Genomic DNA, 110,583 nt, shown 5'->3' with positions numbered 1-110,583 from the left:
TCCCTCGCCCCCTCCCCCCCCCCCCCCCCCCCCCCCCCCCCCCCCCCCCCCCCCCCCCCCCCCCCCCCCCACGCCCCGCTCCAGGTCCCACGGGTTGCGGGTGACGCCGTAGCGCACCGACTCGGTGGCGAAGTTGAGGCCGAACTCGGGGGTGGTGCTCTGGCCGAGGGCGACCAGTCCGGCGGTGCGGAAGCGGGCCATCAGATCGTGGTCGACCAGGGCGTAGGCGCCCCGGATACTGCGGCTGCCCAGGGTGAACGGCACGCCCTGGGTGAAGGGGCCGCTGTCCTTGATGACGAACGGCACCCCGGCCAGCGGCCCGTCCGGCTCATGCGCCGGGGCCGGGTCGAACAACGGCCCGGTCAGGGCGTTGAGATCGGCGTTCACGCGCTCGACCGCACGCCGGGCGGCGTCCTCCACCTCGGCGGCGCTCACTTCGCGCGTACGGATCAGCTCGCGCAGACCGACCGCGTCGAAGGCTGCGTATGCGTGCGGCTCCATGCGGTCGTCCACTCCTCGGTTGCGTGCCCGGGTCAGCGTGACATACGTGTACGAGCCGGTCGGCGCCGGGGTTCGACGGCCCCGCACCGAAGCGGGTCAGCGGGCGTTCGCGGTCGCGATGTGCTCGCGGATCTCGCGGGTGATGGCCGGGAGGTGGTCGTCGACGAAGAAGTGGCCGCCCGCGAACACCCGCATCCGGAAGGACGCCGAGGTGTGCCGCTCCCACAGGGCGACTTCGTCGAGTTCGGCCACCGGGTCGTCGTCGCCGGACAGGGCGACGACCGGGCAGCTCAGCGGCGGGGCCGGGGTGGCGCGGTAGGTCTCGATGGCGTGGTAGTCGCTGCGCATCGTCGGCAGGACCATCCGCAGCAGCGCCTCGTCGGCGAGCACCTGCGCGTCGGTGCCGCTGAGCCGCTTCAGCTCGGCGAGCAGGTCCTCGTCGCTGCCGAGGTGGACATATCCGTCACGTACGACAGAAGGAGCGCGGCGCCCCGAGGCGAACAGGCCCAACGGAACGGTGCCGCGCCGCTCCAGGCGCAGCGCGACCTCGTACGCGACCGCGGAGCCCATGCTGTGGCCGAAGAGGGTGAGCGGCCGGTCCGTCCAGGGGGCCAGCTCCTCGGCGATGCGGTCGGCAAGCGCGGAGATGTCCTTGACGCACGGTTCGGCCAGCCGGTCCTGGCGGCCGGGGTACTGGATCGCGAGCACATCGACCTCGGGCGAGAGTGCCTGGGAGGCCCGGAAGTAGTACGTGGCCGAGCCGCCCGCATGCGGGAGGCAGACGAGCCGGGTGGCGGCCTGCGGAGCGGGGTGGAACCGCCGGATCCAGGGGCTGCTCATGGACGATCCTGCCACGGTCGATCCTTCTCCTCGTGCGCGCTTCGGGTGAAGTCCAGCATTCAAGTTCTTGGTGGGGCCATCCTTCAGCCTAGGGCCCGCGGTTGGCGCCCCGGGCATCCGCCCGGGCGGCCTCGACGTGCGGCGCTTGACGTTGTCCGGGGGCGTCATGTGAGATACGGAACCGGGTGGTCAACCTGTTCTGGTCAACCGCCCGATCGAGTGTATATTTTGCGGCTGCCGCACTTGCCGCAAGCAGAAATTACGGTCGTTCGGCCACTGTGAAGTGCCCGGCACTCGGGGGACGGGTCACCACAGCTATGCTTCGCGAGCACAAGGGAACCATTCGTCGTGCCCGGCTGTCCGATCTCACCCGGCTCATGGAGCTGGAAGAGATGTGCTGGGCCGAGGAATTGAGGGTCTCCGCACGGGTGATCCGGCGGCGTCTGACGGTCAACCCGCAGAGCCAATTCGTCATCGAGGACGAGGGCACGGTCTGGGGCGTCATCTATTCCCAGCGCATCGCCGACCCCAACGCCCTGCGCTCCGTACGGTTCGACACGGCCGACCGGCTGCACCGGGCCGACGGGGCCGTCGCCCACGTGCTGTCCCTCAACATCGATCCGCGGAAGCAGAGCTTCGGGTATGGTGATGCCCTGCTCGAACACCTGCTGGAGTGGAGCGGCGAGGTCGCAGGCGTGGCCACGGCCGTCGGCGTCACCCGTTGCAAGGACTTCAAGCGGCACCCCGGGATCGAGCTCGCGGACTACATCCAGGCAAAGAATTCGCAAGATCGTTGCCTGGATACCGTTTTGCGCATGCATCAGCTGCACGGTGCTGAGATACGTTCCCTCGTGCCCGGCTATCGGCCGGGCGATCTGGTCAACGGTGGAAACGGTGTTCTGGTCGAATACGATCTGGCCACCCGGCTCGATCGTGCGAAGCTGCTGGAACGAGATGCGATCGTTGTATCGCAGACGAACTCCCCGACCACGGTGCCCGCGACAGCTGAATTGACCGCAGAAATCCTGGCGTTCCTCGAAGGGCTTCTCAGCGGTACCTCCGACGCCGAAGACGCGCAACTGTCCCTGGACAGCCCGCTGTTCGAGCTCGGCCTCGACTCGGCCAGCCTCCTGGACCTCCAGGACAAAATCGAGGGCCGCTACGGCATCTCGCTCGAACCCCTCTTCTTCTTCGAGTACAACACCGGCGCCAAAATCATTTCCTTCCTCGACGGCGTGCGCGGCGACGAGCCGGAGCCGGTGGAATCCGCCGACGTCCAGGAGCCGGTGCCGACGGTCCGCGAGGCCGCTGAGGGTGACGTCGCGATCATCGGCATGGCCTGCCGGCTGCCCGGCGCCGTCGACGACTACAACGCACTGTGGGAGCTCCTCGCGGACGGGCGCTCGGCGGTCGGCTCCCTCCCGGACGGCCGCTGGCAGTGGCCCGACGGCATCGGCCCCGACACCCACCCCGGCATCGACCGCGGCGGCTTCGTCCAGGACGCGGAGTGCTTCGAGCCCGGGCTCTTCCGCATCTCACCCAACGAAGCCCGGCGCATGGACCCCCAGCAGCGCTGGATGCTGGAGCTCGGCTGGGCCTGTCTGGAGGACGCCGGATACGCGGCGAGCGCCGTCTCCGGCACCCCGATGGGCGTGTTCATCGGCGCCAGCGGCTCCGACTACCAGCGCGTCATGGACACCCGCCGGCTGCCGGTGCGCGCCCACAGCGGCCTGACCACGTCCATGGCCATCATCGCCAACCGCGTGTCGTACTTCTTCGACCTGCGCGGCCCCAGCGTCCAGGTGGACACCGCCTGTTCCAGTTCGCTGGTCGCCGTGCACTCGGCGGTACGGGCGCTGCGCGCGGGCGACTGCGAGACCGCGCTGGCCGGCGGCGTCAACGTGCTGTGCCACCCGGCCAACAGCGTCGCCTACCACCAGGCGGGCATGCTGTCGCCCGACGGCCTGTGCAAGACGTTCGACGCGTCCGCGAACGGCTATGTGCGCTCCGAGGGCGGCGCTGTCGTCCTGCTCAAGCCGCTGGCGAAGGCGCTCGCGGACGGCGACCACGTGCACGCCGTCATCAAGGGCACCGCCACCAACCACGGCGGCCAGTCGGGCGGTCTGACCGTGCCCAGCGCCGCGATGCAGGCCGGGCTGATCACCGCCGCGCTGGCCGACGCGGGCGTGGAGCCCTCGGGCGTCAGTTATGTGGAGGTGCACGGCACCGGGACCGCGCTCGGCGACCCCATCGAAGTCCAGGGCCTGACCCGGGCGTTCGCCGGGAGCGCCACCCCGTGCGGCCTCGGCTCGGTGAAGACCAACCTCGGCCACCTCGAAGCGGCCGCGGGCATCACCGGCCTGCTCAAGACCGTCTTGTCGATGCGGCACGGCGCCCTGCCCGCCTCGCTCCACTACACCGAGCTCAACCCGCAGATCAGCCTGGCGGGTTCACCGTTCTCGGTGGTCGACCGGCTCACCGAGTGGGAGCCGCAGGGCGGCCGGGCGCGGCTCGCCGGAGTCAGCAGCTTCGGCTCGGGCGGCAGCAACGCGCATGTGATCGTGGCCGAGTACGTCGAGGACGCCGCCAGAAGGTCCGACCTGCCCGCCGGTCCCTCCCTCGTCGTCCTGTCGGCCGAGAGCGAGCCGCAGCTCGTACGGCAGGCGGAGCTCCTTCTCGACCACGTCCGCCGGGAGCGGCCGGACGCGGCCGGGCTCGCCGATCTGGCGTACACCTCGCAGACCGGCCGTGCTGCCCTGACCGAGCGCCTCGCACTGGTGGCGGCGGACACTGACGCTCTCACGGCTCTGCTGGAACGTTTCCTTGCAGATGGCGGCGGAGTGGACATCCACCGGGGGAGTGCCAGGCGGCGCGCCGGAGCCCCGGCCGAATCCCCCGCGGCCGGGCGCGGGCATGGGCTGCCGGCCGACGCCTGGGTGCGCGGCGCGGACGTCGACTGGGAGCGGCTGTACGAGGACGGGCCGAGGCCCCGGCGCGTACCGCTGCCCACGCACGTCTTCGCCAAGAAGCGGTACTGGCTCGACGACGAGCCGGGGACCGGCACGGCCCCCGCGGCCGAACCGCCGCTGCGGGCCCACCCGTTGCTCGGGGCCCCGGTGTCGGACGACCCCTCCCGATACCGTGCCACCCTCTCCGGCCGGGACTTCTACCTGCGGGATCACCGGGTGCGCGGCGAGAAGGTACTCCCCGCCGTCGCGTACCTGGAGATGGCCCGCGAGGCGCTGGTCCGTGCCACCGCGGCCGACACGGACGCCCCGGTGCGGCTCGCCCATGTGGTGTGGCAGCGGCCGTTCGTCGTCGCCGACGAGCCCCGCACCGCGTACACCGCCCTGACGGACGAAGGCGAGGGCCGCTTCACGTACGAGATCGGCACCGGGGGGCGCGACGGCGTCGTGCACTCGCGCGGCACCGGTTCGCGCGGGGGCGCCCAGGAGCCCGGCGCGCTCGACCTGGCCTCGCTGAAGACCCGGATGGGCACGGCCAAGCTGGGCCGCGAGGAGTGCTACGCCGCCCTGCGCGGCGCCGGGCTCGACTACGGCGACACACACCGCTCCCTGCGCGAAGTCCGCCTGGGCGACGGCGAGATGCTGGCCGCGCTCACCCTGCCGGACGCGCTGGGCGACGACCGGCGCGGCTTCGTGCTCCACCCCGGCATCCTCGACGGCGCCCTCCAGGCCGTCTACGCCCCGCAGATCCACGACGCCCGCACGGGCGCGGCCTGGAGCGCGGCGCTGCCGTTCGCGCTCGACGTGCTGGAGGTGCACGGCCCGACCCCGGTGACCGCGTACGCCTGGATCCGCGCGGCCTCCGCCGGCACCGCCGGGGTGCGGCGGTGGGACCTGGACCTGTGCGACGAGCACGGCAGGATCTTCGCGACCCTGCGCGGCTACTCCACGCGCGAGAGAGCCGTCGGCCAGGCCGAGGCCCCGGTTACCCTGTTCCGGCCCGTCTGGCACGACCGGCCCGCCCCCGCGAGCGTCGAGCCCGCCGCCCTCACCGCCCAGACCGTGCTGGCCTGCGGATTCGGCGAGCGGCTCGCGGAGCTGCGCCGACTGGCACCGCAGATCACGTTCCTGGACCCGCCGGAGACGGCCGAGAGCGATGGCGCCCCGGCGGCCGTCACCGCTCACGCCGTCGAGCTGCTGCACGCCGTCAAGGGCATCCTCCTCGGCAGGCCGACCGCTCCCGTACTGGTGCAGGCGCTGGTGCCCGCCGACGGCGAACCGTACGCGTACGAAGCCCTGTCCGGTCTGCTGAAGAGCGCGCATCTGGAGAACCCGGTGCTCCTCGGGCAGGTCGTCGCCGTTCCCGCCGACGCCCCGGCCGCGGAGCTCGCCGAGGCGCTTGCCGAGGGGGCGCGCGCCCCGCGGGACCAGCAGGTCCGCAGCGAAGGCGGGCGCCGCCAGGTGCTCGGCTGGGAGCCGGTGGGCGAACTCCCGGACGCCGGGCCGCTGGTATGGCGCGAAGGCGGTGTCTACCTCATCACCGGGGGCGCGGGCGGCCTCGGTCTGATCCTCGCCGAGGAGATCGCCCGCCGGGCGAGCGGCGCGGTGCTGTGCCTCACCGGCCGTGCCGAGCCGGACGAGGGGCGGCGGGCCCGGCTCGACGCGCTGCGGCAGACCGGCGCGAGCGTCGAGTACCACGTCCTCGACGCGGCGGACGCGGACGGCACCGCCGCACTCGTCGCCGACCTCGTACGCCGCCACGGGGCCGTGCACGGAGTGGTGCACGGCGCGGGCGTGCTGCACGACAACTTCCTGCTGAAGAAGTCCGCGGCGGAGTTCGCCCGGGTGCTGCGCCCCAAGCTCGCCGGGGCGGTCGCCCTTGACGAGGCGACCAAGGACGAGGACCTCGACTTCTTCGTCCTCTTCTCCTCCATCATGGGCGCAACCGGCAATGTCGGACAGGCCGACTACGCCGTGGCCAACGCCTTCCTCGACCGCTTCGCCCGCCACCGCGACGCCGTGGTGCGCGCGGGCGAGCGCGCCGGTCGGAGCGTCGCCATCGGCTGGCCGCTCTGGGAGAGCGGCGGCATGGGCGTCGACGCGGCCACCCGCGACGCGCTGCGGACGCGCGCCGGGATGGTCCCCATGGCGACGTCGGCGGGCATCGAGGCCTTCCACCGCGCGCTCGCGGCCGGCGAGCCGCAGATCGTGGTGGGCGCGGGCGAACGGGCCCGGCTGCAGGCGTACTTGGAGAAGGGTTCCGCCGCCCAGCAGTCCATGGACGTCGTCGCCGAGGTCACCGTCGCTGAGTCACGCGCCGTCGACGACCGTACGCTCACCGCGCGGACCGTCCGCTTCCTGAAGGAGGCGCTCGGCCGGCTCACCGGGCTGGCCGCGGGGGAGATCGAGGAGGACGAACTCCTCGGCGCGTACGGGATGGACTCCATCCTGGCGACCGAGCTGACGGCGGGGCTTGAGGCCACGTTCGGCCCGCTCTCCAAGACGCTCCTGTTCGAGTACCACACGCTCGCCGAGCTGAGCGGATACTTCGTCGCGCGGCACCGGGCGGTGCTGGAGGCGCTGTTCGCCGAGGCAGCGGAGGCAGTCGGGACCGTCGAGGCGGCCGATGCGGCCGGCGCCGTCGCGCCGACCGGCGCCGTGGCCGCCGACCTGCTGCCCGCGCCCCGCGCGGAGGTGAGCGAGCCCGCCGCGCCCCGCTCCTCCGCGCTCGACATCGCCGTCATCGGCATCTCCGGCCGCTACCCCGAGGCGCGTGACCTCGCCGAGTACTGGGCCAACCTGCGCGACGGGCGCGACTGCGTCGTGGAGGTGCCGCGGGACCGCTGGGACTGGCGCGACCACTACAGCGAGGACCGGACCGCACCCGGCCGCCACTACAGCAAGTGGGGCGGCTTCATCGCCGAGGTCGACCGCTTCGACCCGCTCTTCTTCAACATCTCCCCGCACGAGGCCGACTACCTCGACCCGCAGGAACGGCTGTTCCTGGAGCACGCCTGGACGGCGCTCGAAGACGCCGGCCACACCCGCGAGCAGCTGCGCCGTCTCGGCGGCCGGGTCGGTGTGTACGCGGGCGTGATGTGGGGGCAGTACCAGCTGCTCTTCCCGGGCGGGGGCGCCCCGCGCGGCAACCCCAACGCGCTGGGCAGCAGCTACGCGAGCGTCGCCAACCGCGTCTCGTTCGTGATGAACCTGCACGGCCCGAGCATGACCGTGGACACCATGTGCTCCAGCTCGCTCACCGCGATCGAGCTGGCCTGCCGGGACCTGCGCCAGGGCCGGACCAAGCTGGCGTTCGCGGGCGGCGTCAACGTCACCGTCCACCCCAACAAGTATCTGAGCCTGAGCGCGGGCCAGTTCATCTCCAGCAAGGGCCACTGCGAGAGCTTCGGCATCGGCGGCGACGGCTACATCCCCGGCGAGGGCGTCGGAGTCGTGCTCCTGAAGCCGCTGCGCGACGCCGAGCGCGACGGCGACCACATCTACGGCGTCATCAAGGGCAGCGGCGTCTCGCACGGCGGCCGCACCAACGGCTACACCGTGCCCAACCCCCGGGCGCAGCAAGCCGCGATCAGCGACGCGCTCGACGAGGCCGGGGTCGACCCCCGCGCCATCAGCTACATCGAGGCCCACGGCACCGGCACCAAGCTCGGCGACCCCATCGAGATCACCGGTCTCAGCCAGGCGTTCGGCGCGGCGACCGGGTCCGCCGACACCCAGTACTGCCACCTCGGCTCGGCCAAGTCGAACATCGGCCACTGCGAGAGCGCCGCCGGGATCGCCGGGCTCACCAAGGTGCTGCTGCAGCTGCGGCACGGCCAGATCGCGCCCTCCCTGCACTCGCGCACCCTCAACCCCGACATCGACTTCAGTGGTACGCCGTTCGTCGTCAACCAGGAACTGCGTGCGTGGGAGCGCCCGGTCGTCGACGGCGAGGTCCGTCCCCGGCTCGCCGGGATCTCCTCGTTCGGCGCGGGCGGCTCCAACGCTCATCTGCTGGTGGAGGAGTACGTGGGTAGTGCCGCCAGTGCCGCCCGCCGCCCCGGCAGTGCCGCCTCCGGGCAGCCGCTGCTGTTCCCGCTGTCGGCCAAGGACGAGGAGCGGCTGCGCGCCTACGCGGCCCGGCTGCTGCGCTTCGTACGGGAGTCGGCGGACGGCCCCGACGCGGTGGCGCCCGCTGATCTGGCGTACACGCTGCAGACCGGCCGCGAGGCGATGGACGCCCGGCTCGCCGTCGTCGCCGACTCGTTCGCCTCGCTCGCCGACCGCCTTGAGCGGTACCTGGCGGCCGAGGGCGAGGTCGCGGGCCTGGTCAACGGCAGCGTGAAGGCGGGACGCGAAGCCCTGTCGCTGATCCCGGCCGAGGAGCTCGCGCGGACCACCGACCGGCTCGCCGAGCGCGGAGATCTCCCCCGGCTCGCGGAACTCTGGGTACGGGGCGCTTCGTTGGACTGGCAGAAGCTGCACAGCGGCGCGGACGCGCCGCGCCGGGTGAGCGCGCCGACGTACCCGTTCGCCCGCGACCGCCACTGGGTGCCGGAGTCGGCCGCGAGCACGGCCGACGGTGTCGGCCGGGGCCTGACCGCCACCCCGCGCGCCGACGTGCGCTTCCTCGCCAAGCGGTGGACCCCGGCCCCGCTCGACGGGGCCGCCCCGCGCCGGGTGAGCGCCCTCGTCCTGCACGACGCCGCCACCGCGCCGCTCGCCTCGGCACTGGCCGGGCTGTGCGACGAGGTGACGCTGGTGGAGTCGGGCCCCGGTGCCGAGCAGCGGCTCGCCGGGCGGATCGAGCGCGCCACCGCCTTCGTCGACCTCACCGGCATCACCGAGCGGGAGCCGTCGGGCCAGTCCCTGGCGCTGCTCCAGAGCGTCCTCGCGGCGAAGTCGTCGCGGGATATCGATCTGCTGTACGTGACCCAGGGCCTCGAATCGTTCGGGCGCACCCGGACCCGGCAGGACCTGGCGGGAGCGGCGCGGGTCGGGCTGTACCGGGTGCTCCAGAGCGAGTACGGCGGCCTCACCTCCCGCCACCTCGACCTCGACCCGGCGACCCGGGGGGCCGCCGAGCTCGCCGCCGTCGTCCGGCGCGAACTCGACGGACCCGGCGCCGAGTCGGAGATCTGCCACCGCGACGGTGTCCGGCACGCGCCCGCCCTCGACGACCTCGCCCCGCGCGAGACCACCGGACGGGCGGACCTCGCCGAGGACGAGGTGCTGCTGGTGACCGGCGGCACCCGGGGCCTCGGCCTGCTCTGCGCCCGGCACCTCGTCGAGCGGCGCGGAGTGCGCCGACTGGTGCTGACCGGCAAGGACCCGCTGCCCCCGCGCCATCTGTGGAACGACCCCGAGGCGTGCGCCCCGGCGGTCCGCGCGAAGATCCGTGCCGTGCTCGACCTGGAGGCGCGGGGCGTGCAGGTGCGCGTCCTGGCGCTGCCGCTCGACCGCGCCGACGAGGTCGCGGCCGGCATCGAGGCGATCGAGACGACGATGGGCCGGATCGCCGGTGTCATCCACGCGGCCGGGCTGGTCGACACCGAGAACCCGGCGTTCGTCCGCAAGCCCGTCGAGGGCATCGCACGTGTGGTCTCGCCGAAGATCGAGGGCACCCGCAACCTGCTGGCAGCCCTGGACGCCACGGCGCTCCGGTTCGTGGTGCTCTTCTCCTCGGTCTCCGCCGCCGTCCCCGCGCTCGGCGCGGGCCAGAGCGACTACGCCATGGGCAACGCGTTCCTGGACTACTTCGCCCAGGCGCACGCCCACGCCCTGCCGATCACCAGCGTCCAGTGGCCCAGCTGGCGTGAGACCGGCTTCGGCGAGGTCAAGAACCAGGCGTACACCGACACCGGACTGCTCAGCATCACCGACCATGAGGGGCTCGACCTCCTCGACGAGGTCCTCACCTCGCGCTACGCCCCGGTCGTCATGCCGGTGCACGTCGACCCCGCACGCTTCGACGCGGCGGCGCTGCTGCGGCCGAAGCGGCGCACGGCGGCGGAGACGGCTCCGGCGGCCGACGCCATGGCGCCCGCCTCCGTGCCCCCCGCCGCGCCCGCGTCCGGCCTCGGTGCCGACGCCATGGCGCCCGCCTCCGTGCCCCCCGCCGCGCCCGTGTCTGGCCTCGGTGCCGACGCCGGTCCGCGTCTGATGGCGTTCCTGAGCGAGACCTTCGAGGCCGAACTCAAGCTGAAGCCCAGTGTGCTGGACGAGCGCACCTCGTACGCGGACTACGGCGCCGACTCCATCCTGCTCGCCCAGATCCTCCAGCGGATCAAGCAGCGCCTCGGCGTGCCGCTCGAACCCTCCACGCTCCTGGAGCACCCCACCCTGCACGAGCTGACGGCATGGCTGCTCAGCGCGCACGGGGCCGAGGTCGCGGCCGAGTTCGCCCCCGCGCGGCCCGCGCCGCTCCCGCAGGAGGCGCCCGCGTCGGTCCCGGCCGTAGCCGCACCCGCCCCGGCCGTCGCCGTGGTGGCCGAGGCCGTGACGGCACCGGCCGCGCCCGCCACTCCCACCGCCGGCCCCGTCGCGGTCATCGGCATGGCCTGCCGACTGCCCGGCGCGCCCGACCTCGACGCGTACTGGGACCTGCTCTCGCAGGGCCGCTCCGCCATCCGTACGGTCCCCGAGGACCGCTGGGGGCGGGCGACCGACTTCACCGCCGGACTCGTCGACGACGTCCACGGGTTCGACGCCGGGTACTTCATGCTCCACGCCGAGGACGTCCGGGCGATGGACCCGCAGGCGCTGGTGCTCCTTGAGGAGAGCCTCAAGGCGGTCCACCACGCGGGCTACCGCTTCGGCGAGCTCGACGGCAGCAACACCGGCGTGTACGTCGGCGCACGCGGCCGGGGCCGGGCCGACAACGACCTGGTGGCCGGGGCGCGTAACCCGATCATGACGGTCGGGCAGAACTACCTGGCCGCGAACATCTCCCAGTTCTTCAACTGGCGCGGCCCGGCCATGGTCCTGGACACGGCCTGCTCCTCCTCGCTGGTGGCGATGAAGCTCGCCACCGACGCGCTGGCGGCCGGGTCGGTGGACCTCGCGGTGGTGGCGGGCGTCAGCCTGCTCACGGACTCCGAGGACCACGAACTCTTCCGCCGCCGGGGCCTGTTGCAGGAACGGGGCGATTTCCACGTCTTCGACCGCCGCGCCGCCGGAGTGGTCCTCGGCGAGGGCTGCGGTGTCGTGGTACTGAAGCCGCTGGAGCAGGCGGAGCGGGACGGCGACACGGTGTACGCCGTGGTCGACGGCATCGCCATCAACAACGACGGCCGTACGGCCGGGCCCGCCACCCCCAACCTCCAGGCCCAGAAGCAGGTCATGCGCGACGCGCTGCGGCAGGCGGACCGCGCGCCGCAGGACGTGCGCTACCTGGAGGTCAACGGCTCGGGCTCGCAGCTGACCGACCTCCTCGAACTGAAGGCCGTCCAGGCGGTGTACCGCGACGGCGAGCCGACCGCCGCGCCGCTGCACCTGGGCTCCATGAAGCCCAACATCGGGCATCCGCTCTGTGCGGAGGGCATCGCCGCCTTCATCAAGGTCGCGCTGATGGTCCACCACCAGCGGATGGTGCCGTTCCGCTCGGGCCAGGAGCCCATGGAGCACTTCTCCCTCGACGCGGCCAACCTCGCCTTCCCCCGGCAGGCGGTGGACGCGGCCCTGCCGTACGCGGCGCTGAGCAGCTTCGCCGACGGCGGCACCAACGGACACGTCGTCCTCAAGCACCGCCCCGCGCCCGCCGGTCCGGCCACGCGCGGTCCCGTCGCGATGCCGGAACTGACCCGGACCGATGTGCGCACGGGCGCGCAGGTCACGCATGTCGAAGCCGCCGGGACCCAGGTGTGGACCCGGCGCGTCACGGCCGGTGACCCGGTCATGGACCACCACCGCGTCTACGGCCGCCGGCTGCTGCCGGGCCTGGCCTGGATCGACCTGCTGTACCGGTGCTTCGCCGAGTCCGGCTTCGCGTACGACACGCTGGAGCTGCGCGACCTGTCGATCTACCGCCCGCTGAGCGTGGACGCGGACAGCGCCGTCGACATCCGTGTCGAGGCCGTCGAGCACTCCGCGAACGGCTGGCGCATCGAGGTCACCGGAGCCGACGCGGAGCGGTACATCACCGCCGAGATGCACCGCCTCACCAGCACGGTCTCCTTCGCCGAGCGCGTTCCCGCCGACGCTGAGCCCGGGGCGCGGGTGACCGGCCTCGACGAGGTGTACGGCGCCTACCGGGCCCGGGAAGTGGCCCACTCCGGCCCCATGAAGGCCGACGGCACGGTGTCCGTCGGCGCCCAGGACATCTGGGTGCGGCTCGGCGTGGCCGGGGGCACGGCCGGCGAACTCTTCCACCCCACGCTCATCGACGGCAGCGCCGTCGGCGCGAGCGGCGCCCTGGCGTACGCGGAGGGCGGCGACCCCAAGCTGTTCCTGCCGCTCCACTACGGCTCGTTCCGCGCGTCCGCCGCCTTCGGCAGCGCCTGCCGCACTCGCGTCCGCAGGTCCTCGGTCCGGCAGAGCGAGGAACTGCTCGGCTTCACCATGGAGTTCTTCGACGCGGAGGGCCGCAAGACCGGCGAACTGGCCGACTTCAGCAGCAAGCTGGTGCGGCACGCGGGCCTGATCGACCCGGCCCGCGGCGCGGAGGCGCCGGTCGCCCCCGTTACACCGCTCACGGCTCCCGTGACGCCGTCGGCCTCTGCCGACGCCGTCGGTGCGGTGGTCGCGTCCGTCATCGCCGAGCAGCTGGGCGTGTCCGCCGGTGAGGTCTCCACGACCATCAGCTACTACGAAATGGGCCTGGACTCGGCCAAGTTGCTCCAGGTCGCCGGCCGCCTTGAGCAGGCCCTGGACACGCGTCTGTCGCCGACGCTGCTCTTCGAGCACGCGACGGTCGGGGCGCTGGCGGACCACCTGAGCGCGGCCGGAACGACCGTCGGTGAGCGGCCCGTGCAGATTCCCGTTCCGGGGGAGCGCCAGATCGCCCAGCAGCCGCAGGCTCCGCAGGCCGAGCGGCCCCAAACGCCCGGCAGTCGGGACATCGCGATCGTCGGCATCGCCGGGCGCTACCCGAAGGCCGCCGACGTCGCCGAGTTCTGGGAGAACCTCAAGGCGGGCCGGGACTGCATCGGTGAGGTGCCCGGGAGCCGGTGGCCGCAGGACGCGCATGCGGGCCTGTCCCGCTGGGGCGGGTTCGTCGACGACGTCGACTCCTTCGACGCCGCCTTCTTCGGCATCCCGGCGGACGAGGCCGCCCAACTCGACCCGCAGGAACGGCTGTTCCTCGAAGTGTGCTGGGAGGCCGTCGAGGACGCCGGGTACACCCCGGACGCCCTGGCCGCTGCCCGGGACGGGGCGCGACGGCGTGCGGTGGGCGTGTACGTGGGCGTCATGCACCGGGACTACGCCCTGCTCCAGGAGGAGGCCGTACGCCAGGGGCAGCGCGTTCCGCAGGCCCTGAACGCGGCCACCATCGCCCACCGCGTCTCGCACTTCTGCGACTTCCACGGCCCGTCCCTGGCCGTCGACACGGTCTGCGCGTCCTCGCTCAGCGCCGTGCACCTGGCGGTGGAGGCGCTGCGCCGGGGCGAGTGCGACGCCGCGCTCGCCGGCGGGGTCAACCTCTCCCTGCACCCCGGCAAGTACCGTACGTACGGTCTGCTCGGTCTGCTCGCCCAGGAGGCGCCCGCGCGGTCGTTCGGGGCCGGGGGGGACGGCTATGTGTCGGCCGAGGGCGTGGGCGCGGTGCTGCTCAAGCCGCTGAGCCGGGCCGTCGAGGACGGCGACGCGGTGTACGCGGTGATCAAGGGCAGCGCGGTCAGCCACTCCGGCCGCACTCCCGGCTTCCGGGTGCCGTCGGCCACCGCGCAGCAGGCCGTCGTCGCCGACTGCCTGGACCGGGCCGGGGTCGACCCCGCGTCGCTCGGATACGTGGAGGCGCACGGCACCGGTACCGAGATCGGCGACCTGATGGAGGTGGAGGCCCTGGAGCGGGCCTTCCGGGCGCGCACCGACCGTACGGGCTTCTGTGCGCTCGGCTCGGTCAAGTCGGCGATCGGGCACGCCGAGTCGGCGGCCGGGATCAGCGCGCTGACCAAGGCCGTGCTCCAGCTCCACCACCGCACGCTCACCCCGCTGGTACCGGCGGAGCGCGCCAACCCGTACCTGGACCTGGCCGGCTCGCCGTTCCGGCTCCAGACGGAGCTGGCGGCGTGGGCGAGCGAGGACGGCGCGCCGCGCCGGGCCGGGGTCAGCGCGTTCGGCGCGACCGGTGCCAACGCGCACGTCGTCCTGGAGGAGGCGCCTGCGCCGCAGGCGGCGCGGCTGTCGGACGTCCCCGGCGGGTTGCTGGTCCCGCTGTCCGCCAAGGACGAGGACCGGCTGCGCGCGTACGCGCAGAAGCTGCTGCGCTTCCTGGACACGCACGACGGTCTCGACCTGTCCGCCCTCGCCCACACCCTCCAGACCGGCCGGGTCGCCCTGGAGGAGCGGCTGGTGCTGCGCGCCCGCAGCGTCGACGAGGTGAAGGACGGCCTCGGCCGCTTCCTCACCGGTGACGGCGCCGCCTCCGGAGACCTCTGGCGGGGCCGCGTCGACGCCAGCCCGTCCGGCGCACGGCTGCTGGACGAGGACGAGGTGCGCGAGCAACTGGTCGGCCGATGGGCCGCGCAGGGCAACTGGCGCAAGATCGCCGAGCTGTGGCTGGAAGGGTACGCGGTCGACTGGAGCACACTCCACGAGGTCCGGCCGCAGCGCCTCCACCTGCCCACGTACCCGTTCGCCAAGGACCGGCACTGGGTGTCGGTGGCAGCGGACATCCGGCCCGCACCGGCTCCGGAGTCCGCAGCCCCGGTACCGCCGAAACCGGAGCCGCAGCTTCGGCCCGCCGCCCCGCACTGGCGTTTCCTCGCCGACGGCGAGCCGGTGCCGCACCGCGCCGACACCACCGACGTCGCCGAAGAGCGGGCGTTCGGGTTCCTGCGCGGGCTGCTCGCCGACCAGTTGGGCCACGACGCCCAGCAGGTCACACCGCAGGCCGGGTTCCTGGAGCTGGGCCTGAGCTCGCTGGGGATCGTCCGGATGACCCGCGAGCTGGGCGCGACCGTCGCCCCGGGCTTCGTGCCCAGCGCGCTCTTCGAGTACGCCACGGTCGGCGAGCTGGCCGCGCACCTGGTGGACGCGTACCCCGAAGGGGTCGCCCGTCTGGTCCCCGTGGGCCGTACGCGCCCCGCCCCGGAAACCGCCCCGCAGTCCGAGGTCCTGGAGGTGCTGGAGCGCCTCGGTGAGGGCGACCTGGACCTCGACGACGCCATCGCGCTCCTCGACGGAGAGAGAACTCAGAAGTGAAGCACGAGCTCAGCGCCCTCATCGCCGACTACAGGGCGGGCAAGGTCACCGACAGCGAGGTCGGGGACCTGCTGCGGCGGCTTCGGGCGGGCGCGCGGACGTACGAGCTCTCCGAGGGCCAGCGCGGTCTCTGGGCGCTCCAGAAGGCGTATCCGCGGATGGCCGCCTACAACGTCCCGCTCTGCTTCCGGGTCTCCGGGCTCGATGAGGCGGTGTTCGAGCGGGCCTGCCGTGCGGTGGTCCGGCGGCATCCGGTGCTGAGCACGGTCCTCGGCCGCGAGGGCGACCGGCCCGTGCAGTCGGTCGACCCGGGCCGTGAGCTCGACTACGCGCGCGTGGATCTGCGCGCGCTGCCGGAGACCGGGGCGCTGGCGGCCGTGGAGGCCGAGCACAAGCGGCCGTTCGCCATGGAGGGGGAGCCGCTGCTGCGGATCCGCGTCTTCGGCCGCCCGGCGGACACCTCGATCGTGCTCGTCAGCGTCCACCACATCGTCTTCGACGGCAGCTCGGCCCGGCTGCTTGCGCAGGCGCTGTTCGACACGTACGAGACACTGCTGGCCGGGGGCGAGCCGGACGCGGCCCGCGCGGGCGCGGACTTCGAGGCGTTCGTGCGCGAGGAGTGCGCGACGCTGCCGGGTCGGCGCGCGGAGCTGCTCGGCTACTGGCGGGAGAAGCTGGCGGGCCCGTCCGCCGCGCTGAGCCTGCCCACCGACCGGCCGCACGCCGAGGTCGTCGACCGGTTCGCCGGGGACACCCGCTTCAGCGAGCTGTCCGGTGAACTCGCCCGCGCCGTCGGGGAGATGGCCGCCTCCCGGCGCGCCTTCGCCTCCACGGTCATGCTCGCCGCGTACGCCGTCACGCTCGCCGGTTACTCCGACGAGCGCGAGGTCGTCGTCGGGATGCCGGTGAACGAGCGGGGCGGCGACGAGTTCGCCGACGCCATGGGGCTCATGATCAATATGATGCCCGTCCGGGTGGGCCTCGCCGGGGGCACGACCTTCGGGCAGCTGGTGGCCCAGGTGCAGCGCGAGGTCGTCGACGGGATGCTGCACAGCTACCCGTTCGCCGCGCTCGCCCGCGATCTGGCCCAGGCCGCGCCGTCGGGCCGCTCGCCGGTCTTCCAGACCGCGTTCGTCTTTCAGGACGTGCTCGACGGCATCGCGGACCCGGACCGCCCCTACGAGCTGGTCGAGGAGCTGCACCAGGAGGGCGAGTACGAGCTGTCCGTCGAGGTGTGGGGCAAGGGCGACGGGTACGCGCTGCACTGGAAGTACCACCCCGAGCTGTTCGGCGCCGACTTCGTGGCGGGCCTGGGCGAGCGCTACCGGCGCGTCCTCGAAGCCGTCACCACTGACCCGGAGGTCCTCCTGGAGGACCTGCGCGCGCTCTTCGCGGCCGACGCCGCTCCCGCGGCGGCCGACGGCCCCTGTGTGCACGACCTGTTCGACGCGGCCGCGGCCCGGACTCCGTACGCGGTCGCGGTGACCGGTGCGGACGAGATCCTCACGTACGACGAACTGCGCCGCCGCAGCGACGCGCTGGCGGCCCATCTGGTGGCGCGGGGCGTGCGTGCGAACGACCTGGTGACGGTCTTCCTCGACCGTTCGGCCGCGATGGTCGTGGCTCTGCTCGGCATCCTCAAGGCGGGCGCCGCCTACGTTCCGCTGGACCCGGAGCTGCCCGCCGCGCGGCTGTCCGACATCGTGGGGGACAGCGGCACCTCCCTGGTCGTCACCCAAGCCCGGCTGAAGGCGCGGGCCCAGGCTCTGCTCGACGCGCGGCCGGCCGAGGCGCGGGCGGCGGCGCCGGGCGACCTCGTGGTCCTCGACGAGCAGCGGGACGAACTCGCGGCCGCCGCGGCCCGGGGCGAGCGGCCCCGGGTGACGGTGACCGAGTCGGAACTCGCGTACGTCATCTACACCTCCGGCAGCACCGGCAAGCCCAAGGGCGTGATGATCCCGCACCGCGGCTTCACCAACCTGCTGCGCTCGATGGCCGTCGAGCCCGGACTCGGCCGCACCGACACGCTGTTCGCGGTCACCACCGTCAGCTTCGACATGGCGCAGGTCGAGCTGTTCCTGCCGCTGGTCACGGGCGGGCGCTGCTATGTGTGCGACAGCGCGACGATCAAGGACGTCGACCGGCTGAAGGAGCGCATCGGCCGGGTGCGCCCCACGGTCATGCAGGCCACCCCGGCGACCTGGAGCATGCTGTTCCACTCGGGCTGGCGCAACACCGAGGGCGTCCGGATCCTCACCGGCGGCGAGGCCCTGTCCCGTACGCTCAAGGACCACTTCCTGAGCACCGGCACCGAGGCCTGGAACCTGTACGGGCCGACCGAGACGACCGTCTACTCGACCGGCACCCTGGTGCGCCCCGACGCGCCCATCACCATCGGCAGGCCGATCGCCAACACCGAAGTCCTCATCCTGGACGAGCGGTTGCGGCCGGTTGCCGAGGGCGAGCCGGGCGAGCTGTGCATCGCCGGGACCGGGCTCGCCAGGGGGTACGTCAACCGCCCCGAGCTCACGGCCGAGAAGTTCGTGCCCCACCCCCTGGTCGCGGGCGCGCGGCTCTACCGCACCGGGGACCTGGCGCGCTGGAACGAGGACGGCGAGATCGACTACCTCGGGCGGCTCGACTTCCAGGTCAAGATCCGGGGCAACCGGGTCGAACTGGGGGACATCGAATACCACTTGGGCCGTCACGCGGCCGTCGCCGAGTGCGTCGTGGTGGCGCGCGGCGAGGACGCGGCCAAGCAGCTTGTCGCCTACTACCGGCCGGGCCCGGGGCGCACGGCGGACGCGGCCGACTTCAAGGAGCACCTGCGCGAGAGGCTGCCGTCGTACATGGTCCCGGACTTCTACGTGCCGATCGACAACGTTCCGCTGACCGGCAGCGGCAAGGTGGACCGCAACGCGCTGATGCGGCGCGAGATCTCCCTCGCGCCCGCTCCGGCCGCCCCTGCTCCGGCCGCCCCTGCTCCGGCCGCCCCTGCTCCGACCGCCCCCGAGGGTGTGCCGCTCGCCGACATCGAGGAGCGGGTCCTGGCCTGCTGGCAGGACGTCCTCCAGGTCCGTGACATCGGCCCCACCGCCTCCTTCTTCGAGGTGGGCGGCAACTCGCTGGCGGCCGTGGTGCTCGCCGAGCGCATCGCCGACCGCCTCGGCGTGCCGTTCGCGGCGGCCGACCTGTTCAAGTACGCCAGCGCGCGCAGCATCGCCGAGTACGTGCGCGAGCACACCGAGCCGCAGGTCCCGGCCGTGCGGGCCGAGGAGGAGACCGCGGCGACCGCCCCGGATGCCGCCGCGGACCTGCCCGACGACGCCGTGGCGATCGTCGGCATCGCCTGCCGTTTCGGGGACGCCGACGACCACTGGCGGTTCTGGGAGGACCTGCGGCGCGGCGACGGCACCACCCGGTTCTGGACCGAGGAGGAGCTGCGCGGGGCCGGGGTGCCCGAGCGGGTGCTGCGCGAGCCCGGCTATGTGCCGCTGCGCTCCGCCCTCGCGGACAAGGACGTCTTCGACGGCGAGTTCTTCCGGCTCTCCCCGAACCACGTCGCCCTGATGGACCCGCAGTTCCGCCAGCTGCTCCTGCACGCCTGGAAGGCCGTCGAGGACGCGGGCTACGACCACCGCGACATCCCGGACACCGGCGTCTACGTCACCAGCGGCAACCACTTCTACGGAGCGCCCGCCCCGGAGGCGGCGCCCGTGATCGAGGATCCGCAGCAGTACCTGTCGTGGGTGATGTGCCAGAGCGGCACGGTCGCCTCGATGATCTCGTACCAGCTCGGCTTCGGCGGCCCCAGCCTCGCCGTCCACTCCAACTGCTCGTCCTCGCTGAGCGCCCTCTCGCTCGCGGCCCGCGCGGTGCAGAGCGGCGAGACCGGCTTCGCCCTGGTCGCGGCGGCCTCGGCGGCCAGTACGGACGGACGCGGCTACGTCCACAAGCCCGGTCTCAACTTCTCAAGCGACGGCCGCGTCAAGGCGTTCGACGCCGACGCCGACGGCATGGTCGGCGGCGAGGGCGTCGCCGCGCTGCTGATCCGCCGTGCCAAGGACGCCGTCGCGGACGGCGACCACATCTACGGCCTGCTGCGCGGTGTGGCGACCAACAGCGACGGCGCCCAGGCCACCGGTTTCTACAGCCCCAGCGTCGACGGCCAGAGCCGGGTGATCCGCCGGGCCCTGGAGCGCACCGGCGTCGATGCGCGCTCCATCGGATACGTGGAGGCGCACGGCACCGGCACCAAGCTCGGCGACCCCGTGGAGCTGGCCGCGCTGACCGAGGCGTACCGCGAGGCCACCGACGAGACCGGTTACTGCGGCATCGGCTCGGTGAAGTCCAACCTCGGCCACCTCGACTCGGCGGCCGGGCTTGCCGGGACCGTCAAGGTCCTGCTCGGCCTCTACCACGGTGAGCTCCCCCCGACCCTCAACTACACCAGCCCCAACCCCCAGCTGAAGCTGGAGCGGTCGCCGTTCCACGTGGTCGACCGGCTGCGGGAGTGGCCGCGGGGCGAGGGCCCGCGCCGGGCGGCGCAGAGCTCCATCGGCCTGGGCGGCAGCAACGCGCACGCGATCTTCGAGGAGTACGCGGCCGCCGCGCCCGCCGCCGACGACCGCTCCCCGCAACTGGTCCCGCTGTCGGCGCGCACCCGGGACAACCTGGCCGCCTATGCGCGCGAGCTGCGGGCGGCCCTGGAGAGCCCGAGGCCCACGCTGCGACTGCGCGATGTGGCGTACACGCTCCAGGTGGGCCGGGTGCCGATGGCCCACCGGGTGGCGTTCGTCGTCCGTGACCTGGGTGAACTCGCCGACGAGCTCGCGCTGTTCCTCGACGGCCGGGACCCGGGCCGCCGCTTCACGGGCGAGGTGCCCCGTGGCGCCGCCGACGGCCCCACCGCCAAGGTCGCCCGCTGGCTGGAGAAGGGCGAGGAGAAGGGCAAGCTGAAGAAGCTCGCCCAGGCATGGGTGCAGGGCGCCGACGTCGAGTGGCGGCGGCTCGCCAGGACCGCGGCGGGCCGCCGGACCAGCCTGCCCGCCTACCCGTTCAGCCGGGTCGTCCACCCGTGGCCGGCCCGCGCCGTCGAGGCGTCCGGGCCCGCTCCGGCGCACCCCCTGCTCCACGAGAACGTGTCCGGGCTCGGCGCGGTCCGCTACCGCACCCGGTTCACCGGTGAGGAGTTCGTGCTCCGCGACCATGTGGTCGACGGGAAGCGGCTGCTCCCGGCCGTGGCGAGCCTGGAGATGGCGTACACGGCCGTGCGCCGTGCGCTGCCCGCCGCCGGACCGCGGGTCACGCTGAAGAACGTCAGCTGGGTACGGCCGGTGGCTGTCGGCGGCGAGGGCCGCACCGTCGAGTTCACCCTGACCGAGGACGCGGCGCCGGGCTCCTCCCGCTTCGAGCTGACCGGCTCGGCCCAGGACGGCGGACAGCTCCACGTCCAGGGACGCGCGACGGCCGCGCCCGCCACCGAACGGCCCACGGTCGCGCTCGATCGGCTGCGCGCCGCCCTGCGGCTGCGCCCGCTGTCGGGCGAGGAGTGCTACGCCTACATCGCCCGCGCCGGAGTCGCCTACGGCCCCGGTTTCCGGCTGGTGCGCACCCTGCACCGGGGCGCCCCCGACGGGCGGCGCGAGGTGCTGGCCGAACTGCGGCTGCCGGGCGGGTCGCGCAGCTCCCTGGAGTCGTACGCGCTGCACCCGGGCTTCCTGGACGCGGCGATCCACGCCTCGCTCGGCCTCGACCCCCGGTTCGACACGGAGGCGGGCGCGGCGTCGCGGCCCCGGGAGGCGTCGGCCACACCGGTGCCGTTCGCGCTCGACCGGCTCGACGTCTACGCGGAGTGCGAGGAGGAGATGTACGCCTGGGTGCGCCCGGCGCCGGGGGAGCGGGCCGAGGGCGCGGGCCAGGTGCTCGACATCGACCTCACCGACGCCGGCGGCCGGGTCTGCGCCGCGCTGCGGGGCCTCGCCTACCGTGTGCTCGACGGGAAGACGGACGGCGGCCGGGCCTCGGCCCTGCGCACCCTCCTGCCGGTGTGGGAGCCCAAACGAGCCGGACTCCCTTCGTCCATGGGTGGGTTGGCGGACGCGCAGCCCGGTGAGGTGTTCGTCTTCGACGCCGACCGGCGGCTGCGCGACGAGCTCGGGGTGCTGGCGCCCGGACACCGGCTGGTGGAGCTGCCCGCGGGTGCCTCGGTGGCGGAGATCGCCGAGCGGATCCGCAGCACCGGGCGGACGCCCGCGCACCTCGTCTGGGTGGCACCGCACGACGGGCCCGACCCCGTCGCGGGCCAGGAACGGGGCGCCGTCGAGGTGTACCGCCTGGTGCGGGCGCTGCTGTCGCTCGGCCTCGGCACCAAGTCGCTGACCTGGACCGCGCTCACCTTCGCCACCCAGCGCGCGGAGGCCCGCGACCTGGTCGCGGCGACCCACGCCGGTGTGCACGGGCTGCTGGGCAGCGCCGCCAAGGAGCACACCCGCTGGACGGTCCGCCTCCTCGACCTGCCCGCCGCGGCGCCCGGCGACGCGCTGCGCGCGGCCGGACTCGCCCTGCCCACCGTCCCGGCCGGAACCACGCTCGCCCTGCGCGAGGGCCGCTGGCTCGCCCAGGAGCTGCGGCCCGTCGCCCCGCTCGCCCCCGCCACCGCGCCCTACCGGGACGGCGGCCGCTATGTCGTCGTGGGCGGCGCGGGCGGCATCGGTGAGCTGTGGAGCCGCCACATGGTCGAGCACCACCGGGCGGCGATCGTCTGGATCGGCCGCCGCCCCCTCGAAGGCGCCGTCGCGGCCTCCCTCGCCGACCTGGCGGCCCGGGCGCGGGCCGTCGGCGCCGGGGAGCCCCTCTACGTACAGGCGGACGCGAGCGACGAGGCGGCGCTGGCCGCCGCGTACCGGCGCATCAAGGAGCGCCACGACCGGATCGACGGCGTGGTCCACTCCGCGATCGTGCTGGCGGACAAGACGCTGGCCAACATGGACGAGGACCGGTTCCGCGCGGCGCTGACCGCCAAGGTCGACGTGGGCGTCCACCTCGCCCGCGTGTTCGGCGCAGAGCCGCTGGACTTCGTCCTCTTCTTCTCCTCGGTGGAGAGTTTCGTACGGGACGCGGGCCAGGCCAACTACGCGGCCGGGTGCACCTTCAAGGACGCGCTGGCCCTGGACCTCGCGGACCGGTGGGCCACCGCCCCGGGCGCCGCCCGTCCCGTGGTGAAGTCCGTCAACTGGGGCTACTGGGGTGTGGCGGGCGTCGTCAGCGACGACTTCTACCGTGCGCGCATGGCGGCGGCGGGCATCGACTCCCTCGACCCCGAGGAAGCCCTGCGCACCCTCGCGGACTTCCTCGGCGGTGAGCACGGCCAGATCGCGCTGATGCGCACCTTCGACGAGGCGGCGCTGCGGGGGCTCGTGCCCGACGAACGCCTGGGTGCGTCCGCCGATGTGCCCGGGGACGGGCCGGACCGGCTGCCCTCCGTGCTCGACGCGGTCGTGGCGGCGCACCGCGCACCGTACGGCGAGGTCGAGCGGCTCGGCCGGTTCCTGCCGCACCCGCGCCTGTGCGAGCTGGCCGAGCGGCTGCTCTTCACCACGCTGCGCGACCTCGGCCTGGACGGCCTGGAAGGACGGATTCCGGCCAAGTACGGGCGCTGGCTGGCGGAGAGCGACCGCGTGCTGACCGCCGCCGGGCTCATCGAGGTGCGCGGCGGACGGCGCGCCCTGCCCGCCGCGCGGGACCTGGACCCCGCCGAGCTGTGGCGCCAGTGGTACGCGGAACGCGCCGACTGGCAGCCCAATGCCAACCAGCGCGCCCAGGTCGACCTCGTCGAGTCCTGTCTGCTCGCCCTGCGCGAGGTCCTGGCCGGGGAGCGCCCCGCCACCGAGATCCTCTTCCCGGGCTCCTCGATGTCCCGCGTGGAGGGCATCTACCGGGGCGACCCGATCGCCGACTACTTCAACGACCGGCTGAGCGAGCTGGTCGTCGACGCGGTGCGCCGCTGGCGCCAGGCCCACCCGGGCCGCCGTCCGCGCGTCCTGGAGGTCGGGGCCGGAACCGGCGCGACCAGCGCCAAGGTGCTGGCGGCGCTGGAGCCGCTGGGCGACGCGATCGCGGAGTACTGCTACACCGACCTCTCCAAGGCGTTCCTGTTCCGCGCCGAGGAGCAACTGCTGCCGCGCTACCCGTATCTGACGACCCGTATCTTCAATGCGGAGAAGTCGCCCGGGGAGCAGGGCGTCGAGCCCGGCGGGTTCGACGTCGTGGTGGCCACCAACGTGCTGCACGCCACCGCGGACATCGCGCTGACCCTGCGCAACGTGAAGGCGGCCATGCGGCCGGGCGGGCTGCTCTTCATGAACGAGATGAGCCGCAACACGCTCCTGGCGCATCTGACGTTCGGCCTGGTCGACGGCTGGTGGCTGTACCGGGACGCGGACCTGCGCATCCCGGGCAGCCCGGTGCTCACGCCCGAGAGCTGGGTGGACGTACTGCGGGCCGAGGGCTTCGACAGGGTGGGGCAGCCGGACGCCGGGGCGCATGTGCTGGGCCAGCAGCTGACCGTCGCCGAGAACGGCGGCGGTGCGGTGGTCCGTACGGACGGGCTGCGCACCGACGCCCTCCCGGCGCCGCGCCCGGTCGTCACCGCCTCCGTCCCGGACGCCGGCCTGCGGGCGCGCACCCTCGCCTACTTCGGGCAACTCCTGCGTGACGCCCTGCGCCTGACGGACGATCAGCTCGACCCGGGCCGGAACCTGCACGACTACGGTCTCGACTCCATCCTGGTCTCCGGCATGAACAACGCCGTCGCACGGGACTTCGAGGACGTTTCCAGCACGCTCTTCTTCGAGCTGCGGACCCTCGACGAGCTGACCGGCCACTTCCTGGACACCCGCCGCCCGGAGCTGCTCAGGCTCTTCGGAGCCCACGCGGCGGAGGCCGAGCCCCCGTCCACCGACCTCGCGGAGCGCGCCATCGTGTACGTCACCGCGCTGGTCGCCGACACGCTCCGGATGGCGCCCGGGGACCTCGCCCCCGACGCCGACCTCTTCGACCTCGGGCTCGACTCGATCCTCGTCATCCAGCTGAACAACGCGCTCGGCCGCGACTTCGACGAGCTGAGCAGCACGCTGTTCTTCGACTGCCCGACGGTCCGCGAGGTCGCCGGGTACTTCACCGGCGCGCACCCCGCGCGGCTGGCCGAGGTGCTGGGCGCCGAGGAGCCGCCGCACACCACCGCCCCGGTCCATGTCCAGGTCCCGGCTCCGGTCCAGGACGCGGCTCCGGCCGTGTCCCCGGCCCCGGTCCGGGCGCCCGCGCCCACCCCCCGCCTGCGCGACATCGCCATCGTCGGCGTCGGCGGCCGCTATCCCCGGGCCGCCGATCCCGCCGCGCTGTGGGAGAACGTGCGGCAGGGCCTCGACTGCACCACCGAGTACCCCCTGGACCGCTGGTGGCTGCGTTGGGAGGAGGACGGCAAGGAGCGCCCGCGGGGCGGGTTCCTGGCGGACGTCGCTTCCTTCGACGCCGAGTACTTCGGCATCCCGGACGACGAGGCCGCCGCCATGGACCCCCAGGAGCGGCTGTTCATCGAGACGGTCCACAGCGCCCTCCAGGACGCCGGGTACACGGCCGCGGCGCTCAACCGGCAGGGCAGGGTCGGGGTGTTCGCGGGCGCCATGAACGCCACCTACAACGGGCGCACCGCCCACTCCTCGATCGCCAACCGCACCTCGTACCTCTTCGACTTCCAGGGTCCGAGCATCGCCCTCGACACGGCGTGCTCGTCGTCGCTCACGGCGATCCACCTCGCCCTGGAGAGCCTGTACAGCGGCGACAACGACTGCGCGGTCGCCGGTGGCGTCAACCTGCTCCTGAACGCCGACCACTTCGACGTGCTCGCCGAGCACGGGCTGCTGTCCGCCGGTGACCGGTGCCGACCGTTCTCCGAGCACGCGGACGGCTTCCTCGCCGCCGAGGGCGTCGGCGCTGTCGTGCTCAGGCCGCTGGAGGACGCGCTGGCAGGCGGCGACCACATCTACGCGGTCATCAAGGGCAGCGCGGTCAACGCGGGCGGCCGGACCAGCCGGTACAGCATGCCCAGCCTCACGGCCCAGCGCGACGTCGTCGCACGCGCCCTGGAGAAGGCAGGTGTCGAGCCCGCCACCGTCAGTTACGTGGAGGCGCACGGCACGGCGACCGCGCTCGGCGACTCCATCGAGATCTCCGCGCTCAGCCGTGCGTTCGGCACCGCACGCGCGGGCCAGTACTGCGCGGTCGGCTCGCTCAAGTCCAACCTCGGCCACGCGGAGAGCGCGTCCGGCGTCGCCGGTCTCACCAAGGTCCTCATGCAGCTCGCGCACGGGCAGCTCGCGCCGTCGATCAACGCCGAGGAGCTGAACGGCGGGATCGTCTTCAAACGGACGCCGTTCGCGGTGCAGCGCGAGCCCGCGCCGTGGGCCCCGGTCGACGCCGACGGGCGGCCGCTGCCGAGGCGCGCCGGGATCTCCTGCTTCGGCGCGGGAGGCTCCAACGCACATCTGATCATCGAGGAACACCCTGGAGGCGGCGACGTGGCCCCCGCGCTTGCGCATCTGACCGACGAGCCCTGCCTGGTGCCGCTCTCCGCCCGGACCCCGGACCAACTGCGTGACGTGGCCGGGCGGCTGGCGGACTTCGTCGGCGACACCGACCGTGCGGTGCCGCTGCGCGACCTCGCGTACACCTTGCAGGTGGGGCGCGACGAGCTGCCGGTGCGGCTGGCCCTCGTCGTACGGTCGGTGCCGGAGCTCGTGGCACGGCTCGCGGCGTTCCTCGGCGAGGGCCTGGCGCCGGGCGCCGAGTACGCCGACCTGACCGGCCGCGAGGCCGGACGGCAGACGCCCGCGCCCGTCACCGACCTCCGCGAGGCGGCCCGGCAGTGGCTGTCCGGGACGGCCCTCGTGTGGGAGGCGCTGTACGGCGGGGCGCCGCTGCCCCGGCGCGTCAGCCTGCCCACGTACCCGTTCGCCCGGAAGACGCACTGGTACGGGGAGCTGTCGGCCCCGGCTGCGACGGCAGCGGCCCAGGCCGTCGCGCCCGCGCCCGCGCCCCGTCCCGCCGAGGACGGTGGCGTCCGCGGTCTGCTCCTGGACGCCGTCGCCGCGCAGCTGGACGTGGACCCCGCCGAGGTCCGCACCGATGTGGACTTCCCCGCCCTCGGCCTCACCTCCATGGGGCTGGTGCGGCTGGCCAAGGAGATCCAGCGCGATCTCGACCCGGGGTTCGAGTCGGCGCTGCTCTTCGAGCACGCGACGGTCGACGAGCTGGCGGCCCACCTCGCCGGGCGGGGCGTCGCCGCGGCGCCGCAGCCGGTGGCGCCCGCCGCCCGCCACCCGCTCTCCGAGGGGCAGCAGGGGCTCTGGACCCTGCAGAAGGCGTCCCCGGAGTCCGGTGCGTACAACGTGTCGCTCTGCTTCAAGACCACCGGCCCGGACGTCGGCGCCCTGCGGGCCGCGTTCGCGCGGGTCCGGGCCCGGCACCAAGTGCTCGGCGCGGCCGTCGAGGTGGCGGGCGGCAGCCTCCTGCTGGCCCAACAGCCGGACGGACAGCCGCTGGTGACGGAGCATCACCTGTCCGTTGCCGACGAGGGCGAGGCGGTCGCGCTGATCCGCGCGCACGCCAAGGAGCCGTTCGACCTGGAACGCGGCCCGCTCTGCCGCCTTGATGTCTTCCACGGTCCGGGCGCGGCGGCCTGGGTGCTCCTGAACACCCACCACCTCGTCCTCGACGGAGCCTCCGCCGTGTTGCTGGTCAAGGACCTGCTCGCCCAGTACACGGCGCTCACCGAGGGCCGGACCCCCGACGCTCCGCGCCCGAGCGCCCCTTACGAGGAGTTCGTGGCCGCCGAGGCCGAGGCGCTGGGCGACGCCCGGGCCGACGAGCGGCTGGCGTACTGGCGCGAGCGGCTCTCCCAGCCGCTGCCCGCAGTGGCGCTGCCCGCCGACCGGCCGCGCCCCACCGGCTCCGGCGCCGGGGCCACCGCGACCCGGCGCCTTCCGGCCGGACTCGGCGCGCGCATCGCGGAGTTCGCCCGCGGCCGGCGTGTCTACGCGTCCGCCGCCTACCTCGCCGCGTTCAAGGTCCTGCTGCGCCAGTACACCCAGCAGGACGACGTGATCGTGGGCATGCCGGTGAGCACCCGGCCCGCGACCGGCTTCGAGCGCACGGTGGGCCACTTCGTCGACATGCTGCCGGTCCGCAGCCGCGTCAGCGGCGCGGCGCGCTTCGCCGACCTCTGCAAGGACGTCCAGAGGAACCTGGTCAACGGCCTGGCCCAGCAGTACCCGTTCACGGCTCTGGTGCGCGAGCTCGGTCTGTCCACGGGCGACGGCGGCGCGCCGGTCTTCCGGTACGCGTTCATGTACCAGGACTGGCACGAGGACGTCACCGCCGGTGCCCCCGCCTTCTCGTACGTCGAGGGCATCCACCAGGAGGGCGAGTACGAGCTCGTCCTTGAGGTCGTCGAGCCCGCCGGGCCCGGCGGCTCCTGGACCGTCAACTGGAAGTACGACACCGCCCTGTTCGACGCCGCCACGGCCGAGCAGCTGCTGCGCCAGTACGTCCACCTCCTGGAGACCGTCCCGGCCGACCCGGAGCAGCTCGTCGACGCGTGCTCGCTGCTCTCGCCCGAGGAGCGCCACACCCTCACCGTCGAGTGGAACGCCACCGAGGCCGCCCACCCCGAGCGGCCCGTGCACGAGCTGTTCGCCGAGCAGGCGGCCCGCACTCCGGACGCGCTCGCGGTCGTCGCCGGGCAGGACTCCCTCACGTACGCGGAGCTCGACGAGCGCTCAGGCCGTCTCGCGAGCCATCTGGCGGACCTCGGTGTCGGCCCCGGCAGCCTGGTCGCGGTCTACTTGGAGCGCTCGCCCGAGCTGCTGATCGCGCTCCTCGCGACGGTGAAGGCGGGCGGCGCCTACATCCCGCTCGACCCCGACTACCCGCAGGACCGGCTCGCCTACATCCTCGGCGACGCCCGCCCCCAGGCCGTCCTCACCCACAGCGCGCTGCGCGCCCGGCTGCGCGAGCTCGCCGACGTGCCCAGCACGGTCCTGATGGACCGGCCGTGGCCCACCGGCGGCCCGGTCGGCGCCCGCGTCACCGCCGACGACCTCGCGTACGTCATCTACACCTCGGGCAGCACCGGCAACCCCAAGGGGGTGATGGTGCCGCACGGCGCCCTCACCAACTTCCTGTGCTCGATGGCGGACCGGCCGGGCCTGCGGGCCGACGACCGGCTGCTCGCGGTGACCACCCACAGCTTCGACATCGCCGCCCTGGAGCTGTACCTCCCGCTGGTCGTCGGGGCACGCGTCCACCTCTGCGACGCCGACACCGCGCGCGACCCGGGCCGGCTCAAGGCGCTGCTGGGCGCGGTGCGGCCCACGGTGATGCAGGCGACGCCTTCGACTTGGACGATGCTGCTGCACGCGGGCTGGACCAACGACGAGCGCGTCCGCGTGCTGTGCGGCGGCGAGGCGCTGCCCGAGACCCTGCGCGAGCGCCTGACCGCGCTCGACTGCGAGGTGTGGAACCTGTTCGGGCCGACCGAGACGACCATCTGGTCCACGGCCGGGCGGATCGAGGCGGACGGCCGCATCACCATCGGCACACCCATCGACAACACCCAGATCTACATCCTGGACGGCCTGGGCCGCCCCGCGCCCGCCGGTGTTCCCGGTGAGCTGTGCATCGCGGGCGCCGGGCTCGCCAGGGGCTATCTGAACAAGCCGGAGCTGACGGCCGAGCGCTTCCCCGAGAACCCGTTCGCGCCCGGCACCCGCATCTACCGCACCGGCGATCTGGCGCGTTGGCTGAGCGACGGCCGGATCGAGTGCCTGGGCCGCATCGACTCCCAGGTGAAGATCCGTGGCTTCCGGGTCGAACTCGGCGAGATCGAGCACGTCCTCGCCGGTCACCCGGCCGTGCGCGAGTGCGTCGTGGTGGCCCGTACGCGTGCGGAGAGCAGGCAGCTGGTGGCGTACTACGTGCCGGCGGCGGGCCCGGTGGCGGCCGAGGAGCTGACCGGGCACCTGGCACGGAAGGTCCCGCCGTACATGGTCCCGTCGTTCGTCCTGCCCATCGACGCGCTGCCGTGCACCCCCAACGGCAAGGTCGACCGCAAGACCCTGGAGGAGCGTCCGGTGGTGCTGGCCCGGACCCGCGCGGACGCGCCCCGGCCCGTCGAGGCGGCAGCTGGCTCCCCGCTGCCGCACGAGGGCGATGTGCTCGCCCTGTGGCGCGAGGTGCTCGGCGTCGACGACCTCGGTCCGACGGACGCGTTCCTGGACGCGGGCGGCAGCTCGGTCCTGGCGGCCGTGCTCGCCGACCGGGCCACCAAGCGGTACGGGGTGGCGTTCACCGCGGCCGAGACCTTCAAGTGCGTCAACGCGCGGGGGATGAGCGAGCACCTGCGGGCGAGCGGCGGCACCCAAGCCGATGGGGAGGCGGAAACCGTACAGCCCACACCGGCTCCCGCCGCAGCCCACCTCACTGGCAGCGTCGCCGTCATCGGCATCTCCTGCCGACTGCCCGGCGCCGAGGACCACCACGCGTTCTGGCGAAACCTGCTCGCGGGCGAGGAGAGCGTCGAGCTCTGCTCCACCGGCGAACTGCGCGAGCTGGGCGTCGACGAGAGCCTGATCGCGCACCCCGACTACGTTCCGGTGCGCGCGAGCATGCGCGGCAAGGGCCTGTTCGACGCCGACTTCTTCCAGGTCTCGCCGCGCGACGCGGAGCTGATGGACCCTCAGCTGCGGCTGCTGCTCCAGCACTCCTGGAAGGCCGTCGAGGACGCCGGACGGCTGCCCGGTGACATCAACGACAGCGCGGTCTACGTGTCGACCAGCAACGCCCTCTACCAGGCACCGCTGGCGGCCGGGAACGCGCGGCGCGACTCCGAGTCGCTGGTGAGCTTCCTCCAGGCCCAGCCCGGCACCATCCCGACCACCGTCTCGCACAAGCTGGGCCTGACCGGCCCGAGCCTGTACGTGCACAGCAACTGTTCGTCCTCGCTGGCCGGGCTGGCCCTCGCGGTCCAGGGCATCCAGTCCGGCCAGACCCGCCACGCGCTGGTCGGCGGCGCCGGAATGTACGCCGAGAACGCCGTCGGCTACCTCTTCGAAGAGGGCATGACCCTCTCCTCCGACGGCCACTGCAAGCCGTTCGACGCCGAGGCGAGCGGGATGATCGGCGGCGAGGGCGTCGTCGTGGTCCTGCTCAAGGACGCCCCGTCCGCCGTCCGCGACGGCGACCACATCTACGCGCTGCTGCGCGGCGCCGGGATGAACAACGACGGCGACCGCAAGGCCGGTTACCACGCGCCGAGCGTGGCCGGGCAGGCCGAGCTGGTCTCGGCGGTCCTGGACCGCGCCGGAGTGCACCCCGAGAGCATCGGCTACCTGGAGGCGCACGGCACCGGCACCCGGCTCGGCGACCCCATCGAGGTCATGGCCGTCTCCGAGGCCTACCGCCGCCACACCGACCGCACCGGCTTCTGCGGCATCGGCTCCGTCAAGTCCAACCTCGGCCACCTGGATGCGGCGGCAGGGCTCGCCGGTCTCGTCAAGACCGCCCTGGTCGTCGGCAACCGGCGGATCCCGCCGACCGTCAACCACCGCGTGCCCAACCCGCAGATCGACTTCGCGGGCTCGCCGTTCTACGTGGTGGACCGGCTCGTCGAGCACGCCCCCTCGGCCGAGCCGATGCGCGCGGCCGTCAGCTCGTTCGGCATCGGCGGCACCAACGTCCACGCCGTTCTGGAGGAGGCGCCCGCGCGCGGCGCCGAGGACGCCGTCCTCGCCGGTCCGCGCCTGGTGCCGCTGTCGGCGCGCGGGCCGGAGAACCTGCGCCGGTACGCGGACGACCTGGCCCACCGGCTCGCCGAGCTGGAGGAGACGGGCCCGAGCGCCCGCCGCCTCGCCGACGTCGCCTTCACCCTCCAGGTGGGCCGCACCCAGCAGCCCGAGCGCGCGGCGTTCGTGGTGCGCGACGTGCGCGAACTCATCGACGCCCTGGGCGACTTCGCCTCGGGCGGGGAGCGGCGGGTGTACGGCGCCGACGGCGCCCTGGCACACACCGCCCGGCAGTGGGTGGACGGCGGCGAGGCGCAGTGGCCGCACACCGACGAGGCACACCCTCCACGCCGGATCAGCCTGCCCACGTACCCGTTCACCGAGGAGTACTTCTGGCTGCGCGGCGAGGAGGCCGCGGCGCCGGAACCCCCCTCGACCGACGTGTCCCGCAAGGAAAGTGACGGCTCGTCGGATCTGGACTTCTTCGAGGAGCGCTGGGTGGCGACGGCCGCCGCCCCCGTCCCCGACGCCCCCGCGTCCGAGGCGCAGGTCGTCCTGTGCTTCCTCGACGGGGCGGCGGACCGGGCCGCGTACGAGCGGTCCCTGCGCGAGCGCGCGCCCGGTGCCGAGCCGGTCTTCGTCGGCGCCGGGTCCCCGTATCCCGTGGACCGCGACGACGAGCGCAGCTGGAAGCGGGCGCTCGGGGCGGTCGCGGCCGAGTACGGGCGCGTCGACGCGATCCACTACCTCTGGCCGGCCGGGCACCGCGACGGGGGTCCTGGCGAGCAGCCGTCGCTGCTGCGCGAGCTGCGCGACGTCGCCTCTCTGATCCGGGCCGTGGTCGCCGCCCGCCTTGAGGTGCCGCACCTGCTCGTGGCCGGGCACTTCCGCGACGCCGTGGAGCAGGCCGCCCTCGACGCCCTGATCGGGTACGAGCGCTCGCTCACCGAGGTGCTGCCGGGCACCGCCCTGCGCGTGGTCCTGCGCGAGGGTGCGATCGACGCGTCCCACTGGGCCGCTCTGCTCTTCGCCGAGCAGCGCCAGGAGGACCCGGCGAGCGTGCTGTACCGGGCGGACGGCGTGCGCCGGACCTGCCGGGTCGAGCGAGTCGAGACCCCGGCCCGGCCCGGCCGGAGCGTACTGCGCGACGGCGGAACGTATTTGCTGACCGGTGCCTTCGGCGGCCTCGGCCGCCGCATGGCCGAGTACCTGGCGCGCGAGTACCGTGCCCACCTCGTCCTGCTCGGCCGCTCGGAGACCGGCGCGGCCGACGAGGCCTGGGTCGAGGGCCTGCGGCGCTCCGGCAGCCGGGTCGTCTGCCGCCGGGCCGATGTGAGCGACCCGGATGCGCTGGCCGGACTGCGGGCGAGCCTGCCCGAGGAGCTGCGCGCCTTCGACGGCGTCCTGCACCTCGCGGGCGCGGCCGAGCCGGTCACCCTGCCGACGAAGACCACCGCCTCCATCGACGCGGTGCTCGGCGCGAAGGCGCACGGCACGCTCGCCCTGGAGCGCGCCCTCGGCCTCGACACCGAACGCCCCGACTTCGTCTGCCACTTCTCCTCCACCGCCGCCGTCCTCGGCGACTTCGGCAGCGGCGACTACGCGGTGGCCAACCGCTTCCAGGCGGCCTACGCGCGCGCTCTCGGCGAGCGGCCGACGCGACACCGGACACACCGGACGCTCGCGATCCAGTGGCCCCTGTGGGAGGAGGGCGGCATGGGCGCGTCCGCGCAGCGGAGCGCGGACCCGGAGTTCATCGACGCCTACCTCCGCTCCAGCGGCCGGCGGCCGCTGGAGACGGTGGCGGGGCTCGACGCGTTCGAGCGCCTGCTGGCGGCCGACCTCGTCGCGCCGATGGTGCTGCGGCCCGCCGCGCAGGCGTCCGCGATCGTCGCCGGCACGGTAGGACCGGTCGCGCGGCCCGAGCAGCCGGCGCCCGCCGTGCGCACCCGGGCGCCGAAGGCCGGTGAACTGACCTACGCGGTGCGGGAAGTGGTCCAGTACGTCCTCAAGGCGGAGGCGCACCGGATCGACGACCGCAGCAACTTCGTCGACCTCGGCTTCGACTCCATCCGCCTCACCCAGCTCGCCCACCGGCTCTCCGACCGCGTCGGGGTGCGGCTGCTGCCCACCGTCCTCTACGACCACCCGTCGATCGAACGGCTGGTGGAGCACCTGGCAGGAGAGGACGTCCGGATGGCGGTGGAGGCTCCGGCGGTGGCCGCCGAGCCCGTGGCGGCGGTCCGGACCGTCGCGGCGACCGGGCCCGCTGCCGGTGTCGAACCCGCCGTCGGGGACGAGCCCGTCGCGATCATCGGCATGAGCGGGATCTTCCCGGGCTGCCGCTCGGTGGCCGAGTTCTGGGACGCGCTCGCCGACGGCAAGGACATGGTCCGCGAGCTCCCGCCCGGGCGGTTCGGCGCGTCGGTCCCGGCGGAGCCGGACGGCGAGCGCTACCGGTGGATGGGCAGCATCGACTGGGCGGACGAGTTCGACGCCGCCTTCTTCGAGATCGCCCCCAAGGAGGCCCGGACGATCGACCCGCGCCAGCGCCACCTCCTCCAGGAGTCCTGGAAGGCGCTGGAGGACGCGGCGCTCGGCGCCGAGGAGCTCAAGGGCAAGCGCGTCGGCGTGTTCGTCGGCGTGGAGCAGGGCGACTACCAGTTCCTGGTGAAGGACGGCGGCAACGTCACCTCCAACCACGACGGCGTCCTGGCCGCCCGGCTCTCGTACTTCCTCGACCTCAAGGGCCCGGTCCTCGCCGTCAACACCTCCTGCTCCTCGGGCCTGGTGGCCCTGCACCAGGCCTGTCTGAGCCTGCGGCAGAAGGAGTGCGACATCGCGGTGGTGGCGGCCGCCAACTTCGTGCTCACCCCGCAGTCGCTGGACGCGATGAGCCGGGCGGGCATGCTGTCCGAGGCGGGCCGGTGCTTCACCTTCGACCAGCGCGCCGACGGCATGGTGCCCGGCGAGGCGGTCACGGCCCTGGTGCTGCGGCCGCTCGCCGCCGCCGAGGCGAACGGCGACCCGGTGCACAGCGTGATCGCCGCGAGCGGCCTCAACTACGACGGCCGCACCAACGGCATCACCGCGCCCGCCGGAGAGTCCCAGCGCGAGCTGCTGTCCTGCGTCTACGAGCGCGGCGGCATCGACCCGGGGGACCTCGGCCACATCGTCACCCACGGCACCGGGACCAAGCTCGGCGACCCGGTCGAGGTCAACGCCCTGCGCGCGGCCTTCCGTACGGACGCGGGCGTCGCGGAGCGCGGGTTCTGCGCGCTGACCTCGACCAAGACCAACTTCGGCCACACCTTCGCGGCGTCCGGCCTGGTCGGTCTGATGAGCCTGTCCGAGTCGGTGCGCCGGGGCGTCATCCCGGCGAGCCTGCACTGCGAGCAGGACAACGAGTACATCGACTGGAGCGACAGCCCCTTCTACGTCAACAAGGCGACGAAGGAGTGGGCGACCACGACGGGTGCGCCCAGGACGGGCGCGGTGAGCGCCTTCGGTATGAGCGGGACGAACGCGCACGTCGTGGTACGGGAGTACGTACCCGGCGCCGTGGCACCCCCCGCCGCGTCCGGTGCGGTGGGGCATCTGCTGCCGCTGTCCGCCAAGACAGAGGCGGCGCTCGCCCAGCTCGTGGACCGGCTGCTCGACCTGATCGCCGACGGCGAGCTGCGCGACGCCGACCTGCCCGCCCTGGCCCGCACGCTCGGCGACGGCCGCCACCACTTCCGGCACCGCTGCGCCGTGGTGGCCGACACCCTCGACGAGGCGGTCGCACTGTGGCGCGGCTGGCGCGACGGCTCGGCCGGGGCGGGGTGCTTCGCTGGGACGGTCGCGCGCGACTTCTCGGCGCGGTCGGCGGACGGCGCGGACGCCGGGCAGGTGACCGCACCCGGCGCCGACCTGGACGCCACCGAGCGCCGCCGGGCCCTGTCCGCGCTCGCCGAGCGCTATGCGCGCGGCCACGACCTCCCGTCCCCGGACGCGGAGACGGCCGCCCGCCGCCCGGCGCGCCTGCGGCTGCCCACGTACCCGTTCGCACGGAACCGGTACTGGGTGCGGGAGGAGGCTCCGGTGGTCGCGGAGGCGGCGGCTCCGGCCCCGGAGCGCGCCGCTGCCCAGGCTCCGGCGCAGCCCGCTGACCAACTTCCGGCTGCACCCGCCGTCCAGGCTTCGGCTCCGGCCGAGCCCGCCGCCCCGGCGAAGCCTGTCGTGCTGGCCGGCCTGGCCGACTTCCCGCACCGGCTCGCCGAGCCGGTCGAGGCGCGGCCGCACACCGTGACGCTCTCCCCGTTGCCCGCGCCCGCGCGTCCGGTCACGCGGGAGCACGACGTCCTGGAGGACCTGAAGTCGGCGGCCAACCTCGACTTCGGCGGAATGGTGGCGACCCTCAACCGGACCGGTGTGATGGTCGAGCACCTCATCCCGTACTCCTCGGAGTTCGCCGAGTACGCGGGGGAGCGCGGCGGCGAGGTCCTCGACCTCGGCTGTGCCTACGGCATCGCCAGCATCGCGGCGCTGGAGCGCGGCGCGCGCGTGGTCGCGCTCGACATGGAGAAGAAGCACCTCGACATCCTGGAGCAGCGCGTCAACGACGAAGCCCGCACCCGCCTGACACTGCGTCAGGGAGTGCTGCCGGACGCCGACTTCGAGGACGGGCGGTTCACCGCCGTGCACGCCAGCCGCGTCATGCACTTCCTCACGCCCGAGGGCGTCGGGGTGACCCTGCGCAAGATGTTCCGCTGGCTGGAGCCGGGCGGAAAGGTCTTCCTGAGCACCGACTCGCCCTACTTCGGCTACTGGGCCTCCAAGGCCGCCGACTACGAGGCGCGCAGGCGGGCGGGTGACCCGTGGCCCGGCTACATCGACGATGTGGCGGCCCATTTCGAGGCGGCCCACGTCGTCGGCGGGCCGAGCCTGATCAACGCCCTCGACCCCGAGGTCTTCCGGCGGGAGTGCGAGGCGGCCGGGTTCGTGGTCGAGCGGGCCGGGTACTTCGGCGCGGTCGGGGTGGACCGGGGCTCGTACGGGGCGCCGGGCCCCGACATGGAGCACGTCGGCGTCATCGCGCGCAAGCCGGACACCTCCGGGGCGGCCCAGGCCCAGGCCCAGGTCTCGGCCCCGACCCGTACGGCAGAGCCGCGCGACGAGAGCGCCCGCGCCGGCGACATCGACTACCGGGTGCGCGGCACCGGCGCCACGGCCCTGGTCCTCATCCACGGCCTGGGCTGCGACATGACGTACTGGGAGCAGCAGGCCCGGTACTTCGCCGACCGGTACACCGTCGTCACGCTGGACCTCGCGGGCCACGGCGGCTCCGGCCGCGACCGGCGGCACTGGACCGTCGAGGCGTACGCACGGGACGTGGCCGACGTCGTCGCCCGGGTCGGCGCCGAGCACGTGGTCCTGGTCGGCCACTCGCTCGGCGGGCCCGTCATGCTGGCGGCCGAGCCGCTCCTCGGGGGCCGGGTGCGGGGCATGGTCGGCGTGGACACGCTCCACACCTTCGACCCGCAGCCGCTCAGCGCCAAGCAGCTGGACCGGTTCGTGCAGAGCTTCGTCGACGCGCCCGTACGGGCCGAGGAACTTTTCCTCGATACGCACCGGGCGGACCTCGTCGCCCTGGTCGAGCGCACGCGCGCGCACGTCGGCGAGGCGATCGTCTCGGCGTCCTTCCGCGAGATGCTGACGTACCTCCAGCGGCTGCCCAAGCGGTTCGGGGCGCCCGTGACCCTGGTCAACTCGACGTCGTGGATGCCCACGGACACGGCCTCGGCCGCGAAGTACGGCGTGGACGTCGAATTCGTGGACGGCGTCGGGCACTTCGTGATGCTGGAGGCGCCCGAGGTGCTGAACGCCTCTCTCGAACGGCTGGTCAAGGGGTTCGTCGACGGTCACGGAGCGATCGGGGCCACTGAGCGATGAACCGGGGAACAGGTACTAAGATCCCGATGAAGCGTGACCTGCAACGGTTCTTGCGAGAGACGCTGAGCGGCGTCCTGGGAACCGATCTGGCCACCAGCTCCGACAGCGTTGCCCTCGTGGAGCTGGGGCTCGACTCGATCAGCTGCGTCGTGTGGCTGCGCGAGGTCAACCGGACCTTCGGGCTTTCCCTCACGGTGGCCGAGGTATGCGGTCACCCCACTTTCGGCGAGCTGGCCACCCTCATCCAGGGGGCCATGGGAGATCTGATGAGTGTCACGAGCCCTCGGTCTTCGGCTGCCCAGGTGGCCTCGTACCTGCGGCAGAGCCTGGCCGACGAGCTGGAGCTGGCGGAGCCGGACATCGATGACGACGCGCCGTTCGTCGAGCTGGGCCTGGACTCCATCACCGGCGTCACCTGGACCCGCAAGCTGAACACGCACTTCCAGCTGTCGCTCTCCGCGACGCAGGTCTACAGCCACCCGACGATCGCCGAACTGGCCGAGCACCTGGTGGGATGCCTGGGCGGTACGGGTGCGCCGACGGCGGCCGAGGAGGCCGCCGCCCCGGCCCCCGCTCCCGCCCCGGAGTCCGCTCCCGCCCCGGAGTCCGAGGCCGCGCACGAGGGCGGCACCGGTGACGAGGAGCGAGCCGCGCTCGCCTCCTGGCTGCGCGCGAGCCTCGCCAAGGAGCTGGAGCTGGACGAGGCCGACCTCGACGACGAGACGCCGTTCGTCGAGCTGGGCCTGGACTCCATCACCGGCGTCACCTGGACGCGGTCCATCAACACCCGCCTCCAGCTGTCGCTCTCGGCGACCACGGTGTACGGCCACCCGACCGTCGCCGCACTCGCCGCGTACCTCGCGGACGAGCAGCGGGCGGCGCTCCCGGCCGAGCCGGCGGTGGTCGACGTGTCGGTGGTTGAGGCGACCGTCGAGCCGGAGCCGGAGCCGGAGCCGGAGCCGGAGCCGGAGCCCGAACCCGTACGCGTATCCACGCCCCGCCCGGCCGTCGACCTCGTCGACATCGCCGTCGTCGGGATGTCCGGCGCCTTCCCCAAGGCGGAGAACCTGGACGAGTTCTGGCGGAACATCGTCGAGGGGCGCGACTGCGTCTCCGAGGTACCGGGCTCGCGGTGGTCCGTCGAGACGTTCTACGACGAGCGGCCCGGCACGCCCGGCAAGTCCTACAGCAAGTGGATGGGCGTGCTGGAGCACGCCGACCGCTTCGACCCGCTGTTCTTCGGCATCTCGCCCGGCGAGGCGGAGTACATGGACCCGCAGCAGCGGGTCCTGCTCCAGGAGAGCTGGCGGTGCGTCGAGGAGGCCGGGTACAACCCCGAGGCGCTCTCCGGTACCCAGTGCGGAGTCTTCGTCGGCTGCTCGGTCAACGGCTACGGCGGACGACTCGACGAGACCGAGCTGAGCGCCCACCAGAACCTCGGCAGCAACAGCGCGATCCTGGCCAGCCGGATCTCGTACACCCTGAACCTCAAGGGCCCCTGCCTGTCGATCGACACCTCGTGCTCGTCGTCGCTGGTGGCGATCGCCGCCGCGTGCGACAGCCTGGTCCTCGGCGCCAGTGACACGGCGCTGGCGGGCGGCGTCTGGGTCATCCCCGGCCCCGGCGTCCACGTGGCGATGAGCCAGCTGCGCGCCCTCTCCCCGAACGGCCGCTGCCACGCCTTCGACGAGGGCGCCAACGGGTTCGTCCCGGCCGAGGGCGTCGGGGTCCTGCTGCTCAAGCGGCTCGCCGACGCGCAGGCCGACGGCGACCGCATCCACGCCGTGATCAAGGGCTGGGGAGTCAACCAGGACGGCAAGTCCAACGGCATCACCGCCCCCAACGCCGACGCGCAGACCCAGCTCCAGCGGCGGGTGTACGACAGGTTCGGCATCGACCCGGCGGACATCCGGCTGGTCGAGGCGCACGGCACGGGCACCGCGCTCGGCGACCCGGTGGAGATCGACGGCCTGGTCGGAAGCTTCGGCGCGCACACCGAGGAGCGCGGCTACTGCGCGATCGGCTCGGTCAAGAGCAACATCGGCCACAGCGCCTGCGCCGCCGGTGTCGCCAGCACCCTCAAGGCCGTGCTCGCCCTCAAGCACAGGACTCTGCCGCCGACGATCCAGTACGACCGCCTCAACGAGCACATCGACCTGAGCGACACCCCGTTCTACGTCAACACCGAGGTGCGCGACTGGCCGGAGCGGGACGCCAACTCCCGTATGGCGGCGGTGAGTTCGTTCGGCTACAGCGGCACCAACGCCCATCTCGTGGTCGCCGAGGCCCCGCCGGTCGCCGTAGGGGCCGACGAGCCGGGTGCCCGGCTGATCGCCCTGTCCGCGCGCACCGCCGACCAGCTCGACCGGCAGGCGCGGCAGCTCCTCGCGCACCTGGATGCCGACCCGGCGCAGAGCCTGCGCGCGCTCAGTCACACGCTGCTGCTCGGCCGCAAGCACTTCCGCCACCGCCTCGCCCTGGTCGCCACCGCGCCCGGCGACGTGGCCCGCGTCCTGCGCACCTGGCTGGAGACCGGCGCCGACCCGGCGGTCCGCACCGGCGACCGCAAGCCGGAGCGCGCGACGGGAAACCGGTCGACCGTGCCCACGGGGACGGCCGACCAGTTGGGCCGGCGCCACCTGGAGTCGCTGGCGGAGGAGTACGTACAGGGCCGCACCCCGTCGTTCGACGCGCTCTTCGAGGCGGGCCGCCCGGCCCGGACCTCGCTGCCGACGTACCCGTTCGCGACCGACTCGTACTGGCTCGCGGGCCCCTCCGCCGAACCGGCCCGCGACGCCGCCCCCGTGGCCGGTGAGCCGCTGTGGCTGGAGCCGCGCTGGGAGCCCGCGCGGCCGTCCGGCGCCACGGCCGTCCCCGGCGAGCACACCGTCTGGCTCGTCGGACAGGGCATCGACGACACCCTCGCGGACGCGGTGCGCGACCGGCTGCCCGGCTCCACCACCGTGCGCACGCTCGCGACCGGCGCCGACACCCTCGACGCGGACTACCTGCGGCTGACCCGCTCGCTCCTCGCCGGCGTACGGGGCCGTGGCGGAGCCCGCGAGGGCCTGCTCCAGGTGGTCGTGGCGGGATCGGGGGAGTCCCGCGTGCTCGCGGGCGTCTGCGGGCTGCTGCGTACGGTGAGCCTGGAGCACCCCCGGCTGCGCACGCAGTGCGTGGAGTACGCCGACCCGCTGTCGGCCGACGCCCTGGCCCGGCTCGTCCGCGAGTGCGCGGGCGAGGGGGAGCCGGAGGTACGCCAGGCCGACGGTGTGCGTTCCGTGCGCCGCCTGGCCGAAGTGCCCTCCACGGAAGGCGCGTTGAGCACGCCTTGGCGTGCCGGTGGCGTGTATCTGATCACCGGTGGTCTCGGCGGGCTCGGCCTCGTCCTCGCCCGCGAGATCGCCGGAAGCATCGGCCAGGGCGCGCTCGTCCTCGTCGGCCGCTCCGCGCCGGACGCGGCCGCCCGCCGCGCCCTCGCCGCCCTGGCCGAGCCGGGTGTGACGGTCACGTACGAGCGGGCCGACATCGCCGACCGCAGCGCCGTGGACGCGCTCGTCGGCGAGGTGGTCGCGCGCCACGGTGCGATCCACGGCATCGTGCACTGCGCGGGCGTGCTGCGGGACGGGCTGGTCGCCGGGAAGACGGACGACGACGTACGGGCCGTGCTCGCGCCCAAGGTCGCCGGGCTCGTCCACCTCGACGAGGCCACCCGGGACCAGCCGCTCGACCTGCTGCTCTCCTTCTCGTCCACGGTGGCCGCGCTCGGCAACCCCGGGCAGGCGGACTACGCCGCGGCCAACGGCTTCCTCGACGCCTACACCGCCCACCGCAACGAACTGGCCGCACAGGGCCGCCGGTCCGGCCGCGCCGTCAGCATCGGCTGGCCGCTGTGGGCGGACGGCGGGATGCGTCTCGACGCGGCCGGGCTCGACCGGCTGGCGCAGCTCGGGGTCGCCCCGCTGGCCACCCGTGACGGGCTGCGCGCCCTGGACGCGGCCATCGCCTCGGGCCGGGAGCGGACGCTGGTCCTCTCCGGCGACCGTGAGCGACTCCTGGCGCGGCTGTCGGCGCTGATCGCCACGGCGCCGGAGCCGGAGCCGCAGTCAGAGCCGGAGCGGCTGAGCGGCCCGACGCCGCAGGCGTGGCAGGAACTGCTCGTCGCCGAGATATCCGCCCAGCTCAACGTTCCTGTCGAAGAGATCGATGCGGATGGTGAGTTGGGGGAGTACGGGTTTGATTCGATCAGCTTGACCGAGCTGGCGAACCGGCTGAACGAGCGGCACGGTCTGGCGTTGGCCCCGACCGTCTTCTTCGAGTACCGGACCGTCGGCAGCCTCGCGGCACACCTCGTCGACGCGTACGCGCCGGAGATGGCGCGCGTCCACGGCGAGCGGCGGCCGACGCCGGAGCCCGTGCGGACGCCCGCGCCCGCCGCCCCGTCCGAGGGCACCGCTCCCCACCACACGGCTCCGGCCGGCCCCGCCGAACCCATCGCCGTCATCGGCATGAGCGGCAGCTTCCCCCAGGCGCCCGATCTGGCGGCCTTCTGGGAGAACCTGCGCGACGGCAGGGACTGCATCACCGAGATCCCCGGGGACCGTTGGGACTGGCGGGCGATGCACGACGACCCGGCCACGCCCGCGAACAGGCGGCACGTGCGCTGGGGCGGCTTCCTCGACGCCGTCGACCGCTTCGACCCGCTCTTCTTCGGCATCTCGCCGCGCGAGGCCACCGCCATGGACCCGCAGCAGCGGCTGCTGCTCACCCATGTGTGGAACGCCTTGGAGGACGCCGGGCTCGCGCCGTCGAGCCTGGCCGGCACCGACACCGCCGTGCTCGTCGGCACCGCGCCCAGCGGCTACGGCACCCTGGTGCTGAAGGAGCAACAGGGCGAGGACGGGTACGCGGCCACCGGGGTCTCCGGTTCCGTCGGTCCCAACCGGGTCAGCTATCTGCTGGATCTGCACGGCCCGAGCGAGCCGGTCGAGACCGCCTGCTCCAGCTCGCTGGTCGCCCTGCACCGCGCGGTGGAGCTGCTGCGCTCGGGGGCGAGCGGACTCGCCCTGGTGGGCGGCGTGAACACCATCGTCAGCCCCGATCTGCACATCAGCTACAGCCGGGCCGGAATGCTCAGCGAGGACGGCCGCTGCAAGACGTTCGCGGCGGGTGCCGACGGCTATGTGCGCGGCGAGGGCGTGGGCATCCTCGTCCTGAAGCCGCTCGCCGCGGCCGAGCGCGACGGCGACCGCATCCACGGCGTCATCCGCGCCACCGCCGAGAACCACGGCGGCCGTGCCCACTCGCTCACCGCCCCCAATCCGCAGGCGCAGGCCGAACTCCTCAAGTCCGCCTACCGCCAGGCCGGGATCGACCCGCGCACCGTGACGTACGTCGAGGCGCACGGCACCGGCACCGAGCTGGGCGACCCCGTCGAGCTCGGCGGCCTCAAGAGCGCCTTCGCCGCGCTCGCCGAGGAGACGCCGGACGGTCTGGGCGAGCCCGCCCGGTGCGGCATCGGCTCGGTCAAGAGCAACATCGGGCACCTCGAACTGGCCGCGGGCGTGGCCGGGGTGATCAAGACGCTGCTCCAGATGAAGCACGGCGAGCTGGTCGAGAGCCTGCACTGCGCGGAGCTCAACCCCTATCTTGACCTCGCGGACGGCCCCTTCCACGTCGTGCGCGAGCGGACGCCGTGGCGACGGCTGCGGGACGCGGACGGCGCCGGCGTGCCGCGCCGCGCGGGTGTCAGCTCGTTCGGGTTCGGCGGGGTCAACGCCCATGTCGTGCTTGAGGAGTACCGGGGCGGCGAGCCCCGGCGGGAGGCGGCCGAGAGCCGTCCGGCCCTGGTCGTGCTGTCGGCCCGTACGGACGAGCAGCTCACCGGCCGCGCCCGGGACCTGCTGGACCACTTGACGGTACATCAGGTGACGGACACTCAACTCCCTGCCCTCGCCCACACGTTGCAGACCGGCCGTGATGCGATGGAGGAGCGGCTCGCCGTGGCCGTCACCTCGGTGGCGGAGCTGCGCGACCGACTCGCCCGCCTCTTGGGCGGCCATGCGGACGGCTGGCACCGGGGTTCCGCGCCCCGCCGCGCCCCGAAGGCCGCCGGGCGCGACACGGCACGGCTCGCCGCCTCGCACGCCTGGCTGGACGCCCGGGACGACAGCCGCGTACTGGCCGGGTGGGTCACCGGGCACCCGGTCGACTGGCAGCGGCTGTACGGCCCGGGCGCCCGCCCGGAGCGCCTCGGCCTGCCCACCTACCCCTTCGCCGACGAGCACTACTGGCCGGGCCGCACCCGCCGCCCGGCCGCACCGGCCCACCCGCACCCGCTGCTGCACCGGGCCGCGTCCGGCGACGCCGACGGGGCTGAGGCGTACGAGTCGCGCTTCGACGGCAGCGAGCCGTTCCTGCGCGACCACCGCGTCCAGGGCGACCGGGTGCTGCCCGGCGCCGCGCACCTGGAGATGGCGCGCGCCGCGCTCGCCCGGGTGATCGGCCCGGAGCGTGCCGACCGCGTCCGGCTGGCCGATGTCGTGTGGCTGCGCCCCGCCCTCTGCGGGCCGGACGGTCTCGACCTGCGCGTCACCGTGCGCACGACGGCCGAAGGCGCGTACGAGTACACCGTCCACGCCGTCGACCGCGACGGCGTGCGCACCCTGTGCAGCCAGGGCCGGGCGAGCGTGACCGGCGGCGCCGGGAGCCGTCCGCCGCTCCTGGCCGAGCTGCGCGCGCACTGCGCCGAGGCCGCCTTCACGGCCGACGACCTGTATGACCTGTACACGAACGTCGGCATGGAGTACGGCCCGGCCCACCGCTCGCTCGCGGGGCTCGGCGTGGGCACCGACGGCGAAGGGCGGCCGCAGGTCCTGGCCGAGCTGCGCCTTCCGGTGGCGGCCGAGCCCGTGGACCGCTACCGGCTGCACCCCAGCATCGTCGACGGCGCCCTCCAGGCCACCATCGGCCTCGGCCTCACCGCCGCCGCACGCGACGGGCAGGCCGGGCGGCCCGCGCTGCCGTTCGCCCTACAGGGTCTGACGGTGGCGGGCGCGACCCCGGCGACGGCGTACGCCTGGATCCGCCACCAGGACGGCAGCCGCGCCGACGCCCCCTCCGCCAAGCTCGACGTGACCGTCCTCGACGAGCGCGGCGAGGTGTGCGTGGAGCTGACCGGGCTGAGCGCCCGGATGCTGCCGGGCGGCCCCGGCGAGCGGCCCGCGCCGGCACCGGTTCCGCAGGCGGCGCCGGTGACCGCGTCCGCCGACGCGCCCACCGCCGACCGCGCGCTCGAATACATCCGCGAGCAGCTGGCGGCCGCGCTCGAAGTCGCCCCCGAGCGGCTGGACGTGGACACCCCGCTGGAGCACTACGGCATGGACTCCATGATGGCGATGGAGCTCACCCGCCACCTCGAAGGGCCGTTCGGACCGCTGTCCAAGACGCTGTTCTTCGAGGTGCGCACCATCAGGGCGCTGAGCGAGCACTTCCTGGCCGAGTACCCGGAGCAGGTTCGGGCGGCCCTCGGCGCGTCCGGCGCCGACCCGGTGACCACGTCCGCGTCCGCCGCCCCGGTGGAGTCCACCGGCGAGTCCAGCGGCGAGCGCCGTGCCCCGCGTGCGCGCACCGACATCGCCATCGTCGGCGTGAGCGGGCGCTACCCGGAGGCCGAGGACCTCGACGCCTTCTGGCAGAACCTGCGCTCCGGCCGCGACTGCATCCGGGAGGTCCCGCGGAGCCGCTGGGACCACCGGGAGCACCCGGGTGGCAAGTGGGGCGGTTTCCTCGACGGCGTCGACCGGTTCGACCCGCTGTTCTTCCACATCTCGCCGCGCGAGGCCGAGTACCTGGACCCGCAGGAGCGCCTGTTCCTCCAGTGCGTGCACCACACCCTGGAGGACGCCGGATACACCGGCGCGAACCTGGCCCCGGCTGGCAAGGTGGGGGTGTTCGTCGGTGTGATGTACGAGGAGTACCAGCTCCACGGCGCACAGGCGCAGGCGCGCGGGCAGCACGTCGCCCTGTCGGGCAGCCCCTCCTCCATCGCCAACCGCGTCTCGTACTTCTACGACTTCCACGGGCCGAGCATGGCCGTGGACACCATGTGCTCGTCGTCGCTGACCGCGATCCACCTCGCCTGCGAGGCGATCCGCAGCGGTCAGTGCGAATCGGCGGTGGCGGGCGGCGTGAACGTCAGCGTCCACCCCAACAAGTATCTGATGCTCAGTCAGGGCAAGTTCACGGCGAGCGACGGGCACTGCCGCAGCTTCGGCGAGGGCGGCGACGGCTATGTGCCCGGCGAGGGCGTCGGCGCGGTCCTGCTGAAGCCGCTGGACCGGGCGATCGCCGACGGCGACCACATCCACGCCGTCATCAAGGGCACCGCGCTCAACCATGGCGGGCGCACCCACGGCTTCTCCGTGCCGAGCCCGGTGGCGCAGGGCGAGGTCATCGCGGCGGCGCTGGCCGAGGCCGAGGTCTCCCCGGCCGCGCTGAGCTACCTCGAAGCCCATGGCACCGGCACCGCGCTCGGCGACCCGATCGAGATCGCGGGCCTGGTCAAGGCGTTCCGCACGGCCGGTGGCAGCGCGCTGCCGCAGGGCCTGGCGATCGGCTCGGTCAAGTCCAACATCGGCCACTGCGAGAGCGCGGCGGGCATCGCCGCGGTCACCAAGGTGCTGCTCCAGCTCAAGCACCGCGAGCTGGTGCCGAGCCTGCACTCGGCCGTGCCCAACCCGCACATCGACTTCGAGCGGACGCCCTTCCGGGTCCAGCAGCACCTGGAGCCGTGGCACCGCCCGACGCTGGTCGTCGGCGGCGAGGAGCGCGAACTGCCGCGCGTGGCCGGGGTGTCGAGTTTCGGCGCGGGCGGCTCCAACGCCCATGTGATCCTCGCCGAGTACGAGCCGGAGGCCACGCGCTACGAGGTGCCCGCCGACGGGACCCGGCCGGTGGCCGTGGTGCTGTCTGCGATGAGCGAGCAGCAGCTCGTCCAGCAGGCTCGCCGACTACGGGCCCGCGCCGATGAGTTGGGCGACACCGACCTCGCGGCCGTCGCCTGGACGCTCCAGACCGGCCGTGTCGCGCTCGATGAGCGCCTCGCCTTCACCGCGACCTCGATGGAGTCCCTCAGACAGCACCTGGACGCCTTCGTCACCGACCCCGCCGCGCCCGGCACCGGGCTGCGCGGGACCGTACGGCCCGACGGTGACGTGCCGCGCGAGTCGGCCGGGACCGTCCGCGCCTGGTGGGAGCGGGGGCGGTACGACGAGGTCCTGGCCCGCTGGGTGCGTGGCCTCGCGGTCGACTGGGCGCCGCTGTACGGGACGGACGCGCCGGTGCGGCGCGTGAGCCTGCCGGGCTACCCGTTCGCCCGCGAGCGCTACTGGCTCGACACCGAGGACGCTGTGGCCGTACCGGCCCAGCCGCGCCACGACGAGCTGCTGCTTCTGCGGCCGGTGTGGGAAGAGGCCGCCGGAGCGGACGCGGTCGCGTCCGAGGAGTACGCCGAGCGCCATGTCGTCCTGATCGGCTCACCCGACGCCGCCGGGCGGGACGCGTACGCGGCCGCGCTCGCCGGGACGACCGCCTTCGAGGTGGTGGAGCCGGGCGAGGAGCCGCTGGACGCCCAGTACTTGGACGTGACCCGGCAGGTGTTCGCCCTGACCCGTGAGCTCCTGGCGAGCGGTCCGCGCCGACCCGTGCTGCTCCAGGTGGTCGTGGTGGGCAGCGGCGGCGCCGCGGAGTGCTTCGGCGGGCTCACCGGGCTCCTGAAGACGGCCCAGCTGGAGAACCCCCGGCTGCGCACCCAGTACCTCGACTGCCTCGACGGGGCTCCGGCCCCGGCCGTCGCCGCCCGGCTGCTCGCCGAGGCGGGCCGCGCGACCGATCCCGAAGTGCGCTACCGGGACGGGCGGCGGTATGTGCGGCGCTTGGACGAAGTGGCGCCCGCGCGCCCGGCGGCGGCGCCGTGGCGCACCGGGGGCGTCTATCTGATCACCGGTGGCGCCGGGGCCCTGGGCCTCGTCGCGGCGCGTGAGATCGCCGACGGCGTCGAGCACGCCACGGTCGTCCTCACCGGCCGTTCCCCGCTGGACGCGGAGCAGTCGCGCGCGCTCGACGCCCTGCGGGCGGCCGGGCTGCGCGTCGACCACCGGCGGGTGGACGTCACCGACCGCCCGGCGGTGGACGGGCTGATGGCATACGTCGAAGCCACCCACGGGCCGCTGACCGGCATCGTGCACAGCGCCGGTGTGCTGAGCGACGACTTCATCGTCAGGAAGACGCCCGAGGAGCTGGCTCGCGTGCTGGCCCCCAAGGTGTCCGGCCTGGTCAACCTGGACGAGGCGAGCAAGGGCCACCCGCTGGAGCTCTTCTGCTGCTTCTCGTCCACCAGCGGCGCCTTCGGCAACCCCGGGCAGGCCGACTACGCGGCCGCCAACGCCTTCATGGACGCCTACGCGGCCCACCGCAACCGCCTCGTCGGCGCCGGGCTGCGGCACGGAACGACGCTCTCCGTCAACTGGCCGCTCTGGGAGGACGGTGGCATGCAGGTCAACGACGCGACCAGGGAACAGCTCCGGCAGATGGACCTGGCGCCCCTGGACACCGGCAGCGCCCTGCACGCCCTCCGGGTCGGGGCGGCCGCGCACGACAACGGCCTGGACGACGGCCGCCTCGTGGTCGTCGCGGGCAACCGCGAGGCACTGCTGCCGAGGCTGACGGCACGTCATGAGACAACTGGGGAAGGGGAATCGGTGCAGCAGGAGCAGCCCATACGGGGCGCCGACCGCGCGCTCGTGGACCGTACCGTCCGCTACCTGAGGCAGCTGCTCGCCGGGGCCCTCAAGCTGGGCGTCGAGCGGCTCGACGCCGACACGGCGCTGGAGCGGTACGGCATGGACTCGGTGGTGGCGACCGATCTGATCGCCCGCCTGGAGGAGAGCTTCGGTCCGCTCTCGAAGACCCTGTTCTTCGAGATCCAGACGGTCCGCGCGCTGGCGGAGCACTTCGTGGCCGAGTACGAGGGCGTGCTGCGGACGATGTTCGGCGAGCCCGGCGCGCCGCGCCCGGCCCCGAGCACCGCCGGGCCCGCCGAGCCCGTGCGTGCGGTGGCGACCGTCGCGGCCGTGGCCGACCGGTCCCCGCGCCCCGGGCCCGCGCCCATGGACCAGGACGTCGCGATCATCGGGATCAGCGGGCGCTACCCGCAGGCCGCCGACCTGGACGCGTTCTGGGGGAACCTGCGGTCCGGCAAGGACAGCGTCACCGAGGTGCCGGCCGAGCGCTGGGACCACGACGCGCTGTTCGACACGGACCGGGACGCGCCCGGCCGCACCTACTGCCGCTGGGGCGGCTTCCTCGACGGGATCGACCGGTTCGACCCGCTGTTCTTCGGCATCTCGCCCCGCGAGGCCGAGACGATGGACCCGCAGCAGCGGCTCTTCCTGGAGACGGTGTGGGAGCTGCTTGAGGGAGCCGGGGTCACCCAGGACGCCATCGAGCGGCGCTACGGTCGCCGGGTCGGTGTGTACGTCGGCTCGATGTACCAGATGTACCGGGCCGACGAGGGGGACGTGCCGCGCGCGGCGCTGACCTCGGCGACCTCATACAACATGATCGCCAACCGCGTCTCGTACTTCTTCGGGCTCGAAGGCCCGAGCCTGGCCGTGGACAGCATGTGCTCGTCCTCGGCCCAGGCGATCCACCTCGCCTGCGCGGACCTGCTGCGCGGGGAGAGCGAGCTGGCGATCGCGGGTGGGGTGAACCTCACCGTCCACCCGGACAAGTACCTCGCGCTCACCCAGGCGCAGCTCCTGGGCAGTCACCCGGGCAGCCGCAGCTTCCGCGACGGCGACGGATATCTGCCGGCCGAGGCCGTCGGAGCGGTGCTGCTGAAGCCGCTGGCCGCCGCGCTGCGCGACGGCGACACCGTGCACGCGGTCGTCAAGGGAAGCGCCTCGCTGCACGGCGGCCGGGCCAACGGCTTCATGACGCCCAGTCACCGCACCCAGGTCGCCGTGATGCGGCGGGCGTTGGAGCGGGCCGGTGCGGCACCCGAGTCCATCGGTTACGTGGAGGCGGCGGCCAACGGGTCGGCGCTGGGTGACGCCGTCGAGTTCAGCGCGCTGCGCGAGGTCTTCGGCGCGGTGCCCGAGCCGGTCGCGCTCGGTTCGGTGAAGTCCAACCTCGGCCACCCCGAGGCGGCCTCCGGCATCGCCCAGCTGACCAAGGTGGTGCTCCAGCTGCGTCATCAGGAGATCGCCCCGCTGGTCGAGGGCGGCACCGCCAACCCGAACCTCGACTTCGAGGCCGCGCCCTTCGTGCTGTCCGAGCGGCTCGCGCCGTGGCAGCCGCGCCCGGCCGAGGGGCAGGGCGTCCGCCGCAGTCTCATCAACTCCGTCGGTGCGGGCGGCAGTTACGTCAGCCTGGTCGTCGAAGAGGGCCCGGCGGCGGTCGTCGAACCGGCGGCAGGCGAGGGCGGGCCGCAGCTCGTGGTGGTCTCGGCCAAGGACCCCGAGCGGCTGCGCGACACGGCCCGCCGGCTCCTCGACTTCGTCGACCGTGAGGTTTCCACCGACCTCGCGGACCTCGCGTACACCCTCCAGACCGGGCGCGAGGCGCTTCCCGAGCGGTTCGCGGCCGTCGTGGGCTCGCGGGCCGAGCTGCGCGCCGCACTCGCCCGCCATCTCGGTGAGGCGGACGCCGCCGAGGTGCTCGGAGTCCAGGTCCACGCGGGCAACGCCGCGGACGGAGCCAATCCGCTGACCGCCCTGCTCTCCGGTGCGCGCGGCGAGGCGTTCGTCGCCGCGCTGGTCGCTGACGGTGACCTGGACCGGCTCGCCGGGCTGTGGGTCGGCGGCGCCAAGGTCGACTGGAACGCTCTGCACGCGGGTCGGCCCCGCAGGCGGGTCACCCTGCCGACCACGCCGTTCCGGCGCAAGCGGTACTGGATCGGCCGCACCTGGCAGCAGCCGCGCCCGGACGGGCAGCAGGTGCTCGGCACCGGGCAGCAGCCTCGGCGGGACGAGCGGCCGGTGGCCGACGAGGCCCCGCAGCCGCGCGAGGCCGCGCGGGCCCCGCAGCCGTCCGAGGTACGGCAGGCGCCCGACGACCTGACCGGCTACCTCGCGGGCTTCTTCACCGAAGCCCTGGGCCTGGGCGCGGGCGAACTGCCCGCCGACAAGGACCTGCACGGCTTCGGCGTGGACTCCATCCTCTGGTCGCGGCTCCAGCGCCGGGTCGAGGCCGACCTCGGCCTGCGCCTGTCCACCCGCGACCTCCTGGAGGGCGGCACCCTCGAACGCATCGCGGCCCGCCTCACCGAGCTCCGCGCCGCGACCGGCGCCGCCGAGCCCGCCACCGACCCGGCCCCCGGCCCGGGTCCGGACACCGAAGACCCCCGTGCCGCCAAGGCCCGGGCGCTGGAGCAGTTCCGGCAGGGGCACGTCAGCCTCGAAGATCTGAAGGCACTCATGAAGGAAGCACCGAGCGCGTGAACGAGGATCAGATACTGGCGGGCTTCAAGGCGGGCACCCTCTCCGCCGACGACGTTCTCGCCTTCTACGAAGAGCTCCAGCGGCACGCGGCCGAGCGCCCACTCTCAGAGGGCCAGAAGGGTCTGTGGCTGCTGCACCGGCTGCGGCCCGACGCGGACGTCTACAACGTCCCGGTCTGCTTCCGCACCGACGCGCCCCTCGACGTCGGCCGGCTGCGCCGGGCCTTCGCCCTGGTGGTGGCGGCCCACGGCCAGCTGTCGAGCGCGGTGACGGAGGAGGACGGCGTGCCGTACCTCGTCGCCCGCCCCGACCGGCCGGTCCACTTCCGCCACGAGCGGGTGCCGGGCCTGTCCGAGGACGCGCTGCTCGCCGAGGTGCGCCGGGCGGCGAAGACCCCGTTCGACCTGGCGTCGGACCCGCTGGCGCGGGCGTACGTCTACGAGACGGACGCCCCCGGGGCGGTCGTCCTGCTGGTCTTCCACCACCTCGTCTTCGACGGCGCCTCCACCCCGCTGTTCCTGCGGGACCTGGCGTCGGCGTACGAGACGCTGGGGCGCGGCGCCGACTGGAGCTCGCCCGCGCCGGACGTGTACGACGAGTTCGTCCGATGGGAGCAGTCCTTCCTCGACGGGCCCGAGGGCGCGCGCCACCGCGCGTTCTGGCAGCGGACGCTGGCGGGCGACCTGCCCGTGCTCCGCCTCGGCGTCGAGCGCGCCCCCGCCCCCGGCACGCCGGTGCTCGGCCGGACCGCCTCGCTCGCGCTCTCCGGCGCGGCCGGCGACCGGGTGCGCACCTGGTGCGCGGCGAGCGGAGTGCGGCCCGCCGTGCTCTTCCTCGCGGTGTACGAACTGCTGCTGCACCGCTACAGCGGCGAACGGGACCTGATCGTCGGTGTGCCGTCGATGGGCCGCCCGGACCTCGCGTACGCCGACTCCGTGGGCTACTTCGTCAACATGGTGCCGGTGCGGTTCGGGCCGCGGGAGGACGTGCCGTTCCGCGACTACGTGCGCGAGCTCTCGCTGGTCCTGGCCGATGGACTCGATCACGCCGGATACCCGTTCCCGCGCATGGTGCAGGACCTGAACCTCCAGTCCGACCCGGACTCCTCGCCGGTCTTCCAGGTCTCCTACGTCTTCCAGAACCAGCGCATGATGCACGTCGCGGACGAGGTGCTCGGCCTGGAGCTCGCGCGGTCGATGCGGTTCGTCGAAGGGATCTCGCAGGAGGGGGAGTTCAAGCTCCACCTGGAGGTCTACGAGAACGCCGACGACTACGCGCTGCACCTGAAGTACGACGCCCGGCGCTTCGAGACCGCCGACGTCGAGCGGTTCCTCGGCCACTACCAGCGGCTCCTGGACTCGCTGCTCGACGGCCCCGAGCGACCGCTGTCGGCCGCCTCGCACCTGTCGGACGAGGAGCGGCACCGGCTGCTCGTGGAGTGGAACGACACCCGGCGCCCCTACTCCGACGACAGCTCCCTGCCCGAGCTGCTCGACGCCGCCGTGGCGCGCCACGGCGACCGCACCGCCGTCGTGTTCGGCGAGCGCTCCCTGACGTATGCCGAGCTCGGCGCGCGGATCGACGAGGTCGCCGCCGAGCTGCGCGGGCGCGGCGTCACCGCGGACACCGTGGTCGGCGTCTGCATGGAGCGGTCCGTCGAGATGGTGGTCGCCCTGTGGGCGGTCATGAAGGCGGGCGGCGCCTATCTGCCGCTGGAGCCGGGATACCCGGCCGACCGCGTCGCGTACATGATCGAGGACTCGGGCGCCCAACTGGTGCTCGGGCAGCGGCACGTGACGGGCGACGGCCTGTCCGCCGCCCGCGAGGTGCTGTACCTGGACCGCGAGGGCCGCGTCGAGGGCGCCACGTCCGAGCGGGCCGTCGCGGGACGCTGCGCCGCCACCGCGCGAAGCCTGGCGTACGTCATCTACACCTCCGGCTCCACCGGCCGCCCCAAGGGCGTGATGGTCGAGCACCGGGCGGCCGTGAACCGCATCGAGTGGATGCAGAACGCGTACCGCCTGGACGTGGACGACGTCGTGCTGCAGAAGACGCCGTTCAGCTTCGACGTGTCGGTGTGGGAGTTCGTCTGGCCGCTCCTCAACGGAGCCCGGCTGGTCGTCGCCGAGCCCGAGGGCCACAAGGATCCCGACTACCTGGTGTCGCTGATCCGCCGCACCGGTGTGACGACCCTGCACTTCGTGCCCTCCATGCTGCGCCTGATGGTGCAGAACGACGGCTGGGCGCGGTGCGCATCGGTGCGCCGGGTGTTCTGCAGTGGCGAGGCCCTGCCGCCCGAGCTGCCGCCGCGCCACTACGCGGTGCACCGCGCGCCGCTGCACAACCTGTACGGCCCGACCGAGGCCGCCATCGACGTCAGCCACTGGACCTGCCCGCCGGGCGAGGGGGCGCGCCCGGTCCCGATCGGCCGTCCGATCCAGAACATCCAGCTCCATGTGCTCGACGGCTTCGGCCAGTTGGCGGCGGTCGGCTGCGCCGGAGAGCTGCACATCGCCGGTGACGGTCTGGCCCGGGGTTACCTCAACAACCCGGACCTGACCCGGGAGCGGTTCGTGCCGAACCCGTTCGCCACGGTTCCCGGTGCCCGGATGTACCGCACCGGCGATCTCGTACGGCGCCTCGCGGACGGCACCCTGGAGTTCCTCGGCCGGATCGACAACCAGGTCAAGGTGCGCGGCTTCCGCATCGAGCTCGACGAGATCGAGGCCCGGCTCGGCGCCCACCCCGAAGTGCGCGCGTGTGCGGTGCTGGCCCGCGAGGACAGCCCCGGCGACCCCCGCCTGGTCGGCTACGTGGTGCTCGATGCGGGCTTCGACGAGGTGCCCGGCCGCGACCACCACGCCGAGCTGCTCGCCCACCTCAAGGACGCGCTGCCCGACTACATGGTCCCCGGCGCCCTGGTCCGCCTGGACGCGCTGCCCGTCACCGCCAACGGCAAGCTCGACCGCAAGGCGCTGCCCGCCCCCGACGCCGGTGCGTACGCGGTGCGCGCCTACGTCGCCCCGCGCACCCCGGCCGAGGAGGTCCTGGTCGGGATCTGCGCCGAGCTGCTCGGGTTCGCGGCGGACCGGATCAGCGTCGAGGACAACTTCTTCGCGCTGGGCGGGCATTCGCTGCTCATCCCCAAGCTCACCGCGCGGCTGACCGCCGCCGGGCTCCACTGCGACCTGCCCGCGGTCTTCGCGGCGGCCACGCTGGCGGAGCTCGCCGCGTCCGTCGACGGCAGCGGCGCGGCGGACACCTTCGTGGTCCCGGCCGCGCGCGTCCCCGAGGGCAGCACCCGGATCACGCCCGACATGCTGCCGCTGGTGGAGCTGACCGAGGACGAGCTGGCGGCGGTCGTCGCGGCCGTGCCCGGCGGCGCCGCCAACCTCCAGGACGTCTACCCGCTGGCCGCCCTCCAGGAGGGCATGCTCTTCCACCACCTCAAGGAGAGCGGCCGCGACCCGTACGTGCTGTCCGGGGTGTTCTCCTTCGACAGCCGCGACCACCTGGACCGCTTCGCCGACGCCCTGCGCGCGGTGATCGCCCGGCACGACGCGCTGCGCACCGCGATCCTCACCGACGGTCTTGCGCAGCCCGTGCAGGTCGTCGTCCGGCACGCCGAACTCACCGTGGACGAGTTGGCGGTGACCCCCGGCAGCTCCGCGGCGGACGAGATCGAGCAGCTGCTGGCCGGTTCGCAGGCGATGCGCCTGGACCGGGCGCCGCTGATCCGGCTGCGCGCGGCCCGCGACCCGCGGAGCGGGCAGTGGTCCGCGGTGCTCAATCTGCACCACGTCATCGACGACGCCACCTCCCTCGGCTTCCTGTTCAAGGAGCTCGTGGCGCACATGACGGGCCGCGCCGCCGAGCTGGCCGCCCCCGAGCCGTACCGCAACTTCATCGCGCACGCCGCCCACCGGGCCGAGGTCCTGGACCCGGCGGCGTACTTCGGCGAGCGGCTCGGCGACGTCACCGAGCCGACCGTGCTCTTCGGCATGCACGACGTGCACGGCGACGGGCGACGGGTCGCTGATCTGCGCAAGCCGCTCGATCCGGAGCTCGGCGAGCGGGTCCGCACCCGGGCCAAGGAGCTGCGGGTCAGCCCGGCGACGCTCTTCCACGCGGGCTGGGCGCTGGTCGTCGCGGCCTGCGCCGGGCGCGACGACGTGGTGTTCGGGACCGTCATGTCCGGGCGCCTCCAGGGCCCCCGGGGCATCGAGCGGATGCTTGGCAACTTCATCAACACCCTGCCGGTGCGGCTCGACCTCACCGGGCGTGACGTGCGCGAGCTGGTGGCCGAGACCGACCGTGCGCTGCGCGAGCTGGTGCGCCACGAGCAGACCCCGCTCGCCGTCGCCCACCGCCACAGCGACGTGCCCCGCGACACCCCGCTCTTCAACGCGATCTTCAACTTCCGTCATCTGGAGTCCGACGACCGCATCGACGAGGACGAGCTGGAGCGCGCGGGCGTCAAGTCGCTGGCCGGGGTGATCGAGCGCAGCAACTACCCGGTCGCACTCTCGGTCGACGACCTGGGGCACTCGTTCTCCGTGGACGCGCAGATCGACCAGGCGCAGGACGCCGCCCTGGTCATCGCGTACCTGGAGGCCGCCATGACCGGGCTGCTCGGCGCGCTCGACGCCGAGCAGCCGGTGGCCGCCCTCGACATCTCCGTCCTGCCCGAGGCGATGCGCCGGCGACTGCTCGTCGACGGCAACCGGCGCCCGCGTTCGTACGCCGACGACCGCGCTCTGCACGAGCGGTTCGAGGCGGCCGTCGCCGCGACCCCCGACGCCGTCGCCCTCTGCTACGGCGCCGAGAGCCTCACCTACCGCGAGCTGAACGCCCGCGCCAACCGGCTCGCCCACTATCTGCGCGAGCTGGGCGTCGGCCCGGACGTGCTGGTCGCGCTCTGCCTGCCGCGCAGCGAGCACATCGTGATCGGCCTGCTCGCGGTCCTCAAGGCGGGCGGCGCCTATGTGCCGCTCGACCCGGCATCGCCGGTGGACCGGCTCGGCCATCTGCTCACCGACAGCGCGCCGCGCGCCCTGCTGGTCGACGGACCGCTGCCGGAGGGCCTGCGTGCCCCCGAGGTGCCGGTGGTGGACGTACGGGCCGACGCGGCGCTCTGGGCCGACCGCCCGGACACCGATCTGCCCGCCGCAACCACGGGTCTGACGCCCTCTCATATGGCGTACGTGATCTACACCTCGGGATCGACCGGCACGCCCAAGGGCGTGATGGTCGAACACCGCAACGCGACCCGGCTGTTCACCGCCACCGAGCCGTGGTTCGGCTTCGGCCGTGACGACGTGTGGACGCTGTTCCATTCGTTCGCCTTCGACTTCTCCGTGTGGGAGATCTGGGGCGCGCTGCTGCACGGCGGCCGTCTGGTGATCGTGCCGCAGGCCGCCACCCGCAACCCGAAGGACTTCTACGCCCTGCTGTGCGCGGAGGGGGTGACCGTCCTCAACCAGACGCCCAGTGCCTTCCGGCAGCTGATCGCGGCGCAGGGCGACAGCCCGGCCGTGCACCGGCTGCGCACGGTCGTCTTCGGCGGCGAGGCGCTGGACGTGGCCGCCCTCAAGCCGTGGCTGCGCCGCGCGGCCAACAAGGGCACCCGGCTGGTCAACATGTACGGGATCACCGAGACCACCGTGCACGTCACCTACCGGCCGCTCACCGAGGCCGACGCGGAGCTCGCCGTCAGCCCGATCGGCGAGCGGATCCCCGACCTGCGCACCTATGTCCTGGACCGGCACGGGCGGCCCGCCCCCGTCGGCGCGGTGGGCGAGCTGTACGTCGGCGGCGACGGGGTGGCCCGCGGCTATCTCAACCGGCCCGAGCTGACCGCCGAGCGCTTCCTCGACGACCCGTTCTGCCCCGCGCCGGGCGCCCGGATGTACCGCACCGGCGACCTGGCCCGGGTGCTGTCCGACGGCACCCTGGAGTACCTGGGCCGCAACGACGACCAGGTGAAGGTGCGCGGCTTCCGCATCGAGCTCGGCGAGATCGAGGCGAAGCTGCTGGCCCACCCGGGCGTCGAGGACGCGCGCGTGGTCGTGCGCGAGTACGGCGAGGGCGACCAGCGCCTGGTGTCCTATGTGGTGCCCTCGGCCGAGCGCGCCCACGCGGTGCGCGAGCTGCTGCGGATCGAGCGCACCGAACCCGAGGCGCTGGAGCGGACGTACGAACTGCCCAACGGCATGACGGTGTTCCAGCAGAACCGCAGTGAGACGGACTTCGTCTACGAGGAGATCTTCACCAACCTCGAATACCTGCGCAACGGCATCACCATCCGCGACGGCGACACCATCGTCGACGTCGGCGCCAACATCGGCATGTTCACCCTGTTCGCGGGGACGCGCTGCCCCGGCGCGCGCATCCTCGCCTTCGAGCCGATCCCGCCGGTCTTCGACTCGCTGCGCCGCAACGTGGAGCTGCACGGGCTGAACGCCCAGGTGTTCGCGTGCGGCCTGGCGGCCGAGGCCAAGGAGGAGACGTTCACCTTCTACCGCCACAACACCGTCATCTCCAGCAGTGTCACCACTGCCGAGCAGGCGCACGAGATGGTCCGCTCCTACCTGCGCAACCAGGAGGAGCTGACCGAGGACGGTACGGTCGCCGGTGACGAGCTGGTGGCCGAGCTGGTCGACGCGCGCCTGGACAGTGAGCGGTTCACGTGTCAGCTGCGCACCTTCTCGGAGATCGTCGCCGAGCAGGGCCTGGACCGCATCGACCTGCTGAAGATCGACGTGGAGAACGCCGAGTACGAGGTGCTCAAGGGCATCCACTGGCGCGACTGGCCCAGGATCCGCCAGCTGGTGGTGGAACTCCACGACGTGGACGGCCAGTTGGAGAAGGTGGAGACCCTGCTGCGGGCGCTCGGCTACCGGGTGGTCAGCGAGCAGGACAACCGGCTGCTCCGGGGCACCCCGCTCTACAACGTGTACGCGATCCGCGAGGAGGGTGCCCGCGCGCCCGAGTCCGGCGAGCAGGAGGCCGCGCCGCGCTGGGCGGCGCGCACCCCACTCCTCGACGACGTCCGCACCGCCCTGGCCGAGGCCCTGCCCGAGTACATGGTCCCGGCCGCCCAGGTCCTGCTCGAAGCGCTGCCGCTCACCCAGAACGGCAAGCTGGACCACCGGGCGCTGCCCGACCCCGAGAGCAACCGCGGCCGGGGCGAGCGTCTTGTCGCACCCCGCACCGAGACCGAGCACGCCGTCGCGGCCGTCTGGGCCGAACTGCTGCACACCGACGTGGACCAGTTGGGCGTGGACAGCAACTTCTTCGCCCTCGGCGGCAACTCGCTGCTCGTGACCCGACTGGTGAACCGCCTCAAGCAGCAGAGCGGCGCGGACCTGCCCATCCAGGTCGTCTTCGACGCCCCGACGCTCGCCGGTATGGCCGCTGAGCTGGAGCGACATGCGCCCGCGGGCGGGGAGGAGGGCCTGTTCGACGTGGATAGGATCCGCGAGAGCCTCGGTCTGATCGAGAGCATGAGCGACGAAGAGCTGGACGCTCTGGAAAGCCAGAACCAGGAACCCGGGGCCGGACGATGACCACTGTGAACGAAGACAGCGCCGACCTGATCAAGAAGATCAGGTCGCTGCCCGCCAAGCGGCAGCGCGCCCTGATCGCGCTGCTGCGCAAGCAGGGCGTGGACCTCTCCGCGCTCGACACCATCCCCAGGCACCCCCGGTCCGCGACCGAGCCGGTGCGGCTCTCCTTCGCCCAGCAGCGGCTGTGGTTCCTGGCCCAGCTGGACGGGACCAGCGCGTACTACAACATCCCGATGGCGCTGCGGCTCAGCGGTCCCCTCGACCGCCCCGCGCTCCAGCGGGCGCTGGCCGAGATCGTCCGCCGCCACGAGGTGCTGCGCACCCGGTTCGTGGAGCGCGACGGCGTCCCGTACCAGGAAATCGGCGACGGCAGTGACTTCGCCGTGGCCTACGAGGAGCTCGCAGGTCCGGACGCGCTCGCCGGCGTGTGCGAGCGCGAGGCGGTCGCGCCCTTCGACCTGGCGCACGAGTCCCTGATCCGGGTCCGCCTGCTGCGCGAGTCCGAGCGGGCGCACGTCCTGCTGGTCACCATGCACCACAGCGTCTCCGACGGCTGGTCGCTCGGCGTCTTCTTCCGCGACCTGGTCGCGCTGTACGAGGCGTACTGTGCGGGCGCCGAGTCGCCGCTCGACGAGCTGCCGATCCAGTACGCGGACTACGCGCACTGGCAGCGCCAGTGGCTGGTCGACGAGGTGCAGGAGCGCCAGGTCGGCTACTGGAAGGAGCGGCTCGCCGGGGTCGATGCCCGGCTCACCCTCCCCGCCGACCTGCCGCGCCCCGAGACCAAGACGTACCAGGGCAGGCACGAGCGGTTCACCTGCCCGCCCGAGCTGCTGCGGCGGCTGCGCGAGGTGAGCGAGCGGCACGACGTCACGCTCTACATGACGCTGCTCGCGGTGTACGCGCTGGCCCTGCACCAGTACACCGGCCAGAGCGACATCGCCGTGGGCACCCCGGTGGCGGGCCGCAACCGGCTGGAGGCGGAGGGCCTCATCGGGTTCTTCGCCAACACCCTGGTCATGCGCACCGACCTGTCCGGCGACCCGTCCTTCCCCGAGCTGCTCGCCCGGGTCAAGGAGAGCGCGCTGCAGGCCTACGACCACCAGGACGTGCCGTTCGAGGCGGTCGTGGACGCGCTGAACCTGGAGCGCAGCCTCAGCCACTCGCCGGTCTTCCAGACCATGTTCGTGCTTCAGGAGGCGCAGTCCGAGCGCGAGGTCCGGCTCGGCGCGCTCGACGTCTCGCTGATCGAGTTCGACTTCGACATCACCAAGTTCGACCTGACCCTGGATCTGCGTGAGACGCCGGACGGGCTGGTCGGCGCGGTCGAGTACACCACCGCCCTCTACGAGAGCGCGACCGTGCGGCGTTTCATCGCCCACTACACCCGGCTGCTCGCGGCCGTCGCCGAGGAGCCCGGCGCGCGGATATCCAAGCTCTCCGCGCTCGACGAGGCCGAACGCCACCAGGTCCTCACCGGGTGGAACGACACCCGCCACCCCTTCTCCGACGAGAGCTGTCTGCACGAGCTGTTCGAGGCGGCGGTGGCGCGCCACCCCGAGCGCACCGCCGTCGTCTTCGGCGCGGACGAGCTCAGCTACGCCGAGCTCAACGCCCGCGCCAACCGCGTCGCGCACGCCCTGCGGCGCCACGGCGTCGGCCCGGACACCGTGGTCGGCCTGCGCATGGAGCGCTCGGCGGAGATGGTGGCCGCGATCCTCGGGATCCAGAAGGCGGGCGGCGCCTATCTGCCCATCGAGCCCAGCCACCCCGCCGAGCGCACCGCGTACGTGGTCGAGAGCTCCGGCGTCGAGGTCGTCCTCACCCAGCCGCACCTGGACACCGAGGCGGTGTCCGGGGTGAGGCATCTGCTCACCGTCGACGCCGGGGGACGGGTCGCGCACGCGGGCGAGGAGCTCACCGGCCTCGGCGAGGACAACCTCGACGCGGCCGAACTCGGGCTCAACGCGGGCCACTTGGCGTATGTCATCTACACCTCCGGCTCCACCGGCCGCCCCAAGGGCGTGATGATCGAGCACCGCGCGGCGGTGAACCGCATCGAGTGGATGCAGCACACCTACGACCTGGGCGAGGACGACGTCGTCCTGCAGAAGACGCCGTTCAGCTTCGACGTGTCGGTGTGGGAGTTCTTCTGGCCGCTGATGGCGGGCGCGCGACTGGTCGTGGCCGAGCCCGAGGGCCACAAGGACCCCGCCTACCTCGTCTCCCTCATCCGCCGCACCGGCGTCACCACCCTGCACTTCGTGCCGTCGATGCTGCGCTCGGTTGTGGAGGAGGCGGGCTGGGCCGACTGCGCCTCGGTGCGCCAGGTGTTCTGCAGCGGCGAGGCCCTGCCCGGCGATCTCTGCGGCCGGCACTACGCCCTGCACCCCGCCCCGCTGCACAATCTGTACGGCCCCACCGAGGCGGCCGTCGACGTCAGCCACTGGACCTGCCCGGCCGACCGGCCGCTGCGCACGGTCCCCATCGGCAGCCCCATCCACAACATCCAACTGCACGTCCTGAACGAGGCGTTGGAGCCGCAGGGCATCGGGTGCGTGGGCCAGCTGTACATCGCCGGGGCCGGGCTCGCGCGCGGCTACCTCAACAACCCGGACCTGACCCGCGAGCGGTTCGTGCCCAACCCGTTCGACGACGCTCCGGGCGCCCGGATGTACCAGACGGGCGACCTGGTGCGGCGGCTCGCCGACGGCACCCTGGAGTTCCTCGGGCGCATCGACGACCAGGTCAAGCTGCGCGGCCACCGCATCGAGCTCGGCGAGATCGAGCACCGCCTCGCCCAGCACCCCGCGGTGCGCGCCTGCGTCGTGGTCGTCCGCGAGGACAAGCCCGGCAGCCCGCAGCTGGTGGCGTACACGGTCCTGGAGGGCGAACTTGCCGACCACCGGACCGAGTTCGCCGCGCACCTGGAGCGCGCCCTGCCCGACTACATGGTGCCCAGCGCCTTCGTGGTCCTGGACGCGCTGCCCGTCACCGCCAACGGCAAGCTCGACCGCAAGACCCTGCCCGCCCCCGGCATCGACGCCTACGCCCAGCGCGCCTACGTCGCCCCGCGCCCCGGCACCGAGCAGCTGCTCGCGGACGTCTGGGCCGAGCTGCTCGGCTTCGACGGGGAGAAGATCAGCGCCGAGGACAACTTCTTCGCGCTGGGCGGCCACTCGCTGCTCATCACCGTCCTGATCGCCCGCCTCAAGGAGCACGGCCTCGCCGTCACCGTACGGGCGGTGTTCAACGCCCCGACGCTGGCCCTGCTCGCCGCCGAGATCGACGGCGCCGAGCCGCGCGCCGACTTCACCGTCCCGCCCAACCTCATACCGGAGGCCTGCGAGCGGATCACCCCCGCGATGCTGCCGCTGGTGGACCTCACCCAGGCGCAGCTCGACGCGGTGGTGGCGACCGTACCCGGCGGGGCGCCCAACGTGCAGGACGTCTACCCGCTGGTGCCCTCGCAGGAGGGCATCCTCTTCCACCACCTGATGGATCCCGACAACGACCCGTACGTCATCCCGATCCTGCTGGCCGCCGAGGACGCGGCCGCCGGGGACGCGTTCGCCGCCGCGCTCCAGTCGCTGGTCGACCGGCATGACGTGATGCGCACCGCCGTGCTGACGGCGGGGCTGCCCGAACCCGTCCAGGTCGTCCACCGCACCGCCCAGCTGCCCGTCGAGCACGTCACGCTCGACCCGGACCAGGACGCCGAGGAGCAGGCGCGCGCCCTGCTGGAGCAGCCCGGGCGGATGACGCTCGGCCGGGCCCCGCTGCTGAAGCTGGCGATCGCCCAGGACCCGCACTCCGCACGGCGGTTCCTGCTGCTGAGCGCACACCACCTCATCGAGGACGCGACGTCGCTGCGCCTCATCCTCGACGAGCTCGTCACCCACATGTCCGGGCGGGTCGACCGCCTCGCGCCGCCCGCGCCCTACCGCGACTTCGTCGCCCACACCCTGCACCGGCTGGCCTCCGACGACACCGAGGCGTTCTTCCGGGACCGGCTCGGCGACGTCACCGAGTCGACCGCGCCCTTCGGCCTGACCGATGTGCGCGGCGACGGGCGCGGGGTGCGCGATCTGCGCCGCTCGCTGGCGCCGGGCCTGACGCGTGATCTGCGCGCGGAGGCCCAGCGGCTGCGCACCAGCCCGGCAGCCCTCTGCCACGCGGCCTGGTCCGTGGTGGTGGCGGCGTGCAGCGGCCGCGACGACGTGGTGTTCGGCACCGTCCTGTCGGGCCGCCTCCAGGGCGTGCCCGGCGTGGAGCGGATGCTGGGCAACTTCATCAACACCCTGCCGCTGCGGGTGCGCCTGGCGGGGCGCACCGTGGGCGAGCTGGTCGCCGAGGTCGACTCCGCGCTCAAGGAGCTGATCACGTACGAGCAGAGCTCGCTGATCGCGGCCCAGCGGTGCAGCGGGGTCGAGGGCGACGTGCCGCTCTTCAGCTCGATGATCAACTTCCGGCACTTCGAGCCCGGCCGCGACGACGACGGCCCCACTGGCACCGACGCCCAGGGCGTGCGCTGGCTCGGCTCGGCCGACCGCACCAACTACCCGGTCGGCCTGTCCATCGACGACATCGGCACCGAGCTCTCCCTCAACGCCCAGGTCGACGCCTCGCTGTCGCCGGACGCGCTGATCGGCTACCTGGAAGCGGCGCTGACCGGCATCGTCACCGCGCTGGCCACCGACGGCGGCGCGAGCACCGAGGCGCTCGCCGTCGACATCCTGCCCGCGCCCGAGCGCCGCCGGCTGCTCACCGACTGGAACGCCACCGCGCACCCGTATCCGCAGGACAGCTGTCTCTTCGAGCTGTTCGAGGAGCAGGTGGAGCGGCGGCCCGACGCCGTCGCCGTCGAGCACGGCGCCACCGCGCTCAGCTACGCCGAGCTCAACGCCCGCGCCAACCGCGTCGCTCACGAGCTGCGCGAGCGGGGGGTCGGTCCGGACACGCTGGTGGGGCTGTGCGCCGAGCGCTCGCCCGAACTCGTCGCCGGTCTGCTCGGCATCCTGAAGGCGGGCGGCGCCTATGTGCCGATCGACCCGGGCTACCCCGAGGCCCGCATCCGCACCCTCATCGAGAGCTCCGGCGTCACCCTGGTGCTCAGCCAGTCCCATCTGCCGGGCGCGGTGCTCGACGGCACGGACGTGCTGCACCTGGACACGGGGGAGCGGGCGGCGGACGGCGTCCAGGTCCTCGCGGACCGCCCCGAGCACAACCTCTCGCGGGCCGAACTCGGCCTCACCCCGGACCACTTGGCGTACGTGATCTTCACCTCGGGCTCCACGGGCGTGCCCAAGGGCGTGCTCGTCGAGCAGCGCGGTGTGGTGCGGCTGGTACGCAACCGGGAGTACTTCCCGACCGACGAGCGGACCGTGGTGCTGCACCACTCGTCGATCTCGTTCGACGTCGGCTCGCAGGAGGTGCTCGGCCCGCTGCTCAACGGCGGCCGGCTGGTGCTGCACGACGGCGACTCCAAGGACGTCGGCCGGCTCCTGGACCGGGTGGAGCGCTCCGGGGTCACCATGATGGCGCTGTCGGCCGCGTTCCTGCCCGCGTTCGCCGAGGCCTCCCGCCACCGCACGCTGCCGCTGTCCTATCTGGGCGTGGGCGGCGAGGCGTTCTCCGCCCGCGACGTGCGCACGCTGTACGCGGCGCACCCGGGCCTGACCGTCGTCAACGCCTACGGCCCCACCGAGAACAGCATCGCCTCCACCTGCCACGAGATCCCGCGCGACCTCGCCGAGGACGCGCCGATCCCGATCGGCCGCCCCATCGGCCAGGCCACCGCCCATGTCACCGCCCATGTCACCGGCCCCGGACTGCGGCTGGTGCCGTGCGGGGTGGTCGGCGAGCTGTGCGTGGGCGGCGCGGGCGTGGCGCGCGGCTACCTCGGCAACCCCGGCCTGACCGGGGAGAAGTTCGTCGCCGACCCCTTCTCCGACGCCCCGGGGGCGCGGCTGTACCGCACCGGCGACCTGGTGCGCCGACTGCCCGACGGCGCCCTGGAGTTCGTCGGCCGGATCGACGACCAGGTGAAGGTGCGCGGCTTCCGCGTCGAGCTCGGCGAGATCGAGAGCGCGCTGCACACCCACCCCTCGGTGCACAGCGCCGTCGTCACCACCCGGGACAGCGGCGACACCAAGAAACTCGTCGCCTACGTCCGCCCCACGGACGCCTGGCTGGACACGGCCGCCGAGGAACAGAACGCCGAACACCTCGGCCAGTGGCAGAAGCTCTTCGAGGACCAGTACGCGGCGGCCGACGACGCGACCGCCGACGCCACCGACGCCGAGCTCAACCTGGTCGGCTGGAACAGCAGTTACACCGGTGAGCTCATCCCCGAGCCCGAGATGCGCGAGTGGATCGACGGCACGGTGGCGCAGATCGAGGAGCTGCGGCCCCGGCGGCTCCTGGAGATCGGCTGCGGCACCGGTCTGCTCCTGTACCGCTACGCGGGCGCCTGCGAGTCGGTGCACGCCGTCGACATCTCCGCCTCGGCGCTCGCCGGGGTCAAGCGCGGCGCCGAGCGGCGCGGCTGGACGCACGTCACCCTGAGCCAGGGCGACGCCCTGTCGGTGACGGCACCGGAAGGCACCACCTTCGACACGGTCGTCCTCAACTCCGTCGTCCAGTACTTCCCCAACCGGGTCTACCTGGAAGAGGCCGTCGCCCGGATCCTGCCGCTCGTCGAGGACGGCGGCCGCATCCTGATCGGCGACGTCCGCAACCTCGACCTGTTCTCCGCGCACCTCGGCGCGATGGAGCGCAGCCGTACGCAGGTGCGCACCTCGGCCGGGGCGCTCGCCGCCCAGGTCCAGCGCCGCCGCCGGCAGGAGGGCGAGCTGCTGGTCAGCCCGGCCTTCTTCGCGGACCTGGGCGACCGCTTCCCCGAGCTGGGCGCCGTCGACCTGATGGTCAAGCGGGGCCTGGGCGACAACGAGATGCTCAGCTACCGCTACGACGTGGTGCTCACCAAGGGCGCGGGCGCGCCCGCCGAGCCGCTGCCGTGGCTGGAGGCCGACTCGCCGCAGGCGCTGCGCGCCCTGCTGGCGGGCGAGGTGCCCGAGCGCTTCGGCGTCACCGGTCTGACCAACCCGCGCGTCGAGGACGACGTCCTGGTGGCCGAGGGGCTGACGCGCTGGCCCGCCAACCGCCAGGTCGACCCGCTGCCGGGCGGCATCCGCCTGTCCGCGGCGGCCACCGAGCGGGTGCGCGAGCTGGAGTCGGCCCTGCGGTACGCGGAGGAGCTCGGCCACCGGGTCGCCGTGACCTGGTCGCAGGACCGCCCCGACGGCCTCGACCTCGTCCTCGGCAAGGGGGAGCTGCCCCGGGTGCGGGCGCGCGGCGCCTACGGCCGCCCGCAGCTCGCCAACGCCCCGCAGGTGGCCCGGATGGGCCAGACCATGACCCGGGTGCTGCGCGAGCACCTGTCGGCCAGGGTGCCCGAGTACATGGTGCCCAGCGTGTTCGTGGCGCTCGAAGAGCTGCCGATCACCACCAACGGCAAGGTCGACAAGAAGGCGCTGCCCGCCCCGGACGAGAGCGATGTCCACAAGGAGGTGTACGTCGCCCCGCGCACCGAGACCGAGCGGACGCTGTGCCGTCTGGTCGAGGACGTGCTGGGTCTGGGCCGGGTCGGTCTGGAGGACGGCTTCTTCGAGCTGGGCGGCCACTCGCTGCTCGCCACCCGCCTCACCATCCGGGTCAAGCAGGAGACCGGCAAGGACCTTCCGCTCCAGGTGATCCTGGGCGGCGCCACCGTCCAGGAGATGGCGGCGGCCCTGGAGTCCCCGGCGGACGAGCCGGCGGCACTGCCGCTGCCCGCGCCCGGCGAAAGCGCCCTGAGCGCGCCGCTCTCCCTCCAGCAGAGCGAGCTGTGGTTCCTCAACCACCGCGAGCACCTGGGCACGGCGTACGACAACGTGCAGATGGCCTACCGGATCGTCGGCACCCTGGACCGCGCTGCCTACGCCCGCGCCTTCGAGGCGCTCGTGGCCCGGCACGCGGTGCTGCGCACCAGCTATGTCCTGCGCGACGGGGCATACGTACAGCAGGTCAACGACGCCGGTGGCTTCGCCGTCGCGTTCGAGGAGATGGCCGGGGACGCGGCGGCCGCCGAGTGGCTGCGGGCCGAGCGCGCCCGGCCGTTCGCGCCGCAGGACCGCCATATGCTGCGGGTGCACCTGCTGACGCTGTCGCCGCACGAGCACATCGCCGTCGTCACCCGCCCGTGGGGCATCTTCGACGGCTGGTCCACCGGCGTCTTCCTGACCGAGCTGAACACGGTGTACGCGGCGCTGCGCCGGGACGCCGAGCCGGAGCTGCCCGAACTGCCGCTCCAGTACGCCGACTTCACGCACTGGCAGCACCGCGCGGTCGACGCTGCGGAGCTCGCCCGGCAGGAGGCGTACTGGCGCGGTCAGCTGGCCGGGCTGCCCGCCTGCCTCTCGCTGCGCACCGACTACCGCCGTCCCGCCGTCAGGTCCCACCGGGGCTCGACGGTCGCGGTGAACGTCCCGGCCGAGCTGCTCGTACAGCTGCGGCGGTACGGCCAGGAGCGGGGCGTCACGCTCTACATGACGCTCCTGTCGGCGTTCGCGGTGCTTCTCGGCGCGTACACCGAGGACCGCGAGGCGGCCATCGGCTCGCCGGTGACCAACCGCCCGGACCCGGCCCTTGAGCAGCTGATCGGCTACTTCATCAACGTGCTCGTGCTGCGGCTCGACACGGCCGGGGACCGGAGCTTCGACGAGCTCCTGGCCCGGGCCAAGCGGGTGACGGCCGAGGCGCACGAGCACAAGGACGTGCCGTTCGCGCGCCTCGCCCAGGAGCTGGTCGCCGAGCCCGATCCGGCGCACTCGCCGCTGTTCCAGGCGATGTTCAACCTGATCCCGGCGCCCGCACCGACCCCGCCGGGCGAGGAGGCACCCGTACCGGAGTTCGCCACGCTGCCGGTTTCCTCGGACGCCGGGGTCGCGAAGTTCGACCTCAACCTGGTGGTGCGGGAGACTCCGGCGGGCCTGAACGGCTATCTGGAGTACAGCACCGATCTGTTCGGGCGGCGGACGGCCGAGCGGATGGCCGCGCTGTACGAGCGGCTGCTGCTGAAGATCGTCGCCAACCCGGGTGCGGACCTGGCCGGGCTACGGGCGGCCGCGGCCGACGCGGAGCTGTGACCGGCCGTCCCCCCTGCCCCGTCCCCACCGATTCCTGTTCCCGTGTTCCCCCTGTTTCCCCTAGAGATGGTGTGACTATGAAGAGCGAAGAAATCCTCCCCCTGATCCACGAGGCGATCGTCGAGGTCCTGCCGGAGCTCGACGGGCACGACTTCCAGGAGACCGACTCGCTGGACGCGCTCGGCGCCAACTCGATGGACCGCGCCGAGATCGTCATGATCGTCCTTGAGGCGATGAACCTGGAGATTCCGCTGGTCGACACGTTCGGCCCGCAGAACCTGGGCGAGCTCGCCCGGCACCTCGCCGACAAGACCGCGGTGGCCCGGTAACGTGCCCGAGATCGCCGTGACCGGGCTGGGGGTCACCACTGCCGTCGGCCAGGGCAAGGCCGCCTTCGCCGAGGCACTGTTCGCCGGGGCGCACCGGTTCGCCGTCATGGAGCGGCCCGGCCGCCAGGCCGGCACGCGGTTCGTCGGCGCGGAGATCCCCACCTTCGCGCCGACGAACCGGCTGGCCGCACGCGAGCTGCGGACCGTCTCCCTCACCGGCCAGGTCCTGCTGGCCACCCTGGAGGAGGCCTGGACCGAGGCGCGCCTCGACGAGGTCCCCGCCGAGCGCATCGGCCTGGTCGTCGGCGGCAACAACCTCCAGCAGCGCGAGCTCACGCTCGCCCAGGACCGCCACCGCGCCAAACCCCGCTTCCTGCGGCCCAGTTACGGAATGTCCTTCCTGGACACCGATCTGTGCGGGCTCGCCACGGCGGCCTTCGGCATCCGCGGCTTCGCCCACACCGTGGGCGGGGCCTCGGCCAGCGGCCAGCTGGCGGTCATCGAGGCGGCCGAGGCGGTGGCATCCGGCCGGGTCGACGTGTGCGTGGCGGTGGGCGCCCTGATGGACCTCTCGTACTGGGAGTACCTGGGCCTGCACGCCATGGGCGCGATGGCGCCGGAGTCCTGCGCCGAGGCGCCGGAGCTGGCCTGCCGTCCGTTCGACTCGGGCCGGGGCGGCTTCGTCTTCGGCGAGGCGTGCGGCGCGCTGGTCGTCGAGCGCGTCGGCGCCCGCCCGGCACCCGCCGAGCCGTATGCGGCGCTGACCGGCTGGTCGGTCCAGCTGGACGGCAACCGCAACCCGAACCCGTCCCTGGAGGGCGAGGTGCGGGCGATCGGGCAGGCCCTGGAGCGGGCCGGGCTGACGGCCGCCGACATCGACTACGTCAACCCGCACGGCACGGCCTCACCGGTCGGCGACCGCACCGAGGCCGATGCCCTGCTGGCCGCCGGGCTCACCCGAGCCCGGGTCAACGCCACCAAGTCGATCACCGGGCACGGACTCACCGCGGCCGGGGCGGTGGAGGCGGTCGCCGCGCTGCTCCAGATGCGGCACGGCAGGCTGCACCCCACCCGCAATCTGGTGGAGCCCATCGACGACCGGCTGCGCTGGGTGCGCGGCGAGGCCGTCGAGGCCGAGGTCGGCCACTGCCTGAGCCTGAGCATGGGATTCGGCGGCATCAACACGGCACTTTGCATGAGCAAGTGCGAATCACGGAGAGCGTAAGGTACATGTCCCGCGTCGGTATCGAAGCGATGAACGTGTTTGGCGGCTCGGCAGTGCTGGACGTCAAGGCACTGGCGCAGCACCGGGGGCTCGACCTCCCGCGCCTGGAGAACCTCCTGATGAGGGAGAAGACCGTGGCGCTGCCCTTCGAGGACCCGGTGACCTTCGGCGCCAACGCCGCCCGGCCGCTCCTCGACCGGCTGAGCGCCGAGGAGAAGGACAGCATCGAGCTGCTGATCACCTGTACCGAGTCGGGCGTCGACTTCTCCAAGTCGACCAGCACCTACCTCCACGACCAGTTGGGCCTGAGCCGCAACTGCCGGATGTTCGAGCTCAAGCAGGCCTGCTACGCGGGCACCGCCGGGTTCCAGATGGCCTGCAACTTCATCCTTTCGCAGACGTCGCCGGGCGCGAAGGCGCTGGTCATCGCCACCGACATCTCCCGCTACCTCCTTGAGGACGGCGACGAGGCGGCCGCCCAGGAGTGGGCGTACGCCGAGCCCAGCGGCGGTGCCGGCGCGGTCGCCATGCTGATCAGCGACACCCCGCACGTCTTCCAGCTCGACGTGGGCGCCAGCGGCTACTACGGCTACGAGGTCATGGACACCTGCCGTCCGGCCCCCGACAGCGAGTCCGGCGACGTCGACCTGTCCCTCATGTCGTACCTGGACTGCTGCGAGCAGTCCTACCGGGCGTACGAGAAGAAGGTGGCGGGCGCCGACTACCGCGACTCCTTCCAGTACCTCGCCTTCCACACGCCCTTCGGCGGCATGGTCAAGGGCGCCCACCGCACGATGATGCGCAAGGTCGCCAGGGCGAAGGGCACCGAGATCGCCGAGGACTTCGAGCGCCGGGTGATGCCGGGCCTGGAGTACTGCGGCCGCGTCGGCAACATCATGGGCGCGACCGTCTTCCTGTCGCTGGCGAGCACCGTCTGCAACGGCGGTTTCGACGCGCCCCGGCGCCTGGGCTGCTTCTCCTACGGGTCGGGCTGCTGCTCCGAGTTCTACAGCGGCGTGGTCACCCCGGACGGGGCCGCCCGGCTGAAGGAGATGGCCATCGAGGCCCATCTGGACGGCCGCTACCGGCTCTCCCTGGACGAGTACGACCGGTTGCTGAGCGACCGCGACTTCATCCGCTTCGGCACCCGCGACGCGGCCGTCAACCAGGACCTCGTCGCCGCGACCGGCAACGGCAGCGGGCCCCGGCTCGTCCTGCGGGAGATCAAGAACTACCACCGGGAGTACGCATGGGTGGGCTGATGGACGGACCGGCCCCCACCACGCTGCGGCTGCGTGAGCAGGGCACCACCTGGTACGTGCGGATCCACCGGCCCGAGGCCGACAACGCGCTCAACGAGACCCTGGTGCGCGAGCTCACCGAGGTCCTGACCCGCGCCTCGCGCTCGTCCGCCACCGTGGTGGTGCTCGAAGGGCTGCCAGAAGTGTTCTGCTTCGGCGCCGACTTCAGGGCGATCGGCGCGGCGGTCCGGGAGGGCGGGCGCACGGCGGCCGACCCCGAGCCGCTGTTCGACCTGTTCCGCCTCCTCGCGTACGGCGACTTCCTCTCGGTCGCGCACGTGCGCGGCAAGGCGAACGCGGGCGGGGTCGGCCTGGTGGCCGCCAGCGATGTGGTGATCGCCGACGACAGCGCCACGTTCAGCCTCTCCGAGCTGCTCTTCGGCCTGATACCGGCCATGGTGCTCCCGTTCCTGATCCGCCGCACCGGCTTCCAGCACGCCCACTACCTCGCCGCCACGACCCGCACCGCCGACGCGGCGCGAGCCTGCGAGTGGGGGCTCGTCGACGCGTACGGGCCGGACAGCGAGGCGCTGCTGCGCATCCACCTCCAGCGGCTCGGGCGGCTGTCGAAGAAGGCGGTCACGCGGTACAAGGCGTATCTGCGCGAGCTGTCGCCGGTGACCGAGCACGCCAAGAGCGCGGCGCTGGCCACCAACCGCCTGGTCTTCGAGGACCCGGAGAACGTCCGGGCCATCCAGCGGTACGCGGAGGAGGGCGTGTTCCCGTGGGAGGCGGCCCCGGCCGAGCCCGTCGGCACGACACCCCAGTCCTTCGAACCCCCCCGACCCACCGAGGCCCCCATGCAATTCACCGTGCCGCCCGAGGCACTCGGGAACGCGCGGTTCCGCGAGGCGCACGGCGTCCGGTACGCCTACGCGGCGGGCGCGATGTACAAGGGCATCGCCTCGGTCGAGCTGGTCACCGCGATGGGCCGGGCCGGCCTGCTCTCCTTCTTCGGCACCGGCGGCCTCGGCCTGGACACGATCGACGACGCCCTCACCCGGATCCGCCGGGAGCTCGACCAGGGCCAGGCGTTCGGCGTGAACCTGCTGAGCAACCCGCAGGAGCCCGACCTGGAGATGCGCACCGTGGAGCTGTATCTGCGCCACGGCGTCCGCACGGTCGAGGCGTCCGCCTACATCCGCCCCACGCTGCCCCTGGTGCGCTACCGGCTCGCCGGACTCTCGCGCGACGCGGCCGGAAACGTGGTCCAGGACCACCACATCGTCGCCAAGGTGTCCCGCGCCGAGGTCGCCGAGCGGTTCCTGCGGCCCGCGCCGCCCGAGCTCGTACGGGAGTTGGTCGAGCGCGGCCTGGTCACCGCCGAACAGGCGGAGCTGGGCGCGGCGCTGCCGCTCGCCCAGGACCTGTGCGTCGAGGCCGACTCGGCGGGCCACACCGACGGCGGCAACGCCTATGTGCTGATGCCCGCCATGCGCACGCTGCGCGACCGTATCGGCGAGGAGGAGGGGTACCCGGAGCCGGTGCGCCTGGGGGCGGCGGGCGGCATCGGCACCCCGGAGGCGGCGCTCGCCGCGTACACCCTGGGCGCCGACTTCATCGTGACCGGGTCCATCAACCAGTGCACCGTCGAGGCGGGCACCAGCGACGCCGTCAAGGACATCCTCCAGGAACTCGGCGTCCACGACACCGACTACGCGCCCGCCGGGGACATGTTCGAGGTCGGCGCGAAGGTCCAGGCAGTGCGCAAGGGGCTGTTCTTCCCGGCGCGCGCCCAGAAGCTGTACGAGCTGTATCTGCGCCACGACTCGCTCGACGACCTGGACGCACGGACGCGCACCACACTGGAGGAGAAGTTCTTCCGGCGCTCCATCGACGAGGTCTGGGCGGAGACCCGGGCCCATGTCGCCCGGCGCTTCCCGGAGCGGCTCGCGGAGATCGAGCGCAGCCCCAAGCAGAAGATGGCGCTCGTCTTCCGCTGGTACTTCGTCCACTCCACCCGCCTCGCCATGGCGGGCAGCGCTGAGCAGCGGGTCGACTACCAGATCCACTGCGGCCCGGCCATGGGCGCGTTCAACGCCTGGGTACGGGACACCCCGCTGGAGAAGTGGCGCGAGCGCCGGGTGGCCGCCGTCGCGGAGCACCTGCTGCGGGAAACAGCGGCCCTGCTGGGCCAACAGCTCGGAACGTACGGGAGTTACTCATGAAATCGGTCTACGTCTTCCCCGGCCAGGGCTCGCAGCACAAGGGCATGGGCGAGGGGCTCTTCGAGAAGTTCCCGGAGCTGGTGGCGCAGGCCGACGCGTGCCTGGGCTACTCCATCGAGGAGCTCTGCCTGCGCGACCCCGACAAGGTGCTGGCCAGGACCGAGTACACCCAGCCCGCGCTGTACGTGGTCAACGCCCTCACCTATCTGGACCGTACGGCGGGCGGCGAGCTGCCCGACGTGGTGGCCGGGCACAGCCTGGGGGAGTACTGCGCGCTGTTCGCGGCCGGTGCCTTCGACTTCCTCACCGGGCTCCAACTGGTCCGCAAGCGCGGCGAGCTGATGAGCCGGGCGCCCAAGGGCGCGATGGCGGCGGTCGTCCGCCTGGACCAGCGGCGGGTCGACGAGATCCTCAAGAGCCTGCCGTTCCGCAATCTCGACATCGCCAACATCAACTCGCGCGAGCAGTGCATCGTCTCCGGCGAGTACGACGAGGTGTTCGCCCCCGAGCTGCGCACCGCCTTCACCGACGCCGGGGCCGCCTTCATCCCGCTGAACGTGAGCGCGGCCTTCCACTCGCGCTGCATGACGGAGGTGGAGGAGGAGTTCGCCCGCTACCTCGCCGGGTTCGAGCTGCGGGAGCTGACGATCCCGGTCGTCGCGAACTGCACGGCCCGCCCCTACCCGAAGCAGGGGTACGCGGAGTATCTGACGCGCCAGATATCCAGCCCCGTGAAGTGGTACGAGTCCATCTCCTGGCTGATCGGCCAGGGGCACCGCACCTTCCACGAGATCGGCCCCGGCCGGGTCCTGGCCAAGCTGACCGACCAGATCCTCAAGGACCCGCTGCCGCTGGCCGAGGAGCCCCCGGCGCCCGCGGTGAGCGCCCGGCCGCGCACCGAGGTGGTGTTCATGTACGGCGGCCAGGGCACCCAGTACCACCAGATGGGCCGGGAACTCTACGACACCCACCCGGCGTTCCGCCGCGCCCTGGACCGCTGCAGCGCGGCCCACCGGGCGGCGGGCGGGGCCTCCCTGGTGGAAGCGATCTACGACGACGCGCGCAAGGGCAAGGAGTACGACTCCGTCCTCACCACGCACGCGGCGCTCTACAGCATCGGCTACAGCCTCACCGAGACCCTGCGCGAGGAGGGCGTGCGGCCCGACGCGGTCCTCGGCCACAGCCTGGGGGAGTACATCGCGGCCACCGTCGCCGGGTCCATGGACTTCGAGGACGGGCTGCGGCTGGTGATGCGCCAGGCCCGGCTGCTGGCGGAGCGCGGCGACGGCGGCATGCTGAGCGTGCTTGCCGCGCCCTCGCTCTTCGCGGACCGGCCCGACCTGTTCGGCGCGGTGACCCTTGCCGGGGTCAACTACGACGGCAACTTCCTGGTGAGCGGCGCGGCGGACCGGCTCGCGGAGCTGCGGGCCGGGCTCGACCGGGAGGGCGTGATCGCCGTGCGCCTCCCGGTCCGCCAGGCCTTCCACTCCCCGCACCTGGACGCCATCCGCCCGGCCATCATGGACGCGGCCCGGACGGTCCCGCTGCGCTCCGCACGCCTGCCGCTGTACTCCGCCACGCACGCGGCGACCGTGGACCCGGGCGCGCCGGAGCACCTGGAGCGCTATCTGTGGGACGTGATCCGCGAGCGCATCCGGTTCGACGAGCTGATGGCGTCGGCCTTCCCGGAGCCCGAGCGCCACTTCTTCGTCGACCTGAGCGCAAGCGGTTCGTTCGCCAACTTCCTCAAGCACGGCTACGGCCCGTCCCACCGGGGAGCGCCCGCGATCAACCAGTTCGGCAACAACACGGCCTCCCTGCACAGGCTCCGCGAGGCGCTGCCCCAGGAGTGAGCCGGCGGGCGGCCGCCGCCGTGCGGTGCCGGTGGACGCGCAGGCGCAGGGTGGCCAGGTCGAGCAGCGGCGTGGCCACCGACGGGGCGCGGGCGCGTACCCCCCAGGTCGCCGAAGATGTGCTCCACCTCGGTAACGACACGATCAGCTTCATGCAGCTGCGGTACAACTTCCGCGTGTACCCCGAGCCCGAACAGCGCGCTCCGCTGACCAGGGCGTTCGGGTGTGCGCGCGTGGTCTTCAACGACGGCCTTCGAGCCCGTCGGGAAGCACACGGGGCAAAGCCGGCGTACATCAAGGACAACGACTTGCAGAAGCAGGTCGTCACCGCGGCCAAGCGCACCGAAGAACGCGCCTGGCTCGGCTGGCTCGGCGAGGTGTCCTCGGTGGTGCTGGTCCAGTCCCTGCGGGACCTGCACACCGCCTACCGGAACCTCTTCTCCTCGGTCACCGGCAAGCGCAAGGGCCCGAAGGTCGCACCGCCCAGGTTCAAGTCGAAGCGGGACAGCAAGCAGTTGATCCGGCTCACCGCCAACGGGTTCTTCCTGCGCGGCAACGGCAAGTGGTACGTGGCCAAGGTCGGGGAGCTGCGGGTGCGCTGGTCTCGCTCGCTGCCGTCCAGCCGGCGGGGAGGTCGCCCCCATGTGACTTGTTCTGCGGGATGCACCGGCCGGCGGCTGTCCACCCGATCCTCTCTGCGTGGGGGAGACACCGGTCGGTGTTATGCGTCCAAGTGCCCACAGTCGCGCGGTACTCGTCACGGGTTTGGGCCGGTGGTCAGGTGCTGAGGAGGCGGTCGAAGAAGGATCGGTACTGGCGCAGGGCCAGGCGCAGGTCCTCGGTGGCGGCTTCTTCGCCTCGGTGCCATTGGCTTTCGAGTCCCTGCTTGTGGTCGGCGAACGTGGTGGCGAGCAGCTGCATGACCTCGGCGACGAGCCCGTCTGCCGCGAGCACCGACTGCTTCGGGTCATCGACGAAGCCCTGCTGGATTTCCTGCCATCGGGTACGGAGCCCTTCTGCCTCCTGGGTCCCGAGAAGCGGGGCGGTATCGGGCTTCTGCTTGGACTCGTCCCGTTCGCCAGCTGCCGCGTCCGGTTCGTTTCCGGCCTCGTCAGTGATTCTGGTCCGGGGTGCTGTCCCTTCGTCGTCGGGTGCCGCCGTCAGGTCATCGTCCGTCTGGGGCCGGGCGATGTCCTCGGTGGACAGCGTCTCTTTGGCGGGCTCGGCGTTTTCGTCGTCGCGCCCGTATGGTCCTTCTCTCTGCATGTCCCTTCACCTCCGTGCGGGGCCGGACGGCCGCCTGCGGTTGGTGGGCGCTCAGCGGCGCTCTTCATCCGGCGAATCGGTGTCGTCGTGCAGCAGTTCCTCGAAGAGCGCCCGGTAGTGGACCATCGCGCTCCGCAGTTCCTCCGTCGTGGTGTCCCTGCTGCCGGCCCGCCCGTTGATCTCATGGGCGGTGCGGTAGTGGTCCAGGGTCCGGGAGTGTTCGACCGAGAGGTCCCGTTTCTGCTGCTCGAAATTGCCGGTCGGGTAGCCGCGCTCGCTCATGAGCGTGGTCACGAGCCGGTCCGCCTCACCCACGGCCTGGTCGGGACTGTCGACGAAGTGCTCCTGCACGCTGGCCCAGTCCCGGGCGTACCGGTCGCGGACCGTGGAGGGCAGAGGCCTGATCTCCAACGATTCATGCCGCTCCTCCCTCTCCTTGAGGTCGCGCTCGGCCGCTCCACGGCTTTGCTCCGCCTCGACGGCGCGCTCGTATTCGGGACCGAACTGCTCCCGAAGGTGCCGGCGCCGGGTCATGGTCCGCATGGTCAACGCGACGGCGGCCAGGACCACCACGGCGACCACAATGATGACGATGGTCCACATCGCATCCTCCACTCCTTGGCAGCGCACACAGCGGCCGGAGCCGGGGCGTACCAGCGTTACCGCTGCGGGCCGTCGTCCCTGCTGGTGCCACAATCCAGAATTTCACAGATTGCCCGGAAATATGCTATTTGGCACGTGGTGGCTGGTCCGGTGCGTACGCCGTGACGGACAACGACCGGGCCGCGGCGGCGGCTGGGGGTCAGTGGGCCGGGCGTCGGCGGCGTAGTACCGATCTCACGGCGAGGTGGAGCAGGTCGGCGACCAGGAGCAGTACGCCGACGGAGAGCAGATGCCGACGGCGAGAAGATACAGCGTGCCTGCACGGTCGCAGCGACGACGACCAGCCCGATCGCGGCGATCAGCAGGAGGGAGAAGAGGGCCATGGTGTGACGCCCGGGTTCGCGGGTGCGCGTGCCGGAGGCGCGGCAAGGTGGTCGTGACGGCCGCGCTGTACGCGTCCTTGGCGTCGGGTCGTGCGAGAGCGGGTCGGTTCCCGCGCTGGGTCAGCTACCAGTAGTGCCGACGACCGCCCACCTTGTGCCCGACGGATCCCAGGATCCACAGGATGATGCCGATGACGACCAGGATGATGCCGATGGTCCACAGGATGGCGAGGCTGGCCACGTAGCCGATGACCAGCAGAATGATTCCGAGGATGATCATGATTTATGCCGACCTCACGGAGTGATGAAAGGCCCCTGTCCCCAGATTAGGCCCGCCCCCCGGGCGGTGGCTTCCCGGACATCGCAGTTCCACCGTGGAGGGGACGGAGCGCATACCCCCGGAGCGCGCCATGTTCGTCATCCTCGGACTCGTCCTTCTGACCGCCGCCCTGGTCGTAGGTGTGTCCGGCGTCGTTACCAACGACGGCGCCGCCCACGAGCTCACCGGCGGATTCTCCGTATTCGGCTACGACGTCACCGGCTCCACCGGCACCCTCTTCCTCTACGGCATCGTCGTCGGGGCCGTGGCCCTGCTCGGGCTGAGCCTCCTCCTGGCCGGTGCCCGCCGTACCTCTCACCGCGGCCACGACGGGCGGCCTGGACTCAAAGAGTCGCGCCGCGGCACGGCCGCCGGTGACACGGGCCGCGACGACGCCGTAGACCAGCGCGACATCGCCCACCCGCAGGCGACGGGCGATGCCGGGGCCGACGCGCCCTACGACGATGAGCATCCCGACCCGGACGGTGAGCGCCGGAGGGGGCCGCACCCGTTCAAGCACCGATCGGAGCCCCGGTAGGCCGGCAGCCGCGCACGTACGGATCGCTGGCCAGCCGACCACAGGGGGGGATGCCCCTGACGCCACATCCCCCGCAGATGATTCATGCAGGGCGGCGACCCGTGAGTATCGGCAAGAAGATCGCGCACAAGCGGTGCGCCGCCACTACGCGGTCGACCGTCGCGCGCAGATGGGCGAGGGCCTCGTCGGCCCGCTCCGCTGAGCGAGGGTCGGTCCGCGGCACCTGGCCGCTCGTGGGCCGGGTGTCCGGCGAGCACCGACAGCAGCCCTGGCAGGGCCGCAGGCTGTTGTGTCTGCGGCCCCGCTGGGGGCGCTGGGGTCAGGACGGGTCGCCGTACTGGAGGCCGCGTCCGTTGGTGCCGACGTAGACGCGCCCGAAGGTGTCGGGGTCGCCGGTGATGACGCCGACTGCGCCGATGCTGCCCCACTGGTGGGCGTCGTCGTTGACGCGGAGCCAGGTGGCGCCCTTGTCGGTGGAGCGGAAGACTCCGCTGACGTTTCTGACGGTGCCGATCAGGTACAGGGCCTGATAGTCGGCGCCCGGCGCGGCCTTGCCGAAGCCGAGGGCGGAGGCCGACTGCACCGTGGTGAGCGGGGTGAAGGTGCGGCCGCCGTCAGTGGAGTGCAGCAGGCCCTTGGCACCGTCGGCGATCCACAGGTCCCCGGCGATGCCGGGGACGGCCGTGAGACGGCCGGCGGGCAGGTTGGTGGCGCGGGCGGTGAAGGTCGCGCCGCCGTCGGTGCTGGCGTAGAGCGTTCCGCCGGCCAGTGAGTAGAAGGTCTTGGCCGAGGAACGGTCGGCGACGACCACAGCGCCGGTGCCCAGGCCGCTGGCCTTCGACCAGCTCGCCCCCTTGTCGGTGGAGCGGTACGGTACCTGACCGGCCTCGGTCCAGACGATGGCGGAGCCGTCAGCCGCGAGCGCGACATGGCCGCTGTCGGCGCCGGCCACCGGCTCTGCCTTGAAGCCGTTCCAGCTGCTGCCGCCGTCGGTGGAGTAGGCGCCGTCCTGTGCGCCGCCGCGACCGACGCGGACCATCACCGAGGGGTTGGACTGGGCGAAGTCGATGTCGGTGCTGTTGGCCATCATCGGGTTCTTCAGCCGCCCGGCGGGCACCTCGGTCAGGGAGTCGTGGCGGAAACCGCCCTGGTCGCCCATGGCGGTGATGACGGTGGCGCCGCCGGGCGGGGCGATCGCATCCATCAGCGCGGTCTCCTCGAGCCCTTGCGCCCCTGCGGCCCAGTGGCTGGTACCGCCGCTGTCGGGGGCGGTGGCGTCCTTGCTGCGCCAGATGCCGTTGCCCGTGCCGTACAGCACGTGCCCGGAGTTGAAGGGATCGATGGCCAGGGCGGTCATCCAGTGCCCGATGCCGGTACCCACGTAAGGCGCGACGGAGGTGCTCCGCACCGATTTCGCGGCCTGCGTCTTCCAGGTCGTGCCGCCGTCGGTGCTCCGGTAGAGCTCGTCCTCGGGCCACCACCGGTCGAGGGTGGTGACCATCACCGTGGACGGTTTCTGCGGGTCGACGGCCAGACCGGAGAACCCGTAGCTGCCGCTGGACGGGGAGACGTTCTTCCACGTCCCACGGGCGGGCGTGTACTTCCACACCGAGCCCCCCGTCACGCCGTTGGGCCCGAGGTTGTCGGTGTACGTCAGGTACAGCGAGCCGTCGCCGGAGACCACGCCGTGCTGCGGCAGCTGGCCGGTGGGCTGCCCGGAGACGGCATGCCACGTGTTGCCGCCGTCGGTGGAGCGGTACAGGGAGGTGGACTTGTCGGCGACGCCGACATAGACCGTCTTGCTGCCGGCCGGGCCGTACGTCACGAAGGAGATGCCCGCGCCGCTGCTCGCACCGTCCTTGACGGGGAACGAGGAGACCTGACGCCATGTCACACCGTGGTCGGTGCTTCGCCACAGGCCGTTCTTGCGGGTGCCCAGCAGCAGGGTGCCGTTGTCCGCGGGGTTGATCGCCAGCCGTTCGCCCGCCCCGCGGCCGTCCTCGTTGCCGCCCACCTTGAAGGGCAGATCGGTGCGCTGGAACGTGCGGCCCCGGTCCGTGGAGCGCAGGATCGCGCCATTGCCCGCCCAGTTGTTGGTGTAGGTTCCCGTTGCGAGGTAGAGACGGGCGGGGTCTACGGGGTCGGTGGCCAGCGAATCGATGCCCAGCAGGTTCCAGTCCTTCTCGCCGATCCAGTCGGTCAGCGGGATCCACTGCTCGGCCGCGGCGTCCCAGCGGTAGGCGCCGCCCATGTCGGTGCGCGCGTACAGCAGACCCTTCTCGCGGGGGTTGAACACCAGCCCGGTGACGTAACCGCCGCCCACTACCCGGGCGTTGTTCCACACATACGATCCGGCCGCGGCCGCCTCGGCCTTGACTGCCTTCACCAGCTTCCACTGCTGGTTGGCGCTGCCCTTGCCGGGGTACTGGACGACTGCCGCGCCGTTGCCCGTGGAGGCGTCGGAGACGTCCAGGACCTTGCCGCTCCTGCGGGAGGTGAAGGTGACGGCGTCGGAACCGCTCACCTCGTCGATACGCCACTCCTGGGAGGTGGAGGAGCTGTCGGTCTGCTGCTCAGCGGCGGCCTTCTCGGCGGTCGAATCGCCCGCAATGCCCAGTACTTTGCCGCTGTTGCGGTTCACCAGCTCGTAGTAGCCGTCCTCGGTGGGCCTCAGTCTCCACTGCTGATTGGCGGTGTTCTGGTCGGTCCACTGCTGGATACGGGTGCCGTCGGCGGTGGAGAAGCCGTTGACGTCCAGCACCTTGCCGCTGTGCACAGAAACCAGCCGGTAGTAGGCATTACCGTCGACCGTCGCGGCCTGCGAGTCCTCCTGCACGAACAGGAGATACGGCACGACGAGGGCGGGGGCGCCGAGCAGGAGACCGGTCGCGGTCCAGCGACGGCGGTGAAGCCCGCGGCGCCGGCCGTTCGTGGGGTTTTTCATGGGGGAGGTGTCTCCTTGCATGCTGTTCACCAGACAAAAGGCGGATCCAGGCTCCGGAATGGCCGGATCCAACTCCTTGTGGTCACAGGCTCCGCAAAAGGTTGCCTTGAGGCGGAATCTTTTTTCAGGCCACCTCGTGGAGCGGTAGGCGTTGATCAGCGTCTGGGTGACGCTGGCACCCTTACGGCCGCAGGGTTCGACACCTTCGACCTGACCGTGGACCTGGTCATCGACCCGGACCTCAGCCGGCACCAGTGGAAGGACCTGGACGAGTGCGCGCACGTACGGCGGCTCGGCATCGTCACCGACTCCGAGCACCAGGCCGTCGACGCCGCCAGCCCCTGGCGGGCGTGCCAGCCGCATCAGGCCCTCACGTGGAGAACTTCAGAAGAACACGCGCTCTCCGCAGCTGCTGGTGCCATTCGTCCTACGCCGCGTGCGCCACCACTGCGCGAACCAGACGGCCATCGCGCCGATGGCCGTAGCAACCGCCTGAAGCAGAGTCGTGGCCCGGCCTTGAGGACTGACAACCTCGCCTCCGCGTACCAGGCACGATCGCGGACCACATCGCCCGGGTGCGAGTACGAATCACCCCGAGGACTTGGCCACCGTCGGGAGTTGAGATGCGTGGGCGGTGGTCTGGCGACTGGTTCGGTAGCGGCCCGGGGTCGTTCCGATGATGTTGGTGAACGCTGCGATGAAGCTGCTGGGGTTGGCCCATCCGCAGGCGTGGGCGGTTTGGGTGGTGTCGTGGCCGTCGGCGAGGAGCACGAGCGCGTGGTAGATGCGTAGCTGCGTGCGCCACTCATAGAAGGTCATGCCGAGTTCGTTGCGGATCAGTCGGCTGAGGGTGCGGGTGCTGGCTCCGGTCGTCTTCCCGAGTTCGGCCAGTGTGGCGTTGTCTGCCGGCGTCTCGTGCAGCATCCGGGCAATGGCTTGCAGTCGGTCGTCCCGTGGCTCCGGCAGGTGCAGTGGCTGTTCGTGTGCTTCGCGGAGTTCATCGACGAGGACGCGAAGGAGGCGAGAGCGCGCGGAGCGGCTGTAGTCGGGCGCGGCGTGGTCGTAGTTGCGGGGTCCGGTCAGGGCGAGCAGGACCTCGCGGGCGAGGTCGGAGGCCAGGAACACGGCGGGATGCTCTGGGATGAGCCGGGCGAGGGATGGCGCGAGAAAGGCGATCCGCATATCGGTGTCGCCGTGGGCGCGGTGGTAGTGCGTGAATCCGGCGGGGGTCCAGGCGACCCGGTTGGCGGGAACGATCGACGTGCCGCGCTCGGTGTGAACTGCCAGGACACCGCTGGCCGCGTACACCAGGTGTCCCCGTGCGTGCGACTGCACTGCACTGGTTTCGCCGGATGGCCACAGGTGGCGCCCGCCAGAGGGCCACATATGTGACGTCGCACCGGCGATCAGGCGAGGTTGGCGGCGAACAGGCATCAGTTGTCATCCTAGCGGTAGCAAGCCACACCGTGATCTGGTGACACTGCCTCCATGCGGAGTGGTCTTCAGTCGCGCAGAGCGCCCGACCGCACCACATGTCATCGAGGCAGCGTGCCTCGATGCCGCGGCTTGAGACAGAAGGAGAAACGCATGGCGACGTTCGTCCTTGTGCCCGGTGCCTGGAAGGGTTCCTGGTCGTTTGAGGCGGTGGTTCCGCTGCTGGAGCGTGCCGGTCACACCGTTCACGCCCTGACCCTGACCGGTCTGCGGCCAGACGACGACAACGCGACGGTCGCGACCGCCAACCTCGACACGCACGCCAACGACGTATTGCGGCACCTCGATCACAACCACATCACCAGCGCGACGCTGGTCGGCCACAGCTACGCCGGGATGGTGATCGCCGCCGCCGCCGACCGCGCAGGCGGCCGGATCTCACGACTGGTGCATCTCGACGCCTACGTACCGCGCGATGGCGAGTCGTGCTGGTCGTCAACGAACGAGCACTTCCGGGAAGTGTTCGCTGCCGGCGCTGCGGCCACCGGCCACGCCGTCCGACCGCCGGACGGCGGCGACCCCCGCCGCCGTCCCCATCCCCTCGCCTCGTTCCTGCAAACGATCCGGCTCACAGGCACGCTCGCCCAGGTCCCCCTTCGGGAGTTCGTCTACTGCTCGGGATGGGAAGACCGGACGCCGTTCGCTGAACTCCGCACCCGACTCCAAGCCGATCCCGAGTGGCAGGTCCACGACCTCCCCACCGGACACGACGCCATGCATGAGGCCCCGGAGGCGGTCGCTGCCCTACTGCTCGGCGAATGAACCGCGGAGGCATCGACGCACGGACGACAGGCCTGCCGTTGAGGGCCTGGAGTCCGAGCTGGGGGAAGGTCGCCGCGGCGGTGCCGCTGACCGCCGAACAGGCTACCGACCTGGGCGACTACGCGGAGAAGCTGAGGAGCGCGGGCATGGCGAAGGCCCCGGCCGGGCCCGCGGTGGCGGACCGGGCCGGGGCCGGGACATCAGCTGGAGGCGTGGCTTCCGTCATCGCAGAACATCGGGATGGTGGGAGTGCCTCCGGGGAGTCCTGAAGGCACTGCCTTCAGGCTCCAGGGGTTTCCTCCGTTGCCCTTGATCTCGGTGCCGCAGGATCCGTAGCCGGTGTGGTGGTCGTCGCCGAGCGGCAGGTTGGAGAACGACCTGAAGTCGCCACGCTGCACGGGACCGTTCGTCGGCTGCCCGGTCTCGTCGACCATGTGGCCGTCGAGGTAGAGGTACAGGTTGGGCATGTAGCTCTGGTACACGAGGCCCGTCGTCGGGTTGGTGTCGATGTTCGCCGCAGCTGTGGACTTGACGGTTCCGCCCCCGCAGAAGGCCATGCTGACGTTCTGCCAGATCGGCGGCGCCATGTTGAACAGCGAGCCCTGGGGGTTGCCGCCGCCGTCGAGCGCGGGCTTGCGGAAGAACAGGCTGTAGATGTCGCCCGCCGTGTCCGCGACCTCGGTCGGGATCTTCCGCTGGTCGGCGAGGCCCTTGAGCTTGTTCACCCAGGCGCTCATGTTGGCGTCGGTGTTGGGCGCTTCGTCGAGCGGGCGGTATCCGATGCTGCCGCCGCTGACGAACTTGGTCGTCACGCACTTGCCGGTGGAGTCGATGGTGGTGGGCTGCTGGCCCGAACGGTAGGCCTGCCCGGGGGTCAGGCCGGTCTCCAGCGGGTTGGCCACGTGGGTGGTCCGACCGGTGACGTTGCCGTCCTTGGCGTCGAAGGAGAGGTCGGGCAGGGTGACGCCGAGCGAGCCGTAGTCCTTGACCGTCGCCTGGATGAAGTTGCGTGCGAACGGGGCGATCTCGGTGTCGCCGGTGCGGCCCGAGTCCGCCATCTCCTCGGTGCCGGGGATGATCTTGCCGTCCGGGCCGACGATGTACGAGGTGTCGATGTGCGTGCGGATCTTGTACGAGCGGTCCGCGTCGAAGGTGTGCTCGTTGATCGTCGCCGGAGGCGCGGGAATCGAGAATCCCAGCCAGTCGGCCTGGGAGGGGTGGGCGTTCGGGTCCGTTCCGGCCGCGTCGACGTCGGCCTGCCAGGACCTGATCGCGGCGGAGACGTTGCCGCCGAGGCAGAGGTCGTTGTACGCACTGCTGTCGCAGACCTGGAAGTTCGACAGGCCGACCAGCCGTCCGCTGTTGTCGAAGGTCGTTCCGCCGGCCGTGCGTGAGTGTGCCCAGTCGTAGATGGTCTGACGCGTCCGCATGGGCGTCTTCATCAGCCAGGGGGTGTCGGTGTCCAGGTTCTGGTTGCTCTCGAAGATGGCCGCCGCGTCGAAGGTGTGGTGCTCGTACGTCGCGTCCACCGGGACGAACGCGAGCGCGTCGTAGGCCACGTCCAGGTCGCCGGAGGTGGAGTCGCTGGTGACGTTGGACAGCGAGATCTTGGCGTTGGAGCCCAGCTGGAAGTAGCCGACGGTCACCCAGTCGTTGTTGGCCTTGGACTGGTCGACGATCCGCTCGCGGGTCTTGCCGTCCTTGGTCGTGACCTCGTAGTGGGCGGTCTTGGTGGTGTGCGAGGGGTAGGGGACGAACGCCTGCACCTTGTAGACGTGGTCGGCCAGGCTGGGCTTCCAGGTGCCGTTGGTGGTCAGGTAGTTGTCCCAGTTGTTGGGCTGACGCGCGTGGGAGAACCAGTAGTGGCCGCCGAAGCCGCCGCCGATCTGGTGCAGGTCCTCCTTGGCCTCGTACTTGCCCTCGTCGTCCGTGCGGAACTCCCAGGAGAAGGAGCCGTTGTTGGACCAGCCGCGCGATGCGCAGCGGTTCTGGGGCGCGCCGTCGGGCAGGTCGTCGACGACTACGGTGCCGCTGGGCAGCGCGGCCGTGTCGCAGGGGCCGAGCTTGGGGTGGGCGTCACCGGGCTCGCCTCGTACCGTCTTGTAGGTGAGGTACTCGTTGCCGCACTCGTTGACCAGCCCGCCCGGGGTGGCCGGCTTGCTGCCGCAGTTCTTCCAGGTGGCGTCGTGGCGGAACCAGTGCTGGTTGTAGCAGGCGACGGTGTGGCAGACCGGCGGGTTGAGCGGGTCGCAGCCGTTGGTGGTGTCGCAGAACGTCGTGATGGGCGGCTTGATGGCGTAGGTGCGCTCCGAGGCGTTGGACCACCAGGCCGAGGAGAAGCCGTGCGTGTTGCCCTTGTTGAGGTTGCCGTTGTCGTCGTAGGAGCGGCCGGTGTCGATGGGGAAGGCGCCCCACCCCATCACCTTCTCCTCGTACGACCAGTTCTGCGGCTTGGCTGCGTCCGCGTAGTGGTTGTTGTCCAGGAACGCGCCGCGGTCCATCGGGTACTTGGGGTTGGAGGGGTTGTTGGCCCAGCCCAGCCCCCAGGCCGACGGGTCGTCCGGGTTGCTGCCCGGTGCGTTGAAGCCCGCGTTGTAGTTCCAGACGGCGGCGAACCAGTTCTCCGGCCGTGTGGGGTCGTCGTCGTTGAGCTTGATCTGGGTACCGGCGGTGTGGAGTTCGTTCCACTTGTCCTGCAGGATGCGCACCGAGTAGGCGATGCCGGTGGCGTAGTCCACGGCGACGGCCCGCTGCTGGTCCGGAGGCAGGAGCACTTCGCCTTCCTTGGGGTGCCCGGCGATGCGCATGCCGTCGGTGGCCTGGCCGATGCCATAGCCGCAGTCGGCCTTGTCCCAGTTGATCTTCCAGATGCGCTTCGGGTCGTAGCCCGTCGTGCCGGCGTAGATGTTGGTGCCGTAGAAGTTGCCGATCAGCGGGTTGCCGTATTCGCCCGGCTCGGCGTGGTTGCTCGCCTGCCAGAGGTTGGACTCCTGGGTCAGGATGCCCAGCATGACCTGCGCGGGGATCCGGCCGCCGGTGGCCAGGGTGCGTGGCGGGAACATGCCCTGCGGCGACCAGGCCGGCAGCCCCGAGTTGCGCCAGTTCGCGGGGCGGTTGATGTTGCCGGAGGTCAGCAGGCCGCGGATGGCCATGTCCGCGGCCCATTCCACCTGGTTGGGCGTGGGCTGGTAGACCTGGGTGTTCACGTCGTTGCGCGGCACCGCGCAGTAGCGGTCGCCGTCCACCGGGTCGCTGCCCGGGTCGCCCGAGGCTGCGGCTTTGGCACCGGACGTCGCGAGCGCCTTCTTCACGCTGCTGCGGCCGCCCGCGATGAACGGTAGCAGCGGTGAGGGCTTGGCACCGGCGTCGGCCTGGGCCGGGGTCTGCTGGGTGGCGACCGTGAAGGCCAGCGGCTTGTCGGTGCCAGTGGCCGTCGCCTTGATCTCGACCGCCTCGGCCGCCCGGGTCTTGGCCCGCTGCAACGGCGCGGCCACCTTGTCCGCGAGGTGCTGGGGAACGGCCTGGACGACGGCCAGTTGGCCATGGGTCGACAGCTCCGCCTGGGCGGGTGCCGCGGTGACGCGTCGCATCGTCGAGGGCAGGTCATTCGCCGCGGTGGACTTGCCGGTCAGGAAGACCTTGCCGGCGGCGCCCTGGGCCAGGCCGACCTGCCCGAGGTCGCCGACGGCCAGGGTTTTGACCGTACGGCCGCGCAGGTGCTGGACGTCGACCTTGCCGTCCTTGGCGGGCTCCAGGAAGGCGACGTTGCCGTCGGCGTCCGGGTGCAGTCGCGTGGCGGTGCCGTGCGTGGTGGCCACCACGTCCGCCTTGCCCGCCGGGCTCACCTTGATGAGGTGCGGCCCGGCCGCGGCTATGACGTCCTTGCCGACCGGGACCGCGGAGGTCGCCTGGCCGTCGATGGTCCCCGCGGAGACGATCTTTGCGGTGGTGGCGTCGACGGTCTGGAACTGTGTCTGCTCACTCTTGCCGTCGACGCTCGCCTGTGTGACGACGGCGGTGTCGCCCGCACCGCAACCGGGGTCGAAGTAGGCCAGGCTGGCGTTGAGCGGCAGCTTGGTCACCTTCCCCGACCGCAGGTCCACGACCGCGGTGAAGGCACCCCGGTCGAAGAGGTCGGCGCGGTTGGTGAACGCCCGCGGTGCGTAGACCACCACGGCCCGCGTGCCCGAACCGGTCACACAGGCGTTGCCGATCCACTGATCGGTCTCCAGGCCCGGCTCCGACAGCGTCGCCACGGTGCGCCAGGTGTAGCCCGCGCTGGCGTCGGCGACCAGCACGTGGAACCCGGTGGCGTCTCCGGCCGTCGTCCACGCACGGTCGGTCGACTTCTTCCAGTCCTTGCCGAGGGCGTCGCCGCGCTGCTCGGGCGCCACCGTGTTGGGTGCGGCCGCAGCGGGCGCCGGGGGCTGGGTTTCGGCGGCATCCGACTGCCCGGCCCAGGCCATGGTGCCCGGCAGCAATCCGGCGACCATGGCCAGGCCTGCCGAGGCGAGCACGGGCACCCGTGCTCTGCGGGCGGTTCTGCGAGGTCTCAAGGGGATCTCCCGTTTTGTGTGTCGTGGGTTCGCGCGTCACAGCGACGCGCGAGGGTGGGGCATTGACGTCATGAAGTGAGGACGTGAGGGCCGTGACGACGCGCGGGGGAGGCGGAACGGCGTGTGTCGCGGTGACGGCCGCGGGCCAACCGGTGTGCGTCTGGGGACGTAACAGCGAAGGGCGCGACAGCAGGCTGCCGCGCCCTTCGCGTGTCGTCTTCTAGACCCAGCCCGTGCACACCTCCCGACCTGCGCCTCGCATACACGCGCGGGCCGTACGGGCCGCCGGGTCGTAGTAGATTCCGGTGTGCCTGATCACCGTGTTGCCGTCCATGCCCTCGTACCTGAGCTGGTCCACGGGTGAATCCCCGAGGTTTTCGCACATGCTGTAGTCCAACTGGCAGCGCTGGACGAACACGGTGTAGTCGTACGGGTTGCTGCCGGTGGGATACGAGGCCTTGGCCCAGGCGTAGAAGTCCCCGTCGGTCGTGCCGGTCCACAGCTCGACGCTGAACCCGCTCCCGTGATCCCGGCCGTCGCGGTGGGTGGGGCCGCGCTGCCAGCTCTGAATGGCGGGGTCGTGTCCGTCACAGCCGAAACCGGAGCAGGAGGTGACGGTGGCCGAGGCTGAGCCGGGCGCAACCATCAGCGTGGCGAAGGCGGTGAGGACGGCCGCGAATACCAGCCCCGCACGGGACAGAAGACTGCTTCTTCTCATCGTGAAACGCATGTGCGTCTCCCCTCAGTTGCGGCCTGATGGCCGAAGTGGAATGCCGCCGTTCGGCGAGCGGCGAGAGCGCCCACACCACCCCCGGGTGACGCGGCGGTGCCGCTCGGGTCAGCAACCACGGGGGAAGTGTGGGGTCGGGTGAAGCCTGGCGAACGGAAGGAACGATGCCGGCGTCAGCGCCCCGTGTACCACTCCTGGTTGCCGGCCGCCTCGTTGCGGCTCTTGGGCCACCACTGGGCGGCGTCGGTGTCGTTGGCCGTGCTGAATCCCGGCATGTCCAGCGCCATTCCGCTGTTCACGTTGCGCACGGACACGCCGACCTGACCGACCTCCTCCACCCACTGCTGGTTGGCTCCACCGGTGCACTGCCACACACGCACCGGAGCCCCCGCGTCCTTGCGCCAGTCGGCGACTTCAAGGCACTTGCCGCTCTCGGCGTTCCGGTACGTCCATGCCAGGCGGCCGTCGGCCGTCTGCGTCGCGTCCACGATCCAGGTCTGGTTGGAGCCGCCGTTGCAGTCCCACTGCTGGGCCGGGGCGCCGTCGTAGTCGTGGTTCATCGGGATCTCGAGGCATTTGTTGCTTGCCACGTTCACGATCCGGTGGGTGTTGGGACCTCCGCCGGCGTTCGCAGGAGAGGCAGCGATCACTCCGAGGACGGCCACCGCAGCCGTCGCCATGGCCGCCTCAACGCTTGTCTTTCTCACGACGCTCTTTTTCCCCCTGTGCTGCTGGTCGATCGGTCGCCACCGAGCCTAGGAAAGAAGATCGTCACCGCGGTTTGCGCTCAGCGCAGACTTCCTTGATCTTCAGCGCACGGAACTCGGAGGGGCTGAGTCCGTATGCCTCGCGGAAGGTACGACTGAAGACGGCCGGTCTGCCGAAGCCCCAGCGGGCGGCGATGGCCTGTATGGGTGCCTGTAGTTCGGGGCGGGACAGATCGGCTCGGCACTGCTCGAGGCGATGCCGGCGGATCCTGGCGTGGACACTCTCACCCGTGCCGTGGAAGAGCTGGTGGAGTGCGCGGACCGACATGTTGTGGTGGGCCGCGATGGCGGAGGGAGTCAGTTCCGGGTCGCCGAGGTGGTGCTCGATGAACGTGTGGATCTGCCGCAGTAACGCCTGTGCGCGGACTTCGGCGGGGAGGTCTTCCTCGGCGTCGAGGTGCTGCGCCAGACACGCTGCCGCAAGATCCGCCGTGATGGTGCCGAGGCGTTTGAGCTCTGCCGGCGTACACCGGTCGCCGTTGTCCACGAGGGACTTCATGAAGGAGGCCAGCATCGCCGCCATGCCGAGACCGCCGGGTATGCGGCGGGCCAGAAGACGATCGAGCTGACGGGCACGCAGCGGGAGCGCTGTGCGGGGCAGTTGCAGGACGACCAGCTCGCCCAGACCGCCTTGGGAGGGTGACTGGGCAAGAGAGGGCCGGGAGGTGTCCCACATCACGAGATCCCCGGTAGCGGCGCCGCAGTCGTTGCCCTGCTGGGACAGTCGCATGGAGCTCTTGGTCACCAGCGCCAACTGGTACTGTTCCGGATCACTTCGCCTGATCAGTGCGGGCGTACGCCGCGAACGCAGAGGCAAGTAAGCGAGCCTCGACAGACGAAGGCCACCCAGGTCCAGAACACCGGCCTCGGCCTGGAAGCGCGCCGGGCACTGGCTGCTGATCGCCGTGGGCACCACCTCACGTGACACCATGTCCGCGAACCAGTCGAAGCGCTCGGCTGCGGGCACCCCGCTCGACGACACTACTGACCACATCTGCTGCCCCCTAATTTTGATCTTCTACAGGGACAGGATGCGGCGCGGGATCGTCACGGACGAGTGCTTTTCCAAGATATGTCCGGGAAGTCGATCGCCCGGCGCCTGGCCGGGCCAACAGCGACGGGCCGCCCCCCCCGGGCGGCCCCTGCCGGGTGGTTGGTCAGAGGGGCAGGAGATCGGGAATTGACGTACTCCCCGCCCTGAAGGACGGGGATTCTGGTTGCGTTCCTGGATCCAACGCCCCTCGAAGGTGCGGCCGCCGTGCCATCCTCGCGGCCGCTGCTCGCCGCTACCGCCGATCGCCGCTTGCCGACCAGTCCTCCCAGTGCGGGCACACGGGTCGGCCGGGGCGTCCGCGTGTCTCGGCGAGTCCCCAACTCCCGTATCGCGCACAGCTGGTAGTGGACCGAGGACGCGCTGGAGTAGCCGACCGCCGCCGCGAGCTCGCGCAGTGACGGGTCCTGGACGAGAAGACGGCCGTCAGCGGGTCAAGCGCCCGCTCCCCAACGCCTTCCAGATCCAGAAGGACCTGAACGCACCAAGGCCAAGACCGGCGCCGATCCGGAAGGGTTCATCGGCCCGCGCCGCCCCTGCCCCTGGCATCGGGAGATCATTGCCCGCGTCTTCCGGTCCGCCTTCCAGCAGGCCGCTGCCGCGCCGAGCAACTGAGGTTTTTCAGCGGTGGCTCTCCAGGGTGAGGACGGCTTTGGCGGCTGTGGTGAGCCGGGTGGGGCTGCAACGTGTCATGCGGAAGATGCGCCAGGTTTTGAGGCGGGCCATGCCGCGCTCGACGGGGTAGCGCCGATGGGCATGGCCTTGTTCAACGCCCACTGCTGGAGGGTGAGTTCATGACGGGGACGGCGCCGTTGCGGGGTGGTGAAGGTTCCGCCGATGCCGAGGCAGCCCAGGACGGGCAGGCCGAGAGGGATGCAGGTGGTGATGACGCGGTGGCGGCGGGCCGCGGTGAGATCGTGCGTGCGACCCAGCCTGCTCCCGGCCCACAGGGCGAGTGCGCACGTTCTGCGGGCCGGTGTCGCGTCAGCCGAATCCGCCCCACTCCGCAGTTGACGCTCGTCCCCTCCGGGCATTCGGCGGCGATGGCCGGATATACCCCCAGTATCACCGCTGCCCTCGTCCACGTGCTTCCCGCGCTGTACGGGGCCGCAGCCGGCGGTCTGCCCACCTGTGGATCCGCGGGGCCACCTCATGCGGGTACGCCGCTGGGGCCGACCCCGCCGGGGCTTGCTGCGCCCGGCCCGGTCGGCGCGGGGGAACGAGTCCGGTAGGAGCCTGGCGTGTCGCGCGAACGGTGATGTGCACGGCCACTCGGGGCTTTCCCCACGGCCTTCAGGACGCCATCTCGTTCCATGGTGCGGGACCCGTGCCATCGGTCCAGGCGGCCAGGCGCTCGTGGTCCACACAGCGGATTCCGCATTGCTCGGCGTACTCGACGGCGGGCTGGGTGAACTCGCCCGTGGTCACGACGGCGGCGACCTGTGCTTCGTGGACGGCGAAGCAGGTGCCTCCGAAGCGTTGGAGTTCCTGCGAACCCACCTTGTTCACGGGCCCGTACCGTTTGCACTGGATGACCACCGAGCGGCCGTCCGGGGCGGTCGCGAGCACGTCCGCTCCCAGGTCGCCCGCGCCGCCCACGACCTGCACGTCCGCGCAACCGTCCCGCTCGCACAGGGCGGCTATCGCCTGCTCGAATGCGACCGCGTCCATGGCGCCGTACTCCTCTGCCGTGAAGGTCTCGACGTCGGTGCCCAGCGGGTCCGCTTCATGCGAGTACGGGGCAACGGCCGCCGGACCCGTCCGCGGGCCTGCCGGTCGAGGTGTTTCGGCGAGCTCCTGGCTGATCGCCTCGGCCGCGTCGACAAGACGGCCCGTCAGGCGTCGGCGGCGGGCCCGACGCAGGCCAAAGAGGGCTACGGACGCGCAAACCGCCATGGCCACCCCTGCGCCCGGACGGCCGCCACCAGCCGTTTTGGCAAGGGTCTTCAGCGTGAGCGCGGCCCCACACAGAAGTAGCGCCAGCAGCCCGAAGGCCAGCACGGTCTGGCGGAGACTGAAGGTCCGTCTGCTCGTCGTCGTGCCCTGTCGGCCGAGAGGCGCGGTCATATGTGCCTGGCTTCCCCCGTACGCAGCGACTTCATGATCATTCATGACTCCCGTCTGCCCCGCTTCCCCGACTCCCAACTCGTGCGAGGCAGGCCACCCGCAGCCAACCCGGCCCCGATACGTGTCGACTCCGCTGTTGCTGGAGCCTGTGCTGGTGTTGCGGAGACCGGGCAGGCGCTCAGGTGGGCTGGAAGTAGCAGAAGAGGAGGTCGTAGTCGGCGGGCAGCTGAAGCGGGATCTGCCGCACGAGGTGGTTGCCGGCCGCGTCGGCCGCGTCGGCCGCGGTGCTGAGGACGGCGCTGACGTCCCAGGCCGCGGTCGCCTCGGTGGCCCCCTCGATCCAGGCTGCTGTGGCCCGGACGAACCGTTCGTCGGGCGCATCGCGGACATCACCGCCGACAAGCACGTGGAAGGCGTGCGCCTCACCCGTGCAGGGTCCTGTGCGCGCGTGCGGTAGACCGGTGCTCCGCTCGGGAGGTCGCTCTACGGGGTTCACTGCGTGTAGCGAGCGGCCAGGGTTGGCCTGGAACTCGCCGTCATCCGGCGGGTGCTGGACCGGGAGATCTCGGTGCCCGAAGTCGCGGCGGCCCACGCCGACGCACTGGAGGTGCAGATCCGCACCCTCCGGCTGCGACGCGCGGTGCTGCGGGCGGTGGCCAAACGGGGCTCTACTCCCAAGGAGATGGACCTCATGCACAAGCTCGCGAAACTCTCCGACGACGAGCGCCGACGCCTGGTCAACGACTTCATCGACGACACCTTCGGCGGTCTCGAGGCCAACCCCGACTTCGTGGCCCTGATGCGTTCGGCCATGCCCGAGCTGCCCGACGACCCCGAACCCGAGCAGGTCGACGCCTGGGTGGAGCTGGCCGAACTCACCCAGGACCCGGCCTTCCGCGCCTCCGTGCGGCGGATGGCCGAGCACCAGGCCAACGAGCGCGCCCAGGGCGACACCACCGGCCTGCACCAGGAGCTCACCGAAGCCGTCCGCGACCGGGTCGGCGACGCCCTCGCCTCCGGCATCGCCCCGGCCTCCGCGGAGGCCGTGCCCATCGTCCGTGACCTGACCGCCCGCTATGCCCAAGCCTTCAACCGTGCGGACGACGGCGACCTGCGCGAGTGGTTGTTGACGCGTCTGGAGACGGCCAACGACCCTCGCGCGGAACGTTACTGGCACCTCCTTGCCGTGATCAACGCATGGCCCGTCCCTCCGAGCCTTGCACCCGTGTTCGCCTGGCTCATCGCGGCCCTGCGCGCCGGGACCAGCAGCCCCACCACCGCGTAACCCCGTTGCCCGGCCCTCGCAGCCCCTGATCAGGCTGCGAGGGCCTCGGCACGCTCGACGAGCAGACCGCGTTCGAAGCAGGCGCGGCGCGGACGAGCGCGACCAGGTGGGCGCCGTTGACGGCTCGCCAGCGGGCCTGGGCGGACTCGACCAGCTTGAACACCATCGCGAGTCCGGCGGCGCGGGACCCGGCGCCCTTGGTGACCTTGGTCCGCAGCCGCACGGTGGCGAACGTCGACTCGATCGGGTTGGTCGTGCGAAGGTGGATCCAGTGCTCGGCGGGATAGTCGTAGAACGCCAGCAGTTCGTCCTGGTCGCCGGTGACCTTGGTGACGGCTTTGGGGAATTTCGCCTGGTAGAGCTTGGCGAACACCTTGATGGCCTGCTCGGCGTGTTCGCGGTCCTCGGCGTTGTAGATGTCCTGCAGGGCCTTCTTCGCCGCGGGCTGCGCGGACTTCGGCATGGAGTCGAGGATGTTGGCGGTTTTGTGGACCCAGCACCTCTGTTCGCGAGTTTCGGGGAAGACCTCGCACAGGGCCCTCCAGAACCCGAGCGCCCCGTCGCCGACGGCCAGGACAGGGGCGCGCATGCCCCGGCGTGCGCAGTCACGCAGCAGGCCGGCCCACGCCTCGGCCGATTCGCGGTAGCCGTCGGCCATGGCAACGAGCTCCTTGGTGCCGTCCGCGCGCACCCCGAGCACCACCAGGACGGCGGCTTGGGCCTGGTCCAGGCGTATGCGCAGGTGGATGCCGTCGACCCAGATGTAGACGTAGTCGGTCTGGGACAAATCGCGGTCCTGGAAGGCGGCGTGGTCGTCCTGCCACTGGGCCGTCAGCCGGGTGACCGTGGCCGGGGACAGTCCGGCGGAACTGCCCAGGAACTGTTCCATCGCGCCAAGTTGAAAACGCTCACTGATTTAACGCGCCGCCAGAGTGCTGGCGGGGGCGGCGCGTGACCACGAGTCTGCCGCAGGGAGCCACCTGACCTCGCCGCTATCGACCTCACAAAAGTACGCTCAGGTGCCTGGCGGCAGCAGGCCCCTGGTGAGAGAGAAGGCCGACCCGGCAGTCACGAGGAGCGCGTTAATCCGGTTCAGGATTCGCTCTGTTCTAGCCGGATTACCCGCCTGGACCGCCTCCCCCAAGTCCTCGGCGTACTCCTGCGCCCGTGCGGCCTCACCGGGCTCCGCGGTGCGCGCGTCCTCCCGTAGCGCGTCGATCAGCTGCCGGTGGGAAACATCGCCCTGGTCGACTCTGTTGCCGTGCCCTGCTTGAGCCACTGCATGAGGGCTGTTGATGTTAACTGCTGCGAAACCGCCTGGCTCGGCCCGAATGTGCACTGCTTCGCTGCCCCCTGTCCACATGAAGTTCTTCCGGTACTCCTCCCAACCCCTCCGGGTCGGGCCGTACATACCGAACCGCCATCCCTGGACCTTGATCAGCCTGTGCTTGATCGGTTCATCGAGAATGAGCAGGGCATCCGCGCGGTTCCAACCCCGGTCGATGAAGTACTCCGCCATGCGGACCCGCGAGCCGAAGTCTTTGGATCTTCGACAGACCTCCCGGAATACCTGCTTCTGGAGGGTCTCCACCTGTTCCAGTGCGATGGAGGGGGGAGGAAGCCGCCATCTGTGGTACATCCCGCGGCTCGCCACGAATAGCGCGCGCAGTGCCACGCAGAGGACGACTATCACGATCAGCTGTTCGGCCCCTCCTGACATCCCCTACCCCTCTCATTCCCTCCCAAGTCCCTTGCATTGTAAATGCGTTGGTGATCAGCGAATACGTTTCCGCGACTCCCGAGGTCCGAGATGTAGGTCTTGGTGACGTCGGTGATGAAGTCGCGGCTGCTGTCCGGGGTGAGGGCCTGGGCCTGGAGGTAGTCGTACAGCTGACGCCGTGCTCGCGGGCCAGGGCGGCGATGGTCCGGCCGTCGAGGTATGCGGCGCGCACGTCGGCGATCGTCTTGCCCGTGACAGCTGGTCGGCGTCCGCCCTTCGAGACCCCCTTGTAGACCAGGTTCGCCATCAGGGGCCCTTCCGTACGGAGGATCGGACCCTCTCTGTCACCAAACCCTGTCATCAATCACCAACGGATCTGATTGGATCCGCGCCGCCAACGGGCCCCGGAAAGTCCGGGTTCATTGGACGCCCGCCGGGCCTGTCGTCATTCGATCGTCTGCCGACAGGCCCGGTAGGAGGATTGGACCGGTTGGTGCTGGTGCTCTCGCGCTTGGCAGTCAGGATGGCTGGACTTGGTCGAACAGGGCGAGGGCTTCGGCGGGGTCCGGGCTCACGAGGCGTTCCAGACCGGCCATCGTGATCTTCGCCCACCTGCCGGCCCGTGCCCACATCTGTTCCTCGAAGGCGCGGACGGCCTCGTCCAGATCTCCAGGGCCGGTGGCGATGGACTCGGCGAGTTCGGCGCCTTCCAGCATCGCGAGGTTCGCGCCCGCCCCCAACGGCGGCATCAAATGGGCGGCGTCGCCCAGCAGTGTCACCCCGAAGACGTGGGTCCAGGTGTGGGACTCGGGCAGGACGTAGAGGGGGCGGTGGACGAAATCGGTGCCGTGGCGGAGGAGGTCGAGGACGGGAGCGGCCCAGCCGTCGAACAGAGCCAGCAGGCTCGATCGCACGGCCTCGACGTCGGTCAGGTCCAGGTTCGTGTGCCAGTCCAGCGGCGCGCGGAGCTGGGCGTACACCTTGACGTGGCCGCCGCTGTTGCGCTGGGCGACAAGAGCTCGGTTGACGCCGTACACGGCCACGGAACCGTCGCCGATCAACCGGGCGAGGTCGGGGTGGCGGGTGTCGACGTCGTCGAGGGAGGTCTCGACCGAGGTGACGCCGGTGTAGTGCGGCGTCACCGACGAGACTGCCGGGCGGATCCGGGACCAGGCGCCGTCCGCACCGACCACGAGGTCGAACGTCTCCTGTCGCCCGTCCGCGAAATGGACCAGTACGCCATCCCGGGTCCCCGGCACCACCTGCGTCACGCCCCGACCCCACCGGACGTCGAGAGGGCCGAGCAGCAGGTCACGGAGTTGCCCGCGGTCGATCTCGGGATTGGCCTGCTCACCCGGACGAGGGTGCCAGTCGCGCAGGACGGTCCCGTCCACGTCCAGGATGCGCATGGCCTGCCCCTCGGGGCGAGACAGCGCCTGGAACTCCGCCCGCAGCCCCGCCTTGTCCAGCGCGAGCTGGCCCAGCCCTTCGTGCAGGTCCAGCGTGCCGCCCGGGGGGCGCGCGTCGGGGGCGGGATCGCGTTCGAGGACGGCGACGGGGTAGCCATGGCGGTGCAGGACGCGGGCGAAGGTGAGGCCGGCGGGGCCGGCTCCGATCACAGCGATACGATGTCTCATATCGATACACTGTATTTACTCGATATGATGCACTGCAACAGAACGGTGTGATCATGACTGTGTGGGACCGGCCGGAGCCGCCGACTCGCCCCGTGCCGCTCGACCGGGAGCGGATCGTCGCCGCCGCCGTCGCGCTGGCCGACGAGGGCGGGCTGGAGGCGGTGTCGTTGCGCAAGGTCGCCGCCCGGCTGAACGCCGGCCCGATGCGGCTGTACGGATACATCTCCACCAAGCAGGAGCTGTCCGACCTCATGGTGGACGAGGTCCAGGCCGAGATTCTCCCCGAGGAGAAGCCCGGTGACTGGCGGGAGGCGCTGCGCATCCTCGCCCACCGCACCAGGCAGACAGCTCTCCGTCACGAATGGCTGGCCGACCTGCTCGGCGGCCGCCCGACCCTGGGCCCGAACGGCCTCGCCGTGACCGAGGCCACGCTGGCCACCCTCGACGGCCTCGCCGACATCGACACCGCCATGCGCGCCGTGGAGACCGTCAGCGCCTACTCCACCGGCGCCATCAGGCGCGAGATCGCGAACCTGCGGGCCGAGCGCGCCACGGGCCTGTCCAAGCGCGACTGGCAGCGCGCCTCCGGCCCGCATGTGACGAGAATGTTGGCCACGGGCCGCTTCCCGGCGCTGACCAGGGCCGTGTACGACGGCACGGACGTGGACGCCGAAACATCCTTCGCGACCGGCCTGGACTGGGTCCTCGACGCCGTGGCCGCCAAACTCACCCGGCCGTCGGCGTGACGCTCAGCTCTTGCCGAATGTGAGAGAGGTCGGTCCACGGGCCGTGCGGGCGCGCCGTGGCCGCCGTGACCGATCCCGAAGGTTGCCGAGGAACTCGGCGTGCATCACCAAGACGGTGGGCGCGGACGGCGACACGTTGTTGGATCTGGCGAGAGGGTACTCAGGCGGCGGCCCGCCCTGGAAGGCGCTGTACGACGCCGACCGGGCAGTGATCGAGAAGGCGGCGCGGGATCACGGATTGCGTCGAGTGACAACGGGCACTGGGTCTTTCCGGGGACCTCTCTCAGCATTTCGCCTGTCGCCTGATTAGACGACCGCGTCTGCGACGTGAAGCACCAGGACGGTTCCCGCCAGGCCCTCTACGCCTGAGCCCGCGAGGATCTCGACGGCTGGGAGGCCGAGCTGGGCAGGCCATCGCCGGGCCCGTAAGCGTCTTCCGAGTTCAGCTCATCTGGGTCTTGATGTGCTCGACGACCTCGTGGAACTCCTTCGTCGGCGAGAAGTCCACATATTCGCAGTCCTCCAGCGCCTCTGGGGCGTGGCCCGGGGGCCAGTAGAATGCCTGTCCCTCCTGGTAGACCTCATCGCCATGCCGCGTCTTCATTTTTAGGCTGCCCTTGAGCAGGTATCCCCAGTGCGGGCACTGGCACAGGTCGTCGGGCAGCCCTTTGCAGACCGGCGCCATGTCCGCGCCCTTGGGGAAGTGCGCGAAGGCCGCGGTCATGTTTCCCCCGACCTCCCTCATGCGCAGCTCCACGCCGCCGCCCTCGATCACGACCGGAGCCTCGCTACGCGTCGTTGCCGTCATCGCCCGCCACTCCTCTCTTTTCCCTCCCTTTCCACTCTGCGACTCATCCGCGCTGTCGGCCACGTGGCAGCCTCAGCCCGGCCCACGCCGCCGCGGTAGCCGCCCACGGCCCGGTGGCCCGGTCGTGGAGAACGGGCGCGAGCGACCACCTGGCACCATCCCGGGGGCCGCCTTCGCTGCCAGCGCGGCGGACTCGAGGCCGGTCGCCGTGGATGGTTCGTATGACCTCGGTAGCAGCCGAGCAGAGTTCTTGGTCCGCGAGGATGCCGGGACCGATCCGCAGCTTGAAGTCCAGCACGGCTCACGCGCTGGTCGAGGAGGGCAGGGAACTGACCCGCAGGCGCACGACGCCATAGATGGCCGATATCTTCCGGGGATCGTCTGCGGGCATGAGACGAAGGAGTCCAACGTCGGTGTGTGAAGACAGAGCTGGACTCCTTCGCGACCGCGCTTTGCGTCAAGACCGAGGATCCACTGAAGGATCCACCCCGCAGCTCGTCCCCTGGCGGCGGCCGGCTGTCGGCATTGCGCCGCAGCCAAGCGATGCCGAGCTGTTCACATTGGCGATGATGCAGGCAAGGCCCGGGCGGGGGGGCATTGGCCCCAAGGGCAGCCCTTCGATACCGGGGTGCTCGCGGGCGCCTTGTGTACTCCCGCCCGGTGTCTGTACGCGCCCAGACATGGGCGATGTGCGCCGCTGGCCGGCACCAGGCGCGGCCGGTCGTCGTGTCCGCCGACCCGGTCGTCGACAAGGTCCGCGCGGCCCGCGTCCGGGCACGGGGGGAGGCCCTGTCCAGCTCGCACGAGATGGCCCCGTAGCCCCGCGGACGCGGGGCCGTCAGTCCCGGAAGCGTGCTTCGACGGTCTCGACGAGAGCGTCGATCACGCCGTCCGGCGACGGGCTGTAGTGCGGCACGGCCCAGCGCGTGATCCTGGCGTCGATGAGCGAGGGCCGACCGGAGGCCAGGGCCGCGCGGAACGCCTCCTCGAATTCCTCCAGCGTCTCCACCCGGTACCCGTCCGCGCCGCACGCGCGGGCGTACGCGGCGAAGTCCGGGTTTCGGAACTCGACCAGCCCGGATTCGGCGTACGTGACCAACTGGAAGAGTTTGATCAGCTTGAACTCCCCGTCGTTGAAGATGACCCAGATGACGGGGATCTCGTGCTCGACGGCGGTCATCAGCTCGAACCCGGACAGCGAGTAGCACCCGTCGCCGCAGCCGACGACGACGGTCCGGTCGGGGTGGGCGACTTTCAGGCCGATGGCTCCGTTGACGTGCCCGGCCATCGGCCCGAAGGAGCCCGCCTTGCGGAAGTTCTGCCCCTGTTCGAGCTCCACGTAGTATCCGAGCCACGCGAGATGGGCGCCCGCGTCCGCGAGCAGCACACCCCCGGGCGGCAGCATGCGCCCGATCGACTGTGCGAGTTCTCCGGGGTGGATCTTCCCTGGCAGATGGTGGATCCTGCGGGCCTCGTAGTTCCGGCCGTCGACCTCGACCGCCGGTACTTCGCCGACCAGCCGCTCCAGCTCGTCGGCCAGGGCGGCCACGGCGGGACGCGCGTCGGACAACAAGGTGTGGTCTGGCCGGTAGGCCTTGTGGAACTCGCCCTCGGAGATGTTCACATGGATGAGCAGCTTGTTCTCGAACAGGTCCTCACGGTAGTTGAATGTGGCGTGCTGGTTGAGGGAATTGCCCACGCACAGCACGACGTCGGCCTCACGGAAGGCCTTCCACGCACTGGAATGGCCGCTGTCGGCGAAAACGCCCACCGCGAGCGGGTGCCCCTCGGACACGATGCCCTTGCCGTCCAAGGTGGTGAGCAGCGGGATCTGGAACCGCTCGATCAGCCGCTGGACCTCTGGGCCCGCCCCGCTGCGCACCGCACCGAAGCCGACGAGCGCCACGATGCGCTTGCGCTGTGCCAGGGCGTCCGCCAGTACCGCCGCGATCTCCGCCACCCGTGCCGGGTCCGGCAGGACCGGCCGCACCTCGAGCCTGAGAGGGCGGAAGTCCGTCACCTCGACACCGCGGTGGGTCAGGTCCTCGGGCACGTGGATGTGCACGGGCCCGGGCCTTCCCTCGAACGCGGTGTTGACCGCTTCCTCGAGGACGTCGCAGGTGTCGGCGATGTCGGTGAGCAGGAAGGACTTCTTGGTCGTGGCCGCGAACATGGCCTGGGAATCGGGAGTGCGGTTCAGCCCCGATGTCTCGTTGAGCGAGCCCCATCCGCGCCACTTCATGCTCGCGTACCCCGAGACTGCGAGGACCGGATAGGAGTCGGACATGGCCACGGCCAGCCCCGAGAACAGGTTGAACGCGCCCGGCCCGGCGGTCGCGAAGCAGAAGCCCAGCCGGTTGGTGTACATGGCGTATCCGCAGGCCATGAAGGACGCGGCCTGCTCGTGCCGGGTGATGATCGGCCGGATCTGCTGCGAATGCTTCAGTGCCAGCATCAGACCCGCCGCGTTCTCCCCGGCACCGCCGAAGGCCGCCCGTACGCCGATGCCTTCCAGCCCCTTGACGATGGCTTCGTAGACTTTCACCGGATCTCCCTCATCGCCTCATCCGTCCCAGCGCGCGGCGTGCCGATCGTGGGCGTCGGTCAGGCCGTTCTGGAAGAAGCGCTCGTAGTACTCGGACTCGACGTGGTGGGCCTGCAGCCAGATGCCGGGCACGTGGATGGCGTCGGTGTGTGCCGGGAACCGCCCGTGGGTCTCGTGGATGTACACGCAGACGTCCCGCGCGCACTCGATCACCTGGCGGTCGTACTCACTGGCCTCGGTGAGGTAGCGCTGCGCGTAGTCGTCCTTGTAGATGCGGGCGAAGAGGTCCTTGTCGGTGTAGATGCCCCGCTCCCCGAACTTGGAGCGGACGACGGAGTCCACGGCTTCGTGCATCGACGGGTAGTTGGGCGGGCAGGCGCTCTTGATGAGGTGTTCGCCGCCGGCCCGCAGCCCCACCGGATGGGAGCGCAGTCCGGCGTACTTCGGCAGTGGCACCTGCCAGCGCAGGATGTCGGCGGGGCGGAACCTGGGCGTGGCGAAGTCGAAGCCCAGCATGCGGCCGTAGGCGCGCGAGAACTTCGGGTCGCCCAGCATGATCTGGGGGCTGATCGACGCGTGGATCCAGGCGCCGAGTCCCATGGCGTCCGCGGTCAGCATCATGTTCTGCAGCAGCAGGTCGGCTTCGATCTGGGTGCGCATCGGCCCCAGGGAACCGAGCGGCAGCTTGACGTCGGGGTTGAGGAAGCCGCTGCGTACCCACTTCCGTACTCCGGCCGGGCGGTAGAAGTTGCGGTCGTCGACGAGTGTGGGCCGGGCCCCCTCGGGCTGGGTGAGCAGGTACATCAGCGCGTTGATGTACTGGTGGGAGAGGTCGACCACCGGCAGGAAGAGCGTGGTGCCCGGGAGGTTGGACAGGAACCGGTTGGAGTCGAGGTACGCCGGGAAGTCGCGCATTCCCTCGGCGACGTCCAGGCGGCGGTCCAGTACTCGCACCTTCGAGCGGCGTGCGCGTTCGATCAGCGTGTCGGGGTCGAAGGCATGGTCCGGGGAGGGCGGCAGCTTCCTCAGGTAGTAGGTGCCCGTGTCGTTGATCATGAAGAAGTGGGTGGCCTGCGCGTTGTCGGGGCTGCCCGCGGTCCGGCCCGTCATGTTCAGGTTCGGCTTGGCCATGATCGGTTGGTGGTCGCGGGGGTCCTCGAACGGCCGGTCGGGCATGGTGAGTCCCGAGGAGCCGGTGAGGGCGATGAGCACCGCCTCCTCGAGCTCGCCCAGCGGCTCCGGCCGGTGCGGGGAGTCGTAGCTCATCGATCCGGCCGACACGGACGCGCCCCTGCTGACCCGGTGGGTGCGCCGCTCGAAGAGCGTCTGCCACAGGGGACGGGACAGCAGGTCCTCCAGGCCGGGGTGACCCGCGTTCTGTGATGCGGTCATGGTCCTCTCCCGCTCAGCCGCGGCCGCTGTCGTTCCGGACCGGCTGGACCGGGCGCCAGGGCGCGAAGGCGCTGGCCCCACGGGGGAGGACGCCCGCCAGCTCGGGGCAGTGCCGCAGGATGACGCTCGTCATGCCGTTGCGTGCGATCCAGTCCATGCCGAGAGGCGTGTAGAGCTCCGGCCGGAAGTCGACCGTGAGGAAGCGGTCGCTCTGCAACCGTCTGGTGGCCATCAGGATGAACACGCGGAAGGCCGTGTCGCTGAAGCCGAAGCCTGTGGGCGGATTCTCGGCGAAGAGTCCTACCACGGTGTCGATGTCGTCCACCGAGCGGTAGACGTCACGCAGCCGTGCGACCGTCTCCGGATCGCAGGAGAGGTCCTCGAACCGCTGGATCCGCGGCTTGTGCAGGCCGGCGCGGAAGTCGTTGTAGCGCGGGACGCCGCGGCGCCGGGTGCGCACCAGGTCGATCACCGAGAGGTCGATCACCTCCCCGTCCCGCTGGAACGCCTGCAGGGCGCGGGGGAAGTTGTGCAGGGTGATCGCCCCCGGGTGGGCGATGCCCAGCGAGTACAGGGTGTTCACCAGCCCGGTCTTGCGGATGAGCGGCTCCGCCGCGGCGCCCTGGAGGGCGGTGAAGTCCAGGGTGTCGAGCCGGCGGCCGAACTGGTGGTCGACGAGCTCGTAGTCGTCGGGGATCAGCGGGTGCATCCGGTAGACGGTGACGAACTCCTCCGTGAGGGAGTACGGGGCACCGTGGTGGTCGGGCAGGGTCTTGGGGATGCCCTGCCGCCCGTTTGCCTCCAGCAGCCAGACGCCCAGCTGGTCGAGCCAGTTCTTCGGCGGTCCCTGCCAGTTGGTCTTCATGCCGATGTCGAGTGTCTTGGTGGCGAGGATCGCGGGGGTCCACTCGACCGTGTGGATCTTCGCGATGAGCGCGGAGATGATCAGCCGCGCTGTGTGGTAGACCCGTTCCTCGTCCATCCGCGGGTATTCGCGCCGCAGGGCTTCGCACACCGCGTTGTGCTCACGGGCGAACAGGGTGTGCATGGAGCTGAGGCCGAGCCACCAGTTGTCGGTGAATCCGCTGAGCGGCATGCCGTTGGAGCCGTTGGGCAGGTGTCCCTCCTCCAGCCGGAGCCGGGCGCCGCCGTCGGGCTCACGCAGCGACATCGCCACGGACTCGTCGCTGCCGTAGACCTCCGAACCGTCCCACCAGTGCGACACGTCGCTGGCGAACACGATCGGCCGCCCGCCGCCGGCCGGACGTACCGCCTCGTCCTCGCCGAAGCGCATCACCCTCTCCCGCGGCCCGCCCGGGGTGTTCTGCCAGGTGTCGCCGGGTGGCAGTGGCACCTCGACGCTCCGGGTGGCGACCGGAAGCCTCTTGTGCTTGACCCAGTCGTGCACCTGGAACTGGATCCACGCAGCGGCGATGATGTTCAGCGAGGTCGCGGGGATGAACACCTCACGCCGGAGCAGTTCCCGGCTCACGGTGACCGGATTGGGCGTGTCGAACTGGTCCGGGCGGTAGACGGGCGGCATGGTGCGGCCGAACGTCGCCCCGACAGCGCCCATCCGCGGCACCGACAGATCGTTGTACGAGCCGTCGTAACTGCGTCTGACCAGCAGCTCCTCCGCGGGCGGGGCTTCCAGCGGGCAGGCTTCGGGTGGAGCCTCGTGGGCCTCGGTGTCGATGAGGTTGCGTCGGCGCAGCGTCTGCCGGAAGGCCATGAGGTTGAGCAGGCCGAGCGGGGTGGGCAGCCGGTGCCACGGGACGAAGCGGTTGACGGTGCGGAAGACGGCGCGCAGCGGTGCCCCGAGCAGGGCGTTGCGCCGTGGCTCAACGGTCAGGAAGCGCCGGCCCAGGCGGTGGGCGCTGCTGGCCTCGTAGGCGGTCTTGCGGGCACGGTTGAGGTTGCCCAGTGGCCGGAAGCCCTCCGCGGTGTGCCACGGGTTGAACGCCAACAGGTCGACCCGCGAAGCGCAGGCGCGGGCTTCGGCGGTGTGGATGTCCTGGCGCGGGATGGTCAGGATGGCCACCGGCAGGACGGGCGCGACGTCCTCCTTCCACTCGGCCGCGCCGTTCTCGACGGGGGTGCTCCGGGCGTCCACGTAGCGCTGCACGCACAGCTCGAAGACGACGTCCGCCTGACGCAGCCGCTGGGAGAGTTCGCGCCGCAGGTAGTCGGGATCGGTGCGCGACGCCGCCGGGGCCGCCGGGGCGTCCGCGGCGGGCCGCAGCTGATAGCGCACCGGTCCGCGATCGCCCCACAGGATCGCGCCGCGGCTCCAATACGTCTCCAGCGCCAGGCTGCGTACCGTGCGCCTGGTTCCCGCGACGACGTTGCGCCGCATACGGGCTGCCGCGGGCCAGCCGACCGCCAGGGGCAGCTTGAGGAACAGGGCGTACCCCTTGCGCAGCCGCGAGTCGGCACCTGCCATGGCCTTGGCGAAGGCGACGAACTCACCCGCGTCGCGGGCGTGGGAGACCGGGAAGCTCGTCATCAGCAGATCGTGGGTCTCACCGGGGCTCACCTCGACGCGTAGCGCCGCCCCGCGCAGATCGGGCGCGAAGTCGGGCTGACGGACCCCGCTCGCGTTGGACAGTCGGACCGTGACCGGGTACTCGGCTCCGGGCCTGGCGAAACCCGCCCGCAGGAGCTCGGGAAGGTCCTCGCGGAACCTGAGCTGGGCGTTCTCCACGCCGAGGACCGCCTTGGCGTGGAAGGTCCGGTCGACAGTGGCGGCGCCGCTGCGCTTCCTCACCTTGAGCTGAACCTGCAGCAGCTCACGCGCCAGCCGCTCGAAGACCAGCCGCTCGGCCTCCGGACTGCCGCCGGCGTAGCGCTCGTACTGTGCGACCTCGTCCATGCGAGCCTCTTCCGGGGGGACTTCCGTGCACTCCTCACGACGCTGCCCCAGCTCGGGGTCGCTGTCGTGCGGTGCGGGGCAGACGGGCGAACACGTGGGGCAACGGGGGCGGGGCCCTGACTCTGGACCTTGGACACCCGAGGCACTTGGATCTTGAAGGTCCAGGAGAGGGTGTCCCGTGGTCATGAAGCTCGCCAAGAACGAATGCGGCCTCGACCAGTACGAGGTCTGCCGCTACACCAGCTGGTACCGGCGCATCACCCTCGCCATGCTCGCCCACGCCTTCCTCGCCGCCATGGCCGCCCTGGAACGCGAAAAAGAGGCCGCGAGGACGACGCTCCCGACCTCATGGCCCTCACACCAGCCGAGATCCGCCGTCTCCTGGCAGTTGTCCCTCCGCCCAGAAAACACCGTGATCACGCCGTGAACTGGTCACGGTGGCGGCGATGCCACGGAGGCACGCGCCATGCGGCGCGGATACCTGTTCGCCGGAACCAGATGGCGAAGGCCGTCGGCCGCCGGTGACACCCAGCCATACTCCCCGCCAACAGGCCACGGGCCAGCCCAAATACCGAAGTACGGCTGGAGTACTAACTCGCCACCGAAGCCTGGCCGGACGTCTCGATGCCTGCCTGGCGGAAGTCCTCCAGGGTGGAGGCGATGGTGTCGGGGGCGACGCCGACCGAGTAGTCCAGGCGCACCCGGGTGCTGAATCCCGCGGCGGCGGCGTCCAGTGCGGTGGCGCGGACGCAGTGGTCGGTCGCGATGCCCACCACGTCGACCTCCCTCACCCCGCGGGCGCGCAGCCAGTCGGCGAGGGAAGTCCCTTCGGCGTCCGCGCCTTCGAAGCCGCTCTTGGAGGCACTGTGGGCGCCTTTGAAGAAGACGGCGTGCACCTTGCCGCCAGCGACGGTGGGGGCGAAGTTCGGGTGGAACTCGCTGCCTTCGTCTCCGGCAACGCAGTGGACGGGGAAGCTGTCCTTGAAGTCCGGGTTCTGTGAGAAGTGGCTGCCCGGGTCGATGTGGTGGTCCCGGGTGGCCACGACGTAATGGTAGTCACCGTCCGCGCTCTGCTCCACCAGCTCGGCGATCGCGGTGGCGATCTGGGCGCCTCCCGCGACGGGAACGCTGCCTCCTTCGCAGAAGTCGTTCTGCACATCCACGACAATCAAGCCCCGGCTCATCACGAACACCCTTCAGTACGACGGAACGATCCCCACGTTCTATCGGCCTCCTCGTATTTGCCGCAGACATAGCGGGCTGCGCTCACCCACACGGCCGAGGACATTCACCGCAGGAACGATTCGCGCCGTCGAAGGCGATTTCTGGAAGATGTTGTCTATCCGGACTTGAGGGCTGCGTTTTCGCTGGTGGGGCATCGGGCGGGCGTTGGCGTGGGAGTGGTGTCGTGTCGTTGCTCCGGTGGAGGTCGTGGATGCCGTCGGTCGTGGGGCTGCTGGAACAGCGCGAGGTCGCCGTCCGCCGTCGCGTGGATGGGCTGAGGGAAGAGGCCGACCGCAGCCAGGCAGAGTTGGCCGTGGCCGGGCGGGAATGGCGGGAGTGGGCCATCGCCCGCTCGCGGGTCGGCGAGGTGCTGGCCCCCGCGGACGAGTCCAGGCAAGGCCACGCCCAGGCCAACGGGACAGCACTGGCCATGGGACAGGCCGAGGAGACATCGTTGGCGCCGACCGCGGTGAAGTCGAAGTCGCAGGTGCCGGTGTGGCGTGAGGGGCTGGCCTGGTCGGGGCTGTCGGTGGATTACCAGCGCATTCTGCAGGCGCTCGCTAACCGTCTCGGGTCCATCAAGGGGCGTTGAGCTGCCAGGAGATGGCCGTTGATCAGGTTGCCGCCGTCGAAGCCGCGGCTGTCGGAGCCGACGACGGCGTCCGTCTTGACTGCCTGCGAGTCGATCAACCCGGCCGACGGCTCCGCATCCCGCTCCAGCCTCTCGCGGATCCTCGCGCGCAGCCGGTCGTGGAACTCTCTGACCAGCACCTGATCGCGCCGGCGAAGGAGGAACGCATAAACCCGGTCCCACGGCGGGGAGTCCCCGGGCATGGCCCGCCACTTGATGCCGTTGTCCACCAGGTACGGAACGCGTCCAGTATCGCCCGGTGGCAGTACGCCTCCGGCTGGCTGCCCCGGCCACGCATCCAGCCCGGCACCGGCAGCAGTGGCCGGACCACGGCCCACTCCGCGTCCGTCATGTCCGAGGGATACCGCCGAACACGTTCTGGGTGATCGGCCGTATTCCCGAACCGGTGAGCGACACGATCACGCGACAGCGCAACCGAGTTGAACTCCACCGGCGCGAACACGTACAACTGCAGCAACAGGGGCTCCTGGATCTCGGCCGGCTTCGCAACCCCGAGCTACCAAGAGGCCCTGCCTTCATGCCCACAGCCGACGGCAGCCACCCGATCGAGACTCCCGTTCGACGCAGACCCCTCAAGATCGGAACGACAACAGCTACTCAGCCCATAGAAGTCAAGCTGAGCCGGAGCCTGTCAGTCGCGCAGCCGCGCGCAGTTGGTCGCCAAGTCGCCGTTCGAACTTGGCAAGTTGCCCCGTATGGGCCTCAATGTACTGACGGTCGTAGGAGATCTCAACAGCTACGGCGACGCCGACCAGGTTGGTAGACAGCTTGCACTCCACATCAGCTGTGGCAGTTGCGATTTCCTCTGAGGTGTGAAGGGTCTGTCGAGCGGGTGCCCCAGCTGTGGGTGTTCTCCACTTGGAGCTGCTGTATGCCGCCCAAGGGTTGGGGTATATGAACCCTTTGCCCGTCATGCAGGCCGCCCAGCGTGCATTGACCGCCTTCATGTGTGGATTGTCCGAGGGGACCTTGGGGCCTCCCGCCGGAAGCGCTTCGGCAGCAGGTATCGGAGGTGGGCCTCCGATAGCGTCGATGCCTTGCTGGCGGCATCCGCCGGGAGGGACCTTCTTGTCCTTGAACGTGGCCACGGTGGTTCCGGAGGCGCTCTGTCCGCGGAGCACACCCATCTCCGTCATGGTGTAGGGCACTTCGTTGGACGTACCGTCAGGACTGTCGAGCTGCGTGTCGTATCCCTTGTTGCGGGCCGTGGAAAGGTCGAAGAAACCGTACAGGGCTGTGCGTTCCTTGTTCTGCCGGGCGAAGTCGGCGAACCCCTCCATGACCGGGGGGTGATATGACAGCCCGTAACTGTGCATACAACGCGCCGAGACAACGTCAGTAGCCTTCTGTAACGCCAGGATCTGAGTCGAGGTGGGTATGTAGGCATCGATCGGCAAACTGATGGCGTCGACCGAGGTTATCTCCGGGATCGGCCCCAGTGCCGGCGCCGGGGGTTGGGGCGCCTGGCTCGAGCACCCGGCAGTCAGCAGCAGTGCTACCAGCCCGACAACTGCTCTACCCGTGTTTCTCATCTTGACTCGTCTCCGCAGGTCCCGAAGGACAGCACGTCGTGGACATCGCTGCCGGCGGTCGCCGGAGGCTCCCCGCCGGCAGCGATCCGCTACGGGATGTACTTGATGTGAACCCCGTACACGTTCCCCCAGGACCCGTAGCGCTGTTCGTAGTTGACGGTCATCCCCGCGCTCAAGGGGATGTTGTAGTTGACCCCGTGCACGCTGATGTCGGTCACGCTCCCGCTGTTCCCCGAGCTCGTCTTCCACACCTCTGAGATGTTTGCCCAGCCGTCACCGGCGCCGGCATAGCAGTAGTCGTGGGTGTGGCTGTACTCATGCAGGGTGTTGTTGTTGCAGCCCACGTTGGCGATCGCACCTGCCGGAGTGGCTGCCGCGACGCCTGCGAGTACTACGGCTCCAGCAAAGGCGCCAGCGACAAACTGTCTACGCAAGTTCAAGACACTTCTCCTTCGGGTTCCTGCGGGAACATCTCGCCGTTCGGTGAGCCCCGCTACGGTGACGCTATGGACGCGGGTCCCTCGGTCGTCCTAGATTCGTCCTAGTGCGAGGTCAGCCGGGGGTCGGCGTCAATCTTCACGTGCCGGGGGATGCATGAGATTCGGCGTGCTGGGGCCGTTACACGCCCAGATCACCGGACACGCGGTCCGGTTGAACGGGCCGAGGCAGGCCAAGATGCTGGCAGCACTTCTGATCGATGCCAACAACATCGTCGCCATGGAACGGCTCGTCGCCGTGATGTGGGACGGGAACGCGCCCGCCACTGCGGTCCGTCAGGTCCAGGACGCCGTCTCCGGGCTGCGCCGCAACCTCGTTGCATGCGGAGCACCCGGCTCCCTGATCAGCACCCGGCGCGGCGGCTACGAGATCCACCTGGCCCGGCACCAGCTCGACCTGCTGGAGTTTGACCACGAGCGGTACCTCGCCGATCGGCACACGGCCCCGTTCGAGACAGCTGTCGCGCTGCGGCGCGCGCTGGCCTGCTGGCGCGGGAACGCCCTGGCCGACATCTCCAGCCAGGTCCTGGAGGTCGATGCGGCACGGCTCAACGAGAAGCGCGCGGCCACGCACAAACAGTGCCTGGCCATCGAACTCGACCTGGGGCGTCATCGAGAGGTCATCGAGGAGCTGACGGCTCTGCTTTGCGAGCACCCCTACGCCGAGGATGTCGCCGAACACCTGATAGTCGCTCTCTACCGGTGTCGGCGGCAGGGCGAGGCGCTGCAGGTGTACGAGCGGCTGCGCCGGACACTGGCTGACGAACTCGGGGTCGATCCCACCCCGCCGCTCCAGGCACTGCACCAGCGCATCCTCACCGCGGATCCCACCCTGGCGGCTCCGGTCCCAGCGAGCAGGCCTTCAGGCACACCACCGGCGAGCCCTGACGCGGCGGCCGCCCGGCCGGTCACGGCGATGCCAGTGCGTCAACTGCCCCTCGATGTCTCTGACTTCGTGGGCCGGGCCGAGGCGCTGGCCGAGATCGCCGGACTGCTCGACGGGTCGGCGCCGAACCGGGCCCCGGTGGCAGTCATCGTGGGCGGTCCGGGTGTCGGAAAGTCCTGCCTGGTGACGCACGCTGCGCGGCTGGCGAGCGCCGCCTTCCCCGACGGCCAGCTCTACCTCAACCTCGCGGCGACATCGGACGAGCCGCGGGACCCGGGGCTGATGCTGGCCGAGGCGCTGCGCGCCCTCTCGATCACCGGCAGCGCGATTCCGAACGGCCTGTCCGAGCGGGCCGCGCTCTACCGGTCGTTGCTGGTCGACCGTCGCATGCTGGTGGTGTTGGACGACGCCGGTCACGCCGATCAGGTGCTGCCCTTGCTGCCCGCGGCCGACGGTTGTGCCGTGTTGATCACCAGCCGCGCTCTGCTGACGCAACTTCCCGGCGCTCGGCACATCGACCTGGACGTGCTGAGCCCGGCAGAGGCGCGGGAGATGTTCACCGGAATTGTGGGGCGGCAGCGGGTCGAGCGGGAACCGGGGGAGGCCGACGCGATCCTCGACTGCTGCGGCAACTTGGCGGTGGCGGGGCGGGGTGGCAGGGGGAAGGGGACAGGACGGCCAGGTTGGTTGGTGGGGGTGTTGTGGGGAAACAGCGGGGAGGAGTCACGG

39 protein-coding genes and 7 pseudogenes are annotated in these 110,583 nt (G+C 71.7%); 22 read left to right on the top strand and 24 right to left on the bottom strand.

Annotated elements, in window-relative coordinates; translation table 11 throughout:
- Positions 1 to 501, bottom strand: a 501-nt coding sequence (locus tag ACZ499_RS25750; RefSeq protein WP_468678292.1) for an amidase family protein, incomplete at its 3' end; no start/stop codon positions are given.
- A 96-nt stretch (positions 502 to 597) separates the two neighbouring features.
- Positions 598 to 1,341, bottom strand: a complete 744-nt coding sequence (locus tag ACZ499_RS25745) for a thioesterase II family protein (protein ID WP_468678290.1) — start codon at positions 1,339 to 1,341, stop codon at positions 598 to 600.
- A 317-nt stretch (positions 1,342 to 1,658) separates the two neighbouring features.
- Here ACZ499_RS25745 and ACZ499_RS25740 point away from each other — a divergent pair, with 317 nt between their 5' ends.
- The 13 genes and pseudogenes from ACZ499_RS25740 to ACZ499_RS25680 all read left to right on the top strand — a co-directional run bounded on the left by ACZ499_RS25740 (position 1,659) and on the right by ACZ499_RS25680 (position 75,366).
- On the top strand, positions 1,659 to 15,671 hold the full coding sequence (locus tag ACZ499_RS25740; protein ID WP_468678288.1) for an SDR family NAD(P)-dependent oxidoreductase: 14,013 nt from the start codon (positions 1,659 to 1,661) through the stop codon (positions 15,669 to 15,671).
- Positions 15,668 to 37,444: an amino acid adenylation domain-containing protein gene (locus ACZ499_RS25735; RefSeq protein WP_468678286.1), complete on the top strand. Its 21,777-nt coding sequence runs from the start codon at positions 15,668 to 15,670 to the stop codon at positions 37,442 to 37,444. The genes ACZ499_RS25740 and ACZ499_RS25735 overlap by 4 nt, the downstream gene beginning before the upstream one ends.
- A gap of 26 nt (positions 37,445 to 37,470) precedes the next feature.
- On the top strand, positions 37,471 to 50,946 hold the full coding sequence (locus ACZ499_RS25730; protein ID WP_468678284.1) for an SDR family NAD(P)-dependent oxidoreductase: 13,476 nt from the start codon (positions 37,471 to 37,473) through the stop codon (positions 50,944 to 50,946).
- Positions 50,943 to 54,167: pseudogene (locus tag ACZ499_RS25725) on the top strand (non-ribosomal peptide synthetase); the annotation flags it as partial. The gene ACZ499_RS25730 and the pseudogene ACZ499_RS25725, both read left to right, overlap by 4 nt.
- A 96-nt stretch (positions 54,168 to 54,263) precedes the next feature.
- Positions 54,264 to 57,059, top strand: a pseudogene (locus tag ACZ499_RS25720) (non-ribosomal peptide synthetase); the annotation flags it as partial.
- Between the two features lie 99 nt (positions 57,060 to 57,158).
- Complete coding sequence (locus ACZ499_RS25715) at positions 57,159 to 58,514, top strand: FkbM family methyltransferase (RefSeq protein ID WP_468678306.1); 1,356 nt, start codon at positions 57,159 to 57,161, stop codon at positions 58,512 to 58,514.
- Positions 58,511 to 67,702 carry an amino acid adenylation domain-containing protein gene (locus ACZ499_RS25710; protein ID WP_468678282.1) on the top strand — a complete coding sequence of 3,064 codons (9,192 nt, stop codon included), beginning with the start codon at positions 58,511 to 58,513 and terminating at the stop codon, positions 67,700 to 67,702. The genes ACZ499_RS25715 and ACZ499_RS25710 overlap by 4 nt, the downstream gene beginning before the upstream one ends.
- A 77-nt stretch (positions 67,703 to 67,779) precedes the next feature.
- Positions 67,780 to 68,031 carry an acyl carrier protein gene (locus tag ACZ499_RS25705; protein ID WP_190093451.1) on the top strand — a complete coding sequence of 84 codons (252 nt, stop codon included), beginning with the start codon at positions 67,780 to 67,782 and terminating at the stop codon, positions 68,029 to 68,031.
- Between the two features lies 1 nt (position 68,032).
- A complete protein-coding gene (locus ACZ499_RS25700; protein ID WP_468678280.1) occupies positions 68,033 to 69,256 on the top strand; it encodes a beta-ketoacyl synthase N-terminal-like domain-containing protein in 1,224 nt (407 codons plus the stop codon).
- 5 nt (positions 69,257 to 69,261) lie between these two features.
- Positions 69,262 to 70,518 (top strand): hydroxymethylglutaryl-CoA synthase family protein, encoded by a 1,257-nt coding sequence (locus ACZ499_RS25695; protein WP_468678278.1) that lies wholly within the window; start codon positions 69,262 to 69,264, stop codon positions 70,516 to 70,518.
- On the top strand, positions 70,506 to 72,725 hold the full coding sequence (locus tag ACZ499_RS25690) for an enoyl-CoA hydratase/isomerase (RefSeq protein WP_468678276.1): 2,220 nt from the start codon (positions 70,506 to 70,508) through the stop codon (positions 72,723 to 72,725). The genes ACZ499_RS25695 and ACZ499_RS25690 overlap by 13 nt, the downstream gene beginning before the upstream one ends.
- Positions 72,722 to 74,578 carry an ACP S-malonyltransferase gene (fabD, locus tag ACZ499_RS25685; RefSeq protein WP_468678274.1) on the top strand — a complete coding sequence of 619 codons (1,857 nt, stop codon included), beginning with the start codon at positions 72,722 to 72,724 and terminating at the stop codon, positions 74,576 to 74,578. Before ACZ499_RS25690 ends, fabD begins: the two co-directional genes overlap by 4 nt.
- 50 nt (positions 74,579 to 74,628) lie before the next feature.
- Complete coding sequence (locus tag ACZ499_RS25680; RefSeq protein ID WP_468678272.1) at positions 74,629 to 75,366, top strand: RNA-guided endonuclease InsQ/TnpB family protein; 738 nt, start codon at positions 74,629 to 74,631, stop codon at positions 75,364 to 75,366.
- On the opposite strand, the gene ACZ499_RS25675 is transcribed toward ACZ499_RS25680, so the two are convergent.
- From ACZ499_RS25675 to ACZ499_RS25665, 3 genes are all read right to left on the bottom strand, one after another.
- Entirely contained in the window at positions 75,356 to 75,844 is a 489-nt protein-coding gene (locus ACZ499_RS25675; protein WP_468678270.1) for a hypothetical protein, read from the bottom strand. The genes ACZ499_RS25680 and ACZ499_RS25675 overlap by 11 nt on opposite strands.
- A 51-nt stretch (positions 75,845 to 75,895) precedes the next feature.
- Entirely contained in the window at positions 75,896 to 76,447 is a 552-nt protein-coding gene (locus ACZ499_RS25670) for a hypothetical protein (RefSeq protein WP_468678268.1), read from the bottom strand.
- Positions 76,448 to 76,954: 507 nt separating this feature from the next.
- The gene (locus tag ACZ499_RS25665) at positions 76,955 to 77,110 is read right to left on the bottom strand and encodes a DUF6131 family protein (protein WP_385533922.1); all 156 of its coding nucleotides are present in this window, start codon (positions 77,108 to 77,110) and stop codon (positions 76,955 to 76,957) included.
- A 94-nt stretch (positions 77,111 to 77,204) separates the two neighbouring features.
- Between ACZ499_RS25665 and ACZ499_RS25660 the strand changes: the two genes are divergently transcribed.
- Complete coding sequence (locus ACZ499_RS25660; RefSeq protein WP_468678266.1) at positions 77,205 to 77,687, top strand: hypothetical protein; 483 nt, start codon at positions 77,205 to 77,207, stop codon at positions 77,685 to 77,687.
- A 319-nt stretch (positions 77,688 to 78,006) separates the two neighbouring features.
- Here ACZ499_RS25660 and ACZ499_RS25655 read toward each other — a convergent pair whose 3' ends face one another.
- Positions 78,007 to 80,631: an RICIN domain-containing protein gene (locus tag ACZ499_RS25655; RefSeq protein ID WP_468678265.1), complete on the bottom strand. Its 2,625-nt coding sequence runs from the start codon at positions 80,629 to 80,631 to the stop codon at positions 78,007 to 78,009.
- Positions 80,632 to 81,219: 588 nt separating this feature from the next.
- Positions 81,220 to 81,966, bottom strand: coding sequence for an AraC family transcriptional regulator (locus tag ACZ499_RS25650; RefSeq protein WP_468678263.1), 747 nt, complete (start codon positions 81,964 to 81,966; stop codon positions 81,220 to 81,222).
- Between the two features lie 252 nt (positions 81,967 to 82,218).
- On the opposite strand from ACZ499_RS25650, the gene ACZ499_RS25645 reads away from it, so the two are divergent.
- The gene (locus ACZ499_RS25645) at positions 82,219 to 82,887 is read left to right on the top strand and encodes an alpha/beta fold hydrolase (protein WP_468678261.1); all 669 of its coding nucleotides are present in this window, start codon (positions 82,219 to 82,221) and stop codon (positions 82,885 to 82,887) included.
- 200 nt (positions 82,888 to 83,087) lie between these two features.
- Here the strand turns inward: ACZ499_RS25645 and ACZ499_RS25640 are convergent, their stop codons facing one another.
- The 7 genes and pseudogenes from ACZ499_RS25640 to ACZ499_RS25610 form a co-directional block, all read right to left on the bottom strand.
- Entirely contained in the window at positions 83,088 to 87,443 is a 4,356-nt protein-coding gene (locus tag ACZ499_RS25640; RefSeq protein WP_468678260.1) for a golvesin C-terminal-like domain-containing protein, read from the bottom strand.
- 220 nt (positions 87,444 to 87,663) lie between these two features.
- Positions 87,664 to 88,161, bottom strand: a complete 498-nt coding sequence (locus ACZ499_RS25635; RefSeq protein ID WP_468678258.1) for a hypothetical protein — start codon at positions 88,159 to 88,161, stop codon at positions 87,664 to 87,666.
- 185 nt (positions 88,162 to 88,346) lie between these two features.
- Entirely contained in the window at positions 88,347 to 88,853 is a 507-nt protein-coding gene (locus ACZ499_RS25630) for an RICIN domain-containing protein (RefSeq protein ID WP_468678304.1), read from the bottom strand.
- A 91-nt stretch (positions 88,854 to 88,944) separates the two neighbouring features.
- On the bottom strand, positions 88,945 to 89,934 hold the full coding sequence (locus ACZ499_RS25625) for an AraC-like ligand-binding domain-containing protein (protein WP_468678256.1): 990 nt from the start codon (positions 89,932 to 89,934) through the stop codon (positions 88,945 to 88,947).
- A 678-nt stretch (positions 89,935 to 90,612) separates the two neighbouring features.
- On the bottom strand, positions 90,613 to 90,768 hold the full coding sequence (locus ACZ499_RS25620) for a hypothetical protein (protein ID WP_468678253.1): 156 nt from the start codon (positions 90,766 to 90,768) through the stop codon (positions 90,613 to 90,615).
- 516 nt (positions 90,769 to 91,284) lie between these two features.
- A complete protein-coding gene (locus ACZ499_RS25615; RefSeq protein ID WP_468678251.1) occupies positions 91,285 to 92,058 on the bottom strand; it encodes a restriction endonuclease in 774 nt (257 codons plus the stop codon).
- A gap of 178 nt (positions 92,059 to 92,236) precedes the next feature.
- A pseudogene (locus tag ACZ499_RS25610) lies at positions 92,237 to 92,428 on the bottom strand (DUF2267 domain-containing protein); the annotation flags it as partial.
- Between the two features lie 177 nt (positions 92,429 to 92,605).
- Between ACZ499_RS25610 and ACZ499_RS25605 the strand changes: the two are divergent.
- Positions 92,606 to 93,343: a MerR family transcriptional regulator gene (locus ACZ499_RS25605; protein WP_468678249.1), complete on the top strand. Its 738-nt coding sequence runs from the start codon at positions 92,606 to 92,608 to the stop codon at positions 93,341 to 93,343.
- Between the two features lie 29 nt (positions 93,344 to 93,372).
- On the opposite strand, the pseudogene ACZ499_RS25600 reads toward ACZ499_RS25605, so the two are convergent.
- The 3 genes and pseudogenes from ACZ499_RS25600 to ACZ499_RS25590 all read right to left on the bottom strand — a co-directional run.
- A pseudogene (locus ACZ499_RS25600) lies at positions 93,373 to 94,235 on the bottom strand (IS256 family transposase); the annotation flags it as partial.
- Between the two features lie 123 nt (positions 94,236 to 94,358).
- A complete protein-coding gene (locus tag ACZ499_RS25595) occupies positions 94,359 to 95,063 on the bottom strand; it encodes a hypothetical protein (protein WP_468678246.1) in 705 nt (234 codons plus the stop codon).
- Positions 95,064 to 95,581: 518 nt separating this feature from the next.
- Entirely contained in the window at positions 95,582 to 96,700 is a 1,119-nt protein-coding gene (locus tag ACZ499_RS25590; protein WP_468678245.1) for an FAD-dependent oxidoreductase, read from the bottom strand.
- 53 nt (positions 96,701 to 96,753) lie between these two features.
- Here ACZ499_RS25590 and ACZ499_RS25585 point away from each other — a divergent pair, with 53 nt between their 5' ends.
- Entirely contained in the window at positions 96,754 to 97,446 is a 693-nt protein-coding gene (locus tag ACZ499_RS25585; protein WP_468678243.1) for a TetR/AcrR family transcriptional regulator, read from the top strand.
- Between the two features lie 442 nt (positions 97,447 to 97,888).
- On the opposite strand, the gene ACZ499_RS25580 is transcribed toward ACZ499_RS25585, so the two are convergent.
- Positions 97,889 to 98,254 (bottom strand): cupin domain-containing protein, encoded by a 366-nt coding sequence (locus tag ACZ499_RS25580; protein ID WP_468678241.1) that lies wholly within the window; start codon positions 98,252 to 98,254, stop codon positions 97,889 to 97,891.
- Between the two features lie 417 nt (positions 98,255 to 98,671).
- Between ACZ499_RS25580 and ACZ499_RS25575 the strand changes: the two are divergent.
- Positions 98,672 to 98,841, top strand: a pseudogene (locus ACZ499_RS25575) (IS982 family transposase); the annotation flags it as partial.
- A gap of 73 nt (positions 98,842 to 98,914) precedes the next feature.
- Entirely contained in the window at positions 98,915 to 99,073 is a 159-nt protein-coding gene (locus ACZ499_RS25570) for a hypothetical protein (protein WP_468678309.1), read from the top strand.
- 19 nt (positions 99,074 to 99,092) lie between these two features.
- On the opposite strand, the gene ACZ499_RS25565 is transcribed toward ACZ499_RS25570, so the two are convergent.
- Genes ACZ499_RS25565 through ACZ499_RS25555 form a run of 3 tightly spaced genes read right to left on the bottom strand, consistent with a single transcriptional unit; the run spans position 99,093 to position 105,063 of the window.
- Positions 99,093 to 100,799, bottom strand: a complete 1,707-nt coding sequence (locus tag ACZ499_RS25565; RefSeq protein WP_468678239.1) for a thiamine pyrophosphate-binding protein — start codon at positions 100,797 to 100,799, stop codon at positions 99,093 to 99,095.
- Between the two features lie 18 nt (positions 100,800 to 100,817).
- Complete coding sequence (locus tag ACZ499_RS25560; RefSeq protein WP_468678237.1) at positions 100,818 to 102,191, bottom strand: hypothetical protein; 1,374 nt, start codon at positions 102,189 to 102,191, stop codon at positions 100,818 to 100,820.
- A 13-nt stretch (positions 102,192 to 102,204) separates the two neighbouring features.
- Positions 102,205 to 105,063, bottom strand: a complete 2,859-nt coding sequence (locus tag ACZ499_RS25555; protein WP_468678236.1) for a peroxidase family protein — start codon at positions 105,061 to 105,063, stop codon at positions 102,205 to 102,207.
- 193 nt (positions 105,064 to 105,256) lie between these two features.
- Here ACZ499_RS25555 and ACZ499_RS25550 point away from each other — a divergent pair.
- Positions 105,257 to 105,490: pseudogene (locus ACZ499_RS25550) on the top strand (IS701 family transposase); the annotation flags it as partial.
- A gap of 163 nt (positions 105,491 to 105,653) precedes the next feature.
- Here ACZ499_RS25550 and ACZ499_RS25545 read toward each other — a convergent pair.
- Positions 105,654 to 106,247: an isochorismatase family protein gene (locus tag ACZ499_RS25545; RefSeq protein ID WP_468678234.1), complete on the bottom strand. Its 594-nt coding sequence runs from the start codon at positions 106,245 to 106,247 to the stop codon at positions 105,654 to 105,656.
- A 251-nt stretch (positions 106,248 to 106,498) separates the two neighbouring features.
- On the opposite strand from ACZ499_RS25545, the pseudogene ACZ499_RS25540 reads away from it, so the two are divergent.
- Positions 106,499 to 106,986 (top strand): annotated as a pseudogene (locus ACZ499_RS25540) (hypothetical protein); the annotation flags it as partial.
- A 564-nt stretch (positions 106,987 to 107,550) separates the two neighbouring features.
- Here the strand turns inward: ACZ499_RS25540 and ACZ499_RS25535 are convergent.
- Positions 107,551 to 108,471, bottom strand: a complete 921-nt coding sequence (locus tag ACZ499_RS25535; protein WP_468678233.1) for a hypothetical protein — start codon at positions 108,469 to 108,471, stop codon at positions 107,551 to 107,553.
- An 89-nt stretch (positions 108,472 to 108,560) separates the two neighbouring features.
- Positions 108,561 to 108,911, bottom strand: a complete 351-nt coding sequence (locus tag ACZ499_RS25530; protein ID WP_468678232.1) for a hypothetical protein — start codon at positions 108,909 to 108,911, stop codon at positions 108,561 to 108,563.
- Positions 108,912 to 109,146: 235 nt separating this feature from the next.
- Here ACZ499_RS25530 and ACZ499_RS25525 point away from each other — a divergent pair.
- The coding region (locus ACZ499_RS25525; protein ID WP_468678229.1) for an AfsR/SARP family transcriptional regulator at positions 109,147 to 110,583 on the top strand (1,437 nt) is incomplete at its 3' end.

It is taken from the genome of Streptomyces sp. NPDC031265, assembly GCF_055570295.1.
The sequence above is the reverse complement of the archived record's forward strand: the minus strand, read 5'-3'. Positions and strand labels throughout refer to the sequence as shown.

Bases quoted from the DNA above. Each gene is read 5' to 3' on its own strand.
- ACZ499_RS25655 (WP_468678265.1), bottom strand. From the start codon at position 80,631: ATGAAAAACCCCACGAACGGCCGGCGCCGCGGGCTTCACCGCCGTCGC.
- ACZ499_RS25675 (WP_468678270.1), bottom strand. From the start codon at position 75,844: ATGCAGAGAGAAGGACCATACGGGCGCGACGACGAAAACGCCGAGCCC.
- ACZ499_RS25535 (WP_468678233.1), bottom strand. From the start codon at position 108,471: ATGAGAAACACGGGTAGAGCAGTTGTCGGGCTGGTAGCACTGCTGCTG.
- ACZ499_RS25585 (WP_468678243.1), top strand. From the start codon at position 96,754: ATGACTGTGTGGGACCGGCCGGAGCCGCCGACTCGCCCCGTGCCGCTC.
- ACZ499_RS25580 (WP_468678241.1), bottom strand. From the start codon at position 98,254: ATGACGGCAACGACGCGTAGCGAGGCTCCGGTCGTGATCGAGGGCGGC.
- ACZ499_RS25590 (WP_468678245.1), bottom strand. From the start codon at position 96,700: ATGAGACATCGTATCGCTGTGATCGGAGCCGGCCCCGCCGGCCTCACC.
- ACZ499_RS25665 (WP_385533922.1), bottom strand. From the start codon at position 77,110: ATGATCATCCTCGGAATCATTCTGCTGGTCATCGGCTACGTGGCCAGC.
- fabD (WP_468678274.1), top strand. From the start codon at position 72,722: ATGAAATCGGTCTACGTCTTCCCCGGCCAGGGCTCGCAGCACAAGGGC.
- ACZ499_RS25645 (WP_468678261.1), top strand. From the start codon at position 82,219: ATGGCGACGTTCGTCCTTGTGCCCGGTGCCTGGAAGGGTTCCTGGTCG.
- ACZ499_RS25625 (WP_468678256.1), bottom strand. From the start codon at position 89,934: ATGTGGTCAGTAGTGTCGTCGAGCGGGGTGCCCGCAGCCGAGCGCTTC.
- ACZ499_RS25740 (WP_468678288.1), top strand. From the start codon at position 1,659: ATGCTTCGCGAGCACAAGGGAACCATTCGTCGTGCCCGGCTGTCCGAT.
- ACZ499_RS25690 (WP_468678276.1), top strand. From the start codon at position 70,506: ATGGGTGGGCTGATGGACGGACCGGCCCCCACCACGCTGCGGCTGCGT.
- ACZ499_RS25705 (WP_190093451.1), top strand. From the start codon at position 67,780: ATGAAGAGCGAAGAAATCCTCCCCCTGATCCACGAGGCGATCGTCGAG.
- ACZ499_RS25555 (WP_468678236.1), bottom strand. From the start codon at position 105,063: ATGGACGAGGTCGCACAGTACGAGCGCTACGCCGGCGGCAGTCCGGAG.
- ACZ499_RS25695 (WP_468678278.1), top strand. From the start codon at position 69,262: ATGTCCCGCGTCGGTATCGAAGCGATGAACGTGTTTGGCGGCTCGGCA.
- ACZ499_RS25545 (WP_468678234.1), bottom strand. From the start codon at position 106,247: ATGAGCCGGGGCTTGATTGTCGTGGATGTGCAGAACGACTTCTGCGAA.
- ACZ499_RS25745 (WP_468678290.1), bottom strand. From the start codon at position 1,341: ATGAGCAGCCCCTGGATCCGGCGGTTCCACCCCGCTCCGCAGGCCGCC.
- ACZ499_RS25730 (WP_468678284.1), top strand. From the start codon at position 37,471: ATGAAGCGTGACCTGCAACGGTTCTTGCGAGAGACGCTGAGCGGCGTC.
- ACZ499_RS25670 (WP_468678268.1), bottom strand. From the start codon at position 76,447: ATGTGGACCATCGTCATCATTGTGGTCGCCGTGGTGGTCCTGGCCGCC.
- ACZ499_RS25715 (WP_468678306.1), top strand. From the start codon at position 57,159: ATGACGGTGTTCCAGCAGAACCGCAGTGAGACGGACTTCGTCTACGAG.
- ACZ499_RS25630 (WP_468678304.1), bottom strand. From the start codon at position 88,853: ATGGCGACGGCTGCGGTGGCCGTCCTCGGAGTGATCGCTGCCTCTCCT.
- ACZ499_RS25560 (WP_468678237.1), bottom strand. From the start codon at position 102,191: ATGACCGCATCACAGAACGCGGGTCACCCCGGCCTGGAGGACCTGCTG.
- ACZ499_RS25710 (WP_468678282.1), top strand. From the start codon at position 58,511: ATGACCACTGTGAACGAAGACAGCGCCGACCTGATCAAGAAGATCAGG.
- ACZ499_RS25615 (WP_468678251.1), bottom strand. From the start codon at position 92,058: ATGACCGCGCCTCTCGGCCGACAGGGCACGACGACGAGCAGACGGACC.
- ACZ499_RS25635 (WP_468678258.1), bottom strand. From the start codon at position 88,161: ATGAGAAGAAGCAGTCTTCTGTCCCGTGCGGGGCTGGTATTCGCGGCC.
- ACZ499_RS25595 (WP_468678246.1), bottom strand. From the start codon at position 95,063: ATGTCAGGAGGGGCCGAACAGCTGATCGTGATAGTCGTCCTCTGCGTG.